Raw genomic sequence first — 95,920 nt, 5'->3', positions numbered from 1 at the left:
GTTCCGGATCCGCGTAATGTTTCCCTGTGATGGCATTATACAGTTCCAGCAGGTTCTTCTTGTCCTCGAACAGCATGATAAACAGGGTGGACTTAAACGTCCGGTTGACGGGTAACGCGTCGCTCGTGTTTGCATTTGTCATACGCACAGCCTCCTTTTGAAAATGGAATGCAAAGAGACTGCACTGTCCGCCTTCCTGCTAAAGCCACATCCGCTAATCTCTCTGCTGATAATGGAAATTAAAAGCATTGAGATTTTCCTGAATGTAATAGAAAAACAGATGCAGCTAATGCTGCGTTAGAATCAGACATGCCGGAAACATAATGCTTTTACATATGATAACACAAGCCGGGAGAAAAAGCCAGATAATTATGTCTTTGAGATGACAGTATCTCCTACGCCTTCCATTTCCGGATCTCCAAAAGTCCCGGGACAAGCTCCCTGGCGCTTGTCTCCAGAATGATCCTCCCTTTTTCCGCCGTGGCGCCGGACGGGTCTCCCCCGATTCCGATGGGCTTCCCGTCAGCGGTCTTCCAGTCTTCCGACACCCACCCGATGGTGACGCTGCCTGCAGTTTTGAGCGTCTGGTTGCCCACGAACGCGCTGGGGATGCCGGCCTCGGCCGTCTCCAGCCTTACGAGGGAGGGATCGACCGCCATCACCATGGACGTCTCCATCTCCCCGCCGTGGAAGTCATAGACATTCCCCTCCGACACCGTCGCGCGCACGTCCGGATGCCCAAACGCGCCGGCGGACAGGATGAAGGGAGACAGTCCCAGATCGCTGCGCAGCTCCCGGCTCAGCACCTGGATGACCGGCGCGTTCCCCCCGTGGCACACAAGGAACGCCAGCTTCTTAAAGCCGTGCCGGTACAGGCTCTCACTGATGTCATACAGCAGATGGTAGTAGGTGTCCGGCTTCAGGGTCACGGAGCCGCAGAAATTCTTGTGTTCCGTGCTGAGTCCCACCGGGATCACCGGGAAAGCCAGGATCGGGAAATCCCCCTCTCCCGCCTCCTCCAGCGCGCGGCCCAGGTACTCTACCATGGCCCCGGCAATGATATCATCCGTGCCAAGCGGCGCCTGGTTGCCGTGCTGCTCCAGCGCCCCCACCGGGATCAGGACGATCGTCTCCTCCCTGTCCACCTGCTCCATCTGCGCTCTTGTCAGTTCCATGTATTTACGAATCATACCGCGTCCTCCATCCTTTCACTACCTGCAGTTCCTTCATTCTGTCATACAGAAGATATCCTGTGATATAGTTCAAAAACAGCTTGATGAGATTGAACGGGATCGTGGCAAGAACAAGGAACAGCGGCAGGTTCTGTATCAGCGGGTTGACCGCCCCCACTGTGCGGACCACCTCATCCAGCGACAGCCCCATGGCCTTCGCATAGAGCGGCAGGGTGATGCAGGCGTTCAGGAAGCAGGAAAAGGCGATCCGGACCGGCAGGCTGACGCCGAGGGCGAGGATGGCGGCCTTCCTCGTCCCGCCGGACTTCTGAAAAATGAACCACAGCGGCAGGATATACAGGACCGTCCCCAGAAGGTTGGCAAATTCACCGACAAACATAGTGTTCGTCCCCACAGTGATCAGTTTGATCAGGATCTTGATCACCTCGACGCTGATGCCGGAGACCGGCCCCAGAAGAAACGTGGCGATCACGGACGGCACATCGCTGAAATCGATCTTGTAGAATGGCGGCATCAGCGGGATCGGAAACTCCAGCGACATGAGGATGCCGGCGACAGCCGCGAGCATGGCTGTGACGATAAAGTAATAGGTTTTGCTTTTTGTTCTCATTGGATAGAACGCTCCTTTCGAATGATCTGTACAAATGCAGTAAATCCTCCGAAAGAATAAAGACAAAAAATCTCAGCGCAGGGGCGCTGAGATGATCGGTCTATCTGTTATTTCTTCTCCCATCCAGACTGTCACTGTCGGTTTTGGAATTCCACCAAATCAGCCACTTGCGTGGGTCACGGACTATAACCGTCGGTAGGGAATTACACCCTGCCCCGAAGAATTTATTCATTTGTCACATTTTATTTTAGCACACACCGGACGGAAGCACAAGGTCTCATTGTCCTCCGCCGTCAAACAGCTTCGGCGATGCAGGATCATGCAGGGGATATCTAAAGGGTCCGGCACACATTTTACACCGATTTTACCAAAAGCGGGTGGCCTGCTGATATTGCCCGCTATATAATCAGAAATAGATAATTATATTTTTATCTTTGGATTGGCAGCAATCATTTTTAGAGGAGAACGGCAATGAATCAAGTCATTATTTACAGCAGTCGATACGGAAGTACACTTCAGTATGCAAAAAAACTGTCAGAACAAACCAATATCCCGGCAGTTGATTACAGGGAGGCGCCTGAGCTTTCCGGAATGCGCACCATCATCTATATGGGCGGCTTGTATGCCGGTGGCGTCCCCGGACTTACAAAAACCTTTCGTGGTTTCTCCCTCCGGGATGGACAAAAGGTGATTCTCATAACCATAGGGCTGTCCGATCCAGATGAACCGGAAAACCGACAGAATATTCGGGCGGCACTTAAAAAACAGCTTCCACCAGACCTGTTTCATCAGGCAAAAATATTTCATCTTCGTGGTGGGATAGATTACCAAAGACTTTCTTTAAGTCATCGCACTATGCTGGCACTATTATACCGCTCCTTGCGAAAAACGCCCCTTGAACAGCAAACAGCCGAAAACCGCGCGCTCATAGAAACATACGGGAAGCAGGTGAATTTTATAGATTTCGGTGCATTGGAAGCGGTTATCCGTGAAATACAACACGAAAAAACCCCGCATTACTACGAGGTTTCCAATGCGGAAGATGGGACTTGAACCCACACGACACGAATGTCACAAGATCCTTAGTCTTGCTCGTCTGCCAGTTCCGACACTTCCGCATGACTGCGTTATTTCGCTGTCCGAATGATATAATACTATATCCCGGCGCGAATGTCAACAGTTATTTTTGAATTATCTTAATTGGATGTATAATATATATATTCGGAAATTTATCAAAAATTCCCGTCCAGACAAATGGACGGGAATCTCAGATTTTTATCTTTACAGAGACAGGTTAGGCAATGCTCTTCTTCGCTGTCTCAGCCAGCGCTGCAAAACCTTCCTTGTCGTTTACTGCCATCTCGGCAAGCATCTTTCTGTTAATGTCGATGTTGGCAACCTTGAGGCCGTGCATCAGTCTGCTGTAGGAAAGACCGTTCAGTCTAGCAGCCGCGTTGATGCGGGCGATCCACAACTGACGCATCTGGCGCTTGCGCTGCTTTCTTCCCGCGTATGCGGATGTGAGGGCTCTCATGACAGACTGCTTTGCAACTCTGTACTGCTTGGAGCGCGCTCCTCTGTAACCCTTAGCCAGCTTTAATGTTCTGTTATGTTTCTTCTTAGCGTTTAATCCGCCCTTAATTCTTGCCATGTCTTAATTCCTCCTTCAATCTTTCCCAATCTTACAGATATGGTAATACTTTCTTCATATTCTTTACATTGGTTGCATCTGTGATTGTAGCCTGTCTGAGATTTCTCTTTCTCTTCGTAGACTTCTTGGTTAAGATATGGCTCTTGTAAGCTTTGTTTCTTTTCAGCTTTCCTGTACCCGTCTTCTTGAAGCGCTTTGCAGCAGCTCTATTTGTTTTAATTTTTGGCATGATGTTTTTCCTCCTTAAAGATAAATAGTATTTTTAACGTTTTTCAGTTAAAACCATGCTCATATTTCTTCCTTCGAGTTTGGCCGGTTTCTCAACAACCGCCACGTCAGCGAGCATCTGGGCGATATCGTCCAGGATGTGTTTGCTCTGCTGTACATGAGCCATCTCCCGTCCGCGGAAGCGGAGCGTAACCTTGACCTTGTTCCCCTTTGCCAGGAATTTCTTGGCATTGTTCACCTTGGTGTTCAGGTCGTTGGTATCAATATTTGGTGAAAGACGCACTTCCTTCACTTCAACCGTTTTCTGCTTTTTCCTGGCCTCTTTCTCTTTTCTGGCCAGCTCATACTTGTACTTGCCGTAGTCGATGATCTTGCATACGGGCGGCTGAGCTTTGGGCGCAACCTTGACCAGATCCAGCTGCGCTTCCTCAGCCAGCTTCATCGCCTCGCGCGCAGACATAATGCCAAGCTGCTCGCCGGCTTCGCTGATCACACGTACTTCCCTGTCTCTGATCTGTTCATTAATCATTAAATCGCTAATTGTAGTGCACCTCCATCAAAAAAAATAAGTGAATAGCTCAGACTACCCACTTAACCAGTTGCACAACACACCTCTCCCGGTGTATAATGACACGATATCAACCAATAGTCACCCGCTTGTGCTATGGTGAGAGTGGATACTCTGCTTTCTTTTACACTTTACGCAACAATTAATCTATCACAGTTCCCGGCCCGTGTCAACACTTTTTTCTTGCCTAATTGCTCCTTCTTCTATATAATAGAGATTAACGGTCTGCACCGGCACAGATCCGCGCAGAGCGTGCTGCATCACACATGGGAGTAATCTGATTTACTTACATATGGAGGAGGTTATTACAAATGAACAAAAGAAGCAGCTTCTCCGGCAAGCTCGGGTTCGTCCTGGCCGCTGCCGGTTCTGCGGTAGGTCTCGGGAACATCTGGCGCTTTCCCTACCTTGCCGCGCAGTACGGAGGAGGCACGTTCCTTCTCGTCTATCTGGTGATCGCCGTCACCTTCGGCTTTTCCCTGATGATCGCCGAGGTGGCCATCGGCCGCAAGACAGGGCTGTCCGCCATCGGCGCCTTCAAGTCCCTGGATTCCCGCTTCGGCTTCCTGGGCATCCTCTCGGCGGCGGTTCCCATCATCATCCTTCCCTACTATTCCGTTATCGGGGGATGGGTCATCAAGTATTTCGCAGTCTTCGCCACAGGCGGCGGGAGCGCTTCCGCCGCGGACGACTACTTTACGGGGTTCGTGGGAAGCACCTTTGAGCCCCTGGGCTGGTTCCTTCTCTTCCTGGGCGCCACGGCCGTGATCGTGCTGCTGGGCGTGGAGAAGGGCATTGAAAAGGTGAGCAAATTCGCCATGCCGATCCTTGTGCTCCTGGCGGTGATCATCTCTGTCTACTGCCTGACGCTGGACGGGGCCATGGACGGACTTGCCTACTATGTACAGCCGCACATGGAGGATTTCTCTGTGAAGACCGTTCTGTCCGCCATGGGACAGCTCTTCTACTCCATGTCCCTGGCCATGGGCATCATGGTCACCTACGGCTCCTACATGCGCAAGGACACGAACCTGGAGAGCTCTGTGCGCCAGATCGAGATCTTTGACACTGTGATCGCCTTCCTGGCCGGCCTGATGATCATCCCCGCGGTGTTCGTCTTCTCCGGCGGCGATCCGAAGATGCTCCAGAGCGGACCGAGCCTTATGTTCGTGATCCTGCCAAAGGTGTTTGACACCATGCCCATGGGCAGTCTGATCGGCGCGGCCTTCTTCCTGCTCGTGATCTTCGCGGCCCTCACGTCCTCCATCTCCCTGATGGAGACCATCGTGTCCATCTTCCGCGACAAGTTCCACTGGAGCCGGAAGGGCGCCTGCATCTTCGTCACAGTGCTGTCCCTTGTCATGGGCATCCCGTCCTCTCTCGGATTCGGCCCCTTAGGCTTCATCACCTGGGCGAACATGACGATCCTGGATATCATGGACTTTGTGAGCAACAGCGTGCTCATGCCCATCGTGGCCTTCTTCACCTGCATCTTTGTGGGCTTCTTCATAGGACCGAAGGCTGTGTCGGACGAGGTAAAGGCATCCCACGGGAAGTTCGTGGGCGAGAAGCTGTTCACGGTCATGATCAAGTGGGTGACGCCCGTCTTCCTGATCCTGATCCTTGGAAGCTCCGTGGCCAACTCCATGGGCTGGTTTAAATTATAAAAAAGAAAAGGCTGAACAGCCAGAGGAAAGGTCGTGCAGCATATGTCTGTAGAAGCAGTGAGAACCTATTTTAAGAAATGGCCCGGCATGGAGGCGCGGATCCTGGAGTTCCCGGTCTCCAGCGCCACCGTGGCTGAGGCGGCGCTGGCGGTGGGCACCCAGGAGCAGCGCATCGCAAAGACCCTGTCCTTCCTGCTGGAGCGGGGCCCCATCCTCGTCGTGGCCGCCGGGGACGCCAAGGTGGACAACAAGAAGTTCAAGGCAGCGTTCCACAAAAAAGCGTCCATGCTGAAGGCGGACGAGCTGACGGAGCTGATCGGGCATCCGGCCGGAGGCGTATGTCCCTTCGCTGTCCGGGAGGGCGTGGAGATCTACCTGGACGTCTCGCTCAAGAGATTTGCTACTGTCTTTCCCGCCTGCGGGAGCGCCAACAGCGCCATCGAGCTGTCCATCCCGGAGCTGGAGATGTACTGCTCCCGCTTTGACGGCTGGGTGGATGTGTGCAAGATACCGGAATAAACGATACAAAAAAGGGAATGTCATACATATGATGACATTCCTTTTTTATGTGTTCAGAGCTTCGTAGACGCAGCCGGATATCTCCCGGATCCGTTCCTGTGCCTCCTCCGTGTTAGACAAATCTTCCGACATCACGCTCAGGATATAGTCCGTCTCCGCCCCGAAGACGATAGCCGCATCGTGCTGCGCTTCATCCGTCTCTCCCGTCTTGTTCGCGGCTTCGGCCTCCTCCGGCAGGTCTGCCGGGATCTTCGTGTCGAGCTGCTGGGCAAGGAGGAGGTCCAGCATCTGCTGCGATGCCTCCTGCGACACGCATGTCCCGTCATAGATCCGCTCCAGCAGACGGGCGCAGTCTTTGGGAGACGTGTGGTTCTTCCTGTCCTCCGTGGCCTCCCGCTTCGTCTCTGAGGGGCTTAAAGTGTGGTAGATGCCCGTGTCGTCATACCCCTGCTCACAGATGTATGCGCTGACCTTCTCACAGCCCTCCCTGAAGCTCCTCTTCCGGCTGTGGAGGCGGACCAGCTCGTTGTACGCCTCATTGTCGGAGACAGTGATCATGCGGTCAAGCAGGCTGTCCACCTTCTCCCGGCTCTTCGCGGCACTGCCGCTGCGGGCGCTGTCGTCCTCCAGGATCTCCTCCATGTGGGCGTAGGTGCTCTCCATCACATACAGCTTGATCAGGCTGGCCGCATAGGCGCTCTCCCCGCCAATGTCCGCGGCGTGCCCGGTGTCCAGGTCCTCCACGTGGATGCTCCAGTCCCCGTCCGCGTCCGCCGTCATGGCCTCCAGCTCATCCGCCAGCTGCTCCATCTCCTCCTGGCCTTCCTCCAGCTCCCGGCGCACAAGGCTCTGGTAATCCTCTATGTATATCTCCTCCGCGTCTGCCATCCGGGACTCCCCGGCCGCCATGCCGTGCAGCGCCATCGCGCCCAGGCCGGCCAGGAGAGCGGCGGCCGCGGCAAGTCTCTTCTTTAGCTCCATACGCCGCTATGACACGATCCAGCTCTCGGTGTCCGAGGCGCCGGCGTAGCGCTCCAGATACGTGCGCCCGCGCTCCAGCGCCTTCTCCAGATCGCTGTTGTCAGAGAAAGAGTAGATGAGCGTCAGCACTTCCCGGGCTTCGCCTGTGATCATGGCCCGCTCCGAGTCGCTGGTGGAGCTTCCGATGGCGCCCCTCGCATCCGCCAACACCGGCAGATGCTCGATGTTCACTTCCGCCTTGCCGATGCCCTTGTATGTCTCCTTCTCCCGCCCGATGCGGAAGATCAGCTCATCCCCGATGCGGGCCGTGTCGTAGGAGCCCACGGAGAAACCGGACTCAATGGAGATCAGATTGTTCACATCCACGACCGTATTGACTTCATACAGGCCCTTTCCCTGCCCGATCCTGCGGATCAGCGCCTCCGAAGAGACGCGGTAGCGGCTCGGGTCCTTGCCGAAGGCCCTGTACGCGGCGCGGGACTCCCGGATGTTCGGGATCTCCGTGACGCCGCAGTCGAAGATCGCGTCCTTCACCTTCCTGAAGACCTCCTTTTTCAGGTAGGTCCACATCTCCTCGTTCTTCTCCCCGACCGTCACCTTGTACTGCAGGCATCCCACCCGGACGGCGGGCCACTTTTCCTTCATTTCCGCTTCGATCACAAGATGCTTTCCCATATCCTTACCTCTTATTGCCCATGCAGAACACGGCCACAACGCCGGGGCCTGTATGGCTGCCGATGACGGTGCCGATGTTGTTGATGAGGATGTTGTCGATGCCCATCTTCTCCCGCACAAGGCCGGCCACATACTCTGCGTCCTCGATGCAGTCCCCGTGAGTGATCATGATGATGTCATTGTCCCATCCCTTTGCCTGCTCCGCCGCCATGTCCACGATCGTGTTGAGGGATTTCTTCCTGCCCCGCTCCTTGCCGATGACCTGGAGCTTGCCGTTGTTGTCCATGTGGATGATGGGCTTGATCTTCACCATCGTCCCGACCACGGCCGTGGCCTTGGAGATGCGTCCGCCCCGGTGCAGATGGTTCAGGTCGTCCACCGTCACGTCATGGCAGATGTGGAGCTTGTTCTCCTCCACCCAGGCCGCCGTCTCGTCGATGGTCTTCCCGGCCGCCTTCTGCTGCAGCGCCTTGTGAAGAAGGAGCCCCTCTCCCAAGCAGGCGCACAGGGTGTCGATGACGATGACTTTGGCCTCCGGGTACTCTTCCCGCAGTTCCTCCGCCGCGATCATCATGCTGTTGCACGTGCCGGAAAGGCCGGATGAGAACGCCAGGTGGAGCACATCCTTCCCCTCCTTCAGGAACGGCTCCAGTGCTGCCTTGGCCTCCCCCGGGTTGATCTGGGATGTGACGGCCATCTTGCCCTCCCTGAGCTTCTGGAAAAACTCCCTGGAAGTCAGGCCCGCCATGTCGTCGTAGGTCTGTCCGTCTATCGTATATTTCAGCGGAATCACCGGTACATGTCTCTCCTCAAGCCACTCCTTCGGCAGATCCACCGTACTGTTAACAGTGATCACATACTCTCTCATTTCCAATACCTCCTGCTTTGCGTCTTTTTACATGCCCTTATCATACCATTTTTTGCAGAGTAAGGCAAAGCCTTTTGGAGACGTGCATATTTTGCCTGGTTCCGGGCAGATTAAAGGTAAGCAAATGTTGGATGGAGGAAAACGACCTATGCCGGATACAAGAACCGTGACTGCGTCCGTCCGGGAGAACGCAGCCTACATGAACCAGATCCTGCCCGTGAAGGAGAGTTTTGATCTCGTGCAGCGGGACCTTGTGATCGGAGGGCGCGGCGCCGCCCTCTTCTTTATCGACGGATTTATGAAGGACGAGGCCATGCTGAAGATCCTGGACTCCCTCCTGGGCGTCGCGCCAGAGGACATGCCCGGGAGCGCCTCCGGCTTTGCCGCAGGATGCCTTCCCTACGTGGAGGTGGACACCCTGAGCTCTTTTGACCAGGTCCTGAAAAACCTGCTCTCCGGGGCCGCCTGCCTGTTCATCGACGGGTACGCGGCCTGCCTTGTCGTCGACTGCCGCACCTACCCGGCCCGCAGCGTGGGGGAGCCGGAAAAGGACAAGTCCCTGCGGGGATCCCGGGACGGCTTCGTGGAGACCATCGTGTTCAACACAGCCCTCATCCGCAGGCGGATCCGGGACCCGCACCTGGTCATGCAGATGACGGAGATCGGCGTCAACTCCCGGACGGACGTGGCCCTGTGCTACATGTCGGACCGGGTGGAACAGTCGCTTCTTGACAATCTGACAAAAAAACTGCAGGCCATCCACACGGATGACCTGCGCATGAACCAGCAGAGCCTGGCTGAAGAGCTGTTCAAAAGGAAGTGGTTCAACCCCTTCCCGAAATTCAAATTTACAGAGAGGCCGGACACGGCGGCGGCCTGCCTGCTGGAGGGAAAGATCGTGATCCTGGTGGACAACTCCCCCTCGGCCATGATCCTCCCCACCTCCATCCTGGACATCATCGAGGAGGCAAACGACTACTATTTCCCCACCCTGACACAGGTCTACCTGAAGTTCTCCCGGGGGCTCATCACCTTCCTGACCGTCTTTCTGACGCCCGTCTACCTTCTGTTCATGCAGAATCCGGGCTGGCTGCCGGAGGCGTTCGGGTTCGTGGCGATCCGGGACACGGTGAACATCCCCCTTGTGTTCCAGATGCTCATGCTGGAGCTGGCCATTGACGGCCTGCGGCTGGCCGCCCTCAATACTCCCAGCATGCTCAGCACTCCCTTGAGCGTCATCGCCGGCATTGTCATGGGGGAATTCTCCGTACAGTCCGGCTGGTTCAACTCGGAGGTCATGCTGTACATGGCCTTTGTGGCGGTCGCCAACTACACCCAGCCCAATTTTGAGCTCGGCTACGCCCTGAAATTCATGCGGCTTCTTCTCCTTGTCCTGACCGCCCTGTTTGACTGGATCGGGTTTGCCGCCGGCTGCGTCATCGTCGTCTGCAGCATCTGCTTTAACAAAACCCTCTCCGGGCGCAGCTACCTGGATATCCGGCTGCACTAGCTCGTGCTGCCGAATCCCCCGTTGCGGACGCCCTTGGCCTCATCGTCCACCGTGATGCCGTACTCCACGAAGATGCCCTGCATGAAACCGGTCCCCGCGGGGATCTCCACCGTCTTCCCCTCGTTTGTGTCGTTGGTGATCTTGGAGAAGATGTGCCCCTCGTTGTCCGAGTAGTAGTAGTCGCTGTCGATGATGCCAACCGTGTTGTTGAGCTGCAGGCGGTACTTGAATCCGAGCCCGCTGCGCGGGTAGCACTTGAGGACCCACTCCTCCTCCATCCGCACCCGGATGCCGGTGGGGATCTTTACCGTCTCCCCGGGCCGGAGGGTAAAGGCTGCCGGGGCGAAGAAATCATAGCCTGCAGACCCGCTGGTGGCCCGCTCTGGCAGTCTGACAGCGTCGTAGATCTCACGGATCTTCGCCTCGTCCGCTTCGCCGAAAGTGTCGGTCCACCCCTCTTTAAACTGTTCAAAACTTACCTTTTCAAATTTCGCGATCCTCTTAGCCATGGAATACGACCTCTCCTTTCCCCCGTTGATGCGCTATATTTTGCGTCCGTATGTTTCTTCGCCACAACATTCTGTGCGAAGTGCTTGTATTATCTTATCATCTGCCTCCTGCTGCGTCAATGGTTTTTCCCGGGCCCGCTGCACAAAAAGAAGAGCCGTACAGGCTCCTCTAATTTCCGCATTCAATGCTGATCTCGTTGAACAGTTTCAGGATCTCGTCCACGGACACCTTCTCCTTCTCTTCCCCCTCCATGTCCAGGACAATGCCGCCCTGGTGCATCATGAGGAGACGGTCCCCGTACTGGGTGGCATACCGGAGGTTGTGAGTCACCATGATGGTGGTCAGCTTCTTCTCCCGCACGATCCGGTCCGTCAGTTCCATGATGAGCTCCGCCGTCTTCGGGTCCAGCGCCGCCGTATGCTCGTCCAGGATGAGGAATTCGATGGGCGTCATGGTGGACATGAGGAGCGCCATGGCCTGCCGCTGCCCGCCGGAGAGGGATCCCACCTTTATATCCAGCTTGTCCTCCAGACCCAGGCCAAGCTGGGACAAGAGCTCCCGGTAATGGCTGATCCTGGCCCGGTTCGTCCCGCGCCGGAAGCCGTATATATTTCCCTTGTTGTCCGCCAGGGCCATGTTCTCCAGGATCGTCATGGAGGGGCAGGTCCCCATGGCCGGGTTCTGGTACACCCGCCCGATCCGGCGGTTGCGCCGGAACTCCTTCTCCCGCGTGATGTCCGCGCCGCCCATGCGGATGGTCCCCGCCTCCACCGGGATGCTGCCGCAGATGATGTTCAGCATGGACGTCTTCCCGGACCCGTTGCTGCCCACCACGGACACAAACTGGCCGTCCTCCACCGTCAGGCTGAAGTCCCGGAACAGGCACATCTCGTTGACAGTGCCGGGATTGTAGTATTTATGGATGTTTTTAAGCTCCAGCATCTGTCTTCACCTTCTTTCTTCTCTCCATACTGATGATCAAAATGACAAGGAACAGCACCGCCGTGATGAGCTTCATGGCCTGGGGCTGGAAATTGCGGATCGCCACCGCCACGCAGGCCTTGTAGATCACGGAGCCGATGAGCACCGCCGTGGTGGCCTGCATGACGCTCACCCGGCGGAACAGGCTGGTGCCGATGATGACGCTGGCAAGCCCGATGACAATGGCTCCTGTTCCCATGGAGATCTCAAACACACGCTCCTCCTGGCAGAAGGCGCTGCCCGCCAGAGACACAAGACCGTTGGCGATGGCCAGCCCCACGATCTTCACATTGCCCTGGTCTTTGGCCAGGGACGTGACGAGCACCGGGTTGTCGCCCACCGCCCGCAGCAGGTACCCGGACTTTGTCTTCAGGTAGAGATCCAGGAGCACCTTTGCGATGACCGTCAGGATCAGGATGATGAGCAGCGTTGTACAGCCGGACGCCGCCTCCGGAACGACCGCCTCCAGCCAGTCGTTCTTAAAGATGCTCTCCTGGGAAAAGAGGGGCACGTTGGCCGTGCCGGCTATGTACAGGTTGATGGTCCAGAGCGCCGTCATCATAATGATCCCGGACAGCAGGTCCCGCACCTTCCCCTTCACGTGGATCAGGCCTGTGCACACACCCGCCAGCGCCCCGGCGGCAAAGGCCGCCACAAGCGAGAGGTACGGGTTGACGCCGTTTGTGATAAGGAGCGCGGTCACCGCGCCCCCCAGCGGGAAACTGCCGTCCACCGTCAGATCCGGAAAATCCAGTATTTTGTAAGTGATGTATACGCCCAGGGCCAGGATCCCGTAGATCAGCCCCTGCTCCAGTATGGTAATGATAAAATCCATGAAAACTGCCTCGCCTTCCTGCTTCTTTCTCTATTTACTCTGCCGATGCATCCTCGATCCTGTCAAAGCTCTCCACCGCGCTGTCGGCCAGCTCCTCCGGCACTGTGATGCCCAGGTTTTCCGCCACCTTCATGTTGACGTAGAAGCCCGGCTCCGTGATGGTCTCATAGGGCATCTCCGACGCTTCCGCCTCGCCCTTTAAGATCTTCGCCGCCATCTGTCCGGTCTGCTCGCCCAGGGCGATGTAGTCCAGACCCTCCGCCGCCAGACAGCCGATCCGCACCTGCTCGATCTCGCTGCCGAACACCGGCACCCCCTTCTCGTTCGCCTTGTCCAGGATCGTGGGCAGGGATGCCACCACCGTGTTGTCTGTCAGGTTCGTGATGCAGTCCACCTGGCTTAAGAGGTCGTCCGCCGCCAGGGAGATATCCGCGGTTGTGCTGATCCCGCTCTCCACGATCTCAAAGCCGTAGTCCCCCGCCAGTTCCTTGTATGTCTCCAGGGCGGAGAGGGAGTTTGCCTCGCTCGTCGTGTACAGGATGCCCACCTTCTGCGCGTCCGGCAGCATCTGCCGGATCATCTCAAGCTGCTCTTTGATAGGCAGCTCGTCGGAGGTCCCTGTGATGTTGCCCGTGGGATTGCCGTCCTCGTCCGCCAGCTCCGCAGCCACCGGATCCGTCACCGCCGTGTAGACTACCGAGATGTCCGTGTCCATGGCCGCGTTGAATGCGCTCTGGGCTGTGGGGGTTGCGATGGCGCAGATGAGATCCACCTTGTCGGAGACAAAGGCGTCCGAGATCTGTCCGGCCGTCCCCATGTCCGCCGCCGCGTTCTGGTATTCCACTGTCAGATTTTCCCCCTCCACGATGCCCTCACCGGCAAGGCCCTGAAGGAACCCTTCCCTGCAGTTGTCAAGGGAGCCGTGCTCCGCAAACTGGGAGATGCCGATGGTGTATCCGTTTTCCCCGCTCCCGGAGCTTCCGGAAGACCCGGCGCACCCTGCCGCCATCACCGTGGTACATACTGCTGCCATAAGTACTGCTGTCGCTTTTCTTTTCATCATCGTTCTTGTCTCCTTTACTGTTTGTTTTTTTGCTGCTGCCGTACAGGAGAGAAAATCTGCGGGCGGCACCGGACGGATCCTGCAAAACAAAAACCGTCCCAAACCAAAAGGTTTGAGACGGTAATAAAATCCATTTTATTATCGCGGTACCACTCAAATTGACGTGTCGTCCACTTTCTCATGTACTAACATACACTCCTGATTGATAACGGGTTCGGTTCCCGACAAACCATACTCGCCTTCCGGCTTTCAGGCCGCCCTCGAAAGTCCATTCAACAATCCGCTCCGTATGGCAATCCCACCATCTGCCACTCTCTTTGACTTCGCCGTGACTGTCTACTCCTCTTTCTCAACGGTTTAAGAAATATGTATTTCATGTGCAATACTTTACTCTGACAAAATCCGTTTGTCAAGTATTTTTTCTGATTTTTCTGATCAGTCGTCAATGACCGGTACTGTCTCATCGGACCATGCATCCAGATCGTTGATGTACTTCTTTGTCTCCGATGCGATGACATTGGACAGAAGAAGCACGGCGATCAGGTTCGGCACAGCCATGAGGGCGTTCAGGATATCCGCCAGCGCCCAGACAACATCCAGCGCCACGATAGGCGCGATGGCCGCTACTGCCACGTACAGGGTACGGTATACGTAGATGACCTTCTTGCCTGCGAAGTACTCAACCGCACGCTCGCCGTAGTAAGCCCAGCCGAGAACAGTGGAGTAGGCAAAGCAGATGATGCCGAGGGTCAGGATGACCGGTCCTAAGTAGGGGATCTGGCCAAATGCAAGTGTGGTCAGGATGCCGCCGTCAGAGATCTCATCCGCGTTGATGTTGGGGTTCTTCATGATCGTGGACACGAGCACGAGACCTGTCATCAGACACACAACAACTGTATCCCAGAATGTACCTGTGGAGGATACAAGTGCCTGGCGCACCGGGTTCCTTGTCTGCGCCGCCGCTGCCGCGATGGGGGCAGAACCCATACCGGACTCATTGGAGAAGAGTCCTCTGGCAATTCCGTACTGCATAGCCGCCCGGATACCGGTTCCCACAAGACCGCCTGCCGCCGCGCCGGGTGTGAAGGCAAGCCTGCAGATCGTCTGGATCGCGGGGATGATGTAGTCGTAGTTGATGCCCAGGATGATGATACAGCCGAGCACGTAGAAGATGGCCATAAAGGGAACCAGCTTCTCGCACACATTGGCGATGGACTTGATGCCGCCGAAGATAACGATGGCTGTCAGCACCGCGCAGACAACGCCTACTACCCAGCCGGGAACTCCCACGTTCTCTTCCACGATGCTGGCGATGGCGTTCACCTGGGTGGCACAGCCGATACCAAAGGATGCGAACCCTGCGAAGATGGCGAAGATAAGACCCAGGATCTTGCCGAAGGGCTGCCACTTCAGGCCTCTGGAGAGTGCGTACATGGCGCCGCCCTGCATGCGTCCGTCTTTCGTCTTCACACGGTATTTGACTGCGATCAGCGACTCGGAATATTTGGTAGCGATGCCGAATACACCGGAGAGCCAGCACCAGAGCACAGCGCCCGGGCCGCCGAGGGCGATCGCTGTTCCCACACCGACGATGTTGCCGGTTCCAATGGTAGCTGCCAGCGCTGTCGTCAGCGCGCCGAAGTTGGATACCTCTCCCTCCGCGTCAGGATCCTTCGTGACGGAGAGCTTCAGTCCTTTGCTCAGCGTCTTTCTCTGGATCACGCCCGTACGGATCGTCATGAAGATGTGTGTTCCGAAAAGCAGGATGATGAGCCACCAGCCCCAGATCACGTTGTCAATTGCATAGATAGCATTACTGATTGAATCGAACATAAAATGCCCCCTTTACTCTACATTTTTTCAGTTTGCTTTTGTAACTATAAACCATTGTATGCAGGAAAGCCGCTACCATTGCTTTTCCCCATATCGTTAGGCATATTTTAGCAGAATTTTCTGAAAATAGCAAGACTTGTTATTTAAATAACATATAATTTTCTTTTTATTATAGGAATTATTTATGACACCCGCTCCGGAAGCAGCGGGAAAAAGCCCCCGGCGCCGGCCGGAGGCTTTCTTTTTTTGTTCTATTTTTTCAGGATCAGCGCTGCAAACACAAGGTCTTCGTCCCCTGCATTCCTCACGCCGTGGCCGTCCCCGTCCTTGCAGAAGGTGACGTCTCCGGCCTCAATGGTGACTTCCGTGCCGTTGTCGTCGTAGATCCCGGTTCCGCTGAGCACATAGTATGTCTCCGTCTCCCCGTGATGCTCATGGTACCCGAGGCTGCAGCCCGGTTTGATGGTCACGCGGCTGAACATCTTGCAGTGCTCTCCCAGCTCCTCTCCTGTGAGCAGAGCCTCCTTCAGGATGTAGCCCTCGCCGCCGCTGGCCTTTTCTACCTTTACTGTCTCTCTGTCTGTCGCTTTCGTCATGCCGACATTCCTCCTTTGCAGTGATCTGCCCTTATTTTACCACAGGGCGCCGCCGGATGGCAACGCTGTCCCGGCTGCCGGAGGCTATTCGTTGACGATCTGGCAGTACTGCCTGGCCGTGACGGCAAAGACGGCCGCGTAGAGAAGGGCGAAGAAAAGGACCGTAGCGGCCGTGCAGCCCATGAACAGCTTCGTGTCCGTGAAGTTCATCATCACAAGCAGCTTGTTCACCACATTGAACGCCACCGCCACATGGAGCACCGCCATGAGAAGGGGCAGGAAGAACACCAGCAGCACCTGGCTCCTTACGGACCGGCGGATCTCCCGCATCCCCATCCCAACTTTCCGCAGGATCCGGTACCGCTCCCTGTCGTCGAAGCCCTCCGAGACCTGCTTGTAGTAGATGATCAGGACTGTAGCCATCAGGAACATGATGCCGAGGTAAAGGCCGATGAAGAAAAGGCTCCCGTATAGCTCAAAGAAGCTCTCCTCGCTGAGCAGCCGGTTCTCGCACAGGCTGCCCGGCACCTCCGCCTGGATGCGGTCCGCCAGCGCCCACACCGCGTCCTCGCAGTCCGCCTTTGTCCCGCTCATATCAAAGTATCTCACGTACCCGTAGGAGGCGTTCACAGCTCCCAGGTCCAGGATGGACGCCTCATCCGGCATCACAACGTAGAGCCGGTCCGTCACATCGTCTCCTGTCTCCCGCGCGCCCGCTTTGAACTGCCTGACTTCTTTTGCCACCTGAAACTCCTGCCCTTCGACCGAGATGGCATTCTCTCCGTAGGGCGCCCCGGCGCTGTAGACGATCACCTGGCCAGCCGCCAGCGGCGTGGGGTCATTTTCCAGGGCCCGGTAGTCCTCCAGCGGGATAAAATACATCTCCCACACGCCGTCTGCCGTGTAGTCCACGGACGCCTGGCTTGTGAAGGTCCGCGCATCCTGCCGGATGAACGCCCCGCCGCCATACCGGTAGGCGATGCCGTCCTCTTCCTCCACCCCGCGGGCGGACAGCTCTTCCTCCACAATGGCATCCACCTGCGCCCGGGCGTCTGTCCCGTACACCCGCACGCCGAAGTCATAGGGGAAGCGCTTGTCCATGATGCTGTCCATCCCGGCATACAGGCTCACCGTGGTGGAGATCATGACAAGGACCATGGTGCTCAGGATGCAGATATTGGCAAGCCCCACCGCGTTCTGCTTCATCCGGTAGATCATGCCCGACACAACCGTAAAATGGTTCGGCTTATAGTAAAAGCTCTTCCGCCTGCGAAGCGCCTTCAGGATGGCGATGCTCCCGGCCAGGAAGATGGCGTAGGTGCCGATGACCACCAGAAGGGCCGCCACAAAGAAGGTGTTGAGCGCCTCCAGTGGGTTGTCCGTGACCACCGCCAGATAGTATCCGGTTCCCAGGGCGGCGAGCCCTGCGAGAGCCAGGATCCGCTTTGTCTTCGGCTCCCGCTCCCCGGCCGCGGATCCCTGCAGAAGCTCCGCCGGGCTGGCCAGCCGCACCTGGAAGAGATTGTAGAGCCAGATGAGGAAGAAGATCCCGGCAAACAGAAGCACTGTGTACACCATGGAGATCCCCGACACGCGGAAGGTGATCCCGATGTCGTGCCGCAGGAGGCGCAGAAGGACAAGGTGCATCAGCCTGCCGAACACCAGGCCTCCCAGGATCCCAAGCGCCATGCTCGAAGCGCCGATGAGGAGCGTCTCCACGGTGAGCATCTTTGCGATGTGCCCTTTCCCCATGCCCAGGATATTGTACACTGCAAGCTCCTTCTTCCTGCGCTTGATGAGAAAGCTGTTCGTGTAGAACAGGAAGATGACGGAAAAGAGGATCAGAATCCCCAGCGCCAGCATGAGGATCGTCGTCACGTTCTGATTGCCGATGTCCCTGCTGCGGGCCAGGGAGTCCATGATATAGTACATCATGACCGTGAGGACGGACGTCAGCAGGAACGGGACGTATGTCTTTTTATTGTTCCGGATGTTGGTGACTGCAAGTCTGGCATAGATGCGGCTGCTCATCTCCTCTCACCTCCCGTCGCGAGAACGGTCAGCGTATCCGAGATCTTCTGGTAGAGCTGCTCGTTGGCAAGGCTCCCCCGGTACAACTGGTGGAAGACTTCCCCGTCCTTGATAAAAAGGACTCTCCCCGCCGTGCTGGCCGCCTTCACGCTGTGGGTCACCATGAGGATCGTCTGCCCGTCCCGGTTGAGCTGCGCAAACATCCGCAGCAGCTCGTCGGACGCACGGGAATCCAGCGCCCCGGTGGGCTCGTCCGCCAGGATCAGCTGGGGCCGGGTGATCACAGCCCGCGCCACGGCGGCCCGCTGCTTCTGCCCGCCGGAGACCTCGTAGGGATACTTCCCCAGGATCCCGGCGATGCCCAGCTTTGCCGCGACGGGCTCCAGCCGGCACTCCATCTCCGGGTATTTCTTCCCGGACAGGACAAGGGGAAGGAAGATGTTGTCCCGCAGGGAAAAGGTGTCGAGAAGGTTGAAGTCCTGAAAGACGAATCCCAGGTTCTGCCGCCTGAAGGCCGCCATCTCCTTTTCCTTTACCCGGGCCAGATCATTCCCCTTCAGGTAGACCCGCCCGGCTGTCGGCCGGTCGAGACCTGCCAGGATATTCAGGAGGGTCGTCTTGCCGGACCCCGATTCTCCCATGATGGCCACGTACTCCCCCGGTTCCACGGAGAAGCTGACGTTTCGCAGCGCCTCCACCTGGCTGCCGCCGAAGCGGGTGGTATATATTTTCTTTACGTTTTTCACTTCCAGTAATGCCATAAAAATAACCTGCCTTTCTGTTCCTGTTTTCCGGATTACAAGCCAAGTATACAGGCGCAGAGGCAGGTTTTCCATTTCTTCACATGACATTTCCGGCAGGGCGGCTTACATTTTTGTCACATTCCCTCCCGGAGGCGGCGCATCCGCTCTCTGATCCGCTCTTCATACCCCTGATCCCCCGGCTCATAAAAGCTGGCGTCCCGGATCTCATCCGGCAGATACTGCTGCTGTACGTAGTGGTTCGGATAGTCGTGGGCGTATTTGTAGCCGGTGCCGTGCCCCAGATTTTTCGCTCCCTTGTAGTGGGCGTCCTGGAGATGGGCGGGGACGGTTGTCTTATACCGCCCCACATTGTCCATGGCGGCAGAGATGGCGTTCACAGCCGAGTTGCTCTTGGGGGCGGTCGCCACATAGAGCACGGCCTGGGAGAGGATGATCTGGGCCTCCGGCATGCCGATCCGCTCCACGGCCTGGGCCGCGGACACCGCCACCGTGAGGGCCATAGGGTCTGCGTTCCCCACATCCTCGGAGGCGCAGATCATGATCCGCCTGGCGATGAACTTGACATCCTCCCCCGCGTAGAGCATCTTCGCCAGATAGTAGACCGCCGCGTCCGGATCCGACCCGCGCATGCTCTTGATGAAGGCGGAGATGGTATCGTAGTGGTTGTCCCCTGTCTTGTCGTAGCGGACCACCCGCTTCTGGATGCACTCGGAGGCCACGGGAAGGGTCAGATGGATCTTCCCGTCCGCAGACCGCTCTGTCGTCAGGACGCCAAGCTCCACCGCGTTCAGGGCGTTCCGGGCGTCGCCCCCGGCCACGTCCGCCAGGAACTCCAGGGCGTCCTCATCGATCACCGCATCGTAGCTTCCCATGCCTTTTTTCTCATCGTAGACAGCCCGGCGGATCAGTTCTTTGACATCCTCTTTGTCCAGCGGATGGAGCTCAAAAATGCTGGACCGGGAGATGAGGGCCCCGTTCACTTCAAAGTAGGGGTTCTCTGTGGTGGCGCCGATGAGGGTGATGGTCCCGTCCTCCACAAAGGGGAGAAGGTAATCCTGCTGCCCCTTGTTGAACCTGTGGATCTCGTCCACGAAGAGGATCGTCTTCTGCCCGTACATGCCCCGGCGCTCTTTGGCCTGACGCACCACGTCCTCCATGTCCTTCTTGCCGGCCACGGTGGCGTTGATCTGGGTGAACACCGCCTTTGTCGTGTGGGCGATGACACGGGCCAGGGTCGTCTTGCCTGTCCCCGGCGGGCCGTAAAAGATAAGGGAGCCCAGCTTGTCCGCCTTGATGGCGCGGTACAGGAGCTTGTCCTTCCCGATGATATGCTGCTGCCCCACCACTTCCTCCAGCGTCTCCGGCCGCAGCCGGGACGCCAGCGGGGACTCCTTCTCCCTGTTCTGTTCTCTTGCGTATTCAAATAAATCCATGTCTTTTCTGCCGCCTTCCTATAATCCTGCCAGATCCCGCACGGTCTCCCCCGCAATGAGAAGCCCCGCCACAGGCGGGACGAAGGAGATGCTCCCCGGCAGGCTCCTCCTCTGCCCTTTGTCCTCCCCGGTGTCCCTCCCGGCCGTGTCCACCGGCTTTTCCTTTGAGTAGAGCACTTTCACATGCCCGATCCCCCGCTTCTTCAGCTCCCGGCGCATCACCTTGCACAGGGGGCACACGCTTGTCCGGCTGATGTCGTCGATCTCGAACTGCTCCCCGTGGAGCTTGTTGCCGGTCCCCATGCAGCTTATGATGGGGATCCCCTCCACCGCAGCCCGGCTGATCACCGCCAGCTTGGCTGTGACCGTGTCAATGGCGTCCACGATATAGTCCGGCCTTTGCGCAAACAGCACATCCAGGTTGTCCTCCAGGACGAACATCTCAAAGGTGGTCACCTCTGTCTCCGGGCAGATATCCCGGATCCTCTCCCGCATGACCTCTGTCTTGTACCGGCCCACCGTGCTGTGAAAGGCGATGGACTGCCGGTTGATGTTTGTCTCGGACACCCGGTCGTTGTCCACCAGGATCAGCCGCCCGACGCCCGCCCGCGCCAGCGCCTCGATGCAGTGGGAGCCCACGCCCCCCACGCCCAGCACCAGCACCGACGCCTCTCTTATCTTCGCGAGCTTCTCCTCCCCGATGAGAAGCCCGGTTCTTGCAAATTCCTTCCCCATCTGTCCTTCCATCTCCTGTCTCTTCCTGCCCGCGCCCTCAGGGGAGCACCAGTTCCTCCGCCGTCACGAAGGAGAAACCCTGCCCCTTCAGGATATCGACGATCTCCAGCGCCGCCTCCACGGAGGATCCGTAGCAGTCATGTAATAAGATCATAGCACCATCCTGCGCCTGCGTCACTACTTTTTCCACGATCCCGCCCACATCCTGCGTCGTCCAGTCCAGCGGGTCGATGGTCCACAGGATGGGCAGCACCTCCATCTCCTCCCCCAGTTCCTCGTTCCAAACGCCGAAGGGAGGCCGCACATAGTCCGTGTGCTTCCCGGTGATGAGGTAGATCGCCTGGTCTGTATCCCGGATCTCCCGGCGCATCTCCTTAGCATCTTCCTGATCCAGCCGCACATGGTGATACGTATGGTTGCCGATGAGATGTCCCTCCCGGTCCATCCGCTCCACGATCTGCGGATACTGCGCCGCATACATGCCGATAAGGAAAAACGTAGCCTGCACGTCCCGCTCCCTGAGCCCGTCAAGAAGCCTGGGCGTCCACCGGGGGTGAGGCCCGTCGTCAAATGTCAGCGCGATCTTCCGGACATCCCCCGCATCCTCCCGCGCGCCCGCCGTACCCCCTGCCGGAAGCGACGCGGCGCCGGCCGACTGCTGCCGCCAGGCGCAGGAAAGAAGGGGGAAGAGGAGCATAGCCGCATACGCAAGAAAGACTGCCTTTTTCCCCGGAGCTCTCATCTTTTCTTTCCCCTGTTTCATCTGCTCTCTGATGTATATGAGCGCGGGAAGCAAAACATGCGCTACAGCCGCATGTCCCCCGTATCCAGGAGCACCCCGCCTGTGTGGATCGCCCGGAGCTGATCCCCGAGGATCTCCTTCATCTCCTCGAAGGCCCGCTGGCCGGTGCAGTGGCCGGTCCAGCAGAGAACCTTCGTCTCCTTCAGCTCCTGCGCTGTCTTCCTGATATCAGCAAGGTCCGCTCCGCTGTAAACGTCTTTTTTCATGTGGAAGCCGCTGATCAGCACATCCGGCCATCTGCCGTACAGCCCGCGGTACCGGTCCAGGATATTCAGCACTCCGTTGTGCGCGCAGCCGGACAGCAGCACATGGAAGCTGCCGGCCTCCAGGACCAGGCACTGCTCATGCCGGAAATCGTCCTGCTCGTATGTGTCCTGCTCATACGCGCCCCGCACCCGGCGCTTCAGCTCCCGGTTGCCCTCCGGCCAGAGCCGCCGCCCACGGATGTCCGTGAACAGGGCGATCCCGTCGCCGATCCGGGCATCCCCCTCCAGCAGGACGCACTGGGGGAGGTCCGCCAGTTCCGGGCGGATGCCGATGCAGCGGTCTTCCCGGTCCGGGTAAGTATGCCAGAAGCTGCCGCAGGCCGATTTCTGCATGTAGATCCGCGCCGCCGGATACCGGGCTGCAAACGCAGGCAGACCGCCGCCGTGGTCGTAATGGCCGTGGCTTAAGACTACCGTGTCCACCGTGCCCAGATCCACGTCCAGCTTCCCTGCATTTGTCAGAAACGCATCGCTGGCGCCTGTGTCCATAAGGATCCGGCGCTCCCCCATCTCTATGTAGAAGCTCAGCCCGTGCTCGGCCCGGCACTCCGGATGCCCCTGTGTATTCTCGATCAGGGTGATGATCTTTATCCGTCTGTCAGGAAATCCCATATTTTTCTTCTATCCTTTCCCGTATCGCCGCAAAGGGCAGCACCGGCGGCTGCTGTTCCAGGTGTCCGCCTATATTTTTAGTCATCCAGCGCATATGGTACCACCTGTGGAATTTGTAGCCGCAGCGCCTGAACTCCCCTGCCGTCTCATATCCCATCCGCTCGTGAAACCGGATGCTGTCCCAGGTCAGATAGGGATCGTCCCCGTCCGGCGCCGCGATCCAGGCGCACAGATCTGTGATATTCTGTTCCTTCAGGATACACTCCAGCGCCTCGTAAAGCCGTCTTCCCAGGCCGCCGCGCCTTCTGTCCTCCCGCAGGTAGACCGACATCTCCACCGCGTGGTCAAAGGCCTTCCTCTCGTGGAAGGCGGATGCATAGGCATAGCCCAGTATCTCACCGCCGGCTTCCGCCACGAGATAGGGATATCTCTTTCGGATACGGCAGATGCGCCCCCGGAATTCCTCCACGGTGGGCGCCTCATACTCGAAGGAAACCGCCGTCTTCTCCACGTAGGGCGCGTAGATCGCCAGCAATTCCCCTGCGTCTTCCTCCCGCGCAACGCGGAGGGTTACATCGTCTTTCAACATCCAATCTCTCCCATCTTCTCTAGCTTTCTGTCTTCGCATTCATGCCGGCTGCTGCCAGCGCGGCACAGATAGCGTCCACATCATAGTCCGGCGCAAAGCAGGCGGCTGTTTCGCAGACCTGCCGGACTTTGTCTTCCTGCTCCTCCAGGGCGTCTGCGATTTCAGCCACACTTTTATTCTTTTATAATTTTATACATATCTGCGAAACAAGTTTTCTCTCCTCGCCATATTCCAGCGATTCCTGTAGTTCATCTGCAAACAATTCCTTTAACGCCTCACACATTTCCTTCTCCTCCTTCACCTTGTCCCAGTTTGCCTGTACAACCAGATCCATAACTGCCTGGTACCACTTTGAATGCCGGTGTATTTCTTATTTTCTAGGTTTCATAAACAGCACAGCAGCCAGGATCAGCACACCGCCGGCCACCGCCAGCGCGACCGGGATGCCGGGCACGACCGGCCAGGCCACAAAGACCGCGGACGGGCCGTCCGCGCCGGCGATCAGATCCAGCGCCTCCTGCATGGCCAGCCGCCAGGTGATGCCGCACACAAGCATGGCGACTCCGATCAGCAGCACGGCACCGGCAAGGAGCGCCCTGCGCAGCGCCGTCTGCTTCTCCTTCTTTGCCAGTCTGGCGGCCTCCGCGAGTGTATCTTCCGCCTCCCTGACAGAGATCTCCTCTTCCTCCGTCCGCTCGCCGCGCAGGATGTCGAGCACCGTCACATGCAACGCCTCCGCCAGCGGCTCGAGCAGGCTGATATCCGGGCAGCCGATCCCCCTTTCCCAGCGGCTGACTGCCTTGTCTGTCACACGGAGCCGGCCCGCCAGTTCCGCCTGGGTCATGCCTCTTTCTTTGCGCATCTGCTGGATCAATTGTCCGGTCTTTTTTGCATCCATCGCAACTTCCTCCTTATGAGAAAGCATACTACAGCCGTATTGCAGCGTCAATCAACGGCGCGTTTACACGCGCCTGCCCGACTACATATAGATTTCCATCCGCGAGATCAGGTTCGTCACATTGAATTTCCCGGCAAAGAGCTGGCGGTAGGTCGCGCTCTTCGTCCTGCCTGCCTCCGACAGGCGCTCCATGTCTGCCGCGATCTTTTCCTGTTCCGCACAGAGGGCCTCGTAGAGATCCTCCAGCCGCCCCAGACGTCGGAGGGCTGCCTCCATATCCGCTGCCGTGTACCCTTCTTCTGTCTTTGCAGTCAGTCTTTCTACTTTCACCGTTTCCTCTCCTCCTCTACTCCGGCTCCACCGGCGTCCTGCCAAGATCCAGCAGCACTTTTGTCCCTTTTCCTTCTTCCGACTCGATGCGAAGCCCGTGTCCCAGATGATCCATCACGCTCCGGCACAGGTACAGGCCGATGCCGGTAGATTTCTTGTAGGCGCGGCCATTGTATCCGGTAAATCCCCGCTCGCACACCCGGGGCAGGTCCTCCTTTGCGATCCCGATGCCGGTATCTTCGATCACCAGCACGGCGCCGTTCTCTTTGCTTGGCCCCGCATAGATGGAGACGGATCCCTCCTTTGTGTACTTCAGGGCATTGGACAGGATCTGTTCCAGGACAAAGACAAGCCACTTTTCGTCTGTCAGCACCGTCGCCCCGGTCTCCCGGAAATCAAGGCGCAGCTTCTGGATGATAAAGAGCCGCGAGTATTTCCGCACTGCCTGGCGGATCATGTCGTCCAGCGGATGCCAGGCAAGGACCATATCCCGGGACATATCCCCGATCCGCAGATAATTCAGGACCATCTCCACATACTGCTCTGTGCGGAACAGTTCCCTGTCCATCCCCCGCAGAAAGCCGTCCTTCCCCTGCCGCCGGCCTTCTTCCTCCTGCAAAAGCAGGCGCATGGCAGCGATGGGCGTCTTGATCTGGTGCGCCCAGAGGCTGTAATAGTCCAGGCTGTCCTGCCGGGTCTGCTGCGCCACACTCCTCTCCTGATTTCTCTGTTCTAACAGGGTTCCGATCATCTCCTGATACCGCTTCTCCGCAAGGGTGCCCGCTGCCGGGAACACAGGATCCGCACCGGCGATATTTCTTCCGGTCTCCCTGAGCTCCCGCTCTTTTCGCAGGAAGCGGAAAAAGCCCGGGCAGAGGCTAAGCAGAAGGATCACGCCTGCAAGGAGCAGGGCGTACCCGGTGGCATCGGGGTCGACCCCGTAGAGAGAGCCCACGGTCCAGAAGACTGCCGCCATGCCCGCGTACACGGCAACCGGCTTCCAGTTTTCCTTCAGATAATATCCAACTGTTCTCATGCTTCCACCATATATCCAATGCCTTTCTTTGTCACAACCGCCTGCTCCATGCCGATCTGCGCCAGTTTTTTCCGCAGCCTCGCCACATTCACGGTGAGGGTATTCTCATCCACAAAGGCGTCGCTCTCCCACAGGCGGGCAATGAGCTCGTCCCTGGATACGATCTTGCCCGTGTTTTCCAGCAGGCACTGGAAAATGCGGAACTCGTTCTTTGTGAGCTCCGCCTTGCGCCCCTGGCATGTGACCGTGGCGTCTGAGAGATTGAGAACGCAGCCTTTGTGCTCCATCAGGTTGGCCGTCCCCCGGTAGGCATAGGCACGCCGCAGCATGGCCTGCACCTTGGCCGTCACCACATGGAGGTCAAAGGGCTTTTCAATAAATTCATCCCCGCCCATGTTCATGGCCATGACGATATTCATGTTGTCGCCCGCCGAGGAGATAAAGATGACCGGCACATCCGACACCTGGCGGATCTGGGTGCACCAGTAGAATCCGTTGTAAAAAGGAAGGCCGATGTCGAGAAGCACCAGGTCCGGCTGTACCTGTGCGAACTCAGACATGACATTCTTAAAATCCCCCGCCGCCGTCACCTCGTAATCCCATCCCTCCAGATGACGCTTCAGCGTCTCTGCGATCGTACGGTCGTCCTCCACGATCAAAATCCGGTACATACTGCCAACCTCCTTTATGCCTATACATTTTACATGATTTTCCCCGGATTGGGTAGGGGAGATTTTCCGGGCTTCCCTTCGGAGGCCGGGTTCAGACAACAAAAAACTCCTATGCATTTGATATGGCCTGTCAGACCCGTATCATTCCTGCATAGGAGTTTTACTATATCTCTATCAGATCGTCGCGATATCGATCAGCGTCAGCTTCTTGATATCCGTGTTCTCCAGACTGGTGATGAGCGCCTCCGCCGTGTCGATGGCTGTCAGCACATTGACGCCTGTCTCGATGGCGTTCCTGCGGATGACGAACCCGTCTCTGGAGCGGTCCGCGCCCTGGTGCGGCGTATCGATGACAAGATCGATCTTGTGGCCCAGGATCAGGTCCATCAGGTTCGGCGACTCCTGCTCGATCTTGTTGACCGGGATCGCCTTCACCCCGCCGGTCTTCAGGGCCTCAGCCGTGCCCTTTGTGGCAAAGATCTTGTAGCCGATCTTCTCGAACCGGCGTCCGATCTCCACTGCTTCCTCCTTGTCCTCGTCGCGGACGGTCATGATCATGTTCCGGTGCTTCGGCAGCTTGATGCCTGCGCCGAGGAACGCCTTGTAGAGCGCCTCGTCAAAGGTCTTTGCAATGCCCAGGCACTCGCCTGTGGACTTCATCTCAGGTCCCAGGCTGATGTCAGCGCCGCGGATCTTCTCAAAGGAGAAGACCGGCATCTTGATGGCGAAGTAGTCCGCCTCCTTCTGCAGCCCCGGCGTGTAGCCAAGCTCCCTGATCTTGTGGCCGATGATGACCTTCGTTGCCAGCGGCACGATGGGGATGCCCGTCACCTTGCTGATGTAGGGAACGGTACGGCTGGACCGGGGGTTCACCTCGATCACATACACATCCTCGCCGCACACGATGAACTGGATGTTGATCAGTCCGATCACGTGCAGGGACTGGGCCAGCTTCTTCGTGTAGTCCTCGATGGTCCGCTTCGTCTTCTCAGAGATGCTCTGGGCCGGATAGACGGAGATACTGTCTCCGGAGTGGATGCCCGCTCTCTCGATATGCTCCATGATGCCCGGGATCAGGATGTCCTCCCCGTCGCACACGGCGTCTACCTCGATCTCTTTGCCCATCAGGTACTTGTCTACCAGGATCGGGTGATCCTGGGCGATCCGGTTGATGATGCCGATGAATTCGTCAATGTCGTGGTCGTTGATGGCGATCTGCATGCCCTGTCCGCCCAGCACGTAGGACGGGCGCACGAGCACGGGGTAACCCAGGCGGTTCGCCACTTCCTTGGCCTCCTCAGCGGTAAATACCGTGCCGCCTGTGGGGCGCGGGATGCCGCACTTCTCCAGGATCGCGTCAAAGAGTTCCCGGTCCTCGGCTGCGTCCACGTTCTCCGCAGATGTGCCAAGGATGGGCACGCCCATCTTCATGAGGGCCTCCGTCAGCTTGATGGCCGTCTGTCCACCGAACTGCACGACTGCTCCGTCCGGCTTCTCCAGGTCTACGATACTCTCCACGTCCTCCGGCGTGAGAGGCTCGAAATACAGCTTGTCAGCAATATCAAAGTCCGTACTTACTGTCTCCGGGTTGTTGTTGACGATGATCGTCTCATACCCTTCCTTCGAGAAGGCCCAGGTGCAGTGCACGGAACAGAAGTCGAACTCGATCCCCTGGCCGATGCGGATGGGGCCGGAACCAAGAACGAGCACTTTCTTGCGCCCGCGCGTCTCCTCCACCTCGTTCTCGCTGCCGTACACAGAGTAGTAGTAGGGCGTGGCCGCAGCGAACTCAGCGGCGCATGTATCCACCATCTTGTAGGCGGCTGTGATGCCGTACTCGTGGCGCATCTCATGGATCTGGCGCTCCGTGTTGCCGGTCAGCCGGGCGATCACATTGTCCGGGAATTCCATCCTCTTGGCTTCCTTCAGGATCTCCGCTGAGAGAGGAGTCGTCTTCAGCGTCTGCTCCATCTCCACCAGGCGGGCGATCTTGTCGATGAACCACCGGTCTATTCTCGTAATGTTGTAGATCTCATCGTAGGAAATGCCTTTGCGCAGCGCCTCCGCGATCATCCAGATGCGGCGGTCGTCCACGATCTCCAGTCTCTCGAGGAGCTCCTCCCTTGTGAGGGCGCTGAAATCGTAGGACATGAGGCTGTCCACATGCTGCTCCAGGGAGCGGATGGCCTTCATGAGGGCGCCCTCGAAGTTGTCGCAGATGCTCATAACCTCGCCTGTCGCCTTCATCTGCGTCGTCAGCGTCCGCTTGGCGCTGATGAACTTGTCAAAGGGAAGGCGGGGCATCTTCACCACGCAGTAGTCCAGCATGGGCTCAAAGCTTGCGTACGTCTTCTGTGTGACCGCGTTCTTGATCTCGTCCAGCGTGTAGCCCAGGGCGATCTTGGCCGCCACCTTGGCGATGGGGTAGCCGGTGGCCTTGGAGGCCAGCGCGGAAGAGCGGCTCACACGGGGGTTTACCTCGATGACGCAGTACTCAAATGTATCCGGGTGCAGGGCGTACTGCACGTTGCACCCACCGGTGATGTTCAGCTCGCTGATGATGTTCAGGGCTGATGTGCGGAGCATCTGATACTCCTTATCCCCCAGCGTCTGGGAGGGAGCCACGACGATACTGTCGCCTGTGTGCACGCCCACCGGATCAATATTTTCCATATTACAAACCGTGATGCAGTTGCCGTTGCCGTCGCGCATCACCTCGTACTCGATCTCTTTCCATCCTGCGATGCAGCGCTCCACAAGCACCTGTCCCACACGGGAGAGACGCAGGCCGTTCTCCAGGATCTCCACAAGCTGCTCCCGGTCGTGGGCGATGCCGCCGCCGCTGCCGCCCAGGGTGTAAGCCGGACGCAGCACGACCGGATACCCGATCTTCTCCGCAAACTTAATGCCGTCCTCCACGTTCTCCACGACAAGGGAGGGCGCGCAGGGCTCGCCGATCTTCTCCATCGTGGTCTTGAACTCCAGGCGGTCCTCCGCCTTCTTGATGGTCTCGGACGTGGTGCCGATGAGGCGCACGTTGTTCCGCCTAAGGAAGCCGTTCTCCTCCAGCTCCATGGCAAGGTTCAGGGCAGCCTGTCCGCCCAGCGTCGGCAGGACGCTGTCCGGCTTCTCCTTCAGGATGAGCTGCTCCACCACCTCCACGGTCAGAGGCTCGATGTAGACGCGGTCCGCGATATCCTTGTCCGTCATGATGGTCGCCGGGTTGGAGTTGAGGAGCACGACCTCCAGGCCCTCCTCCTTCAGGGAACGGCACGCCTGGGTTCCCGCATAGTCAAACTCCGCGGCCTGTCCGATCACGATCGGGCCGGATCCGATCACCAGTACTTTTTTGATATCTTTATTTTTAGGCATTAGTTTGCTCCTTTCATCATATCCATAAACCTGTCAAACAGATAGCCGGAATCCTGGGGGCCCGGGCATGCTTCCGGATGGAACTGCACGGTAAAAATGTTTTTCCCGATGTAGGAAAGCCCCTCGTTCGTGCCGTCGTTGACATTGACGAAAGCCTCCTGCGCCACAGCCGGATCCATGGTGGACGCATCCACTGCGTAGCCGTGGTTCTGAGAGGAGATGTACACCCTGTTGTTCGTCAGGTCCTTCACCGGGTGGTTGCCGCCCCTGTGTCCGTATTTCAGCTTGTAGGTCTTCGCCCCGTTGGCGAGGGCCATAAGCTGATGGCCGAGGCAGATGGCAAAGATCGGGATCTCCGTCTCATAGAGCTTCCGGATCTCGGCGATGATCTCCGTGCAGGTCTCCGGGTCGCCAGGGCCGTTGGAGAGCATGATGCCGTCCGGCTTCGATGCGATGATCTCCTCCGCGGAAGTGCCGGCCGGATAGACCGTCACCTGGCAGCCTCTCCTGTGGAGGGATTTCGCGATGTTGTTCTTGGCGCCAAAGTCCATCAGCGCCACCCTGGGTCCTGTTCCCTCCAGCATATAGGGAGCCTCGCATGTCACTTTGGAGACCACATCCCCGACTTTGTATGCGTGGAGCTTCGGAAGGATCTCGTCCAGGTCATAGTCCTCATTGGTCGTGATCATCCCGTTCATGGTGCCCTTCTCCCGGAGGATCTTCGTGAGCGCGCGGGTGTCAACGCCTGCGATCCCCGGAATATCCTGCTCTTTGAGGAAGTCCTGGATCGACCCCTCGCAGCGGAAGTTGCTGGGCATTCTCGATAATTCTCTTACGATGTAACCGTCCGGCCATGCCTTCTTTGACTCCATGTCCGGAGTAATTCCGTAATTTCCAATCAATGGATAGGTCATAACTACGGCCTGTCCTGCGTAAGAAGGGTCAGTCAGCACCTCCAGGTAGCCTGTCATGGAGGTATTAAATACAATCTCGCTTATCATGTCTCTCGTGGATCCGATGCTGGTTCCCGTAAAGACAGTTCCGTCTTCCAAAATAAGAAACGCTTTCATTCATTCACCTTTTCCCTTCATATAATTGTAACATGCGAAGAGGACCTGCGCCGGGCACAGGGCTGTCCCTGCCATAAAAAAGGCAGTGTGTGCAAGCACAACTGCCCAAAATAATTCTCCCCAGCGACAAATCATGTCTCCACAAATTGTAAAAATTATACTACACATTGGGACAATTTTCAACCGATAAAAAAGAATTTTTCACGCGTCTCCGGCAGCCGCATATACTGGCAATAAGAACGTTTCTTTTCGCCTGCGAGGTTTTCTATGAACGATCCTTCCAAAGGAAATCTGAAGATCCATATCACTTCTGAGAGCAGCGGATTCCCGGTTGCGGACGCCCGCGTCCGCATCTCCTACACAGGTGTTCCGGACTCTGTTCTCGAAGAAGTTACAACCGACAGTTCCGGGCAGACCGACACGCTGGCGCTTGACGCCCCGCCGGAGGAATACAGCCTGGAGGAGACGGCCGAGGAACAGCCTTACGCCGAGTACACCATCCTGGCCGAGGCCCCCGGCATGGAACCCGTCAGCATCGCCGGCGCCGAGATCCTCTCCGGCGTCACCGCCATCCAGAACATACGCATGCGCCCGGCCGGGCCTGACACGGAGGGTGAGGAACGGTTCGTTATCCCCGCCCACACCCTCTACGGCAACTACCCGCCCAAGATCCCCGAAGATGAGATCAAACCGGTCAGCGAGACCGGGGAGATCGTCTTAAGCCGGGTCGTGGTGCCCGAATACATCGTCGTCCACGACGGGAGTCCCCGGGACAGCACCGCCCGAAACTACTATGTGAAATACAAGGATTACATCAAGAACGTGGCCTCCAGCGAGATCTACGCCACCTGGCCCGAGAACACCATCCGGGCCAATGTGCTGGCCATCATGTCCTTCACCCTGAACCGGGTCTACACGGAATGGTACCGGAACCAGGGCTACGACTTTACCATCACATCCTCCACCGCCTTTGACCACAAGTGGATCCCGGAGCGGAACATCTACGATACGATCTCCTCTGTCGTGGATGAACTCTTCGCGGACTATCTCTCCCGCCCCAATGTGCGCCAGCCCATCCTGACCCAGTACTGCGACGGCCGCCAGGTCCAGTGCGCCGGCTGGATGACGCAGTGGGGATCCAAGTCCCTGGGCGACCAGGGCTACAGCGCCATCCGGATCCTGCGCTATTACTACGGGGATGACCTCTACATCAACACGGCGGAAGCCATCTCCGGCATTCCCTCCTCCTGGCCCGGCTATGACCTGGAGGAGGGATCCACCGGCGACAAGGTGCGGCAGCTCCAGGAGCAGCTTACTGCCATCGCAGGCGCCTACCCGGCCCTCCCGAAGCTCACGGCAGACGGGATCTACGGGCCGGCCACGGCAGATGCGGTGCGCCGCTTCCAGGGCGTCTTCGGCCTGCCCCGGACCGGCGTGACAGACTACCCGACCTGGTATAAGATCTCCGAAATCTATGTGGGCGTCTCCCGCATCGCGGAACTGACTTAGGAGGGGCCGTTTCCCGGACAAAAAGAAAAGCGGGCATCCCGCGGCGCAAAGCCGCGGTCTGTCCGCTTTTCTCTATCAGAGCAATCCTATACCGGATAGCTTCCGTTTTCCGTGTCAGCCACAGTCGGATCGATCTTCGTCTGCTGCGCCTCGCGGTATTTGAAGAAGTCTGTCGCTACCTGCGGGAAGAGGGCGTATGTCAGCACGTCCTCGTCCTGCTGGATCCACTGCTCGCACTCTTTGCGGAGTGTATCCAGCTCGTCCGGGATCAGGTCCGCCGGACGGCAGGTGATGACCTCAGGATCATCGCCCAGCACCTTCTTAACCACATCCGGATTGAAGGGCTTTACAGTCGCGCCGTACTTGCCGCTTAAGACATCCTTCGTTTCCTTGGTGGCCATCTTGTAGCGCTCGCCCATCAGCACGTTGAACACGGCCTGCGTGCCCACGATCTGGGAGGACGGTGTCACAAGCGGCGGCTCGCCCAGATCCTTGCGGACTCTCGGCACTTCCTCAAGCACTTCGTAGTACTTGTCCTCCGCGCCCTGCTCCTTGAGCTGGCTCGTCAGGTTGGAAAGCATGCCGCCGGGTACCTGGTAGAGGAGCGTCTTGATGTTCACGCCCAGGTTCTTCGGGTTGAGGAGTCCGCTCTCCAGCGCCTCGTCCCGGATCGGACGGAAGTAGTCCGCGATCTCTGCCAGCAGCTTCTGGTCCAGTCCGGTGTCATAGGGCGTGCCCTTGAAGGTCTCCACCATAACCTCTGTAGCCGGCTGGGATGTGCCAAGTGCGAAGGGTGACATGGCGGTGTCGATGACATCCACGCCCGCCTCCACGGCCTTCAGGTACGTCATGGACGCCACGCCGGATGTGTAGTGGGTGTGAAGCTGGATCGGCAGATCCACCGCCTCTTTCATAGCCGTGATCAGCTCTGTCGCCTGGTACGGCAGGAGCAGGCCGGCCATATCCTTGATGCAGATGGAGTTGGCTCCCATGTCCTCGATCCTCTTTGCGATGTCCACCCAGTACTCCAGGGTGTAGGCGTCGCCGATCGTGTAGGACAGGGCCACCTGTGCGTCCGCCTTCTCTTTGTTTGCTGCCTTGACCGCTGTCTGCAGGTTGCGCAGATCGTTCAGGCAGTCGAAGATGCGGATGATGTCAATGCCGTTTGCAACGGATTTCTGTACAAAGTACTCCACCACGTCGTCCGCGTACGGACGGTAGCCGAGGATGTTCTGTCCTCTGAAGAGCATCTGCAGCTTTGTGTTCTTGAAGCCGTCGCGGAACTTGCGGAGCCTGTCCCACGGATCCTCCTTCAGGAAACGAAGGGATGCATCGAAGGTGGCGCCGCCCCAGCACTCTACAGAGTGGTAGCCGACTTTGTCCATCTTGTCGATGATCGGCAGCATCTGCTCTGTTGTCATACGGGTGGCGATCAGAGACTGGTGCGCGTCACGCAGGATGGTCTCTGTTATTTTTACTGGTTTTTTCTCAATTTCTGCCATGATTTCTTCCTCCATTTTATTCTATATCACTGCGCCGCTTACATGACGCCGAAAATCGCCATAAAGGTTCCGGCCACGACCGCTGTTCCGATGACGCCGGCCACGTTCGGTCCCATGGCATGCATCAGAAGGAAGTTGGTGGGATCGTACTCCGCGCCGACCTTCTGTGATACCCTGGCCGCCATAGGCACGGCGGACACGCCGGCCGAACCGATCAGCGGGTTGACCTTTCCTCCGGTAAGAGCGCACATAACTTTGCCAAGCAGTACGCCTGCCGCTGTACCGAATACAAATGCGATCAGTCCGAGGGCCACGATCTTCAGCGTATCTGTGTTCAGGAACGCCTCCGCGCTTGTGGTGGCGCCCACGGATGTGCCAAGCAGGATAACAACGATGTACATCAGTGCGTTGGACGCCGTCTCTGTCAACTGCCGCACCACGCCGCACTCACGGAACAGGTTGCCCAGCATGAGCATACCAACCAGGGGCGCTGTGGTGGGAAGGATCATACATACCACGATGGTCACGATGATGGGGAAGAGGATCCTCTCCAGCTTGGATACGGGCCGGAGCTGCTCCATCTTGATCCTTCTCTCCTTCTCCGTTGTCAAAAGCTTCATAACCGGCGGCTGGATGATCGGCACAAGGGCCATGTAGGAGTAGGCCGCCACGGCGATGGGGCCGAGGATGGCCGTCTGCTGCAGCTTGCCGGCGAGGAAGATGGACGTCGGTCCGTCTGCGCCGCCGATGATGGCGATGGCTGCCGCCGCCTTGTCAGAGAAGCCCATGGCCATCGCGCCCAGGTAAGCCGCAAAGATACCGAACTGGGCCGCCGCACCAAGAAGAAAGCTCTTCGGGTTGGCGATCAGGGGTCCGAAGTCCGTCATGGCTCCCACGCCGAGGAAGATCAGTGACGGAAGGATGGACCACTCGTCCAGCACATAGAAGTAGTAAAGGAGACCTCCTGTGCCGTTGGCCGCGTCCTCGGCGTGCAGCATGATATCCGGATAGATATTGACAAGCAGCATACCGAAAGCGATGGGCACGAGCAGCAGAGGTTCAAATCCATGTTTGATTGCAAGATACAGGAAAAAGCACGCGACAGCGATCATAACGAGGTTCCCCCACGTCAGGTTGAGGAACGCGGTCTGCTGCACGAGGTTTCCCAATGTTGTTACTATATAATCCATTTTCTAACCTCCAGTCGTGTTTCAAAAGTTTCCGAACCAGACGGTTCCTGCCGTCTAGTTCAGTGTGGCCAGCACTGCGCCCGCCTCTACGGCGTCGCCTACTGCCACGTCCACGCTGGCTACTGTTCCGTCCTCAGGAGCCACGATCGGGATCTCCATCTTCATGGCCTCGATAATGATGACTGCGTCGCCGCGCTTCACGCTCTCGCCCACGTTCTTCTCGATCTTAAATACCTTGCCGGCCGCGCCTGCCTTCACCTCGATGGAGCCTGCGCCTGCCGCCTTGGGAGCCGGTGCGGGAGCTGCCGCCGGAGCCTTGGGCGCCGGAGCCGCCGCCTTCGGTGCGGGTGCCGCTGCGGGCGCTGCGCCTGCTGCCTTCTCTTCAACCGTTACGTCATATACATTTCCATTTACTGTGATCGTGTAATTTTTCATTTTCATATCCTCCTGATCCGGTTATGCTCTATTCCATTTATTTGATCTGCGGCGTCTGATGCTTCGCACGACGAAGCCGTCCGCCGGAATTTCCTCTGCTGCCGCGATAGCTGCTGCCATGACTGCCACAAGCTCCTCATCGCCGGCCAGTTCCTCTTCCTCCTGCGCAGGAGCCGGGGCCGGAGCTGCTGCCGGAGCCGGGGCCGCTGCCGGGGCTGCCTGTGGTTTTTCCTTCCTGGAGAACGACTCCAGAAACTTCGGGATATACTTCAGCAGGGAGATGATCACGCTGATGATGATCAGTACCACAAACACGGTTCCCATGCCAAGAAGTGTGTTCAGTCCTGCCTTTCCAAGGATCTCGCCCATAGTGTACTTGCCGCTCACTGTCAGGCTGTCCAGGTGCAGGTTGCCCCGCACGTCCGCCTTGTAGATGATCTCCAGATCCGCGTCCCTGTCCTCGAACTGCGCTGTCGTGGTGGCGGAGAGCTGGGTCTGGGTCGCCTCGTACGTGAACTCGTCGTGTCCCAGATATGCGCCGCACTCCTCTACGCCGGCCTTCCATGCATCCATGGAGCCGAGGAAGCTGTCCGCCGTAAAGGGATAGCCGGACTGGGCCATCTGGATCTCCAGCTGCTCGTCAGACAGGCTGTTCCACTGCTCGACCGTCGCATCGTCCACAGTGGAGCAATAGGAAACAAGGAACTCTGTGGCCTCTCCGATGACTGCCTCGTCGTACTCGACGCCGGAGTCCTGACCACTGCATCCTGCCAGGGCGAACACAACTGCGAGCATGCACATGATTAAGCTAATTTTTCTCTTCAATTTGTCTCACCTCACTAAACCGTTCCATGTTTCTTTGCCGGACGATCCTCTCTCTTTGTGAAGAGCATCTCAAATGCCCCGATGATATACTTGCGTGTCTCGGCCGGGCTGATGACTGCATCCACATAGCCGCGTCCCGCTGCGCAGGCCGGGCTGGACTGCAGATCCCTGTACTGGGCTGCCTTCTCCTTCTGCGCCGCCCTGTCCGCGTCCGCGTACATGATCCGGGCCGCCAGGTCCGCGTCCATCATGCCGATCTCGGCATCCGGCCACGCATAGACCATATCCGCGCCGAGGGACTTGCTGTTCATCGCCACATAGGCGCTTCCGTACGCCTTGCCGATGATCACGTTCACCTTCGGGACAGTGGCGTCCGCAAAGGCGTAGATCAGTTTTGCCGTCTCCCTTGCGAGGTTTCTCTCCGCGCACTTGGAGGCGTCAAATCCCGTCACATTGGTAAGGGTGAGGACCGGGATGTTGAACGCGTCGCAGAACTTCACGAACTGAGCTGCCTTGCGGGCTCCGGCCGTAGACAGGGAGCCGTCGAACTCCTCTTTGACCTCCGCGTTCTCATCATACACTTTGGAGCGGTTGGCAACTGCGCCCACCGTCATGCCGTTGAGGCGGATGAAAGCCGTGACCATATCCTTCGCGTAGTCCTTCTTCGTCTCGAACACAACGCCGTTGTCGGAGATCTGCGCCAGCGCGATGGCTGTATCCTCCGCCGCATTCTCGATGCCGTCGCAGAGGCGGTTCAGGTCGTCCGTGCACTCATCGTAGGAGGCGTCCTCCTCGTTGTTGCAGGGAAGCATGCAGATCAGCGTCCGGATATCCGCCAGGATCTCCTCCTCTGTTCCCACTTCGTCCACAAGACCTGCGGACTCACTCTGGAATGCCGCGGAAGCGGTGTCGCACTTCTGGGCCGTATTGCCCGGGATGGCGTTGGGGGAGTTCACGAACAGTTTCGCGTTCTTTCCCTCCATGAATGTGAAGTCTGTCAGCGCTGCCATCGTAGCCAGCCCGCCGCCGCAGTTTCCGAAGACCGCTGTGATCTGGGGAACAACGCCGGAAGCCATCGCCTGCTTCAGATAGAGCTGTCCGAATGCGTCAAGCGCGTCTGTCGCCTCCTGGAGCCGGAAACCTGCACAGTCCACAAGACCGATCACAGGAGCGCCCATCTTCATCGCCATGTCGTAGACAGCGGCGATCTTCTTTGCATGCATCTCGCCCATGGAACCGCCCAGCACGGACGCGTCCTGGCTGTAGACGTAGACGAGATTGCCGTCGATCACTCCGTATCCGGTAACGACGCCGTCTCCCGGAGTTTTTGTTTCCTGCATGTTGAAATCAGTGGATCTGGCTGTCACGCCGGCGCCGATCTCAACAAAGCTGCCTGCATCAAGCAGAGAAGTGATTCTGCGGCTTGCTGCACTTTCTGTTGCCATGTTGCTCATAACCTAGCCCTCCATTTTCTTAAAATATTCAATAAGGTTTTACTCTCACCCTCTCGCAGAAGAGGTTTGCATATGTTAGACAATTGCAAAAAGTCAAACCAAATTTTCAGCCGATTATATTATACGGTTTTTTATCGTCTAATTCAACTGTTTTTCCCATTTTTGTTAAATAATTGGCAAGGCCTTTGTCCAAGCCCGGCATCCGGCCCGCCGCCGGCATGAAAAAGGGGCAGCCTCTCCGCTTTTTTCTGCGGAGAAGCCGCCCCAACAAGGCCTTCCCTAAAAGAAAACTCTCTGTATGTCGTTGAACATGACCACCACCATCAGGGCCATCAGAAGCACAATCCCGGCAAAGTGGACGTAGCCCTCCTTCTCCGGCGGGATCCGTTTCCTGCGCACCGCCTCCACGGCCAGGAACACGAGCCGTCCCCCGTCCAGCGCCGGCAGGGGCAAAAGGTTCATGACGCCCAGGTTGGCGGAGATCAGGATGGCGATGTTCAGCATATTGACAGCCACGGTAGCCGTCCCGTAGGTCTTAGCCTCCTGGTAGGTGTCGTCCACCACGTCCACGATCCCCACCGGCCCCGAGAGCTGGTCAACGCCCACCCGCCCGGTCACCAGCATCTTCAGGCTCAGAAGCGTTGTGTCGATCCAGTATTTCACCTCGTACGCGCCGTACTCAAGGGCTGTCAGCGGCGTGGCCGCCGTGTAGCCGCTGCTGGTGATGCCCAGCCTGTAATACTGCAGCTCCTCGTCAAAGAGAGGGGTCACATCGGCTGTGTACTGCCTGCCGTCCCGCTCATACGTCAGCTCCACTGTCTCGCCCTGATGGAACTGATTGTACACCTGCACTTCCTTGAACAGATGGATGTTCTTTCCGTTCATCTCCACGATCCGGTCGCCGGGACGCATGCCCGCCTCATAGGCCGGATAGCCTTCGTCCACCCCGCCTGCCACCGGCTGGTCATACCCCGCCATGGCCACGAGGACGACCGCGCAGGCAAAAGCCAGGATGAAGTTAAAGACGGGGCCTGCCGCTATGACGGATATGCGGGCCCACACGGATTTGTTGTTGAAATTCGACGGGGAATCCGTCGCCTCGTCGTCCTCCCCCATGGCGCAGTATCCGCCGATGGGCAGGATCCGGACCGCGTACAGCGTCCCCCGGTGCTCTTTCGTAAAGATGGCCGGCCCCATGCCGACGGAAAACTCCTGCACATCGATGTGGTTCAGCTTCGCCAGGGTGAAATGCCCCAGCTCGTGGAAAAAGATGATAAAGCTGAAGATCAGGATTGCTATGATGATACCCAAGTGCTACCTCCTGCCAAGTCTGCTGTCAATATATGCATATACGCCCGCCTCCGTGTCAAGGATCTCCTCCAGCGTCGGGGACGGGATGTTGACGTGCTCCTCCATGCACGCCCGGATCAGCTCCGTGATCTCCAGGTAGCCGATCCTGCGCTCCAGGAACAGGGCCACCGCCTTCTCGTTCGCCGCGTTGAAGACCGTCGGGAGGCTGCCGCCGGCGTGCCCCGCCTCGTAGGCCAGCGCGAGCGCCCCGAACGTCTCTGTGTCCGGTTTCTCAAATTCCAGTTTCCCGATGCTCCAGAAATCCAGCCGCTCCCCGGGCAGATACCGCCGCTGCGGATAGTAGAGGGCGTACTGGATGGGAAGCTTCATGTCCGGCGTGCCGAGCTGGGCGATCACAGCCCCGTCCTCGTACTCTACCATGGAGTGGACCACGCTCTGGGGCTGCACCACCACCTGGATCTGGTCCACGTCCACGCCGAAGAGCCATTTTGCCTCGATGACTTCCAGCCCCTTGTTGACCATCGTCGAGGAGTCGATGGTGATCTTGCGCCCCATCTCCCAGTTCGGATGCTTCAGGGCATCCTCCACCTGCACGCCCGCCAGGTCCGCCTTCTTCCTTCCCCGGAAGGGACCGCCCGACGCGGTGAGAAGGATCTTCTTAAGCGCCTTCTCCTGCCCGCCCTGCAGGGACTGGAAGATGGCGCTGTGCTCGCTGTCTACCGGCAGGATGGACACGCCCCTCTCCCTGGCCAGGGGCATGATGATGTGGCCCGCCGTCACAAGCGTCTCCTTGTTGGCGAGCGCAATGTCCTTGCCTGCCCGGATGGCCTCGATGGTGGGACGGATCCCGATCATGCCGACAATGGCTGTTACAAGTATATCCGCCTTCTCCTCCGTTGATACCCGGATCAGGCCGTCCATGCCGGATGCGATCTCCACGTCCAGGTCCCGGACCCGCCCTCTTAAATCCGCCGCCAGCTTCTCGTCCCAGACGGCCGCCAGCTTCGGGCCGAACTCCCGGATCTGCCGCTCCAGCAGATCGATGTTGCGCCCTGCCGCCAGGGCTGTGACTTCTATATCCCCGTTCTCCCGGACCACCTCCAGCGTCTGCGTGCCGATGGATCCCGTGGAGCCGAGTATGGCGATTCGTTTCATCTCTTCTCTTCCTTTCTGTCCCGCCGGCTTCTATCCGATCAGCACGGCCAGGTAATAGATGACCGGCGCGGTGAAGATCACGCTGTCAAACCGGTCCAGGATGCCGCCGTGCCCCGGGATCAGCCTGCCGTAATCCTTCACGTCGTGGTTTCGCTTGATGGCGGACGCCGCCAGGTCCCCGATCTGGGAGATGATGCCGCCCGCGCCGCAGATGACCGCGTAGAACGCCGGGTCCACGTCCGCTCCGCCCCACTGGTTCATGGCCAGGGAGAAGAGGGCTCCCAGAAGCGCCGCCCCAAGAACGCCGCCCACGCCGCCTTCCACGGATTTCTTCGGGCTTAAGCGGGGCGCCATCTTATGCTTCCCGATCAGCATGCCCACGCAGTACGCGCATGTATCGCATCCCCAGGAACTCAAAAAGATCAGCCAGACAGCCACATGGCCGTCGGGCAGCATCCTTGTCTGGTACACGTAGGAGAGCATGACAGCCACGTAGAACAGGCCGAAAAATGCGACCATCACCTGCTCCGTGCGAAACGCCGGGAAGGCAAATACATACACTGCCATGACCGCCACCAGAAAGAGGATGGTCAGGGCTGTCATCCACTCCATCTGCCCTGTAAACAGAAGGCCGTAGTAGCAGACGGCCCCGATGTACCCCACCGCCCCCAGGGCCTTCGTGTGCACATCCACCACCTTGTATAGCTCGCTCATGCCGATCAGGCTGATGGCCGCCAGCACGCCGAACAGCACATAGCCGCCGTATCCGACCGTGGCGATCAGGATGATCACCAGCACGATCCCGCTCAGAAGTCTCGTCTTAAACATTGTCCCCGTCCTCCTTCTTCTCCACGCCGCCGTAGCGCCGGTCTCTTCCATTGTACTGTTCAATGGCCTTCACAAGCTCCTCCTTTGTGAAATCCGGCCAGAGCACATCCGTGAAGTAGAATTCCGAGTAGGCAAGCTGCCAGAGGAGGAAGTTGGACAGCCGCTCCTCGCCGCTTGTGCGGATCAGGAGGTCCGGATCCGGGATGCCCCGGGTGTCCAGATAGGAGTCAAAGACATCCGGCGTGATATCCTCCGGCTGAAGCGCCCCGTCCTTCACGTCCTGCGCCGCCTTGCGGACGGCCCGGATGATCTCGTCCCGGCTCCCGTAGTTGAGGGCGATCTGGAAATTCAGCCCCCCGTTGTTCACCGTGGCCTTCTCCAGCTCATCGATGCGGCTGCGGATGTCGTCGTCCAGCTTCGTCTTGTCGCCGATCACCCGGACCTTCATATCGTTCTTCGCCGCCGTCTTCAGACAGGTCTTCATGTAGTTGCGGAGCAGCTTCATGAGCGCGTCCACTTCCTCTTTCGGGCGGTTCCAGTTCTCCGTAGAAAAGGCGTACACGGTCAGGTATTTGATCCCCATCCTCCAGGCCTCCTCGCAGATCCTCTCCACGTTTTTGCTCCCCTGTGCATGGCCGTAATTGCGTGGCATCCCCTTGGACCTGGCCCACCGTCCGTTCCCGTCCAGGATGATGGCCACATGCCTTGGTACATTCATCGCAGTATCTCCCTTCGCAGAGAAAGACGGGTACATCTTCGCTTCTGTCCCGTCCCCCTCATGTATCTTCTGATTCTGTTCTAGACTGTCATGACCTCTTTGGACTTGTTCTCCACAGCCTTGTCCACTTCCTTGATGGCCTTGTCCGTCAGCTTCTGCAGCTCGTCTTCCAGATCCTTGATCTCATCCTCGGACACATCGCTTCCCTTCAGTTTCTTGAAGGCGTCGTTGCCGTCCCGGCGGATGTTGCGGATGGCCACCTTGGCCTGCTCGCCCTTCTTGCGCACGTCCTTTACAAGCTCTTTTCTGCGCTCCTCCGTCAGCTCCGGGAAGATCAGGCGCACGCAGGAGCCGTCGTTGGTCGGGTTGATGCCCAGTTCAGACATGTTGATGGCCTTCTCGATCACCTTGAGCATGCTCTTCTCCCAGGGCTGGATCTGGATCATGCGGGGCTCCGGCACGGATACGTTGGCCACCTGCTGGATCGGCGTGGGAGATCCGTAGTAGTCCACCATGATCTTGTTGAGCACGTTCGGGTTGGCGCGGCCCGCGCGGATCGTCATCAGCTCGCCCTCCAGGTTCGCCTGGGTCTTTTTCATCTTGTCCTCGTATACTTTCAGTCTTTCATTCATGGATGTTTCCTCCCTTATACTTTTATGCTACACGGTCACCTTCGTGCCGGTAAAGTTCCCTGACATGGTCTCCACGATGCTGTTCTTCTCGTTCAGGCCGAACACCAGCATGGGCATCCTGTTCTCCAGGCACATGATGGACGCGGTCAGATCCACCGCCATCAGTTTCCTGTCAATGATCTCCTGAATGGAGATCTCATCGTACTTCTTCGCGTCCGGGTTCGTCTTCGGATCGCTGTCATAGATCCCGTCTATGGCCTTGGCCAGAAGCATGGCGTCCGCCTCGATCTCGATGGCGCGCAGGACCGCTCCCGTGTCAGTGGAGAAATAGGGATGTCCCGTTCCGCCCGCGAAGAAGACCACCTTGCCCTGCTCCAGCGCCTCCACAGCCCTGTCCTTGGAAAACAGGGTGGTAAACGCACCGCACACAAAGGGGGTGAACACCTCGGTCTTCATGCCCACATGGCGGAAGATGTCGGACACGTAAATGCAGTTCATGACCGTGGCAAGCATCCCGATCTGATCCGCCTTCGTCCGGTCGATGGTCTCGCTTGTCCGCCCTCTCCAGAAGTTCCCGCCTCCTGTCACGATCGCCACCTGGCAGCCGCTGTCCACGATCTGCTTCACCTGCCTGGCAACGCCGATGCAGGTCTCCTCGTCAAATCCGGTCTTCTTGTCTCCTGCCAGAGCCTCGCCGCTCAGCTTCAACAGCACTCTTTTCATACAAGTTATACTCCTTTCGTGCATACCTAAAGTAAAGTATAGCATAGGTCTCATAAAAAGGGAACTTCCTTTTTTACGCCTGTTTTTCCTGCTCCCGGTGGGGTTTCATGATGAAGAAATACATGGCGAGCAGAAGGGCGCCGGCCAGCACCCAGGCCGCCGGGCTCGCCATACAGGTACCGATGTAGCTTCCTTTGGCGGCGGAGACAAGGGCCACCACGCCCCGCCCGATCAGCTCCGCCACGCCGGCCATCATGGGAAGGAGGGCGTACCCCATGCCCTGGATGCCGTTGCGGTAGATGTTGACCACCGCCAGCGGGATGAACATGGCTCCCGCGCACTTCAGGTAGATGTCCGCCAGATGCATGATCTCGCCCACCTGCTCGGAGACAAAGAGCACTACCATGTACCTGCCGGCGAGGAAGATCAGACCGCCTGCCAGCACCGCGTAGATGCTGCCGATCACCGTGGCGGAGCGGAAGCCTTTCCGCAGGCGGTCCCACCTGCCGGCCCCGGTATTCTGGGCGCAGTATGTGGCCATGGTCGTGCCCAGCGCCACATAGGCCTGGCTCACCACCTGCTCGATCTTGCTGGCCGCCGCAAAGCTGGCCACGCTGAGGGCTCCCAGCGTGTTGAGGGCAGCCTGGACCATAATAGTCCCGATGGCCGTGATGGAGTACTGCAGCGCCATGGGAAGGCCGATCTTCATCTGCCAGGCGGACAGGCCGGCGTGCAGCCTCAGATCCTCCCTGCGCAGATGAAGGTCCGGCACTGCCTTAAAAATGTAGACCAGGCAGGCAACGCCGGACACCCCCTGGGAGATGACCGTGGCCCAGGCCGCCCCGGCCGCCCCCATGTGAAAGACGAGGATAAACACAAGATCCAGCACGACATTCAGGAAAGCCGCCAGGATCAGGAAGTAGAGGGGCACCTTGCTGTTTCCGAGGGCCCGCAGGATGCTGGCCAGAAGGTTGTAGAGCACCTGGGCCACGATGCCGGCGCAGATCACCATGATATAGCCGTATGCCTCCCGGTAGATCTCCGGCGGCGTATTCATCCAGTGCAGGATCTGCTTCATCATGGACATGCTCAGGGCCGTCATAAGGACAGAGACCACAGCTGACAGGATACAGGCCGACCCCACGGACTGCCGCATGGCCTTCATGTTGCCGGCGCCGAAGTGCTGGGCCGTGATCACAGTAAATCCGGCCGTCAGCCCCTGCAGGAATCCCAGGATGAGAAACATCAGCGTACCGCAGGACCCAACCGCCGCCAGCGCGTTTGGGCCCACGAACTTGCCGACGATCACCGCGTCCGCCATATTGTAGAGCTGCTGAAATATATTGCCTATGAAGATGGGCATCGTAAATCCGAGGATCACCCGGTACGGGCTTCCGACTGTCATATCTGTTTCCACTGTTTCCTCTCCTCCTTATATACTGCACTTTTGCTGCCTGCGCAAACTTGCTCCATTATATAAAAGGGTAGGGTTGAATGCAAGACGTTTTTCAAACTTTTTACACACAATCACCGGAAGTGCCAAAAGGCACATTCCGGGATGGTAGGCGGTCGCCAAGGTCTCGGGCAAGCCCGGACTTTGGCTCGTCGCCAATACAAAAAGGACCGGCCGCAAAACGGCCGGTCCCTGCATGGGCTCTGCGCCTTTATATGTACTCTTTTCTCTCAAAATACTTCATCAGGATATCCGCGCAGTTCTCCACGCCCAGATCGGACGTGTTGAGGATCATGTGATAGTTGTTCACATCCCCCCACGCCTTGCCCGTGTGCTCGTAGTAGTAGTCCGCCCTCTCCTGGTCCGTCCTGTCGATCTTGGCCGACGCCTCCTCGCGGCTCAAGTTCTCCTTCTCCATGATCCGCTTGATCCGGTCCTCCTTGTCCGCGCACACGTAGATATTGAACGCGTTCCTCCTGTCCTTCAGGATCTCGGATGCGCACCGGCCCAGGATGATGCACGGGTTCTCGGCCAGCTTCTTTATCACTTCCACTTCGGAGTCATAGGTATGGCTGCTCATCTCTTCTTCCACATTCACCTTGTCATACACCGGGATGCCCAGTCTCTCGGAGAGCTCCTGCGCGATCCTGCTCGCCCCCGTGCCGTACCGGCGGCTCATGGTTATCACTAGTTTCATACCAATTCCTCCTTTGCAGTCTGCTTTTCTATAGGTTCAGCTCCATTATTATATCACATCTTCCCCGGGATGTACAATGCGCTGCACCCATTCCTGCCGGATTTCCCATATATTTCCGCACACATTGAACACAGACCAGCGGTCGATCTCAAAGACCCGGTTCCAGCTCTCCCGGATCCGGCGCTCTTCCTCCGGGTACATGCCCTTATACCTGCCCTGGAAAAATTCAAATCCGTTGTCCACCCCGATCTCCTTCAGGTGTCTGCGGTAGGCCTCCCGGTCTTCCATGTCCTTCGGCAGGTAGATGCGGTTCAGCACATAGTCCCACTTCTCATCATCGAAGTAGATGACCTGCTCCTTCGGCACGTCCAGCACGTAGACCACCGTGCCAGGGATCGGCTTCAGGCAGTTCTCCCGGCTGATGGAGCACCAGATTGGCGCATGGACGTCGTCCGGCTTCGCCACCATGGCGGATGCCTTCTTTGTGAACCAGTCGTAGCTCTCCATAAAGAGCGGGGCGATATCTCCGAAGTGCAACTGCACATAGATCCGCTGGTTGATGATGCGCCCGTCCCGCTTTAACTGGTACAGTGTCTTGTCGTTCTGCCTTGTATACAGACGGACCGTCTCCTGCCCTCTTTTCTCTTCTCCCATCCTGTCACCCTCTCTTTCACGTCCCGGCTCAGCCTGCAAACCAGCCGGCCATGGGACCGCCCCACAGATACCCTGCTGCCATTCCAAGGCAGAGGCAGGGCCCGAAGGCCATCCCGTCCCGCAGCTTCCTGCGCCCCACAAGGAGGAGGAAGGCCGCTGCCGCGCCCCCGGTCAGCACTGCCACAGCCCCTGCGCAGGCCATGGACTTCCAGCCGAGGAAAAAGCCCCCGGCCGCAGCCAGCTTCACATCGCCGCCGCCGAACGCCCCCGGGACGCGCAAGTCCAGAAGCAGCATCGGCAGGCTGACGCAGATACATCCCGCCGCCCGCTCCGCCCAGGTCAGGGCAGCGCCGCCCCACCACAGGGGCATCTCTCCTGTCAGCCCCGCCAGAGCGCCGCCGAGAAGCAGCAGCAGACAGGCCCGGTCCGGAATCTCCCGGGCCGCCAGATCGCCGCGGACCGCCTCCTCCACAGCCGCCAGAAACAGCGCGGACGGCACGGCCCTCCCCAACATTCGGATCATCTCATCTGTCATATCCCGCACACGGCATGCGGTCCCCGGATCATTCTCCCGGCAGATCACCCCTTCAGCGGGCATTCCCTGAACAGGGCGTCCACCGCCTCCTCATAGGCGTCTGTCTTCTCCGCCTTCCGGATCTTCTTGAGCGGCTTTCCGGCGTCCGCAAAAAGCTCCCCCAGATAGACCCACAGTTCTTTCATCTTAAAGAGCGCAGGCTTCACGCCCGGCATCTCCTGCAGGTACCACGCGTAGATCCGGTCGTGGTAGGCCCGCAGTTCCTCCCGGCCCGGCATGGCGCCGCCCTCCAGCACGCGCACCAGAGCCGGATTGGCCAGAAGCCCCCGGCCGATCATGACCCGGCCAAGCTGCGGAAACGTCTCTGCCAGGCGGTCCATATCCTCCTTTGTCCGGATGTCGCCGTTGTAGCAGACCGGGCACCTGCTGTTCTCCAGCCCGAAACGGAACATTTCCACATGGACAGGGCCGCTGTAGTAATCACGCTGCGTCCGCGGGTGGATCACCAGCTCCTTCAGAGGATACTTATTATAGATGGCAAGCAGCCCTTCAAACTCCTCCGGCTCCTCCATACCAAGCCTCGTCTTGACGGAGATCGCAAGATCCGCCGGGAACGCCTCTCCCCGGGCGGCAAACACCTTTGCAAAGAAGCGGTCCAGGCCCTCCGGATCCGCAAGGAACCCGGCGCCCCGCCCCTTCGTCACCACGGTCCGGGAGGGGCAGCCCAGATTCAGGTTGATCTCCCGCCATCCCATCTTTCGGATCCCAGCCGCCGCGGCAACAAAGTCATCCGCCCGGTTCGTCAGGATCTGGGGCACGGTGTACATCCCCTCATTGTGGGCCGGGAGGATATCATTTCTCTCCCTGGCGCTGAACTTCCCCTTCTGTCCCGGCGCGATAAAGGCGGTAAAATATTTGCCGATGCCCGGGAACAGACTGTGGTGGACATTCCGGTGTATGTATCCCGTGATCCCCTCCATGGGGGCAAAATAGTATTCCATAAACTTCCTCTCACATCTCGTCTTCTGCCCTCTACTTTAGCATGGCCGCCCCGAAAAGTCCACGGTGCAAAAAGTTATCTTTTTGGCAACACCATCTTCCCGAGCGCATCCTGCAGCACCTTGGAACAACTAATGCCGTTCTTTTCGACAAAGGTATTCATCCACGCCGGAATCGTCAGCGTTTTCTTTACCGCTCCCTTTCCATACTTTGCAGCGTAGCTGTCCATATCCACCGCCACCAGACTGACAAACTGCCCTCCCGTCAGGTGAATCGTGTCAGGAACGCCGGCCGGTGGGATATCTTTCCCCTCTTCAAGCTCTGTGAGCACCCAGCCGCCTGCCGCATCCTGTGCCATCAAAATAGCCTCCGCCATCGTATCTCCGCCTGTCACACAGCCTGGAAGATCCGGGAATTCTACCGCGTATCCCTCTGTCCCGTCTTCATACGGCGTAAAAACTGCCGGATATGCAAGTTTCATAGTCTGCCACCTCTCTCAATCTTATAATAGTCCAGCCTGCCTGCATATTGATTTCACTACAGTAGCGTTTAGATCTCTCCCTCCATGCTGCGGCACTGTGACCTTTCCAGGCTTCCATGGGTGTTTATACTGATGATGTGATCCCACCTTCTTTATTTCGTACCATCCATCTGCCTTCAACATCTTGTCGATTTCTCTAAACCGCATATATCCTCCTTCAAAATAACACGTATGGCACGTATTGTCAACAGCTCAGATACTGTATTGACATCCTTATCCTCCTGTGATACAGTAATTACGCTAAAATTCGATGTGGATTTTCTGGCTCAGCCACTTTTCGCCACACACCCGCCCCTGCGGTTGTGTGGCGTTTTTACTGCAGCCAGTCTTCTCCTTCCAGGAAAGTGCGCTTCGATGCACCTCCTATCAGACTGAAATACAAAAGTAAGCAGAAAGGAACGACGACTATGAACGACACATTCATGAAAGAAAGACCTGTGCTGCCTCTCATCATATCCATGGCGCTTCCCATGGTCATCTCCATGCTGGTCAACTCCCTGTACAATATCGTGGACAGCTTTTTCGTGGCGCAGATCAGCGAGGACGCCATGACGGCCCTGTCCCTCGTCTACCCGATGCAGAACCTGATCAACGCCATCGCCATCGGCTTCGGCGTGGGCATCAACGCCCAGATCGCCTTCCACCTGGGCGCGGGGAACCGGGACCGGGCCAGCGCAGCCGCCACCCACGGCACGGCCCTGGCCGCCCTCCACGGCGTCCTTCTCACCGTCGTCAGCATCGCCACCATCCGCTGGTTCCTTGGCATGTTCACAGCCGACGGGGCGGTCATAGACTTAGGCGTGCGCTACTCCCGCATCGCCTTTGCCTTCTCTGCCGTCATCTCCATAGAACTGGCCTACGAGAAGCTCTTCCAGGCGGCCGGCCGGATGAAGCTGACCATGCTGAGCATGCTCTCCGGCTGCGTCGCCAATATCATCCTGGATCCGGTGCTGATCTTCGGCATCGGCCCCTTCCCGGCTCTCGGGATCGAGGGCGCCGCCATCGCCACCGGGCTCGGACAGGTGCTGACGCTCATCGTCTATCTGATCGTCTACGCCAGGTTCCCCATCCCGGTCCGGATCAGCCGCCGCTTTCTCACACCGGATAGGCAGCTTGACTTAAAGCTCTACTCCGTCGGCATCCCGGCGGCGCTGAACCTGGCCCTTCCCTCCGTCATGATCTCCGCCCTCAACACGATCCTGGCCGCCTGGTCCCAGAGCTACATCGTCATCCTGGGCGTGTACTACAAGCTGCAGACCTTCCTCTACCTCCCGGCCAGCGGCATCGTACAGGGCATGCGCCCCGTGATCGGGTACAATTACGGCGCCGGCGAGAAGAGGCGGGTGGCGCAGATCTACCGCGTGACCCTGGCTCTGTGCAGCGCCATCATGGTCCTCGGCACCGCCATCTGCCTCCTCGTGCCGGATCTGCTGATCGGGCTGTTCACGGAAAATCCGGACACCGTCCTTGCCGGGGGCATGGCCCTTCGCATCATATGTGCGGGTTTTGTCGTATCATCTGTCTCCGTCACTTCCTCCGGCGCGCTGGAAGGGATCGGAAAGGGCTTCCCCTCTCTCATCATCTCCCTGTGCCGGTACATTGTGGTCATCCTGCCCGCGGCCTTCCTTCTGAGCCGGCTGCTCGGGCCGACAGGCGTGTGGCACGCCTTCTGGATCACGGAGTTTATCACCGCCTTCGTGTCCTTCGCCGTGTACCGGCGGCAGGCCGGCAGACTGTAGCGCCGCCCCCGGCCTGTACGCCCTGCACAGCTCCTCCAGCCTTCGGAAGTCATTGCACCGGCGGGACACGGGACTGTCCGCATCCCCCGTCCGCAGCCGGTACAGGGCAGTCGCCTTCTTCACGATCCTGTCCTGGATCGTCTTGATATACCGGTACTCCGCCCGCAAAAGGTCCCGGTATTTCTCATCCTCCTCCCCGGAGATGTCCACATACGTGTACTGATCTGCCGGGACGGGAAACATGTTGTTCAGATTGATGACTGCGTACTCCTTCACCTTGACAAAGTCCAGTCTCTCTTTCATATTCCTGTGCTTTTCCTTGTAGGAGGAAAGGGGCGCAAAGTAGTCCGCTCCGCCTGAGCGCAGCACGACTCCCACATATTTCCTTGCCTTTCTTCCGCCTTCCCTCCGGTCATAAAACAGATGGGGCGCATATGGAGACAGGTACTCCACATACTGCTCTGTTACCTGATAGAACTTCAGACCGCTCATTCCGCCTCCCTGCCAGAATGCATTCTTAGCGCTTTTTGAAACTTTGTTGAAATGGAAATATAAAGATCTTCCCGGGAAAATAAAAGAAACAGAGGGAACCTTCCGGATCGTCCCCGCTGTCAGATCCGCATTCAGATGACTCAGAAAAACGAATGCTTATAAGTTTCTCATTTGAGGGCTGAGATACACCCGCTTATAGATGACATATATCAATTACATATATCATAAAACAGATTTATAAGAAATGCAAGTATTTTTTACATAAATTACAAAAAGGAGACAGCGCCATACTGTCTCCTCTCTTTTATCCTGCTTTGGTTAGCGAAGCGCGATCACAGCCTCATAAGGCCGAAGCGCCCCGTCCCGCCAGGTCTTCCCGGTGGCGGGATCCAGATCTGCGGTGCAGTTGTGTACGAGCACCTGCGCGTCCCGCCATTCCTCCGGCAGCGCACAGGATGCGTTCTCTTTCGAGAAGTTGGCCAGAACGAGAAGCCGGGTCCTGCCGCTTGTCCTTGTGTAGGCAAAGATCTTCTCATCCTCCGGGAAGAGAAGCTCAAATCTCCCGTCCACAAACACCGGGTACTCCTTTCTAAGAGCGACCAGCCTCTGGTAGAACCGGAACACGGAGTCCGGATCCGCCATCTGCGCGGCGGCGTTGATCTCCCGGTAGTTCGGGTTCACTCCGATCCAGGGCTCTTTCTCTGTAAAACCGGCGTTTTCGCCATCATCCCACTGCATGGGCGTGCGGGCGTTGTCCCGGCTCCTTGCATAGATGGAGGCCATCACGTCCTCCCTGTCATAGCCGGCCGCCATCCGCTCCCTGTAGAGGCCCAGCGTCTCAATGTCCCGGTACTGACTGATATCCGCAAAGCGGACATTGGTCATGCCAAGCTCCTCGCCCTGGTAGATGTAGGGCGTCCCCTGCATGCCGTGGAGGACGGCCGCCAGCATCTTGGCGGAGCGGACGCGGTAGGCGCCGTCGTCGCCCCAGCGGGAAACGATCCTGGGAAGGTCGTGGTTGTCCCAGAACAGGCTGTTCCAGCCGCACCCGCACAGCTCCTCCTGCCATTTCGCCAGGACCTGTTTCAGCCTGACAAGGGACAGCGGCGCCAGATCCCACTTTTCTTTCCCTTCCTGCTGGTCCAGTCCGATATGCTCAAACTGGAAGACCATGGAGAACTCGCTGCCGTCCGGGGCGCTGTAGAGTTTCGCCCGCTCCGGGTCGGCCCCCCAGGCCTCCCCCACAGTGATGAGATCCCCCTTCCGGAAGGTCTCCCGGCTCATCTCCCGGATAAACTCGTGGAGCCTGGGCCCGTTGGCCGTGATCCCCAGATCCGGCTCCTTGGCGATCTGGTCGATGACGTCCAGGCGGAAGCCGCCCACGCCTTTCTCCATCCACCAGAGGATCATGTCGTAGATCTCCCGGCGCACTTTCTCATTCTCCCAGTTGAGATCCGGCTGCTTCACAGAGAACTGGTGAAAATAGTACTGTCCAAGCTCCGGCACCCACTCCCAGGCGGAGCCTCCGAAGGCCGCCTTCATGTCATTGGGAGGCGCGCCCTCCTCCCCGTCCCGCCACACGTAGTAGTCATGATACGGGTTGTCCCTGCTCTTCTTTGCCTCCAGGAACCAGCGGTGCTCATCCGAGGTATGGTTGAGGACCAGATCCATGATGATGCGGATGCCTCTTGCCTTTGCCTCGCAGATCAGCCTCTCCATATCGGAAAGGGTCCCGAACATGGGATCGATGTCCTGGTAATCCGAGATGTCATATCCGTTGTCATCCTGCGGGGACCGGTAGACCGGGGAGAGCCAGATGGCGTCGATCCCCAGCTCCTTTACGTAGTCCAGCCTTTGGATGATGCCCGGGATGTCGCCGATCCCGTCCCCGTTGCTGTCCTGGAAGCTGCGCGGGTAGATCTGGTAGACTACCGCCCGCTGCCACCATTTTCTTTCTGTCGTCCTTTCACTCATAAATGTTCATCTCCTTTCCACTCTGTACGCAGATACAGGCAGGACGTATAAAAGCCTGCCTATATTTTCTGCTTTTCTACTGTTTAATCTTCTTCCGGCGGATCAGGGTGCCGTTCTTCCCAAGGACCCCGTCCGCATATTTTCTGGAGAAGAGGATCTCCCCCTCTTCCCGCACGTTCATGTCTTCCTTGGAGCAGTTCAGAAGCACCTCGATCTCATTCTGGTGCCCGTCCAGCTTGATGTACTCCACGCAGCGGTCGTTTTCATACTCACAAGGGAAATGGAAGTAGAGGCTCCTGCATGCCTCCTCGTCCTTCCGCATCCGGATGAGGGAGCGGACAAGGCCTATCTTCTCCTGGTTGTCCTTCTCCTCCAGCTCATCCCAGGGCATGCACCGCCGGCAGTCCGGGTCGTGGCCGCCCTCCATGGCGATCTCTGTCCCGTAATAGATGCAGGGGCTTCCCGGCATAGTAAAGAGAACCGCAAGCTGCTGGTAAAAGATATCCAGGTCATGGAACCGGTTCATAAGCCGCTCCGTGTCGTGGGAGTCCAGAAGGTTGAACATGACGTTGTTGTTCTGCTGCATGTACATGGTGTAGCAGCGGTTGATCATGTACTCGAACTCCTCTTTCTTCATGCTCTTGTCCAGGAAAAAATCGTGGATGCCGCTCATAAGCGGATAGTTCATCACAGAGTCATACTCATCCCCCATGAGCCACTGGCTGGCGTCATGCCAGATCTCGCCCAGCAGATAGATATCCTCCTTACATCCTCTGAGATGCTCGCGCATTTTCTTCAGGAAGCGGTGCGACACCTCATTGCCCACATCAAAGCGGATGCCATCGATGTCGAAATCCCGGATCCAACCCTCGCACACGCTACAGAAATACGCAATGACTTCTTCGTTGTTTGTGTTGAGTTTCGGCATCCAGTCCGCAAAAGCAAACGAGTAGAACCGGCCGTCCCTGGTGTCTTCATGCTTGTCCGTAAGCGGCCACTCATGGACCATGAACCAGTCTGCATAGCGGGAATCCCTTCCGTTTTTCAGCACGTCCTGCCAGGGCCCAAACTTTCTGCCGCAATGGTTGAACACGGCGTCCACCATAACCCGGATCCCGAGGGCATGGGCTTCCCGCACCAGCGCGGCAAAGGTCTCTCTGTCCCCGAAATGAGGATCGATCCTTGTATAGTCAGTCGTGTCGTATTTGTGATTGGATTCCGCCTCCATAATCGGATTTAAATAAATACCGGTGATACCCAGATCTGCCAGGTAGGGGAGTTTGCTCCGGATCCCCTCCAGGTTGCCGCCGAACCGCTCCCTGTTCGTGACCGGTCCGGTCCGCCAGGGCGTCAGATCCTCCTCATCGCCTGTTTCCGCCGGGATACGGCAGAAACGGTCCGGAAAGATCTGATACCACACCGTATCATTGACCCAGTCGGGCGTGCGGTTCACATCCGCCGGGTTCATCCAGGGCACGGTAAAACACTGGAGCATCCTGCCCTCCATATTCAACTGATCTCCGGTGAGGAACCCGTCCTCACAATAGTACCACACCTCCGTGTCTGTATGAAGCTCAAAATAGTATTTGCATCTCTTGTAGGGCGGGAGCAGAGTGGTCGTCCACCAGATCTGATGGCGGAGACGCTTTTTGTAGACGATCTCCTCCCGTTTGCCGACCCACTTCTCACCGCCTCCCAGGATGCCAGCCTCAAACGGATCCCCGTAGTGGATAAACACCCGTTTCACATCATAGCCGGTCTTCAGATTCACGATCAGCTCATCCTCGTTGAGCGGATAGCTCATCTGCTCAGATGTTTTGTGATAAACGCCTGTAAATTCCATGTCCCGTCTCTCCTGTCCCTGTCTTTCGTCTATCTCCGGTATGCAAGCAGCTTCCTGTACTTTCCAAGCTCCTGCTGCGCTTTCTCAAAAGAAGGCAGATGCCACTCCCAGTTGGGCGGCCCGACCGTGCCGGGGCTGTTCATATGGCCCTCGGCTCCCAGCCCCAGGATATCCTGCATGGGAACAATGGCATACTGCGCCCTGCTTTTTAAGGTGTAGGCCAGCAGCCGGTCCTTTACAGACCCGTTCCCGCATCCTGCTTTCCTCAAAAACCGGCGCACCTTGCGCCTGGAAGCGCAGCTCAGCTTCCCGTACCATTCCATGACCGTATCATTGTCATGGGTGCCGGTGTAAAAGATCATATTCTCCCGGTCCCCGTTGATATCCCTGGCGTACTTGCCGGATACATCGATGGAAAACACAAGGATCTTCATCCCCTTGAGGTGGTAGTGGTCCTTCAGGGTGAGCACCTCCGGGCGGAGTTCGCCCAGGTCCTCCGCCACCAGCTCCACATCCGGCAGTTCCTTCGTCAGAAGATCCAGCACCTCGTATCCCGGCGCCTCGATCCAGTCTCCCTCCACGGCTGTGGGACAGGTAGCCGGGATCTTCCAGTATGTGTCAAAGGCCCGGAAGTGGTCGATGCGCACAATGTCAAAAAGCTTCCCGCTGTAGCCGATCCTCTCCAGCCAGAACCGGTAGCCCTCCTTCTTCATGTGATCCCAGTCGTAGATGGGATTGCCCCACCGCTGTCCCGTCTCACTGAAGTAATCAGGCGGCACGCCTGCAATAAAGACGGGACGCCCGTCCGTGTCCAAAAGGAAGTTATCCTTCCCTCCCCACACATCTGCAGAGTCAAGCCCCACATAGAAGGGCACATCCCCCATCACGCGGATGCCTCTGTCGTTGGCCGCCTGCTTCACCTGCATCCACTGACGGAAAAAGACATACTGGAGGAAAGTCTGGAAGGCCGCCTCCCCTCTCTCCTCCTGCGTAAGCTTTCTTGGCTCCTCCACCCAGTTCTTGTCTGCCCTGCGCCAGTCGTTCCAGCAGGCGCCGCCGTTGCTGGTCTTCAGGGCGCGGAAGACACTGTAGTCCCGCACCCACTCCTGGTCTGCAAAGGACCGGAACTCCTCCGTCTCATCCAGCCCTTTCTCCCGGAAGGTCTGCCAGGCCCTCTTGAGGTAGGGAAGCTTGAAAGCGCGGACCGCGTCGTAGTCCACCCGCCGGGCGTTCTCCCGAAAAGCCTCCGGCTGCTGTTCCAGCAGCCCCTCTTTGCAGAGTTCATCCAGGCTGATATAGAGCTCATCCCCCGCGTAGGAGGAGTAGGGCTGGTAGGGGGAATTCCCGTATCCCACCGGATTGAGGGGCAGGATCTGCCAGATCCCGACACCGCTCTTTTGCATCATATCGATCCATCTGAAAGCCGCCTCCCCCAGCTCCCCGATCCCGGTGCGGGAGGGGAGGGAGGACACAGGCATCAGTATTCCTGTCTGTCGCATGGTCCTACCTCTCTTATAAATGCCAGATATCCCGGTTGTACTCGGCGATGGTGCGGTCGGAGGAGAAAAAGCCCGCTTTGGCGATATTCACCAGCATCTTCTTCGCCCACGCCTTCTCGTCCTCGTAGTCTGCGAGCATCCGCTCCTTTGTCCGGATGTAATCCTTCACATCCAGGAGCGTCATAAACCAGTCTTTGCCCACGATCTCCTTGTAAAGACGTCCCAGGTTCACCGGATCGCCGATCAGGATGAGCTGCTTGCTGATGATGAAGTCCACCAGCTCCTCGATCTCTTTGTCGCTCTCATAGATGGCCCTGGAGTTGTAGGCCGCCTTGTCGTAGAGCTCGATGACCTTCTCTGATTTCTCGCCAAAGATATAGATATTGTCGTCGCCCACCAGCTCGTGGATCTCCACGTTTGCACCGTCCTCGGTCCCCAGCGTCACAGCCCCGTTCAGCATGAATTTCATGTTGCCGGTTCCGGACGCCTCCTTGGATGCCAGGGAGATCTGCTCGGAGATGTCGCAGGCCGGGATCAGCTTCTCCGCCTTTGTCACGTTGTAGTTCTCCACCATGACGATCCGCAGGTACGGGCTGACATCCGGATCCTTGTTCACCAGCTCCTGCAGGCAGAGGATCAGATGGATGATGTCCTTGGCTATGGTGTAGGCCGGCGCCGCCTTGGCGCCGAAGATCATGGTGATGGGGCGCTTCGGCAGATGTCCCTTCTTGATCTCCTTGTATTTGTAGATGGCGTAGAGGGCGTTCATCTGCTGTCTCTTGTACTCGTGAAGGCGCTTGATCTGGATGTCAAATACGGAGTTCTCATCGATGTCCGCATCCTGGGTCATCTTCAGGTAGTTCTTCAGCTCCGCCTTGGCGTCCCTCTTGATCTCCCGCAGTCTCTTAAGAACCGTCTCATCGTCCTGATAGTCCAGCAGCTTCTCAAGCCGGGAAGCATCCTCCACATACTCCTCCCCGATAAGCTCCTTCAGATAATCCGCCAGCTCGTGGTTGCAGTGGAGGAGCCAGCGGCGGAAGGTGATGCCGTTTGTCTTGTTGTTGAACTTCTCCGGATAGATATCATAGAAAGGCTTCAGCTCCGACTCCCTGAGGATCTCCGTGTGGAGGGCCGCCACGCCGTTCACCGCGTAGCCGTAGTGGATGTCGATATGGGCCATGTGCACCCGGTCCATCTTGTCGATGATGTACACTCTCTCGTCGTGGAAGTCTCTTCTCACCCTGGCATCCAGTTCCCGGATGATGGGCATGAGCTGGGGCACCACCTTCTCCAGGTAGGAGACGGGCCACTTCTCCAGCGCCTCCGCCAGGATCGTGTGGTTCGTGTAGGCGCATGTCTTTCTCACCACATCGATGGCCGTATCCATGTTGAAGCCCTTCTGAGTTGTCAGGATCCGGATCAGCTCCGGGATCACCATGGTGGGGTGGGTGTCGTTGATCTGGATGCACACGTGCTCGTGGAGGTGATAGAGGTTCACGCCTCTTTCCTCCGCCTCCTTCAGGATGAGCTGGGCCGCGTTGCTGACCATGAAATACTGCTGGTAGATGCGAAGAAGCTGCCCCGCCTCATCGGAGTCGTCCGGGTAGAGGAACAGCGTCAGGTTCTTCTGAATGTCCTCTTTGTCAAACCGGATGCCGTCGTGGATGATGCTCTCATCCACTGTATCCAGATCAAAGAGGTGCAGCTTGTTGCAGCCGCTCTTGTACCCCGGCACATCGATGTCATACATCGTGGAGGTAACCGTGAAGTCCTTAAAAGGCACCTCAAAGTGACAGTCCGTCCTGGTCAGCCAGCTTTCGTCCGTGATCCACGGATTCTTCTCCTCCTGCTGCTTATGGTCTGCAAACTTCTGGAGGAAAAGGCCGTCGTGGTAGTTAAGGCCCACGCCGTCCCCGCAAAGCCCCAGGGTGGCGATGGAGTCAAGGAAGCAGGCAGCCAGTCGTCCCAGGCCGCCGTTTCCAAGAGACGGCTCCGGCTCCGCCTCCTCGATCTGCGTCAGATCGTGGCCGTATTTTGCCAGCACCTCCCTCGTCTCCTCAAAAAGCCCCAGGTTGATGAGGTTGTTGGATAGAAGCTTGCCGATGAGGAATTCCGCGGAAATGTAATATAATTTCCTGTCTCCTGTGTTGGCCTTCATGCCCTGCATTTTTTCCTTTGTCACAAAGAGAAGGGCTGTGTAGATCTCCTCCTTTGTGGCGTCTTTGATATCTTTCTGAAATTTCTCCTGCAATACACGCTGTAATGCCTGTTCCATAATGAATACTCTCCTTTTCACATCTGATATTTCATAAACACTACGGTATTATCATACCCTATTTTTCCAGTTTTTCATAGACCCGAAGCAGTTCTCCCACACTCCAGGCCTGGGCGAAGCACCCTCTGGAGACCGTGGGGAACGCCCCGTCATAGATCTCAGGAAGCTGTCCTGCGCATCCCTCCCTGAGGGCGCTCTCCAGTCCTTCCATCTGCTCTTTCACCTTTTCTTTCGCAGCCCGGGAATAGCCGTGGACTTTCAGATAAGCCAGGTAGTAGGCTCCCAGGGGGCGTCCGTCATGGTAGTCAGCGTGTCGTTGGCAAACATGAACACATCCGCGCTGGCCTCCGGGTCCTGTGACACCTGCCCGGCAGCGCTGGCCTCGTCGGACACACCGTAGACAAATGTAATGTCCCACTCAGGATGCTCATCGGCAAACCTCTCGCACATCGTCTGCAGCCACTCCCCGCTGTCTTTCGACTGATCATTGGACGGGGACCACACCATCAGGCGGATCTTCTCCGCCCCGTCCCCGCCCTCCTGCGCGGCGGCGCATCCGGTAAGTCCTGCCAGCAACCCTGCTGTAAGCAGCAGCGCCAACCCTCTTTTCATCATTACCTCATCTCTATTTCTCTTTAATGTTTCGTATTATTTCGTTCTGGATATAGAATACTCCTGTTTTCTTCATCCGTCAACGGAAATATAAACACATTTTCATGTTTTGTCTATTTTACATAGATTTTAAATTCTGTTTTTGTATATATTTACTTTCTCGTTTTTCAAAACTATACGAAACATCCACCCTTTTTTCCTCGAAACCGTTGCTTTTCATACAGATATCTACTATAATTTTCTTACATTACTTTTCCAGGGAAAGGGGATGCATCCTATGGCTACTATACAGGATATTGCTGATAAACTTGGCATTTCCAAGGGAACGGTATCCAAGGCCCTGAATGGTGCCTCCGATATTAGCGAAACTTTACAAAAAAATGTGATCGAGACTGCTGTGGAACTGGGATACACAAAGATCCGACGTCCCGGCGGACAGAGAAAACTGTGCATCCTGATCGAGAACATAGACTACCAGGAGCCCCACCAGTTCGGCTACGAGATCATCCTCGGCTTCCGGCAGATGGCCGAGCCCGCCGGCTACACTGTGGACATTGTCCCGGTCACCGAGAAACTGCAGAAGGCATCCTCCTACGACGCTTTCATGCTCCGCCATGACTACCTGGGTTCTTTTATCCTCGGCTTCTCTTTAAGCGACTGCTGGATGAAAGACTTCCAAACAAGCCACACGCCCACGGTCCTCTATGACAACTACATCATGGCCAATCCTCACATCGGATATGTGGGCGTTGACAACAATGAAGGAATGGAACTTGCGGTGGAACATCTGAAAAGCCTTGGGCATCGGAAGGTCGGCTACTTAAGCCATGCCCTCGGCTCCCACATCATGCAGGTCCGGCACAAAGCCTTCTTTTCCGCCCTGCGCCAGAACGGGCTGCCCGCAGACTCCTCTCTGGCCGGGAGTTCCTACTACATCTCCCAGTGCATGGAGAAGCACCTGCCCCGGCTCTTAAAGGAGGGCGTCACGGGCATCATCTGCAGCCATGACCTGATCGCCAGCGCGGCTCTGGTGCAATGCCAGCAGATGGGCCTTCGTGTCCCCGGCGACGTGAGCATTATCGGCTTTGACGACCTGCCCATCTGCGCCTACACTTCCCCGCCCCTCACCACTGTACGTCAGGAGCGGATACAGCTTGGCAAGAGCGGCTACTACGCCCTGGAGAGCCTCATGAACGGGGTGGCTATCGGCACGCTCCTCCTGCACGCCAGCCTGGTGGTGCGCCAGTCGACAGACACTGCCAGAAAGAAGGCGGACCCTGATGCATAGGATCCGCCTTCTTTTCGTATATCAGTTCTGGGATGCCCCCAGCAGGGAAGCGCGGATGTCGTGCTCCAGCTTCTCCAGCTCAGCCTCCGCCTCCTGCCGTTTCCTGCGTCCCTCCTGCTGGATGCGGACCGCCTCGCTCATGGTGCTGATCAGGTTCTCGTTTGCCTTCTTCAGCGTTGCGATATCCACGATGCTCCGCTCTGATTCTTTCGCCACATCCAGCGTATTCTGTTTCAGCTTCTCCGAGTTCTGCAAAAGAAGCTGGTTCGTCGTATCGGTGATATTCCGCTGCAGCTTCAGGGCCTCCTGCTGCCGGTACAGCCCCAGCGCCAGGACCATCTGGCTCTTCCACAGGGGGATCGTCTCCTGGATGGCTGTCTGGATCTTGTCAGCCAGAAGCTTGTCATTGTTCTGTACGAGCCGCAGCTGGGGCGCCGTCTGAATGGCGATGGTCCGGCTTGTCTTCAGGTCATGTACCTTCTTCTCAAACTGGTTCACCGTATCCTCAAAATCCCGGACGATCTGGGCGTTCATAGGGTCGCCGCTCTTTTCCGCCTCCGCCCGGAGGGAGGGGATCGTCTGCTCCCTAAGCTCCTGCAGTTTCTCCTCGCCGGCTGCGATGTAGAGCTGGAGCTGCCGGAAATAGGACAGGTTCTTCTCATACATGGCGTCCAGCATGCCGATGTCTTTGAGCATCTCCATCCGGGCCTCCTCCAGCTTGCCCTCGATCCTGTCCACCTGAACCTCCAGTTTTTCATACTGCATGAGGAATTTCTTCACTTTGGACTCCGCCTTCTTAAAAAGGCCCATGATCCCGCCCTCTTTCTCCAGGGAGTCAAAGTCAAGGCCCTCCACATTGGAGATGAGACCGGTCATCAGATCCCCCACGTATCCCGTATCCTTTGCGCGGACGTTGCCCAGGATATTCTCAGAGAAATCTGCAATATTCTGCTTCGCTCCGGCGCCGTACTGCATCAGCATCTGGGAGTCTGTCAGGTCGATCTGCTCCTTCAGCTCCTCCACCTTGCGCCTCTCCTCCGGGGTCAGCGCGGTGATCTGCTCCTTCAGGGCGGCCGGTATCTCTGCTGCCGGCACATCCGCCTGTCCTTTCTGTTTTCTCAATGTATCCAGGGTTATCTCTGCCATAGCCATTCATTCCTTTCTGTTCTTTTTACTGCAGCCCGTCTATGATCCGGCGCATCACATCGTAGGAGGGCACCTGCGCCACCTGGGTGATGCTGTCCGCAATGCCTGTCACGCCGAGTTCCTTGTCCGATATCTCGTAGTTCCCTGTGCGGAAACCGTGTTTCTCCCACGCCAGTTCCTGCACTTCTTCATCCTGCAGTCCCTGGATCAGGGTCTTCCCTCCATCGTCCAGGGCGATCAGGACATGGGCGGACCACACGGTAGGGGCCGGGTAGAGCACGACGATGTCGTCCCGGATCTCTTCATACTCGTCCGGGTGCAGCATGGCGTACTCGATGATCTGGCTCTCGTACCCTGCCGCGATGGGCGTGGCTCCCACCCCCATCCGCAGGAACTGGCTGAACAGATCCGAAGAGGAGGTCTCCATGTAGCCGAGCTTCCCGAAGATCTCCCGGAGCTGGGGCAGGATCTCATCCGCCTTCTCCGGCGTCAGCGTCTGTCCCCCGTTCAGCACATCCGTCAGAAGGGCCGCGAACATATTGCCCGAGTTGGAGCGGGCCGGGTCTGTGGTGTCCACCGAGACCGTACCGTACAGCTCCGGCACGCCGATGTCCGCCCAGGCCGTATCATTCCGGATCAGCTCCACCAGCTTCGCCATGTCGATGTAGTTCACGTCCCCGTCCTTCGTGATCAGCCCCTGGCTGTCAAACGCATCCAGCACCATCTTGTGGGTGTAGAGGACAATGGGCGTGTTGAGGAGGATCTCGCTCTGAGCCGGACTGCCATGCAGCTCTTCATAATATTCCAGGGCGATGCTGCTGGACGGAAAAAGATAATTCCTTCCCTCCAGGTCCGCTGTCATCATATCGAGGGATCCCGCCTTGGAGTAGTCCACCTCCAGTCCGTATTTGTCACCGAGGATGGACAGCACCTCCTCGTCTTCCAGAAACCCGATCTTCTCGCCTCCCACATAGCCGGATACCGCTGTCTTGGGCTCTGCCTTCTCTGTCTCCCTGTCTTTGCCGTCCCCCGGACCATCTGTCAGGAGGTAGATGCCCCCCACAGCCGCCATCACGCAGATCAGCAAAACAAGTCCTATGATCTTCTTCCTCATGTATTACACTCCTGTTTCCTTTTCATTTCTTAAGCCGTCCCTCTCCTCACCACAGTCTTCCTCCTTTCGGGCCTCGTACCCCTCCGCGCGGAGTGTCTGCCTGAGCAGGTTCAGGTCAGCTTCCATATCCATCAGTTCGTTCTGCATCAGTTTCTGGAACTGCATCCGGAAGGCATCCTTGAGCGTCACGACCGCCTCCGCTGTGTTCTGAAAGATCTTCTCCGACTCATCTGTGAGAAGCCTGGTGTCCTGGAGCTCCACATAGTTCTCCAGCACATTGGCAGCCGTCTCCTGGTAGTAGTCAATGTACCGTCTGGCAGACGGGATCTTCTTCGGGTTGTCGGTCAGGAATTTCAGGATGTTTTCCGCGATCGTGATCAGTTCAAATGCCGACTGGCGCAGCCCCGGCGCCTGGATCCGGTCCGCTGCCTCCCGCATCCGACGGTAGTCGTGCCCCGCCTCCTGCAGCCTTTCGTGGAGTACCTCCCCATTCCCCAGCTTCTCGATGTCGATCCGCCCGATCCTCCTGACCGGGCGCAGCACCAGGAGAAACCCGGCGTAGGACACAAGAGAGAGCCCCATGCACAGCAGCATGTTCCAGCCAAGCCCCACAAGAAGCGAGGCGAAAAGCACAAGCGCCAGGACGGCGGAGACAGCGATGCTTACGATTTCTTTCCATTTATCTTTCATATTCCTAGTTATATCCTTTCACGCTGCGGAAGGCCTCTGTCAGATCCTGCGTCCCGTCAAAGACGCGGCCTCCCGTTGCCTCTGCCAGTTCCTCCAGCTGCGTGGGGTCCGCTGTGCCGAAGGTGATGGAGAACACCGGCACATCGATCCCCAGGGTATCCCATGCCTCCTGGAACGTCTGGTAATTGTAGTCCGACACGCCGTCCGTCATCAGGATGATGGCAGGCGTATACTTCTCCAGGTCGTAGGACGCCGCCTCATGCAGGGCATGCGCCACCGCATTGTAGATGTCCGTACCGCCCGCGATCCGGAAGTCCGCCACCTTCTGGTAGAGCTGCGCCAGCGCCTCGTCGGAGTCGTCCGCCGCCCGCTCTGTATCCAGGATCGTGTTGTCAAAGAAGAGCACCTCGTTGACTTCCCCTGCATTGGCCTGCAGGAAATTTTTGCCGGCATTCTCCTGGAGCAGGATCTGGGACATGGCGTCTTTGAGCTGGGTTTCCCCGGTCCCCTCCATGCTGCCGGAGAAATCCAGGCAGTAGATATTGAGGGAGGGCTTCTTAAAGCTTGTCTGGTAGAGATTGAGCGCCTCCATCAGCACATCTGCGTCCGGCATCTGGATGGGCGAGAGGATCCGCTCCGTGTCAATGCCCCACGCTTCGTTAAAAACATCCCTGTTCTCATCGGAGACGCCGTTCGCGCTGATGCGCCGGCCGGTTGCCTCGATCTCATTCTGTGCCGCCTCAGACAGCAAATACTGCTGTACAGCCTGGAACGCCTCCTCCTTCTGGCTGTCCCCGTGATCCACATACCCGAGAGGCGAGTCTGCGATGGACAGGCCGTCGTAGGGATAGACTACATAGAGCGGCTCCTTTCCCTCGCTCTCCCGCTGCCGGTTGGCGTCGATGACCAGACACTCATAGTTGACCATGGCGTCGTAGTCCTCCTTGAGGAACAGGTCTTTCAGCCAGTCAGAGCTGCCGGAGCTCCGCTCCACGCCGCCAAGAAGTCCCGTGATGTCAGCCCGGAGCTGCTCCCCCTTAAGGTCTTCCGCCGTCATGCCTTCCTGTTTCCCCAGTAGCGCGTACAGAAAACCGATGTAGGCGCTGGCCCCGGAGTTGGACTGGGTGGCGCTCGTCATACAGAAGCTCATCTTCCCGGCCTGTATGGCGGCCAGTATGTCTTTCACAGATATGTCTTTCTCCTTAAACCCCAGCTCCTCCGCCAGGCTTTCCCGGATGCCGAAGACCACCGGCGTCATGGAGATGGACTGGCTGTGCTTCACCAGATGGTTCACGTCCCCCATGGACAGCCAGATGCTGCTGGCCGGCCAGACGGCATCGTACCCTTCCGCGCCGCTCTCCAGCGCCCGCATGATATCTACGGATCCTTTGTAATCCATCTCGATCTCCACGCCGGTCTCCCGGCTGCATTCATCTATAATCGCTTCCAGCTCCTCATTCTCTGAGCCGGACAGGATGCGGATCGTCCCGTCTGCTTTCAGGATCCCGGAGGACGTATCCGGTTCCTCCTCTTCTGTCTGTGATTTCCCCGGCGTCCCCGCGCAGCCCGTCAGGAGCAGGGCGAGAGACAGGAGGCAGAGCAGCACTGTTCTAAATCTTCTTTTCCTCATAAGCTGATCCCTCTTTCTTTAAGCTGTGCGGCACAGGCCGCTGTGTGATCTTTCTGCTTCTATTTTCCTTTATTTTATGCATTTGCTCTATCAACTCCGGGTAAAATCTACGTAAATTCAAAGTTAAGTGCGCCATTTTGCGTTTCAGCACTCATGTCCGCACATCTGTTTACAAAGATTTTACGTGCATTTTTCGGGAACTCTACTGTAGCTTAATATTCGTCCTGTATAGTGACGTTGGAAATTTCGTATCTGAAAAAGGAGGAAAAACTCTATGAGAAGAAAATGGCACAAAGGCGCCGCCATCACTCTGGCAGCCGCCATGCTCTGCGCACAGGGCGCTCCCGTATCCGTCCTGGCCGAGGAGAATGTCCAGGCAGACGAAACTGTCAGCCCGGACACGGAGACCGCAGAAGCTGCAGAGGCCACCGAGAGTACGGAAACCGCAGCAAGTGAAGAGGCCTCAGAGAATACAGAGACGGACATGGAAGCTGCAGAGACGGAAACCGGGGCAACGGAAGCCGGCCATCCCGCACAGGATGCAGAGGAGACCGAAGGCTCTCCTGACACAGCCGTAAATATGCTCCAGGTTCCGGCTGCAGACAGCGGCAGCGCGGTAGAATACCTGACGCTCCAGCCCGGGGAGACGAGTGCTTCCATAAACCTGAACTGGTATGCGCCGGCTGGCACGACAAAAGCACAGGTAAAATTCGGCGATATGACCGTCGAAGCAACAGTGCGTGAACTCACATCACCCACAAAACTGGATACCGGCAAGTACACAGATACCGGCAAAATGGTCTGCGAGGCTACGATTACAGGACTGACTGCAGGCACCGAATATACGTATCAGATTTCCTATGACGGCGGACAGAGCTGGTCCGAAGCGCACACCTACACCACGCCGGCAGCCGGCAGCTTCCGGTTCGGCTTCACCAGCGACCCGCAGATCAAGGAGAACGGCAGCACTGACGGTGCGGGCTGGCAGCCGGCAGATAACACGAACCAGACCGGCTGGACAGCTATGATGGAGAAACTGGCCTCTGAGGGCGTCAGCCTTGTGGTGTCCGCCGGAGACCAGGTGGAGGACCAGAGCTGGGGCAAATCCAGCGAGTATGCGGCGTTCTTCGCACCGGAAGAGATGGCGTCCATTGCGTACGCTCCGGCAGTGGGCAACCACGACCGCCACTACATGTTCGAGGATCACTTCAATCTGCCCAACGAGATGTCTGTGGAAGGGGTGGATGAGAACGGCGCGCTCACCCAGGTAAAGACCACTTTCCGCGGACAGAACAACGGCACAAGCCAGAGCCACGGCAACTATATCCAGGCGACGGCGGATGAGATCGCGAACAACTCCGAGTCCAACGGCGTAACTCCGAATGAAGAGGGACGGTATGACTTTACGGAGCGCCGGGAGATGGAGACAAAGGGCAACTACTATTATCTCTATGACAATGTCCTCTTTGTCACCCTGAACACCGGCGCGTACCCGGGCGGCAACGATGAGGAGAACGCCGGAAACGCCAGCGTGCCGAGTGCCACGGCGGAGAATGAGGCGGAAGGAATCGTAGAGAACTTCCGCACAACGATGAGCGCGGCGACCGGCGAATACGCAGGCCAGTATCAGTGGCTGATCGTGACCCACCACAAGTCCACACAAACGGTAGCAAAGCACGCGGCAGACTCGGATATCGAGAACTATGTGGACGCAGGCTTCGAGAAGGTGATGGACGAGTTTGACGTAGACTTCGTCCTGGGCGGACACGATCACGTCTACTCCAGAAGCTACGTACTCAAGGGCGGAGAACGGAATGCGGAACGTCTGGACAATTATCACGATCCGGACGGCACCATCTATCTGACCGGCAACTGCTGCTCTGACATGCAGTACTACACACCCTTCGCTTCCGTCGACAAAGCGAACAATGCGGACTATCCTGTCCTCGCGGACGGAACGACAGGTTCCCAGGAATATCTGAAGGGCAAGCTTCCCATCGGCAACCAGGAATGGAACCAGGAGTACAGCCCCAGCTATGCGGTATTCGATGTGACAGGGAATGAGATTTCCGTCCATATATACAACCTTGCCGGCGACAGCGCATCTCCGGACAGCGAGCTCATCGACTCCTTCAGCGTGACGAAGAACGCAGATGGCGGAGCAAAGACAGCCGGCGCTGAGAACGGGAAGGCTTCCGCATCCCTGAACCTGACACAGGAAGGCCGCTACGATGCGGGCATGACAAACGCAGACGGCGGCGTCATGGAGATCGTGGACTACAATACAGCAACCGGATGGGCCTACGCCATCAACGGACAGACCGGCAACCTGACCGCCATCCCCACGAAGACGCTGGCAGCGGGCAAGACCGTGGATCTGCTGGATGGCAATGATATCGATGTGAAATCCATGATCGAAGCGGAGTGCGAGGGCTTTACATACGGCGACATGACCTCCGTGGCAGTCTCAGCGGACGGCACGAAACTTGCAGCGGCTATCCAGGCAGCCGGATATGCAGACAGCGGCCGCGTGGCGCTCTTCACCTGCAACGCAGACGGAACCCTTACATTTGATCAGGCATACGAGACAGGCGTGCAGCCGGATATGGTGACATTCACGCCGGACGACAGCCGGATCCTGACAGCAAACGAGGGCGAACCGAGGGAAGGATACACGCAGGGCGCGGCAGACCCGGCAGGAACTGTAACGGTGCTCTCTCTTGCAGACGGCAAGGTAATGAACATCGGCTTTGAGGCATATGACAGCGCGGATGCAAGACAGGCTCTCACAGACGCGGGGATCGTGCTGAAAAAGGGGACTGCTCCGTCAGCAGACCTGGAGCCGGAGTATATCGCGGCGGGAAATGACACAGCTTACGTGACGCTGCAGGAGGCGAATGCCATCGCAGCGATCGATCTGAACAGCCTTTCCGTGACAGGCATCTACTCCGCGGGTTACGAGGACTACAGCACCGTAGCGGTTGACATTGACAAGAAAGACGAGGCTTACAGCCCGAAAACTTACGAATCCCTGCGGGGCATCCGCATGCCGGACAGCATCGCCCTCTACTCCGTGGGCGGTACAGACTATGTTGTAACGGCAAACGAGGGGGACTCCAGAGAGTGGGGCGACTACCTCAACGAAGTGGAGAGAAACTTCAAAGACGACGAGACTTCCCCGACAGGAAAGATCACAGCAGACAACAGCGGGCTGACAGGGAAAGTGGTATTCTTCGACAGCAGCGATTACGACGGGCTGGATACGAACCTGGATTACCTCTTCGGCGGACGCTCCTTCACCGTATACAAAGCGGACGGAAACGGCCTGACTGAGGTGTTCGACAGCGGAAGCGACTTTGAGGCGAAGACAGCTGTCTATGTGCCGGAGAACTTCAACTGTTCCAACGACGATAAGACGATCGACGACCGTTCCGGAAAGAAGGGACCCGAGTCCGAGAGCGTGACCATCGGAACTGTCGGAGAGAAAACCTACGCGTTCGTGGGACTCGAGAGGGTCGGCGGCGTGATGGTCTACGATATCACAGACCCGGCAAACAGCATGTTTGCAAACTATATCAATTCCAGAGACTACAGCGGGGATATCGCAGGCGACAACTCACCGGAGGGGCTGTGCTTCATCCCGGCGGGCGAGAGCTGGGACGGAAACGCTTATCTCCTGGCTGCCTGCGAGGTATCCGGCACAGTGGCAGTCTACAACACAGCAGCAAACGCAGCCTATGATCCCGGCACAGACACTCCGGGCGATGAGCAGAACCCGGATGATGAGCAGAAGCCTGGAACAGGCGGCGGTGACCAGAAACCCGGGACAGGCGATGGACAGAGCACGTCCGAAAAGAAAGCGCCGGAGACAGGCGACAGCAGCTATTACGCGCTGTATCTGCTGCTGGCGCTGGCAGCGGCAGGTTCCGCCACTGCTGTCATCGTGATCCGCCGCAGAAGGGCACAGTAAAAAAGCAGACGCCCTCCCGCAGGGGAAGGCTGGAAAAATAAAATCGTGGGCTGGCACGGATGGATATCCGGGTCAGCCCACGATTTTTCACTATTTTCTCTTCGTAAACAGCACATCGTGGTTGATCTCTGTGTAGAACTCCCGCTTCACCCGCGCGTAGCCCGGCACGCCGCGGCCCATCAGCCACATCATCTTGGTGATCACTGCCTCCAGGGTCATGTCGTAGGCCTCCAGGAGCTGGAAGTCCTGCTTCACCTGCTTGCCCACCTCGTAGACCGTCATGTTGCTGCCCTCTTTCGCCACCTGGGTGGCCATGACCACGTACTTCCCCTTATCCTTCCACTTTTCCATCTCCTCGTAGAAGGCGGGCAGCAGCGTCTGGGGAATGCCGCCCACGCCGAAGCTCTCGATGACGATGCAGTCGTAGTGCTCAAAGACCCACGGAAGGATGTCCCCCCGCATGCCGGGGATGAGCTTGAGGACGCAGACGCTGTCCTTCATGTCGTAGAAGAACTCCGGCACGCCCGCGCAGGGCTCCTCCCTGATATAGCGCACCAGAAGCCCGTCCTGGATGACTGCCAGGTAGGGAAAGTTGATGCTGGAGAAGGCGTCGTAGCTTTTGGCCCGCTCCTTCTTGGCCCGGGTCCCCGCGATGACCTTGCCGTCAAAGACGATGCTCACATTCCGGGAGCCGTCGTCCGCCGCATAGATGAAGCTGTCCAGCAGGTTCGTCTTGGCGTCCGTCACATCCATGCAGATAGGCTTCTGGGCGCCGGTGATGACGATGGGCTTCTCCGAATTGCGGATCATGTAGGACAGGGCCGCCGCCGTGTAGGCCAGGGTGTCTGTCCCGTGGCAGATCACGAATCCGTCGTATGTCTCGTAGTTCTCCTCCACCGTGCGCGCCAGCAGCTTCCAGTGCTCCGGCGTCACGTTCGTGCTGTCCAGGCTGCACACCTGGATGGCGTCCACCTCGCAGACATCCTGCACCGCCGGGATATACCGGAGGATATCCTCTGTGCCAAGCCCCGGCCGCAGTCCCTGCTCCGTCTGGGTGGAGGCGATGGTGCCTCCGGTTCCGATCATCAGTATCTGTTTCATCTGCGGCCTCCTGTGACTCACTCAGTCTGCATGTTACTCATTCGGTTTGAAATAGAACCGCCCGGACACCTGCTCCGTCCGCAGCACATTGGTGAACGCGTGGGGATCCGCCTCCCGGATGGCCCGCACCACGTCCTTTTGCTCCGCGCTTGAGACGACGGAGTAGACCACTTTCCGCTCCCGGTGCTCGTAGGAGCCCTCCCCCTCCAGGACCGTGGCCCCGTGGTTGCTCGTCCGGGAGATGGCCTCGTACACGTTCTTCGCGTGGTTCGTAACGACAAGAAGGGTCTGCTGCTGGTACTTCTTATAGAGGATGTGCAGCACCTGGGTGGAGACGTACTGGAAGATGATGGAGTACAGCGCCTTGTCCCAGCCGAACAGGATGCCCGCCGACACAAGGATCACCGCATTGATCCCCAGCACGATGTTGAAGGAGTCCACCCCCTTCTTCTCAGACAGGTAGATGGCGATAAAGTCCGTCCCTCCCGTGGTGGCGTTGGCCGCCAGGCACATGCTGATGACCAGGCCGTTGATCATACCTCCGAAAACAGAGATTAGGAGCGTATCATAGGTGATCACGTACGCCGGCATAAGGTCGGTCAGCACGCTGGTCAGCAGGATGGACAGACCGGAAAACAGGGTGAATTTCTTTCCGATATACCGGAACCCTATGTACACAGGCACCGCGTTGATCGCCACGTTCAGCACGGTATACGGGATCTCCACGTGAAAGAACATGCGGGCCGCCCGCTGGAACAGGAGGGTAAGCCCCGTTGCGCCGCCCGGGAACAGATCCCCCGTGCGGACAAATGTCTTGATGTTCAGCGCCATAATGACGGACGCGGCGACTATGACAAGGATTCTCCTTATATCCTTCTCTGGCTCGAATTTCATACTGCTCTGAAACCTCTCTTCTACTCCCTGCTTCCCAGGGTGTATTCGCGTATCCCGCTGTCGTAGAACGCCTCCACGGCCCGGATCATATAGTCGATGTCCCGCACGCCCGCCGTCTCGTAGGACGAGTGCATGGCAAGCTGCGCCAGGCCGATGTCCACCGCGTTCATGGACACCTGGGACATGGCGATGTTGCCCAGGGTGCTGCCGCCCCGCATGTCGGAGCGGTTGGCAAAGAACTGGACCGGCACGCCCGCCTTCCGGCAGATCCCCTTCCACACGGCAATGCTGAAGGCGTCGCTGGTGTACTGCTGTCCGGCGTGGGATTTTATGACAATCCCCCCGTTCATGTACACGCAGTTGTTCTCATCCGTCTTCTCCGGATGGTTCGGATGCACGGCGTGGGCATTGTCGCAGCTTGCCATGAAGCTGGAAGCCAGCGCGCAGCGCAGCTCCTCCTGCGTCTTCCCGAGCCCTTCGTTGATCCGCTCCAGCACGTCCCTAAGGAACGTGGACCGGGCGCCCTGCTTTGTGTTGGACCCCACTTCCTCGTTGTCAAAGCAGGCGAACACATTGACCGCCCCCGCATCGGCCCCTCTCAGAAAGCCGGTGAAAGACGTGTACGCACTCTGCAGGTCATCCAGGCGCGGCGCTGAGATAAACTCTCCTTCCTTTCCCCATATGGAAGGCTGCATCCGGTTGTAGAGATAGAGATCCATACCAAAGATCTCCGCTTCGTCCACACCCAGTTCCTCCGCCACGATCCCCGCAAGGGAGCCCTGCGCATGGTCCGCGCTCCCCGCAAACAGAGGAAGCATATCCACCTGCTTGTTGAAGGCGCTCTTCTCGTTCACATCCCGGTCCATGTGGATGGCCACGCTGGGGATCAGCACCAGGTCCCGCCCGATCTTCACCAGCTCTTCCCGGTATCCGCCGTCCTTGCGCACGATCACCCTGCCGGCCACGGAGAGGGGACGGTCCATCCAGGTGGAGCACAGGATACTGCCGTACCCCTCCGTGTTCAGCCTTGTGTACTGCCCTTTTACCGTGAGCTCCGCCCGCTCCTTCACGCGGAAGGTGGGGGCGTCGCTGTGGGACGCCGTCACCTTGAAGCTGTAATCCTCCAGCGTCTCTCCCACCTGAAACGCTATGATGCTGGAGCCGTTCCGCACCGTGTAGTATTTCCCGCCCGGACGGATCTGCCAGCGCTCGCGCTCCGCAAGCCCGTGATAGCCATGCTCCTCCAGCATGCGGGCAAAATGATCCACCGCGTGGAAGGCGGTGGGGCTGTCCGCCAGAAAGCGGACCAGCCCTTTTACATCCTCCTCATAAAATCCCATTTCTATTTCTCCTCATATGCAGCGTAACTCTTCAAAATATCCTTCACGATCCCCACGACGAGATCCATGCCCTCCACGGTGATGTGCTCGTAGGGTCCGTGGAAAGCGGAGCCGCCTGTCCCCAGGTTCGGGCAGGGAAGCCCCCTGAAGCTGAGCCTTGCGCCGTCCGTGCCGCCCCGCACCGGGGATACGTCCGGCTCAAGCCCCGCGTCCGCGATGGCTTTCTTCGCCGTGTCCACCAGGTGCATGCAGGGCTCGATCTTCTCCCGCATGTTGTGGTAGGACTCGGTGATCGTGAGCTCCACCGTCCCCTCGCCGTACTTTTCATTCATGGCTTTCTGGATCCGGCGCAGTGTCTCGTGGCGCTGCTCAAACTTCTCGCCGCTGTGATCGCGGACGAAATAGCGCATCTGCGTCTTCTCCGTATTCCCGTTGAAGGCCATCAGGTGGAAGAAGCCCTCGTACCCTTCCGTTGTCTCCGGCCGCTCGTCCGGCAGCATGGACTGGATCTCCATGCCGATGAGCTGGGAGTTCACCAGGATGCCCTTGGCGCTGCCCGTGTGCACGTTCACGCCGTGGATCGTGAAATACGCGGTAGAGGCGTTGAAGTTCTCGAACTGGATCTCGCCCTCGATGTCGCCGTCCAGGGTGTAGGCGTAGTCCGCCCCGAAGCGCTCCACATCGAAGTTTTTCGCGCCCCTTGCGATCTCCTCATCCGGCGTAAAGCCGATGCAGATCTTCCCGTGGGGCATGCCCTCTCTCAGGATCTCCTCCACCACGGTGATGATCTCCGCGATGCCGGCCTTGTCGTCCGCGCCGAGGAGCGTGGTGCCGTCCGTCGTGATGAGGGTGCGCCCCTTCATGTTCTTCAGGTGCGGGAACTCCTTTACGGAGAGCACTCTTCCGCTCTCTCCCAGCTTCACGTCCTCCCCGTCATAGTTCTCAATGATCTGGGGACGGATGTCTTTTCCGGAGAAATCCATCGCCGTATCCATGTGGGCAATAAGGCCGATGGCCGGCTTGTCCTCACAGCCGGGGGTGGCCGGGATCTCCGCGTAGAGATAGCACATGTCGTTGAGTTCCACTTTCTCAACGCCCATGTCCTTCAGCTCCTGCGCAAGAAGCCTGCCCAGGTCAAACTGCCTCTTTGTGGACGGCACGGTCTCGCTCGTCTCATCGCTTGTCGTCCAGACGCTTACGTACTTTAAAAATCTCTCATATGCTTTCATGGCTTTTGCCTCCTTATTTTTTAAATGCCAGGGTCCGCGCTCCCGCGCGTCCCTGACATCATCATACACCTATTCGTCTTCGTCTTCCACAAGTTTGTTCAGTTTCTTGTCTGTCGCGAACATGAAGACCGCGCACAGAAGAAGCAGGATAAAGATCGCCACGAGAACCGGGAAGATGTTCATGTTCTCGATGATCACCTGCACGTAGGGGCTTAACTTGGAAGCGCAGAATGTGGCTACCGTGATCACGCCCATGAGCAGGGACAGGTACTTCTTCGGCGCGTACTTGCTGACGAAGGCGTTCCGAAGCGGGGAGAAGCACATCTCGCCGATGGTCAGGAGGAACACGAATCCAACCATCCACAGAACGCTTACCTTGTTGTCTCCGGAAGAGCCCACGCCGCGGGTGAACTCAGCCAGCACGATCACGCCGAAGGCGCATCCCAGGAACAGGAAGCTGAGGCCGATCTTCTGGAACATGTTCAGATCGCCCTGGGGTCTCTCGGAGAGCTTTCTCCAGACAGCCGCCATCACGCCGCCCAGCGCCACGCAGAGGAGGCCGTTGAGGGAGGTGTTGATCCAGCCCGGTGCGATCTCAATGCCTAAGAGATGCATGTCCACATACTCGGTCATGTAGATCGTGAGGGCCAGCTCGTTCTGGTAGTAGAACAGCCAGAAGATAATGGAGAAGGCAGACACAAGGATGATGGCCCACACTCTTCTTTTCTCCGCGCGGGTCAGCGGCTCGGTGGATTTCTCTTTCTTCTTGTCCTTCTTGCTGTCCTCGCCGATGATGTTGCCCTGGGTGTCTGTCAAGTACTTGAAAGGCTTTTTGCCCTGGCCCTGCAGGGACTTCCAGTTGGCCACGAACCACACGGCAGCGATCAGGCAGAACACAGCGCTTAACAGGAAGCACTGACGGAATCCCAGCACATCGCCGTTTTTAAATGTATTCAGATACAGGTAGCCGGTTGCCACGGACCCCACGAAGGAGCCGATGTTTACGAAAGAGTACTGGATCGAGAACGCAGAGTCCAGCATGCTCTTGTCGTCGTACATACGTCCCTGGATGGCGGACAGGTTGCCCTTGAAAAAGCCGGTTCCGATGGAGATGACGATGACCATCAGGTTCACCATGGCCGCGCTCGTGGCCTTCCAGCCGATCAGGTAGCCCACCGCCATGATCACGCTTCCTAAAGGAATGGCGTATCTGGCTCCCAGCCAGCGGTCGCTGATGTAGCCGCCGATGATCGGGGCCAGGTAGGTGTAGGCGGTCAGGTTGGCCGCGATCACGGCTGCCTGCGCGTTGTCGATTCCCAGTCCGCCCTCTCCCATCGCTGTGATGAGGAAGAGGAGCAGGATCGGTTTCGCCCCGTAGTAGGCCAGTCGCTCAAACGTGAACGTCAGGTTGCAGACATAGAAGCCCCAGGGGTGTTTCTTCTTAGCTGTTGTACTTTCTCCCATTTTTTCATTTCCTCCAAAACTAGTCTTGCTCCAGCTCCGCGGCGGCAAGCCTCATGAATCCCGCCATGGATCTGGTAAAATATTTGTTTCTGCGGTAGTACAGGTATACGTTCCACTCTCTCCCGTGTGTCGTTGTGCGAGCGCAGAAGCACAAAAGGTTCCTCCTCGAACAGCTTAAGCGGCACGCCCTCCGTCTCCACCTTCTTCACCGTGGCGCTGAGCGCGGGCTGTGAGATGTAGAGCTTTGCAGCCGCTTTGGAAAAGCTTCCTTCCCTGTAGACTTCATACACATAATTCATATGTCTGAACATGCCAAAGATCACCACAACAACCTTTTTTCTATACCTGTTCTATACCTGAAATTTTACATCTGCATCTCTTTGTGTTCAAACGAGAAAAACCTATGCAGGGATAAGGAAAACTTATCCTCTCAGGCCTCCCTTTTATAGCTGCGGTCCAGGGTGAATCCGCGTCCCCGCACTTCATTGATCTTGGAGATCGTGATGAAGGCCTTGGGATCTACGCTGTGCACCATCTCCTTCACGGAGAAGAGCTTGCGGTCCGGCACCACGCAGAGCACGCCCTGCTTCCGCTCCTTCTCCAGCCCGGTCTCGATGTTCACCATGGTCACGCCGGCGTCCAGGTTCTCCAGCATCCGGCGCCGGATCTCCTCATAGGCGTCGGAGATGATGAAAAGCTGCATCTGGGACTTGCCCATGACCATCACCCGGTTCAGCACGAGCATCTCCGCCATCAGTGTAAAGATGCCGTACAGCACCTGCTCCATATCCGAGAACGCAAGCTGGCAGCCCAGCACGACAAAGTCCACCCCGTAGAGCAGCGCAGCCACCGGAATGTGCAGGTACTTGTTGAGCACAAGGGCCAGAATGTCTGTCCCGCCCGTGGAGGCTCCCACCCGGACGATGATCCCCACGCCGATCCCCAGAAGGATGGCCGCGTAGACTGACGCCAGCATACGGTTGTCCGTCAGGGTGCTCACCGCCGGGATCCGCTGCACAACAGAGAGGATCAGGGGATAGGCAAATGTGCTGACAAGCGTTGTCAGCGCGAACTTCTTTCCCAGGGCCGCCGCGCCCATCACGAACAGGGCCACGTTCACCACAAGCACGATGGCCGACAGGTCAAAGGGCAGGTAGTGGGCGATCGTCAGGCCCACGCCGGTGGCCCCTCCCATGATGATGCCCTGGGGCACAATGAACGCCGTGACGGCGAAGGCAAGGATCACGTTGCCGGCCAGGACCGCCCCCACCGTGGCAGCCGCCCGCAGCACTTTTTTCTCTTTCTTTTCCATGGTTCAGATCCCCTCTTTCCAACAGTCAGTATCTGCCCTCATCTTACCGCAGGATCCGTGCCTCCACAAACGAGAAAAAGTCGTAACTGCATAAGAAAAAATTATGGCGCGCCCGGTTGGGCGCGCCATAACTTTTTCTGCTGTCACTCTTTCATTTTATCCTTCAGTATCCTGATGAATTTATAGACGTTTTTCTTCTCCGACGCCTGGGAATAATACAGCCGGATCCCGCATTCCCTCTCATAGCCTGCCAGCGGCCGGATCTCCCCGTCGCCGCACCAGAAGTACCGGCTGTCCACAAAGGCAAAAGCGTCGTTGAACTCCACCTTGAGCTTCATGGTCTCCACATTCTTCACCTCAATGAACCGGCAGCCGTCCTCCCCGTCCTCCAGCCGGCTCCGGGCCTCCTCCTGCTCGCTGCAGCAGTAGGAGGAGGCCATGTAGCAGCGATGGCCCCGCAGGTCATCCAGACGGAGCGGCCCGTAGGGGATCGTGGTATTCTTCCCCACATAGACGCCAAGAGGCGAGCCGGTCAGATATTCCGATGTTATACCGGCCTCCTCCTCCAGAGACTGGTTCCCGTAGCCGATAAAGACATCCAGCTCATGGTTTTTCAGCATTTTCCCGCCGATCTTATTGTCCAGGTTATAGCATTCCATCTTCTCCCCGACCCGCAGGAAGTTCGGATCGTAGACCTGCTCATAGGTCATCCACATCTTCTTGTTGATGGCGCTGTCGATCCCGATGTACGTCACTTCCCGGTCCCGGAACTGCTCGATCTCCCGCTCCATCCGCGCCTCGATCTCCAGCATCTGCTTCGCCCGGCGGTACACGATCTGTCCCAGCTCCGTGGGCACCACCTCGCCCTTGCCCCGGTTGACGAGCTTGCCGCCCGCCATCTTCTCCAGGGAGGAGATGTTCTGGCTGATGGCCGTCTGGGACACGTAGTTGATGTTCCCGGCCTTTGTAAAGCTCCTGTTCTCTATCACATCCACGAAGTATTTATACTTCCATATGCTGCTCACAGCGGATCCTCCTTAGCCGATCAGTTTCCCCACCTGACCGGCGACCTTCGTATTGCACCAGATCTTCTTCTGTACTCTCTCCCCCGTCCGCACAGACTCAAAGACAAGATATGCGACCGTATCCTTCTCCACCTGCTGCACGGTCGTCTTCAGGTCCGTGTGCCTCTCCATTCCATTTACCGCCCCGACGAACGCGCCGCTAAAGCCGGCAATGGCGCCTCCCAGCATCGCTCCCCTGAGCTTCCCTTTCGGCCGGGTCGTGCCGGTTGTCTTTGTGATCGTCTCATAGTGGGGGCCTCCCCATATAAAGCTGACCAGCCTCCAGCAGGCGGCGTTCTCCACAAACGAGTCCCCGAAGTAGTAGAGCCCGTTCCCGCCTCTCCTGAAATACAGTCCCCCGATGTGGAACTGGGTCTCCTGCTGCTTCAGCGCACGGATCCTCTCCTTCTCTGCTATGCGCGCCTGCTTTTCCTGATACTGCGCCAGGTACTGCTCAGGTGTGCGTTTTTCATGCTCTGTATAAAACGCCCGCTCCTCAGGCGTCAGGCAGGCTGTGCTCCCGGACCTCTCTATCTTAAGCTCGATCTCTCCAAGCCTTTTGCCGTTCTCCATCCCCTCTTTTACAGACTGCTTTAACTCATCCCAAAATCCCATATCCGTCTCCTCCCGTCATGCGGCAGAACCGCCATACTATAAGAAGTATAGACGATTTTCCTGATTTGTACAACCTTAGCCGGCATAAGAGCCTTTTCTTTTTTCTCCGGATATTCTATAATTAGGAAAACATCCGTTTACAAAACGGGCAGATCAGGAGGGAAACATTATGAGAGACATCTGGGAAAACATCAAAGATTTCTTCGGGAGAGACTGGACGCCGGCGGAAAAGATCCTGGTGATCCTCTGCTGCCTGCTGCTGGGGATCATAAAAGGATTCCTGATTTCCCCGATCAAGAGAGGACTCTTCTGCGGAAACAACAGCGGCAACACGTACAACCGGTTTGACGATGGATACTGGCTTGACGAGGAGGAATAGAAGGGACCAGCGCACAAGCGCTTAGCTCGTGCTTCACGCACAAGCGCTTAGCTCGATTTCGCTTCGCTTCATCTCGCTATCCGTGCGTCGCACGGTAGATACAAAAAAAAGACCGTCCGCAAGTGAACTTGCGACGGTCTTCTTTTTGTATCTGTCGCGCTTGTGCTAAACGCTTACATCCCGGCCTGGGCTGCAACTTCTGCTGCGAAGTCGTCAACCTTCTTCTCGATGCCCTCGCCTGTCTCAAAACGAACGAACTTCTTCACTGTCACGTTCGCATTGTTCTCCTTGGCAACCTTGGCAACGTACTTGGCAACTGTCAGATCGCTGTCCTGTACGTACACCTGGTCTAACAGGCAGATCTCCTTCATCTCCTTGTTGAGACGTCCGATGATCATCTTCTCGATGATGTTCTCCGGCTTATCCGGGTTCTCTGTCTTCGCCTGAGCCAGCAGGATCTCTTTCTCGTGATCCATGAACTCCTGGGAAACCTCATCGCGGGATACATACTTCGGAGACATGGCTGCAACCTGCATAGCCACGTTCTTCAGGCATGTGCGGATCTCGTCGTTCACTACGTCCGTATCCGCCTCAACCAGCACGCCGATGCGGCCGCCGCCGTGGATGTAGGCAACGATGCATCCGTCGGACACGATCTTCTCGAATCTTCTGATGTTCAGCTTCTCGCCGATCACAGCGATCTTCTCTGTCAGGGCCTCATGCACAGTCTTGGAGGAATCCTCCACCCATGCCTCTGCCATGAATGCGTCCATATCTTTGGCCTCTGTCGCCATGGCCTGCTCTGTGACAGCCTTTACAAAGCTCTGGAACTCAGCGTTCTTTGCCACGAAGTCTGTCTCGGAGTTAACCTCGACGATAGCTGCTGTCTTGTCGTCCTTCACCTCAGCCATAACAAGGCCTTCTGCTGCGATCCTGCCTGCCTTCTTAACAGCTTTTGCCTCGCCGTTCTTTCTCAGGTACTCGATCGCTGCATCCATATTTCCGTCTGTCTCGCTGAGGGCCTTCTTGCAGTCCATCATACCTGCGCCTGTCAGCTCTCTTAACTCTTTTACCATACCAGCTGTAACTGCCATTTTTATTTCCTCCATATCCGGGAGGCCCGCAGGCCGTCCCGAGTCATTGTTCTATATCAGTAATGAAACTTCTGTCCCGCAGGCGGATTAAGCCTCAACGTCCTCCTGCACTTCCTCCTCGTACACCTCTTCGCCCTCAGCGTACTCGTCTGTGTACTCTGCTGCGCCCTGGTTTGCCTCGATCACGGCGTCTGCCATCGTGGAGACGATCAGTTTTACAGCGCGGATCGCATCGTCGTTGCCCGGGATCACATAGTCGAGCTCTTCCGGATCGCAGTTTGTATCAGCGATGCCGATGAGCGGGATTCCCAGTGTGTGAGCCTCCTGCACGCAGATTCTCTCCTTCTTCGGATCTACAATAAAGATGGCGTCCGGAAGTCTCTTCATCTCCTTGATACCGCCAAGGTTCTTCTCGAGCTTCTCCCACTCCTTCTTCAGCTTGATCACTTCCTTCTTCGGAAGCACATCAAATGTTCCATCCTCAGCCATGGCCTCGATCTCTTTCAGGCGTGCCACACGGCTCTTGATGGTCTTGAAGTTGGTCAGCATACCGCCGAGCCATCTCTCATTTACATAGAACATGCCGCAGCGCTCTGCCTCTGTCTTGATGGCGTCCTGTGCCTGCTTCTTTGTTCCCACGAACAGGATCGTGCCGCCGTCAGCCGCGATATCGGATACTGCCTGGTAAGCCTCATCTACTTTGCCCACGGATTTCTGCAGGTCGATGATGTAGATGCCGTTTCTCTCCGTGTAGATGTAGGGAGCCATCTTGGGGTTCCATCTTCTTGTCTGATGTCCGAAGTGAACACCTGCTTCTAAAAGCTGCTTCATTGAAATAACACTCATGTTTCTTTCCTCCATTTGGTTTTCTTCTTCCGCACATTTCATTTCCCGCATGACCGTCTTTTTTCCAAAAGCTTAGGCACCGGTGCGGGCAGACATATGCGTGTTTTTTTGCAACGTTCGTATTTTATCACAAAAGCCGCGCTGTTGCAAGCATTTTCCTCCATTTTATCCCGGTTTTCCCGGATTGTAAGCGGTCGCCAGGGTCCCGGGCAAGCCCGGACTTTGGCTCGTCGCCAGCACAAAAAAGGATCCGCGCCGGATGCGCGGATCCCCTGTTCTGTTTTCGTCTGTATCGCCGTCCCTACAGGACCCTTCGCACACAGCGGAGCGCGCGGTACTGGCAGTTGCCCCACTCCACGATCCCGACCTCCGGGGAGGACGCGTGGATGATGCCGCCGCTTCCGTTGTAGATGCCCACATGTCCGTAGTAGACGAGCAGATCGCCCGCCTGGGCCTGGGAGAGCGGAACTTCCACGCCCGCATAGGCCTGGGCTGAATCGGTTCTTCCAATGCTGACGCCGAAGGCCGCGTAGATCTGCTGGGTAAAGCCGGAGCAGTCGATCCCGTTCGTCAGGCTGTTGCCGCCGTATACGTAGGGATTCCCGAGGAACTGCCGCGCGTACGCGACAACCGCCCATCCGTCCTGTCCCTGCGGGGGCACGATGGAGCTGCTTCCGCCGCCGCTGCTTCCGGAGCCGCTGTTCCCGCCGCCTGCGCTGCCGCCATTCCCGTTATCGGAAGGCTGGCTTGGCTGCTGTTGCTGCTGGGCCTGCTGTTGCTGCGCCTGCTCTATTTCCGCTGCCGCTGCCGCCGCTGCCGCCTCCTGGGCCTGCCTGCGGGCTTCCTCCTCAGCCTGCTGGGCCGCCACCGCCTCCTGGATATCTGCATCCAGCTGCGCGATCTGGGACTGCTTGCCCTCGATCACGGAACTTAAGGAGGACTTGTCTTCCTGAAGCTGGCTCTGCATCTGCGTCATAGACTCGGCTTCCTCCTGCAGGGTCTGTGACAGATCTTCTATCTTCTTTGTCGTAGCCGCGTACTCTTCCTGCTTCTCCCGGTCATAGTCGTGAACATTTTTTATGTACTCCGCCTTGTTCACCAGATCCGAGAAGCTGTCTGCCGAGAGGAGCAGCTTAAGTTCATTGCCTGCGCCCGCCTCGTACATGTACTGGATGCGCTTCTTCATATCCTGGTACTGGGCATCCTGCTGCACGATGGCTTCCTCCAGGTCAATATTCGCCTTGTCGATCTCTTCCTGCTTTGCCGCGAGATCCGTCTCCAGCGTACTGATCTTGTCGAGGATCGTTGTCAGCTCTGACTGGAGCGACGCCACTTCATTCTCCGCCGCAGCCTTATCCTGCTGCAGATCATCCACGGACGGCGTGGCAAACACAGGGCTGACCGCCATTCCGCTGATCAGCATGGCTGTGATGCATGCCTGTACAACTTTTTTCTTCATTTCCTACCACCTGTCTGTAAATTATTTATACCCTCATCCCTGCGCGCCGCCTGATACGGCGCAGAATTCTACTTATTCAAAATACATCTTACTACATTTTTTCATTCAATTCAACAATTTCCAAAAATTACCGCAAAAAAAGAGGCTATCCTCTTTCAGATAACCTCTTTTGATCTTCATGTTGCTTACCAGCACCGTCTGTACCAGGGTGAACCGTACACAGCCGCAACCTTCACCACATCTCCCGGTTTGGGCGCGTGGATCATCTGGCCGCCGCCGATGTAGATGCCCACATGGCTTCCGTAGCAGACGATATCGCCCGGCTGGGGATTGCTCACTGCGACGCCGCATCCGCCCTGCTCATAGGATGTACGGGGAAGGGAAATGCCGGCCACGCTGTGGCAGTACTGCACAAGTCCGGAACAGTCCAGTCCTGCGCCCGGCGTGGAACCGCCGTACACATAGGGTACGCCAAGCTGGCCATAGGCCGCGTTCACAATGGTTTGCGCCACAGATGTGTTGCCTGCGGATGTCCCGCTGTTTGTGGAACCGCCGGATGTGCTGCCGCCGGTAGAGCCGCCGGATGTCCCGCCATTGGACGTTCCGCCATTAGATGTGCCGCCGTTGGACGTGCCGCCGGATGGCGTGGACGCGGTTCCTCCCGTCTGGGTCTGGCCGCCGTTGCCGCCTGTCTGGGCCGCCTGGCCGTCCTCACCGCCGCCTGCCTGCTGCTCCTGGGCCTGTGCCGCCCGTGCTGCAGCCTCTGCGGCCGCCTGGATCTGCTGGTCAAAGTCTGCGATCTCTGCCCGCTTTTCTATAAGAGTCGCGTTCAGTTCCGCCTCCTGTTCCTCGTATGCGGCCTGCATCTCCTCCTGCCTGTCCTGCTCCTCCTCGAGAGTGGTCTTCAGGTCCTGGATCTCCTGCTCGGTATCCTTCAGCGCTTTGAGCTGCTGTCTGTCATACGTATGCACATTGGAGATGTACTCCGCTTTATTGATAAAATCAGAGAAGTCCGTGGAGGAGATCAGAGCCTCAACCGCATCTGTCTGTCCGTTCTCGTACATGTAACGGATCCGAAGCTTCATGGACTCATACTGCTCGTCCGCCTTCTCCTGCGCCTTCTCCAGATCCTCCTGCGCACCGAGGATCTTCTCCCCGGTCTCGATCAGATCCGCCTCCAGCTCTCCCGCCTTTGTGATCAGCTCCGTCAACTGCTCCTGCAGGGAGTCTGCCTCCCGCTGGGCCGCCGCCTTACCGCTCTCAAGACTGTCTGTCTCAGGCGCGGCAAATACCGGGGTCGCCAGCATGGAACTGGTCAGCGCTGCCACAAGAACTGCTCTTCCAACTCTCTTCATTCTGTATCTTTCATCCTTTCCGGTCAGTTACTTTTATCAGATTGACAAATATATAAATCTCAACAGCTACCATTATAGTGACGCTGTCATGATTTTGCAACATTTTTTAACAAATTCGTAATCTTTTCACAAGTCCGTCCCGTTTTATGCCGCTCCATTTGTCTCATCCGTGCCGCCCGGCGCCGCCGGCTTCTCGTCGATGCGCTGGATCAGCAGGAACATGGTGGCCGCAAAGGCCGCGCACACGACCGTGACCGCACCGATCCGCAGCTTATCTGCCAGCAGCCAGCCGTACAGCCCGAACTGCGTGGCTGTCACCGAGATCAGGTTCATCACGATGTGGGCCGAGGCAGGCGCCCTGACAGACCCGTACTTTTCATACACATAGGCAAGCATCATGCCTGTGGCGAAGGCGTACAGCATCTGCACCATATTGCCGTGCAGGACGGCAAAGACAAGGCTGGAGTAGAACGCCGCCCCCAGAAAGCTCATCTCACCTCTCATCCGCCGGAACATGAGCCCCCGGAACACAAGCTCCTCGCAGATGGGAACGAGAACGCCCAGGCAGAGGATCTGCATTGCAAAAGGCGCGCTGTACAATGACTCGGACGTCTGTTCAAACGCCGCGCTGTAGGACGCCATATCCGAGATCAGGATCAGATTGTTGAGCCCCACGCACATGGCGGCCGCGATCCCGATCACCGCTGCGTACTTCACAAGCGGGGCCTTCCGGTTCTGGGCCACGCCCGCCATCTTGTCGTACATCCGGTCCCCGTGGAACATATACAGCATAATGGGGATGACGATCAGGGCGGAAAGGCCCTCAAGCTGCGTTGTGTACTGCAGCATCTTCTCGGAGATGGACAGGGAGAACTCCAGCATGTCCTGCTGGCTGCGCATGGCAGCCGCCATTTCTCCCGCGTGCTTCGATATGTAGTAGAACGTGTAGCCCATCACCGCAAGCATGCTCACCGCGATACTGACCACATATTTGATGACCAGCGGCTTCCAGGCATACCAGATCCCCCGCCTTTTTGCAGGCGGGACCGCCGGCCCGGTCGGCATTCCTTCCGGCATGCGCAGAGGGCCGTTTTCATTGCCGCCTCCATGCTGCTGGTCTTCCCATGGATTGTTCATATATAAAAAGCCTCTCTTTCGGAAATTCTTTTCTTATTCTACTTCCGAAACGCAAAACTTGCAATTAAAAAAATATAAACTCTCCCGCCAGCGCGTTTTCCCTGACATGATCCGCGCGGCACCGCCGCCGTTTTGCTTTACTTTCCCGGCATTTCCCACTATAATAAGAGAAACATCCCACGAAAGGAGCTTATATATCATGGAAGATCAGAAACAGAGAGTCTACGATGCCCTGAACAGGCTGGGCATTAAATACGAAGTCGTGGAGCACGAGCCCGTCCACACAATGGAGGACATGGACCGTCTCGGGCTGCCGCAGAAGGGAACCCTGTGCAAGAACCTGTTCCTGCGGGACGCAAAAGGAAAGCGGCACTTCCTCGTCACCTGCGACGAGAGGAAGACGGTGGATCTCAAAGCCCTCAGCCGCACGCTGGGCGCAGGCAATTTAAGCTTTGCCTCTGAGGAGCGCCTGGAGAAATACCTGGGACTCAAGCAGGGCAGCGTATCCCCCTTCGGCCTCATGAACGATGCGGACCACGCGGTAGAGTTCTTCATCGACAAGGACCTGACGCGCTGCAAGAGCCTCGGCATCCATCCCCTTGAGAACACGGCCACGGTATTCCTCTCCTACAAGGATCTGGACAAGTTCCTCTGGGATCTGGATGTGGACGTGATCAAGATCCGGCTGTAGCGCTATGAACAGGACCGGGCCGAGAGGGAAAACCGGGACGCTCCTTCTTGTCGGGATCCTCTTCCTCCTTCTTCTGTTTTTAGGTACGCAGTCCCCGTTCGGGGCAGAGGAGCAGACGTTTGAGGCAAGGATCACAAAAATTTATGACAGCGGGGGAGCCGTTGTCACAGATACAGATCGCGGGGGACGCTACGCAATTGGCAGCCGGGCTTTGCCTAATGCAGATGCGGCCGACATCGGAAGGCTTGTCGAAGTCACGTACTCCGGAGGGATCATGGAGACAGACCCTGCACAGTTCGAAAATCTGATCCGCGTCCGGTTTATAGATGAATAAAAAATCCAATGTAAAAAAGCTGCGGGAACACAACAAACTGTTTGTATTCCCGCAGCTTTTATCTATTTGTCTGTCATCTCAAACTTCTGCAGACACTCCCGTATCTCTTCCATTTTCCCTGACAGGCTTCCCTGGATCATCTCCGGCTTCCCGCCGCCCCGGCCCCGGAACCTGGCATTCAGCTCTTTCCCGAGAGGACGGACGTCACGGGACCTGCTCCCGATCACATACCGGTAGCCGCCATCGTCGCTTCCGGCGAACACGGCGCTCACAGGCGCGCCCTGATCCAGGAGGAGGTTCATGAACTCCCGGGGCGCGCTTCCCGTCAGATCCTCTGCAAAGGCAACCGTCACCGGGTCTGCGACAGGCGTCTCCTTCGCCCGGTATGCAAGGATCTGCTGCAGAAGCCGTCCGTTTTCATACTTCTGACGCTCCAGCTCCTCTTTCTGCCGGCGGACCGCCTCCGCGATCCGGTCCTCCTTCTCGCACAGCAGCGCGCCGATCTCCTTCGCATTCGTCAGCTTTGTCTCATAATCCCGCAGGGCGCGGAACCCGCAGAGCATGGTGATCCTCTCCCCGCCCTTGTAGTTCATCCGGTTCACGAGCTTGATCAGGCCGATCTCGCCGGTCCGCTTCACATGGGGCGCGCAGCAGGCGCACACATCATAGCCCGGCACGGTCACGATACGCACCTGGCCCTCGATCTCGATCTTGCTCCGGTACTCCAGCTTCTCCAGCTCTGCTTTGGATGGGCAGGACACCCGGATCTCCAGGTCCGCAGCCACGGCCCGGTTGGCCTCCCACTCGATCCGGCGCAGTTCCTCCGGGGAAATGGGGCCGTCAAAATCCATGGTGCAGTAATCCGCCCCAAGGTGGAAGCCCACGTTGTTATATCCAAAGCGGCTGTGCACCAGGCCGGAGATGATATGCTCCCCGGTATGCTGCTGCATCTTTTCAAACCGTTCCTCCCAGTCGATGCGCCCGTGCACGCAGGATCCCGGTTCAAGCGGGGCGTCCGTCTTATGGCGCACCACGCCGTTTTTCTCATGTACGTCCAGCACCCGCACACCGTCCAGATAGCCGGTATCCGCGTACTGACCGCCGCCCTCCGGGAAAAAAGCCGTCTGATCCAGGACGATCTGGTAAGCGGCCCCATCCGCTGTGCAGGAGAGCACCTGCGCGTCAAATTCCCGCAGGTGGCTGTCCTCATAAAACAGTTTGCCTGTCTCTTTCCCGCTTCCGGTAAATTCCATATCCTTACATCCTCTCCGGCGCCTCAAAGCCCAGCACATCAATGCAGCTCTCCAGGATCTGCTTTGTCAGGACAAGGAGCGCCACGTAACTCTTCTGCACATCCGTATCTTCCTCTGCCAGGATCTTCGTCTCATGGTAGAAGCGGTTGAAGGCGTTTGCCAGCTCATAGATGTAGGCGCAGATCTTGTGGGGCGCCAGCTCCTCGTAGGCGTTTTCCATCACGCTGTTGTACTTGGCCGCTTCCAGCATCAGCGCCTTCTCCTCCCCGCTGTGGGCTCCGCGGATCCGCAGGCCTTCCAGGGCATTGCCCGCCTCCGTATATTTATTCAGGATAGACTTGATGCGCACGATCGTATAGAGGATGTACGGCCCCGTGTTTCCCTCAAAGGAGGTAAACCGGTCCACATCGAACACATAGTCCTTGGACGCCTGGTTGGAGAGATCCCCGTATTTGATGGCGGACATGCCCACGGTCTTCGCCGTCTCCTTTGCCTCGTCCTCACTGACGGTGCGGTTGTCCGTGATCTTCTTGTACATTTCCTCATTGATCTCCGCGATCAGGTTCTCCAGCCGCATGACGCCGCCCTCTCTTGTCTTAAAGGGCTTGCCGTCCTTTCCGTTCATGGTGCCGAAGCCCAGGAAGGAAAGCTTCGTCTTCTCCGGTACGATCCCGGTCTTCTTGGCAGCCCGGAACACCTGGGTAAAGTGGAGTTCCTGCCGCTTGTCCACCACGTAGATCACATGATCCGGATGGTAATCCTCCTCCCGCTGCACCAGGGTCGCCAGATCCGTCGTCCCGTAGAGGGAAGCCCCGTCAGACTTCTGGATCATGCAGGGCGGCATCTCCTTCGTGTCGCTGTCCTCTTTTACATCAATGACAAGGGCGCCGTCGTCCACCCGGGCAAAGCCTTCTCTTTTCATCCTCTCGATCATGCCGGGGATGTAGGCCTGCGCGTCCGATTCCCCTTTCCAGAGATCAAACTCCACGTTCAGGTTGCTGTAGTTCTTCTTCAGATCCGCCACAGACACGCGCATGATATGGTTCCAGACAGCCGTGTAGCCCCTGTGCCCGTTCTGCAGAAGATAGGTGGCATGCAGCGCTTCCTCCCGGTAGTCCTCATGCTCCTTGGCGTAGGCACTGGCCGTCGGATAGATCTCCTCCAGCTCGCCGATAGTAAAGGGCGCCTCCTCTGGATACTCTCCTTCATAGGAGTCGTCAAAATAGGGAAGATCCGGCTGACGCTTCTTAAGCTCTGTGATAATGAGCCCCATCTGATACCCCCAGTCTCCCATATGGATGTCGCCCAGCACCCTGTGCCCCATCCGGCGGCAGATCCGCTTGACGCTCTCGCCGATGATGGCGGAGCGCAGATGCCCGACGTGAAGAGGCTTCGCCACGTTCGGTCCGCCGTAATCGATCAGGATGGTCCGGGGATCCTCCGTCTCCTCCAGTCCGAGGCGCGTGTCCTCTCCCATGTTATTTAAATACTCTGCTATATATGCATCGTCCAGTTTTATATTGATAAAGCCTGGTTTCACCGCCTCTGCCGAGAGGATGCATCCTCCCTGCCCGATCCGTGACACCACGTCCTGGGCGATCTGAAGCGGCGCCTTCTTATATGTTCTGGCTCCCGCCATCGCCCCGTTGCACTGGTACTCGCACAGATCCGGCCTGTTGGACAGGGTCACCCTGGCGTAGGAGCTGTCGTAGCCGGCCGCCTCGAATGCTGCCTTCATTTCCTCTGTGAGCAGATCGATCAGCTGTTTCATATATCTTTTCCTCCATTCCGTTTCACACTGACATCATTTATTTAGTCTAACACACGCCGGCCTTTCCCTCAAGCCGTTTTTCTTCCGGGTGCCGCGGCCTGATAAAAAGAAAGAATAGAATTTTCCGGAATTTTGATGTAAAATCATCATAGCACGCAGGTCGCATTTATGCAACCCAAATGCACGCAATGACTGCAATACTACATCAAAAGAAACGAGGTCTATCCTATGAAACTTGGCTCCCATGTGGGAATGAGCGGAAAGGACATGCTTCTTGGCTCCGCCAGGGAGGCTGTCTCCTACGGCGCGGATACGTTCATGTTCTATACCGGCGCGCCCCAGAATACAAAAAGAAAAGAGATCTGTGACCTGAATATCGAACCGGCATGGGACTACATGCGCCGGCACGGGATCGGCGAGATCATCGTACACGCCCCCTATATCATCAACCTGGCCAACACGGTAAAACCGGAGACTTACGAGCTGGCGGAGCGCTTCCTGGCGCTGGAGCTGGAGCGCGCGGCCGCCTGCAAAAGCCGTCTTCTCATCCTCCACCCGGGCGCCCACGTGGGGGCCGGGGTGGAGGCGGGGATCCGGCAGATCACGGCCGGACTGAACCGCATCCTCACAGCGGAAACGCCGGTATGCATCGCCCTGGAGACTATGGCGGGAAAAGGTTCCGAGATCGGCCGCAGCTTCGAGGAACTGGCACGGATCTACGACGGCGTCACGCACAATGACAAGCTGCGGGTCTGCTTTGACACCTGCCACACAAGCGACAGTGGCTACGACATCATCCACGACTTCGACGGCGTCATGGATGCGTTTGACCGGCTCATCGGCAGGGATCAGATCGCGGTCTTCCACATCAACGACAGCAAAAACGCCGCCGGCGCCGCCAAGGACCGGCACGCCAACATCGGCTTCGGGCAGATCGGTTTCGACGCCCTGAACTACATCGTACACCACCCGGATTTCGAGGATGTCCCGAAGATACTGGAGACGCCGTACGTCCCGCTGCCGGATCAACCAAAGAAATCCCTTCCCCCCTACAAATATGAGATTGAGATGCTCCGGCGGGGCGTCTTCGATCCAAACCTCCTAAAAAATGTTGTTTTTAAGCAACATCCATGATATACTTTAGTACAGTCTAAACTGAAAGGAAGCATAGCTTTGAAAACAGTACTGAAATGGCCTGGCGGCAAAGAAAAAGAACTTCCTGTTATCAGAAAATATACACCCTCCTATACAGGGAGATTTATAGAACCTTTTGTGGGTGGTGGTGCCGTTTTTTTCGACACATCTGCAAGGCACTGTTGTATCAATGATAAATCAAAGGAACTGATTAATCTCTACAATTGTATCAAAACCAGAAACGCGGATTTGAAACATTATCTCCATCAGGAAATCTGCGATTTTTCTCTTCTCGGAGACTTTGTAGACCATCACTCATCTGTCATTTTGGATCTTTATCACGGGAAAATATCTGTAGATACTTTTATACATACGTACGCAGATTTCTTCTCTGGCTTTGGAGATAAGTATAATGCCATTTTTCTCCAGGAGTTAAAAAAGAACTTAAGCAGCAAGATAAAACGGTCAAGCAAACTGGAACTGGAAAACGGAGGCATTCCAGATTCTGATCGTCTGGACAACATAGAGGCCTCATTGAAATCGTCATACTATATGTTTATAAGATATCTTTTGAACCATCCGTCTAGTTTAAGCCATGGACACAACGCCGCCGTATTCTTTTTCATCAGAGAATACTGCTACTCTTCCATGTTTCGCTACAATGCAAAAGGAGAGTTCAACGTCCCCTATGGTGGCATCTCTTATAACCGTAAAGATTTCACAAGGAAAGTCAACTATCTGCTTTCTGATGAAGTAGCAGAAAAGCTGGCAAATGCAGATATATACTGTGAAGATTTTGAAATTTTCCTAAGCCATCTGCAAGTAACAAAAGAAGATTTTCTCTTTCTTGATCCGCCCTATGACAGCGAGTTCTCTACATATTCACAGAACAAATTTGATCGGTATGATCAGGAACGGTTATGGCGTTTTCTAACGCATACAAAAGCCATGTTTTTACTAATCATCAAAAATACAGACTTTATTTACAATTTGTATAAAGACAAGTTCTATATTGATAGTTTTGACAAAAAATATCTTGTAAGCTTTATGAACAGAAATGACCAGAAAGCCGAACATCTAATCATAACCAATTACAAATGTATATAGAAAAGGAGCGTCTTCCGCATCACTTTGCGGAACGCTCCTTTTCTTCATGAATGCGGATTTCTGCTGCATCAAAAAACACCGGATCAATCTCACAACCTATAAAATTTCTTTCCAGATGAATTGCCGCTACCCCCGTAGATCCGACTCCCATAAACGGATCAAAAACCGTATCACCTTCATTGCTTGCTATATTAATCAAATGCTTCAAAAGTTTTAACGGTTTTTGAGAGGGATGCTTTGGGTTTTTCAAACGTTCTTTCCCCATACATATTGAACATTCAAAATAATTATGCATTTCATTCTGCCTGGTGAAATTCCATTTATGACCTTTATTCCAGAGGCACACGATCATTTCACAGCTATTGAGAAAACCGTTCTTATATATTTTTGGCATGGGATTCGTTTTATGCCATATAAAAAATTGAAAGGTATCATATTCCGGATCAAACGCCTCATGCCATCTCCCTATCAGATTATAACTCGTGAAAATGAAAACATTTCCGTCCGGCTTCAGTATTCTTTTAAATTCTCCCACAAAATCAAAAGGATCCAGTTCTTGCAAATCCCACTCACCAAGATCATTATTCACAGCACTTCTTCCCGGTAGCAGGATGTTACCCGTTGAGTATTTTGCAATGTTGTAGGGCGGATCTGTCAAGATCAGATCAACAGAATGGTCCGGAAGTTCTCTCATGTATGAACGGCAATCTGTTTGTTTTAAAATCATGTCTGTCATCCTAAAATTACCTTTATTCAACTGCTCTTTCTATCATTTCTTTTATATGCATATTTAAATCCAACTCTTGTAATGCTTCTTTATATATTTCAGCAAATGCTTCATATGTAATACCAGCAGGTAAAATTGTCTCCCAAAATTTCTTCCCTATTAAAAACATCTCGGGGTATGCCATATGTTTTTTTACAGCCCCTGTCCACGTATTTCCTTCACCGTTTTTATTATACAGAGTTGCAAAATAAGCTTTTGAATTGGGTATATTCAGTCCTGCATATATAGTCAGCAGCTTTTCCACATTAGAGGGAGCATTGGAACTATCCAGATCTCCGCCCGCTTTAAGTTCCATCACAATCCAGTCTTTACCGTCGAAAAACGCCAGATCGACAGGCTTGGTATGGTAATGAGATGTTCTGTATTTCTGGGCAAGCGGGATAAGATCTTTTATACTTTCCTGTGTCACTCCGCTTTTGACTCTTGCGCCGCCTTTCCCAGATGCAACATGGTTCGCCCTAAAAGAAGATATTTTTCCACGCAAGTCTCCATTATCAGTGTCTATATCTGTAACCAGTACCTGACCATTTATTGACGCAGGTTTCAAATCATGTTCTATGTTACGCGGATTAACAATATTGGGAACATTCTCCTCGCCAAACCGAAGTCTGGCAATCCGTTTGGCACAAGCCTCAATTGCATATCCGCTTTTTGATTCAAAGCTGCTCACAAAGACCATATTAGCTGTAATTGTCTCATCCAATTGACTAAGCAAAAAATTATATCTTTTCTTTATGTAATTTTTTCCAAAGTCACCTTCGATATTCTTGATCAGCTTCCCAAATTCATCAAATACTATTTCCTTAATCTTCCGTTCTGTTTCCGTCATCATAGCATTCTCCCAATCCTTCAAACAGTTCTGCCAGCGATACATCTAGTCCTTTCGCAATCTTTTCGATATTTTGCAGAGAAATATTCCTTTTCCCAGATTCAACCGTAGCAAAATATGTCCGATCCATATCAATTTTAAGTGCAAATTTCTCTTGGCTTAATCCTGTCTTTTTTCTTAATTCTTTGATCCTTTCTCCCAATTCTTTAGCTAACATTTGAGACCTCGTTTCTCTAGGTATTATGCATTCATTTTACGTTCCGATTTGTTTTTAAGGCAACGGTTTATGAGCAACATTTATAATTGACTCCATCCGCTCCTGCGATGCCAGAACATAGGCTTTATTAATATCGCATCCTATAAACCGCCTGCCGTTCTTTACGGCAGCAACTCCCGTAGAGCCGACTCCCATAAATGGATCAAATACTATCGATCCGGGATTAGATGCTATTTTCACAAAATGTTCTATAAGCTGTAATGGTTTTTGTGTAGGGTGATACGGATTTTTCAGACGTTCCGGGTATGAACATATAGGACATTCGCCAATCTGATTATATCCCGAAAAAATAATGATATTACCTGTTGGTTTAATTAATCGCTTGAAAACGTCAAGATACTCCGCTGGCTTTATTATAACTTTATCCCACTCAGCAATATCATTATTCAACATACTCTTCCCTACTCGCAAAATATTACCGCTTGAATATTGTGAAATGTTATATGGCGGATCAGCCAAAATGAGATCAATAGAATGAGGAGGGAAGCGTAACATTACTTCTCTGCAATCCTCATTAAAGAGTTTATAAATACGGGGATGTAATGAGATCAATTATTTCCTTTCTCCAGCAAAGTGATTATATTATATTCTTTTTACAAGTCATTACAACGGAATATAAACAACATTTTTCAGTTTATTCTATTTTCTTGACATTTTCCCTCAAATGTATTATTGTATTACATAGATAGTACATTCGTGCAGGCACACGCCTGCCTAAGAGAGGTGAATTTCATGCCATGGGACTTAGATAACGACCGCCCCATCTACCTGCAGCTCATGGAGAGGATCCAGCAGGACATCATATCCGGAGTGTACAGCCCCGGAGACAAGCTCCCCTCCGTGCGGGACCTGGCCGTAGAGGCCGCCGTCAACCCGAACACCATTCAGAAGGCGCTCTCCGAACTGGAGCGCAGCGGACTTGTGTACGCCCAGCGCACAAGCGGCCGCTTTATCACGGAGGATGAACAGATGCTCAGGGAGATGAAGAAGGAACAGGCTTCCCGCCACATCCATGATTTTTTTGAAAAAATGAGAAGTCTCGGCTTCCGGGACGAGGAGACCCTCGCCCTCATCGAAGAAGCTGTAAAGGAGGAACAATAACTATGAAGCCTATACTCGAATGCAAAGGTCTCTCCAAAAAATACAACGCCGCGTACTACGCCCTCGCCAACCTCAACCTGTCCCTGGAACCGGGCCAGATCGTGGGGCTTCTCGGGCCAAACGGAAGCGGCAAGACAACGCTCATCAAGCTCATCAACGATCTTCTCATTCCAACAGAGGGAGAGGTGCTCGTAGACGGGATGCGCCCGGGCGTAGAGACAAAAAAGATCGTCTCCTATCTGCCGGAGCGCACCTACCTGGACCCGGCCATGAAGATCCGGGATGTCATCTCCTACTTTTCTGACTTTTATGATGATTTCAGCGCCGACAAGGCCGGCCGGATGATGCAGGATCTGGAGATCAACGTGAACGAGAGGATGCGCGCCCTCTCCAAGGGCACAAAGGAGAAAGTACAACTGGCCCTTGTCATGAGCAGGGACGCCCGCCTCTACATCCTCGACGAGCCCATCGGCGGCGTGGACCCGGCGGCCAGGGACTACATCCTGCGCACCATCCTCACCAACTACAGGGAGGACGCCACGATCCTTCTGTCCACCCACCTCATCACGGATATCGAGAACATCCTGGACCGGGTCCTCTTCCTGCGGCAGGGGCAGGTCGTGCTCAACGCCACGGTAGACGAGATCCGGACAGACAAGGGCAAATCCGTTGACGCTTTATTCAGGGAGGTATTCAGATGTTAGGGAAACTGATCAAATACGACTTAAAATCCACGACAAAATTTCTGCTCATCATCCATCTCTTTCTCGTGGCAGCCTCCGTGTTCGGGCGCGTCTTCATCACAGGAAGGCTGGATTTTGAGATGGAAGGGGTCAATGAACTCCTTCTGACGCTGACGTTTGTTCTTTTCATCATCGTATTCGTCGGCGTCTCCTACGGGACTTATATTGTCATCGCCGTCCGGTTTTACAAGAACCTCTTCTCCGACGAGGGATACCTGACCAACACCCTGCCGGTGACAAGGGGGATGCATCTGCTGGCCAAGACGCTCTCCGGCGGTATCTGGGCTGTCATCGACATGTTTCTGATCTTCGTAAGCACCTGGATCCTCCTGTCGATCCCCCTCCTGACGGACACCATCGGCGCCCACTGGGACGAGTTCATCCGCCTGCTCGGCTTTGGCGGACAGGGAGACTTTAATCTCTTCCTGGCCCACCTCACCCTGGTCAGCATCGTCGGGGGATTCTGCTCCGTGATCTCCATCGAGGCCTCCGTCATCTTCGGGCAGCTCTTTAACAGCCACAAAGTCCTGGGCGCGGTCGTCTCCTACTTTGCCATCACGGTGGTGCTGTCCGTCGTGAGCACGGTCGTCATGAGCATGACTGGCGTCCTGGGTGAAAATCTGGCTGTCAGCAACGCTTCGCCCGACAGCATGACCTTCAGCTTTGCCGGCTATATGACGGATCTTTTGAACGCCACCCTCGGCCTGTCCGTGGCAACAGCCGTCATCCTGTACATCGCCTCTTTCTTCATCCTGAAGAAAAGGATCAATCTTTCCTGACACACGCAGACAGGCGGTTCCTAAAAGACCGCCTGCACAAGAAACATATAGAGCACCGTGCCGGCTCCTATGCTCAGGAGGTTATTCCTCTTCCACACATGGAGCACCACAGTGACAAGCACCGCCGCTGCTTCCGGTATCCCGTGAGGGGCCGCAAGCACCGGCGTTGTTTTTAGGCAGTAGACCACCAGCATGCCGATGACCGCCGGCGTCAGCACCCTGCCCAGATACCGCACCACTGCGGGGATCTCCTTCCCTCTCGGAAAGACGAGAAAGGGCACCGCCCTGGTGGCAAATGTCGTGAGGGCCACCGCCAGGATGATCAGAAGCGACATCCCGGCGCTTACCGGCAGGTTCATACGCTCTCCTCCTCTCTCTCAAGCCTGGTCCGTCCCGCGAAAAGCACAAGGATGATGACCAGCATGGACGGGAGGACAAAGTTGTCCACCCCGAAGATCTGCAGGCAGACAAAAGCCGCCGCCACGCCGATCACCTCCGGCGCCCGGTTCTTTCTGTCCATCCACTGCTCCACAAAGATCACCACAAAAAGCGCCGTCATGGCAAAATCAATCCCCTGGGAATCAAAGGGGAGCACCGTCCCCGCCAGGGCCCCTATTGCGGATCCGATGACCCAGTAGGACTGGTTCATAATAGAAATGGCAAAAAGAAACTTCTCCCCGTCTACATCCTCCGGCACCCTGGTGGTGCACAAAAGGGAGTAGGTCTCGTCTGTCAGGCCAAAGATCATGTACCATCTCTTTTTTCCCATGGAATGAAACCTGTCAAGCAGGGATATCCCATAGAAAACATGCCTTATATTCACCATCAGCGTCATAAAGATGACCTGCGCAAATGAAATACCGGGCACAAAAAAATTCACCGCCAGATACTGACCTGATCCTGCGTACACAAGCAGGCTCATCAGCATGGCCCAAAGAAAATTGTATCCCTTCTCCGCGTACATCACGCCGAAGGCGATCCCTATAAAAAGGTACCCTGTCAGCACAGGGATCGTGTAGGGAAACGCCCGGCGGAACGCATGTCCGTATCCTCTCATCTGTTCTCTTTGTATCCTTCTTCCGTCTTATCTCTTCGTCTGCGCTGCCTCCCCGTCCCGTCACGCGCCGGGCGTCCGGCTCTCCAGCTCCCGGAGCGTCTCAGACAAAAGCGCGTCCGACGCGGCCGCCTTCTCATAGGCTGCCTGCACATCCCGGATCAGCCGCTGCACATCGCTGTGCCCGGCCAGCACAGCCGCCATCGAAGCCGCCTCCGCATCCGGGAACTCCCCGGATACCGCAAAGGCGCCCGGCTCCCCGTCCGGATCCGCCTCCAGATAGAGGGTCTCCAGCCCCGGCACAAGGGTGTAGATGCCCTGCAGCTTCATGTCATAGCGGACAAACGCCAGGTATGTGTCCGCATATCTCCCCCGTTTCACAAAGGTCTGCAGATCCCTGTACTCCTCTGCGAACGGATTGTCTTCTGTTCTGTTCCCATA

General features: G+C 56.7%; 96 protein-coding genes, 1 tRNA gene, 1 pseudogene and 1 riboswitch (1 of these 99 cut by a window edge). Of the genes and pseudogenes, 16 read left to right on the top strand and 82 right to left on the bottom strand.

Annotated features, from left to right (window positions below; genetic code table 11):
• Positions 1-395: 395 nt before the first annotated feature.
• Together H6A20_RS04505 and H6A20_RS04500 are read right to left on the bottom strand one after the other, a co-directional pair.
• Positions 396-1,190 carry a creatininase family protein gene (locus tag H6A20_RS04505; RefSeq protein ID WP_204905971.1) on the bottom strand — a complete coding sequence of 265 codons (795 nt, stop codon included), beginning with the start codon at positions 1,188-1,190 and terminating at the stop codon, positions 396-398.
• Positions 1,180-1,803, bottom strand: a complete 624-nt coding sequence (locus tag H6A20_RS04500; RefSeq protein WP_204905970.1) for an ECF transporter S component — start codon at positions 1,801-1,803, stop codon at positions 1,180-1,182. The genes H6A20_RS04505 and H6A20_RS04500 overlap by 11 nt, the downstream gene beginning before the upstream one ends.
• 107 nt (positions 1,804-1,910) lie before the next feature.
• A riboswitch (FMN riboswitch) is annotated at positions 1,911-2,030 on the bottom strand.
• 244 nt (positions 2,031-2,274) lie between these two features.
• Between H6A20_RS04500 and H6A20_RS04495 the strand changes: the two genes are divergently transcribed.
• Positions 2,275-2,856 (top strand): flavodoxin domain-containing protein, encoded by a 582-nt coding sequence (locus H6A20_RS04495; RefSeq protein ID WP_204905969.1) that lies wholly within the window; start codon positions 2,275-2,277, stop codon positions 2,854-2,856.
• Here H6A20_RS04495 and H6A20_RS04490 read toward each other — a convergent pair.
• The 4 genes from H6A20_RS04490 to infC all read right to left on the bottom strand — a co-directional run bounded on the left by H6A20_RS04490 (position 2,838) and on the right by infC (position 4,211).
• Positions 2,838-2,921: transfer RNA gene (locus H6A20_RS04490), tRNA-Leu, on the bottom strand. The genes H6A20_RS04495 and H6A20_RS04490 overlap by 19 nt on opposite strands.
• Positions 2,922-3,097: 176 nt before the next feature.
• Positions 3,098-3,454, bottom strand: coding sequence for a 50S ribosomal protein L20 (gene rplT / locus H6A20_RS04485; RefSeq protein WP_204905968.1), 357 nt, complete (start codon positions 3,452-3,454; stop codon positions 3,098-3,100).
• Positions 3,455-3,485: 31 nt separating this feature from the next.
• A complete protein-coding gene (gene rpmI / locus H6A20_RS04480; protein ID WP_004840820.1) occupies positions 3,486-3,683 on the bottom strand; it encodes a 50S ribosomal protein L35 in 198 nt (65 codons plus the stop codon).
• A gap of 33 nt (positions 3,684-3,716) precedes the next feature.
• Positions 3,717-4,211, bottom strand: coding sequence for a translation initiation factor IF-3 (infC, locus tag H6A20_RS04475; RefSeq protein WP_204905967.1), 495 nt, complete (start codon positions 4,209-4,211; stop codon positions 3,717-3,719).
• A 350-nt stretch (positions 4,212-4,561) separates the two neighbouring features.
• Here infC and H6A20_RS04470 point away from each other — a divergent pair, with 350 nt between their 5' ends.
• Positions 4,562-5,917, top strand: a complete 1,356-nt coding sequence (locus tag H6A20_RS04470) for a sodium-dependent transporter (RefSeq protein WP_204905966.1) — start codon at positions 4,562-4,564, stop codon at positions 5,915-5,917.
• A 42-nt stretch (positions 5,918-5,959) separates the two neighbouring features.
• Complete coding sequence (locus tag H6A20_RS04465) at positions 5,960-6,436, top strand: YbaK/EbsC family protein (RefSeq protein WP_204905965.1); 477 nt, start codon at positions 5,960-5,962, stop codon at positions 6,434-6,436.
• A gap of 45 nt (positions 6,437-6,481) precedes the next feature.
• Here the strand turns inward: H6A20_RS04465 and H6A20_RS04460 are convergent, their stop codons facing one another.
• The 3 genes from H6A20_RS04460 to H6A20_RS04450 are packed head-to-tail and all read right to left on the bottom strand — an operon-like array spanning position 6,482 to position 8,960.
• Positions 6,482-7,417: a serine hydrolase gene (locus tag H6A20_RS04460; RefSeq protein ID WP_204905964.1), complete on the bottom strand. Its 936-nt coding sequence runs from the start codon at positions 7,415-7,417 to the stop codon at positions 6,482-6,484.
• Between the two features lie 6 nt (positions 7,418-7,423).
• Positions 7,424-8,092: a B3/B4 domain-containing protein gene (locus tag H6A20_RS04455; RefSeq protein ID WP_204905963.1), complete on the bottom strand. Its 669-nt coding sequence runs from the start codon at positions 8,090-8,092 to the stop codon at positions 7,424-7,426.
• 4 nt (positions 8,093-8,096) lie between these two features.
• Positions 8,097-8,960, bottom strand: coding sequence for a DegV family protein (locus H6A20_RS04450; RefSeq protein ID WP_204905962.1), 864 nt, complete (start codon positions 8,958-8,960; stop codon positions 8,097-8,099).
• A 148-nt stretch (positions 8,961-9,108) separates the two neighbouring features.
• Between H6A20_RS04450 and H6A20_RS04445 the strand changes: the two genes are divergently transcribed.
• Positions 9,109-10,470: a spore germination protein gene (locus H6A20_RS04445; RefSeq protein WP_204905961.1), complete on the top strand. Its 1,362-nt coding sequence runs from the start codon at positions 9,109-9,111 to the stop codon at positions 10,468-10,470.
• Here the strand turns inward: H6A20_RS04445 and H6A20_RS04440 are convergent.
• The 21 genes from H6A20_RS04440 to H6A20_RS04340 all read right to left on the bottom strand — a co-directional run bounded on the left by H6A20_RS04440 (position 10,467) and on the right by H6A20_RS04340 (position 30,897).
• Positions 10,467-10,979 carry a dCTP deaminase/dUTPase family protein gene (locus H6A20_RS04440; RefSeq protein ID WP_204905960.1) on the bottom strand — a complete coding sequence of 171 codons (513 nt, stop codon included), beginning with the start codon at positions 10,977-10,979 and terminating at the stop codon, positions 10,467-10,469. The genes H6A20_RS04445 and H6A20_RS04440 overlap by 4 nt on opposite strands.
• A 169-nt stretch (positions 10,980-11,148) precedes the next feature.
• A complete protein-coding gene (locus H6A20_RS04435; RefSeq protein WP_204905959.1) occupies positions 11,149-11,922 on the bottom strand; it encodes an ABC transporter ATP-binding protein in 774 nt (257 codons plus the stop codon).
• Positions 11,909-12,796: an ABC transporter permease gene (locus H6A20_RS04430; protein WP_204905958.1), complete on the bottom strand. Its 888-nt coding sequence runs from the start codon at positions 12,794-12,796 to the stop codon at positions 11,909-11,911. Before H6A20_RS04430 ends, H6A20_RS04435 begins: the two co-directional genes overlap by 14 nt.
• Before the next feature lie 34 nt (positions 12,797-12,830).
• Positions 12,831-13,859: an ABC transporter substrate-binding protein gene (locus H6A20_RS04425; RefSeq protein WP_420846589.1), complete on the bottom strand. Its 1,029-nt coding sequence runs from the start codon at positions 13,857-13,859 to the stop codon at positions 12,831-12,833.
• A 435-nt stretch (positions 13,860-14,294) separates the two neighbouring features.
• Complete coding sequence (locus H6A20_RS04420) at positions 14,295-15,692, bottom strand: alanine/glycine:cation symporter family protein (protein WP_204905957.1); 1,398 nt, start codon at positions 15,690-15,692, stop codon at positions 14,295-14,297.
• 251 nt (positions 15,693-15,943) lie between these two features.
• Positions 15,944-16,288, bottom strand: a complete 345-nt coding sequence (locus H6A20_RS04415) for a cupin domain-containing protein (protein WP_204905956.1) — start codon at positions 16,286-16,288, stop codon at positions 15,944-15,946.
• 84 nt (positions 16,289-16,372) lie between these two features.
• Positions 16,373-18,319 carry an ABC transporter permease gene (locus H6A20_RS04410; RefSeq protein ID WP_204905955.1) on the bottom strand — a complete coding sequence of 649 codons (1,947 nt, stop codon included), beginning with the start codon at positions 18,317-18,319 and terminating at the stop codon, positions 16,373-16,375.
• A complete protein-coding gene (locus H6A20_RS04405) occupies positions 18,316-19,080 on the bottom strand; it encodes an ABC transporter ATP-binding protein (protein ID WP_204905954.1) in 765 nt (254 codons plus the stop codon). The genes H6A20_RS04410 and H6A20_RS04405 overlap by 4 nt, the downstream gene beginning before the upstream one ends.
• Positions 19,081-19,196: 116 nt before the next feature.
• Positions 19,197-20,516 (bottom strand): replication-associated recombination protein A, encoded by a 1,320-nt coding sequence (locus H6A20_RS04400; RefSeq protein ID WP_204905953.1) that lies wholly within the window; start codon positions 20,514-20,516, stop codon positions 19,197-19,199.
• 18 nt (positions 20,517-20,534) lie between these two features.
• Entirely contained in the window at positions 20,535-21,263 is a 729-nt protein-coding gene (locus tag H6A20_RS04395; RefSeq protein WP_338106580.1) for a tRNA threonylcarbamoyladenosine dehydratase, read from the bottom strand.
• A gap of 25 nt (positions 21,264-21,288) precedes the next feature.
• Positions 21,289-21,993: a polysaccharide deacetylase family protein gene (locus H6A20_RS04390; protein ID WP_243426124.1), complete on the bottom strand. Its 705-nt coding sequence runs from the start codon at positions 21,991-21,993 to the stop codon at positions 21,289-21,291.
• Positions 21,994-22,055: 62 nt separating this feature from the next.
• Positions 22,056-22,931: an MBL fold metallo-hydrolase gene (locus H6A20_RS04385; protein ID WP_207750369.1), complete on the bottom strand. Its 876-nt coding sequence runs from the start codon at positions 22,929-22,931 to the stop codon at positions 22,056-22,058.
• Positions 22,918-23,520, bottom strand: coding sequence for a GNAT family N-acetyltransferase (locus H6A20_RS04380; protein ID WP_204905951.1), 603 nt, complete (start codon positions 23,518-23,520; stop codon positions 22,918-22,920). The genes H6A20_RS04385 and H6A20_RS04380 overlap by 14 nt, the downstream gene beginning before the upstream one ends.
• 19 nt (positions 23,521-23,539) lie before the next feature.
• Positions 23,540-23,689, bottom strand: a complete 150-nt coding sequence (locus H6A20_RS04375; RefSeq protein ID WP_204905950.1) for a hypothetical protein — start codon at positions 23,687-23,689, stop codon at positions 23,540-23,542.
• 12 nt (positions 23,690-23,701) lie between these two features.
• The gene (locus H6A20_RS04370; RefSeq protein WP_204905949.1) at positions 23,702-23,854 is read right to left on the bottom strand and encodes a hypothetical protein; all 153 of its coding nucleotides are present in this window, start codon (positions 23,852-23,854) and stop codon (positions 23,702-23,704) included.
• Between the two features lie 36 nt (positions 23,855-23,890).
• Positions 23,891-24,418 carry a helix-turn-helix domain-containing protein gene (locus H6A20_RS04365; protein WP_204905948.1) on the bottom strand — a complete coding sequence of 176 codons (528 nt, stop codon included), beginning with the start codon at positions 24,416-24,418 and terminating at the stop codon, positions 23,891-23,893.
• An 81-nt stretch (positions 24,419-24,499) separates the two neighbouring features.
• Positions 24,500-24,748: a hypothetical protein gene (locus H6A20_RS04360; RefSeq protein ID WP_204905947.1), complete on the bottom strand. Its 249-nt coding sequence runs from the start codon at positions 24,746-24,748 to the stop codon at positions 24,500-24,502.
• A gap of 16 nt (positions 24,749-24,764) precedes the next feature.
• On the bottom strand, positions 24,765-25,784 hold the full coding sequence (locus H6A20_RS04355) for a sensor histidine kinase (RefSeq protein ID WP_204905946.1): 1,020 nt from the start codon (positions 25,782-25,784) through the stop codon (positions 24,765-24,767).
• Entirely contained in the window at positions 25,781-26,455 is a 675-nt protein-coding gene (locus H6A20_RS04350; protein ID WP_204905945.1) for a response regulator transcription factor, read from the bottom strand. Before H6A20_RS04350 ends, H6A20_RS04355 begins: the two co-directional genes overlap by 4 nt.
• Positions 26,456-26,629: 174 nt before the next feature.
• Positions 26,630-29,827 carry a carbamoyl-phosphate synthase large subunit gene (carB, locus tag H6A20_RS04345; RefSeq protein WP_204905944.1) on the bottom strand — a complete coding sequence of 1,066 codons (3,198 nt, stop codon included), beginning with the start codon at positions 29,825-29,827 and terminating at the stop codon, positions 26,630-26,632.
• Complete coding sequence (locus H6A20_RS04340; protein ID WP_204905943.1) at positions 29,827-30,897, bottom strand: carbamoyl phosphate synthase small subunit; 1,071 nt, start codon at positions 30,895-30,897, stop codon at positions 29,827-29,829. The genes carB and H6A20_RS04340 overlap by 1 nt, the downstream gene beginning before the upstream one ends.
• Before the next feature lie 267 nt (positions 30,898-31,164).
• Here H6A20_RS04340 and H6A20_RS04335 point away from each other — a divergent pair, with 267 nt between their 5' ends.
• A complete protein-coding gene (locus tag H6A20_RS04335) occupies positions 31,165-32,406 on the top strand; it encodes a peptidoglycan-binding protein (protein ID WP_204905942.1) in 1,242 nt (413 codons plus the stop codon).
• Between the two features lie 86 nt (positions 32,407-32,492).
• Here the strand turns inward: H6A20_RS04335 and H6A20_RS04330 are convergent, their stop codons facing one another.
• The 18 genes from H6A20_RS04330 to H6A20_RS04245 form a co-directional block, all read right to left on the bottom strand.
• Positions 32,493-33,908: an oxaloacetate decarboxylase subunit alpha gene (locus H6A20_RS04330; RefSeq protein ID WP_204905941.1), complete on the bottom strand. Its 1,416-nt coding sequence runs from the start codon at positions 33,906-33,908 to the stop codon at positions 32,493-32,495.
• 38 nt (positions 33,909-33,946) lie between these two features.
• Entirely contained in the window at positions 33,947-35,098 is a 1,152-nt protein-coding gene (locus H6A20_RS04325; protein WP_204905940.1) for a sodium ion-translocating decarboxylase subunit beta, read from the bottom strand.
• Positions 35,099-35,152: 54 nt separating this feature from the next.
• Positions 35,153-35,533, bottom strand: a complete 381-nt coding sequence (locus H6A20_RS04320; protein ID WP_204905939.1) for a biotin/lipoyl-containing protein — start codon at positions 35,531-35,533, stop codon at positions 35,153-35,155.
• A gap of 21 nt (positions 35,534-35,554) precedes the next feature.
• Entirely contained in the window at positions 35,555-36,358 is an 804-nt protein-coding gene (locus H6A20_RS04315) for an OadG family transporter subunit (protein WP_243426122.1), read from the bottom strand.
• Between the two features lie 14 nt (positions 36,359-36,372).
• On the bottom strand, positions 36,373-37,812 hold the full coding sequence (locus H6A20_RS04310; protein WP_204905938.1) for an acyl-CoA carboxylase subunit beta: 1,440 nt from the start codon (positions 37,810-37,812) through the stop codon (positions 36,373-36,375).
• A 279-nt stretch (positions 37,813-38,091) separates the two neighbouring features.
• Complete coding sequence (gene rseP, locus H6A20_RS04305; protein WP_204905937.1) at positions 38,092-39,123, bottom strand: RIP metalloprotease RseP; 1,032 nt, start codon at positions 39,121-39,123, stop codon at positions 38,092-38,094.
• Positions 39,124-39,126: 3 nt separating this feature from the next.
• Entirely contained in the window at positions 39,127-40,278 is a 1,152-nt protein-coding gene (locus H6A20_RS04300; protein WP_204905936.1) for a 1-deoxy-D-xylulose-5-phosphate reductoisomerase, read from the bottom strand.
• Between the two features lie 30 nt (positions 40,279-40,308).
• On the bottom strand, positions 40,309-41,106 hold the full coding sequence (locus H6A20_RS04295; RefSeq protein WP_204905935.1) for a phosphatidate cytidylyltransferase: 798 nt from the start codon (positions 41,104-41,106) through the stop codon (positions 40,309-40,311).
• On the bottom strand, positions 41,099-41,824 hold the full coding sequence (locus tag H6A20_RS04290) for an isoprenyl transferase (protein WP_204905934.1): 726 nt from the start codon (positions 41,822-41,824) through the stop codon (positions 41,099-41,101). The genes H6A20_RS04295 and H6A20_RS04290 overlap by 8 nt, the downstream gene beginning before the upstream one ends.
• Positions 41,825-41,904: 80 nt before the next feature.
• Positions 41,905-42,456, bottom strand: a complete 552-nt coding sequence (frr, locus tag H6A20_RS04285; protein WP_204905933.1) for a ribosome recycling factor — start codon at positions 42,454-42,456, stop codon at positions 41,905-41,907.
• Between the two features lie 27 nt (positions 42,457-42,483).
• A complete protein-coding gene (gene pyrH, locus H6A20_RS04280) occupies positions 42,484-43,179 on the bottom strand; it encodes a UMP kinase (protein ID WP_204905932.1) in 696 nt (231 codons plus the stop codon).
• 73 nt (positions 43,180-43,252) lie between these two features.
• Complete coding sequence (locus H6A20_RS04275; RefSeq protein WP_204905931.1) at positions 43,253-44,596, bottom strand: MATE family efflux transporter; 1,344 nt, start codon at positions 44,594-44,596, stop codon at positions 43,253-43,255.
• A gap of 247 nt (positions 44,597-44,843) precedes the next feature.
• Positions 44,844-45,329, bottom strand: coding sequence for a cytidylate kinase-like family protein (locus tag H6A20_RS04270; protein WP_204905930.1), 486 nt, complete (start codon positions 45,327-45,329; stop codon positions 44,844-44,846).
• A gap of 48 nt (positions 45,330-45,377) precedes the next feature.
• A complete protein-coding gene (locus H6A20_RS04265; protein ID WP_204905929.1) occupies positions 45,378-45,983 on the bottom strand; it encodes a DUF3841 domain-containing protein in 606 nt (201 codons plus the stop codon).
• A gap of 28 nt (positions 45,984-46,011) precedes the next feature.
• The gene (locus H6A20_RS04260; protein ID WP_243426121.1) at positions 46,012-46,506 is read right to left on the bottom strand and encodes a prepilin peptidase; all 495 of its coding nucleotides are present in this window, start codon (positions 46,504-46,506) and stop codon (positions 46,012-46,014) included.
• A 56-nt stretch (positions 46,507-46,562) separates the two neighbouring features.
• Complete coding sequence (locus H6A20_RS04255; protein WP_204905927.1) at positions 46,563-47,519, bottom strand: tRNA dihydrouridine synthase; 957 nt, start codon at positions 47,517-47,519, stop codon at positions 46,563-46,565.
• A gap of 74 nt (positions 47,520-47,593) precedes the next feature.
• Positions 47,594-47,998: a type II toxin-antitoxin system HicB family antitoxin gene (locus tag H6A20_RS04250; protein ID WP_204905926.1), complete on the bottom strand. Its 405-nt coding sequence runs from the start codon at positions 47,996-47,998 to the stop codon at positions 47,594-47,596.
• Between the two features lie 21 nt (positions 47,999-48,019).
• Positions 48,020-48,205 carry a type II toxin-antitoxin system HicA family toxin gene (locus H6A20_RS04245; protein ID WP_204905925.1) on the bottom strand — a complete coding sequence of 62 codons (186 nt, stop codon included), beginning with the start codon at positions 48,203-48,205 and terminating at the stop codon, positions 48,020-48,022.
• A gap of 260 nt (positions 48,206-48,465) precedes the next feature.
• Between H6A20_RS04245 and H6A20_RS04240 the strand changes: the two genes are divergently transcribed.
• Positions 48,466-49,797 carry an MATE family efflux transporter gene (locus H6A20_RS04240; protein ID WP_204905924.1) on the top strand — a complete coding sequence of 444 codons (1,332 nt, stop codon included), beginning with the start codon at positions 48,466-48,468 and terminating at the stop codon, positions 49,795-49,797.
• Positions 49,798-49,836: 39 nt separating this feature from the next.
• On the opposite strand, the pseudogene H6A20_RS13515 reads toward H6A20_RS04240, so the two are convergent.
• From H6A20_RS13515 to H6A20_RS13460, 7 genes and pseudogenes are all read right to left on the bottom strand, one after another.
• Positions 49,837-50,289: pseudogene (locus tag H6A20_RS13515) on the bottom strand (type III toxin-antitoxin system ToxN/AbiQ family toxin); the annotation flags it as partial.
• A gap of 318 nt (positions 50,290-50,607) precedes the next feature.
• Positions 50,608-52,263: a glycoside hydrolase family 13 protein gene (locus H6A20_RS04235; protein ID WP_204905923.1), complete on the bottom strand. Its 1,656-nt coding sequence runs from the start codon at positions 52,261-52,263 to the stop codon at positions 50,608-50,610.
• 76 nt (positions 52,264-52,339) lie between these two features.
• Positions 52,340-54,106, bottom strand: coding sequence for a glycoside hydrolase family 13 protein (locus H6A20_RS04230; RefSeq protein WP_204905922.1), 1,767 nt, complete (start codon positions 54,104-54,106; stop codon positions 52,340-52,342).
• A 29-nt stretch (positions 54,107-54,135) separates the two neighbouring features.
• Positions 54,136-55,605 (bottom strand): 4-alpha-glucanotransferase, encoded by a 1,470-nt coding sequence (gene malQ / locus H6A20_RS04225; protein ID WP_204905921.1) that lies wholly within the window; start codon positions 55,603-55,605, stop codon positions 54,136-54,138.
• Positions 55,606-55,618: 13 nt separating this feature from the next.
• Positions 55,619-57,883 (bottom strand): glycogen/starch/alpha-glucan phosphorylase, encoded by a 2,265-nt coding sequence (locus H6A20_RS04220; RefSeq protein ID WP_338106583.1) that lies wholly within the window; start codon positions 57,881-57,883, stop codon positions 55,619-55,621.
• Between the two features lie 55 nt (positions 57,884-57,938).
• Positions 57,939-58,142 carry an amylo-alpha-1,6-glucosidase gene (locus tag H6A20_RS13465; RefSeq protein ID WP_338106582.1) on the bottom strand — a complete coding sequence of 68 codons (204 nt, stop codon included), beginning with the start codon at positions 58,140-58,142 and terminating at the stop codon, positions 57,939-57,941.
• Positions 58,139-58,492, bottom strand: a complete 354-nt coding sequence (locus tag H6A20_RS13460; protein ID WP_338106578.1) for a hypothetical protein — start codon at positions 58,490-58,492, stop codon at positions 58,139-58,141. Before H6A20_RS13460 ends, H6A20_RS13465 begins: the two co-directional genes overlap by 4 nt.
• Before the next feature lie 277 nt (positions 58,493-58,769).
• Between H6A20_RS13460 and H6A20_RS04210 the strand changes: the two genes are divergently transcribed.
• Complete coding sequence (locus tag H6A20_RS04210) at positions 58,770-59,780, top strand: LacI family DNA-binding transcriptional regulator (protein ID WP_204905918.1); 1,011 nt, start codon at positions 58,770-58,772, stop codon at positions 59,778-59,780.
• Between the two features lie 21 nt (positions 59,781-59,801).
• Here the strand turns inward: H6A20_RS04210 and H6A20_RS04205 are convergent, their stop codons facing one another.
• From H6A20_RS04205 to H6A20_RS04190, 4 genes are read right to left on the bottom strand one after another with little or no spacing between them, the layout of a single operon-like run.
• A complete protein-coding gene (locus H6A20_RS04205) occupies positions 59,802-60,926 on the bottom strand; it encodes a toxic anion resistance protein (protein WP_204905917.1) in 1,125 nt (374 codons plus the stop codon).
• 25 nt (positions 60,927-60,951) lie between these two features.
• A complete protein-coding gene (locus H6A20_RS04200; protein WP_204905916.1) occupies positions 60,952-62,040 on the bottom strand; it encodes a substrate-binding domain-containing protein in 1,089 nt (362 codons plus the stop codon).
• 3 nt (positions 62,041-62,043) lie between these two features.
• A complete protein-coding gene (locus tag H6A20_RS04195) occupies positions 62,044-62,730 on the bottom strand; it encodes a 5-bromo-4-chloroindolyl phosphate hydrolysis family protein (protein ID WP_204905915.1) in 687 nt (228 codons plus the stop codon).
• A gap of 4 nt (positions 62,731-62,734) precedes the next feature.
• Entirely contained in the window at positions 62,735-64,360 is a 1,626-nt protein-coding gene (locus tag H6A20_RS04190; RefSeq protein WP_204905914.1) for a VWA domain-containing protein, read from the bottom strand.
• Positions 64,361-64,634: 274 nt separating this feature from the next.
• On the opposite strand from H6A20_RS04190, the gene H6A20_RS04185 reads away from it, so the two are divergent.
• On the top strand, positions 64,635-68,330 hold the full coding sequence (locus H6A20_RS04185) for a choice-of-anchor I family protein (protein ID WP_243426120.1): 3,696 nt from the start codon (positions 64,635-64,637) through the stop codon (positions 68,328-68,330).
• 90 nt (positions 68,331-68,420) lie between these two features.
• Here H6A20_RS04185 and H6A20_RS04180 read toward each other — a convergent pair whose 3' ends face one another.
• The 9 genes from H6A20_RS04180 to H6A20_RS04140 all read right to left on the bottom strand — a co-directional run bounded on the left by H6A20_RS04180 (position 68,421) and on the right by H6A20_RS04140 (position 77,349).
• Complete coding sequence (locus tag H6A20_RS04180) at positions 68,421-69,431, bottom strand: asparaginase (protein WP_204905913.1); 1,011 nt, start codon at positions 69,429-69,431, stop codon at positions 68,421-68,423.
• 33 nt (positions 69,432-69,464) lie between these two features.
• A complete protein-coding gene (locus H6A20_RS04175) occupies positions 69,465-70,325 on the bottom strand; it encodes a YitT family protein (protein WP_204905912.1) in 861 nt (286 codons plus the stop codon).
• A gap of 20 nt (positions 70,326-70,345) precedes the next feature.
• Positions 70,346-71,665: a M18 family aminopeptidase gene (locus tag H6A20_RS04170; RefSeq protein ID WP_204905911.1), complete on the bottom strand. Its 1,320-nt coding sequence runs from the start codon at positions 71,663-71,665 to the stop codon at positions 70,346-70,348.
• Between the two features lie 2 nt (positions 71,666-71,667).
• Positions 71,668-72,894: a peptidase T gene (pepT, locus tag H6A20_RS04165; RefSeq protein ID WP_204905910.1), complete on the bottom strand. Its 1,227-nt coding sequence runs from the start codon at positions 72,892-72,894 to the stop codon at positions 71,668-71,670.
• Positions 72,895-72,963: 69 nt separating this feature from the next.
• Positions 72,964-74,358, bottom strand: a complete 1,395-nt coding sequence (locus H6A20_RS04160) for a peptide MFS transporter (RefSeq protein WP_204905909.1) — start codon at positions 74,356-74,358, stop codon at positions 72,964-72,966.
• Complete coding sequence (locus tag H6A20_RS13995; RefSeq protein WP_420846588.1) at positions 74,298-74,669, bottom strand: helix-turn-helix domain-containing protein; 372 nt, start codon at positions 74,667-74,669, stop codon at positions 74,298-74,300. The genes H6A20_RS04160 and H6A20_RS13995 overlap by 61 nt, the downstream gene beginning before the upstream one ends.
• Positions 74,670-74,788: 119 nt before the next feature.
• The gene (locus H6A20_RS04150) at positions 74,789-75,670 is read right to left on the bottom strand and encodes a YitT family protein (protein ID WP_204905908.1); all 882 of its coding nucleotides are present in this window, start codon (positions 75,668-75,670) and stop codon (positions 74,789-74,791) included.
• A 143-nt stretch (positions 75,671-75,813) separates the two neighbouring features.
• A complete protein-coding gene (locus H6A20_RS13870) occupies positions 75,814-76,695 on the bottom strand; it encodes a LysR family transcriptional regulator (RefSeq protein ID WP_204905907.1) in 882 nt (293 codons plus the stop codon).
• A gap of 12 nt (positions 76,696-76,707) precedes the next feature.
• Positions 76,708-77,349: a hypothetical protein gene (locus H6A20_RS04140; protein ID WP_204905906.1), complete on the bottom strand. Its 642-nt coding sequence runs from the start codon at positions 77,347-77,349 to the stop codon at positions 76,708-76,710.
• A 169-nt stretch (positions 77,350-77,518) separates the two neighbouring features.
• Between H6A20_RS04140 and H6A20_RS04135 the strand changes: the two genes are divergently transcribed.
• The gene (locus H6A20_RS04135) at positions 77,519-77,728 is read left to right on the top strand and encodes a hypothetical protein (RefSeq protein WP_204905905.1); all 210 of its coding nucleotides are present in this window, start codon (positions 77,519-77,521) and stop codon (positions 77,726-77,728) included.
• 173 nt (positions 77,729-77,901) lie between these two features.
• On the opposite strand, the gene tsf is transcribed toward H6A20_RS04135, so the two are convergent.
• The 5 genes from tsf to H6A20_RS04110 form a co-directional block, all read right to left on the bottom strand.
• Positions 77,902-78,822: a translation elongation factor Ts gene (gene tsf / locus H6A20_RS04130; RefSeq protein ID WP_204905904.1), complete on the bottom strand. Its 921-nt coding sequence runs from the start codon at positions 78,820-78,822 to the stop codon at positions 77,902-77,904.
• An 87-nt stretch (positions 78,823-78,909) separates the two neighbouring features.
• Positions 78,910-79,668, bottom strand: coding sequence for a 30S ribosomal protein S2 (gene rpsB, locus H6A20_RS04125; RefSeq protein ID WP_204905903.1), 759 nt, complete (start codon positions 79,666-79,668; stop codon positions 78,910-78,912).
• Between the two features lie 301 nt (positions 79,669-79,969).
• Positions 79,970-81,127 (bottom strand): C40 family peptidase, encoded by a 1,158-nt coding sequence (locus H6A20_RS04120; protein WP_204905902.1) that lies wholly within the window; start codon positions 81,125-81,127, stop codon positions 79,970-79,972.
• 185 nt (positions 81,128-81,312) lie between these two features.
• Positions 81,313-82,482: a C40 family peptidase gene (locus tag H6A20_RS04115; RefSeq protein ID WP_204905901.1), complete on the bottom strand. Its 1,170-nt coding sequence runs from the start codon at positions 82,480-82,482 to the stop codon at positions 81,313-81,315.
• Between the two features lie 144 nt (positions 82,483-82,626).
• Positions 82,627-83,619 (bottom strand): CPBP family intramembrane glutamic endopeptidase, encoded by a 993-nt coding sequence (locus H6A20_RS04110; RefSeq protein WP_204905900.1) that lies wholly within the window; start codon positions 83,617-83,619, stop codon positions 82,627-82,629.
• Positions 83,620-83,818: 199 nt separating this feature from the next.
• Between H6A20_RS04110 and H6A20_RS04105 the strand changes: the two genes are divergently transcribed.
• Entirely contained in the window at positions 83,819-84,310 is a 492-nt protein-coding gene (locus tag H6A20_RS04105; protein ID WP_204905899.1) for a prolyl-tRNA synthetase associated domain-containing protein, read from the top strand.
• A gap of 4 nt (positions 84,311-84,314) precedes the next feature.
• Positions 84,315-84,644, top strand: a complete 330-nt coding sequence (locus H6A20_RS04100; RefSeq protein WP_204905898.1) for a hypothetical protein — start codon at positions 84,315-84,317, stop codon at positions 84,642-84,644.
• Positions 84,645-84,706: 62 nt separating this feature from the next.
• On the opposite strand, the gene H6A20_RS04095 is transcribed toward H6A20_RS04100, so the two are convergent.
• Together H6A20_RS04095 and argS are read right to left on the bottom strand one after the other, a co-directional pair.
• Positions 84,707-85,897 carry an alanyl-tRNA editing protein gene (locus tag H6A20_RS04095; RefSeq protein WP_204905897.1) on the bottom strand — a complete coding sequence of 397 codons (1,191 nt, stop codon included), beginning with the start codon at positions 85,895-85,897 and terminating at the stop codon, positions 84,707-84,709.
• 4 nt (positions 85,898-85,901) lie between these two features.
• Positions 85,902-87,668: an arginine--tRNA ligase gene (gene argS / locus H6A20_RS04090; protein ID WP_204905896.1), complete on the bottom strand. Its 1,767-nt coding sequence runs from the start codon at positions 87,666-87,668 to the stop codon at positions 85,902-85,904.
• Positions 87,669-87,896: 228 nt separating this feature from the next.
• On the opposite strand from argS, the gene H6A20_RS04085 reads away from it, so the two are divergent.
• Complete coding sequence (locus H6A20_RS04085) at positions 87,897-88,802, top strand: deoxyribonuclease IV (protein ID WP_204905895.1); 906 nt, start codon at positions 87,897-87,899, stop codon at positions 88,800-88,802.
• A gap of 39 nt (positions 88,803-88,841) precedes the next feature.
• Positions 88,842-89,909 (top strand): DNA adenine methylase, encoded by a 1,068-nt coding sequence (locus H6A20_RS04080; RefSeq protein ID WP_204905894.1) that lies wholly within the window; start codon positions 88,842-88,844, stop codon positions 89,907-89,909.
• 19 nt (positions 89,910-89,928) lie between these two features.
• Here the strand turns inward: H6A20_RS04080 and H6A20_RS04075 are convergent, their stop codons facing one another.
• The 4 genes from H6A20_RS04075 to H6A20_RS04060 are packed head-to-tail and all read right to left on the bottom strand — an operon-like array spanning position 89,929 to position 92,354.
• Complete coding sequence (locus H6A20_RS04075) at positions 89,929-90,645, bottom strand: DNA-methyltransferase (protein WP_204905893.1); 717 nt, start codon at positions 90,643-90,645, stop codon at positions 89,929-89,931.
• A gap of 13 nt (positions 90,646-90,658) precedes the next feature.
• The gene (locus tag H6A20_RS04070; protein WP_243426119.1) at positions 90,659-91,525 is read right to left on the bottom strand and encodes a TdeIII family type II restriction endonuclease; all 867 of its coding nucleotides are present in this window, start codon (positions 91,523-91,525) and stop codon (positions 90,659-90,661) included.
• Positions 91,500-91,742, bottom strand: a complete 243-nt coding sequence (locus tag H6A20_RS04065; RefSeq protein ID WP_204905891.1) for a helix-turn-helix domain-containing protein — start codon at positions 91,740-91,742, stop codon at positions 91,500-91,502. The genes H6A20_RS04070 and H6A20_RS04065 overlap by 26 nt, the downstream gene beginning before the upstream one ends.
• 54 nt (positions 91,743-91,796) lie before the next feature.
• Positions 91,797-92,354: a DNA-methyltransferase gene (locus H6A20_RS04060; RefSeq protein ID WP_243426118.1), complete on the bottom strand. Its 558-nt coding sequence runs from the start codon at positions 92,352-92,354 to the stop codon at positions 91,797-91,799.
• Positions 92,355-92,534: 180 nt separating this feature from the next.
• Between H6A20_RS04060 and H6A20_RS04055 the strand changes: the two genes are divergently transcribed.
• The 3 genes from H6A20_RS04055 to H6A20_RS04045 are packed head-to-tail and all read left to right on the top strand — an operon-like array spanning position 92,535 to position 94,425.
• Positions 92,535-92,903 carry a GntR family transcriptional regulator gene (locus tag H6A20_RS04055; protein WP_204905890.1) on the top strand — a complete coding sequence of 123 codons (369 nt, stop codon included), beginning with the start codon at positions 92,535-92,537 and terminating at the stop codon, positions 92,901-92,903.
• Positions 92,904-92,905: 2 nt separating this feature from the next.
• On the top strand, positions 92,906-93,607 hold the full coding sequence (locus tag H6A20_RS04050; RefSeq protein WP_204905889.1) for an ABC transporter ATP-binding protein: 702 nt from the start codon (positions 92,906-92,908) through the stop codon (positions 93,605-93,607).
• The gene (locus tag H6A20_RS04045; protein WP_204905888.1) at positions 93,601-94,425 is read left to right on the top strand and encodes a hypothetical protein; all 825 of its coding nucleotides are present in this window, start codon (positions 93,601-93,603) and stop codon (positions 94,423-94,425) included. Before H6A20_RS04050 ends, H6A20_RS04045 begins: the two co-directional genes overlap by 7 nt.
• 20 nt (positions 94,426-94,445) lie before the next feature.
• On the opposite strand, the gene H6A20_RS04040 is transcribed toward H6A20_RS04045, so the two are convergent.
• The 3 genes in view from H6A20_RS04040 to H6A20_RS04030 are tightly spaced (at most 60 nt apart) and all read right to left on the bottom strand, a layout consistent with a single transcriptional unit that may run on beyond the window.
• Complete coding sequence (locus H6A20_RS04040) at positions 94,446-94,784, bottom strand: branched-chain amino acid transporter permease (protein ID WP_338106576.1); 339 nt, start codon at positions 94,782-94,784, stop codon at positions 94,446-94,448.
• Positions 94,781-95,482, bottom strand: coding sequence for an AzlC family ABC transporter permease (locus H6A20_RS04035; protein WP_204905887.1), 702 nt, complete (start codon positions 95,480-95,482; stop codon positions 94,781-94,783). The genes H6A20_RS04040 and H6A20_RS04035 overlap by 4 nt, the downstream gene beginning before the upstream one ends.
• 60 nt (positions 95,483-95,542) lie before the next feature.
• On the bottom strand, positions 95,543-95,920 hold the 3' portion of the coding sequence (locus tag H6A20_RS04030) for a hypothetical protein (protein WP_204905886.1). It continues 249 nt past the right edge of the window; 378 of the gene's 627 nt are visible here — the last part of the coding sequence; its start codon lies beyond the right edge, outside the window — the gene reads right to left on this strand; its stop codon occupies positions 95,543-95,545.

The sequence above is a fragment of the Mordavella massiliensis genome (assembly GCF_016901695.1).
Lineage (GTDB): Bacteria > Bacillota > Clostridia > Lachnospirales > Lachnospiraceae > Claveliimonas > Claveliimonas massiliensis_A.
The sequence above is the reverse complement of the archived record's forward strand: the minus strand, read 5'-3'. Positions and strand labels throughout refer to the sequence as shown.

Excerpts from the sequence above, each read along its gene's own strand:
- H6A20_RS04105 (WP_204905899.1), top strand. The coding sequence starts at position 83,819 with ATGGAAGATCAGAAACAGAGAGTCTACGATGCCCTGAACAGGCTGGGC.
- carB (WP_204905944.1), bottom strand. The coding sequence starts at position 29,827 with ATGCCTAAAAATAAAGATATCAAAAAAGTACTGGTGATCGGATCCGGC.
- H6A20_RS04335 (WP_204905942.1), top strand. The coding sequence starts at position 31,165 with ATGAACGATCCTTCCAAAGGAAATCTGAAGATCCATATCACTTCTGAG.
- H6A20_RS04195 (WP_204905915.1), bottom strand. The coding sequence starts at position 62,730 with ATGAAAGATAAATGGAAAGAAATCGTAAGCATCGCTGTCTCCGCCGTC.
- H6A20_RS04175 (WP_204905912.1), bottom strand. The coding sequence starts at position 70,325 with ATGAAATTCGAGCCAGAGAAGGATATAAGGAGAATCCTTGTCATAGTC.
- H6A20_RS04260 (WP_243426121.1), bottom strand. The coding sequence starts at position 46,506 with ATGATCCGAATGTTGGGGAGGGCCGTGCCGTCCGCGCTGTTTCTGGCG.
- H6A20_RS04405 (WP_204905954.1), bottom strand. The coding sequence starts at position 19,080 with ATGGCATTACTGGAAGTGAAAAACGTAAAGAAAATATATACCACCCGC.
- H6A20_RS04455 (WP_204905963.1), bottom strand. The coding sequence starts at position 8,092 with ATGGGAAAGCATCTTGTGATCGAAGCGGAAATGAAGGAAAAGTGGCCC.
- H6A20_RS04235 (WP_204905923.1), bottom strand. The coding sequence starts at position 52,263 with ATGAGTGAAAGGACGACAGAAAGAAAATGGTGGCAGCGGGCGGTAGTC.
- H6A20_RS04290 (WP_204905934.1), bottom strand. The coding sequence starts at position 41,824 with ATGAATGTACCAAGGCATGTGGCCATCATCCTGGACGGGAACGGACGG.
- H6A20_RS04410 (WP_204905955.1), bottom strand. The coding sequence starts at position 18,319 with ATGAGCAGCCGCATCTATGCCAGACTTGCAGTCACCAACATCCGGAAC.
- H6A20_RS04440 (WP_204905960.1), bottom strand. The coding sequence starts at position 10,979 with ATGGCTAAGAGGATCGCGAAATTTGAAAAGGTAAGTTTTGAACAGTTT.
- H6A20_RS04050 (WP_204905889.1), top strand. The coding sequence starts at position 92,906 with ATGAAGCCTATACTCGAATGCAAAGGTCTCTCCAAAAAATACAACGCC.
- H6A20_RS04385 (WP_207750369.1), bottom strand. The coding sequence starts at position 22,931 with ATGGGATTTCCTGACAGACGGATAAAGATCATCACCCTGATCGAGAAT.
- H6A20_RS04330 (WP_204905941.1), bottom strand. The coding sequence starts at position 33,908 with ATGGCAGAAATTGAGAAAAAACCAGTAAAAATAACAGAGACCATCCTG.
- rplT (WP_204905968.1), bottom strand. The coding sequence starts at position 3,454 with ATGGCAAGAATTAAGGGCGGATTAAACGCTAAGAAGAAACATAACAGA.
- H6A20_RS04070 (WP_243426119.1), bottom strand. The coding sequence starts at position 91,525 with ATGACGGAAACAGAACGGAAGATTAAGGAAATAGTATTTGATGAATTT.
- H6A20_RS04190 (WP_204905914.1), bottom strand. The coding sequence starts at position 64,360 with ATGAGGAAAAGAAGATTTAGAACAGTGCTGCTCTGCCTCCTGTCTCTC.
- tsf (WP_204905904.1), bottom strand. The coding sequence starts at position 78,822 with ATGGCAGTTACAGCTGGTATGGTAAAAGAGTTAAGAGAGCTGACAGGC.
- H6A20_RS04505 (WP_204905971.1), bottom strand. The coding sequence starts at position 1,190 with ATGATTCGTAAATACATGGAACTGACAAGAGCGCAGATGGAGCAGGTG.
- H6A20_RS04210 (WP_204905918.1), top strand. The coding sequence starts at position 58,770 with ATGGCTACTATACAGGATATTGCTGATAAACTTGGCATTTCCAAGGGA.
- H6A20_RS04380 (WP_204905951.1), bottom strand. The coding sequence starts at position 23,520 with ATGTTGAAAGACGATGTAACCCTCCGCGTTGCGCGGGAGGAAGACGCA.
- H6A20_RS04055 (WP_204905890.1), top strand. The coding sequence starts at position 92,535 with ATGCCATGGGACTTAGATAACGACCGCCCCATCTACCTGCAGCTCATG.
- H6A20_RS04390 (WP_243426124.1), bottom strand. The coding sequence starts at position 21,993 with ATGAGAGCTCCGGGGAAAAAGGCAGTCTTTCTTGCGTATGCGGCTATG.
- H6A20_RS04320 (WP_204905939.1), bottom strand. The coding sequence starts at position 35,533 with ATGAAAAATTACACGATCACAGTAAATGGAAATGTATATGACGTAACG.
- H6A20_RS04300 (WP_204905936.1), bottom strand. The coding sequence starts at position 40,278 with ATGAAACGAATCGCCATACTCGGCTCCACGGGATCCATCGGCACGCAG.
- H6A20_RS04370 (WP_204905949.1), bottom strand. The coding sequence starts at position 23,854 with ATGGATCTGGTTGTACAGGCAAACTGGGACAAGGTGAAGGAGGAGAAG.
- H6A20_RS04430 (WP_204905958.1), bottom strand. The coding sequence starts at position 12,796 with ATGGATTTTATCATTACCATACTGGAGCAGGGGCTGATCTACGGGATC.
- rpmI (WP_004840820.1), bottom strand. The coding sequence starts at position 3,683 with ATGCCAAAAATTAAAACAAATAGAGCTGCTGCAAAGCGCTTCAAGAAG.
- argS (WP_204905896.1), bottom strand. The coding sequence starts at position 87,668 with ATGAAACAGCTGATCGATCTGCTCACAGAGGAAATGAAGGCAGCATTC.
- H6A20_RS04465 (WP_204905965.1), top strand. The coding sequence starts at position 5,960 with ATGTCTGTAGAAGCAGTGAGAACCTATTTTAAGAAATGGCCCGGCATG.
- H6A20_RS04035 (WP_204905887.1), bottom strand. The coding sequence starts at position 95,482 with ATGAGAGGATACGGACATGCGTTCCGCCGGGCGTTTCCCTACACGATC.
- H6A20_RS04150 (WP_204905908.1), bottom strand. The coding sequence starts at position 75,670 with ATGGAAAAGAAAGAGAAAAAAGTGCTGCGGGCGGCTGCCACGGTGGGG.
- H6A20_RS04100 (WP_204905898.1), top strand. The coding sequence starts at position 84,315 with ATGAACAGGACCGGGCCGAGAGGGAAAACCGGGACGCTCCTTCTTGTC.
- H6A20_RS04340 (WP_204905943.1), bottom strand. The coding sequence starts at position 30,897 with ATGAAAGCGTTTCTTATTTTGGAAGACGGAACTGTCTTTACGGGAACC.
- H6A20_RS04470 (WP_204905966.1), top strand. The coding sequence starts at position 4,562 with ATGAACAAAAGAAGCAGCTTCTCCGGCAAGCTCGGGTTCGTCCTGGCC.
- H6A20_RS04255 (WP_204905927.1), bottom strand. The coding sequence starts at position 47,519 with ATGGAATACTATTTTGCCCCCATGGAGGGGATCACGGGATACATACAC.
- H6A20_RS04365 (WP_204905948.1), bottom strand. The coding sequence starts at position 24,418 with ATGGATGCAAAAAAGACCGGACAATTGATCCAGCAGATGCGCAAAGAA.
- H6A20_RS04435 (WP_204905959.1), bottom strand. The coding sequence starts at position 11,922 with ATGCTGGAGCTTAAAAACATCCATAAATACTACAATCCCGGCACTGTC.
- H6A20_RS04065 (WP_204905891.1), bottom strand. The coding sequence starts at position 91,742 with ATGTTAGCTAAAGAATTGGGAGAAAGGATCAAAGAATTAAGAAAAAAG.
- H6A20_RS04230 (WP_204905922.1), bottom strand. The coding sequence starts at position 54,106 with ATGGAATTTACAGGCGTTTATCACAAAACATCTGAGCAGATGAGCTAT.
- H6A20_RS04270 (WP_204905930.1), bottom strand. The coding sequence starts at position 45,329 with ATGAAACTAGTGATAACCATGAGCCGCCGGTACGGCACGGGGGCGAGC.
- H6A20_RS04245 (WP_204905925.1), bottom strand. The coding sequence starts at position 48,205 with ATGCGGTTTAGAGAAATCGACAAGATGTTGAAGGCAGATGGATGGTAC.
- rpsB (WP_204905903.1), bottom strand. The coding sequence starts at position 79,668 with ATGAGTGTTATTTCAATGAAGCAGCTTTTAGAAGCAGGTGTTCACTTC.
- H6A20_RS04040 (WP_338106576.1), bottom strand. The coding sequence starts at position 94,784 with ATGAACCTGCCGGTAAGCGCCGGGATGTCGCTTCTGATCATCCTGGCG.
- H6A20_RS04115 (WP_204905901.1), bottom strand. The coding sequence starts at position 82,482 with ATGAAGAGAGTTGGAAGAGCAGTTCTTGTGGCAGCGCTGACCAGTTCC.
- H6A20_RS04500 (WP_204905970.1), bottom strand. The coding sequence starts at position 1,803 with ATGAGAACAAAAAGCAAAACCTATTACTTTATCGTCACAGCCATGCTC.
- H6A20_RS04180 (WP_204905913.1), bottom strand. The coding sequence starts at position 69,431 with ATGAAACAGATACTGATGATCGGAACCGGAGGCACCATCGCCTCCACC.
- H6A20_RS04250 (WP_204905926.1), bottom strand. The coding sequence starts at position 47,998 with ATGAAACTTGCATATCCGGCAGTTTTTACGCCGTATGAAGACGGGACA.
- H6A20_RS04495 (WP_204905969.1), top strand. The coding sequence starts at position 2,275 with ATGAATCAAGTCATTATTTACAGCAGTCGATACGGAAGTACACTTCAG.
- H6A20_RS04120 (WP_204905902.1), bottom strand. The coding sequence starts at position 81,127 with ATGAAGAAAAAAGTTGTACAGGCATGCATCACAGCCATGCTGATCAGC.
- H6A20_RS04045 (WP_204905888.1), top strand. The coding sequence starts at position 93,601 with ATGTTAGGGAAACTGATCAAATACGACTTAAAATCCACGACAAAATTT.
- H6A20_RS04095 (WP_204905897.1), bottom strand. The coding sequence starts at position 85,897 with ATGGAATTTACCGGAAGCGGGAAAGAGACAGGCAAACTGTTTTATGAG.
- H6A20_RS04415 (WP_204905956.1), bottom strand. The coding sequence starts at position 16,288 with ATGACGAAAGCGACAGACAGAGAGACAGTAAAGGTAGAAAAGGCCAGC.
- H6A20_RS13460 (WP_338106578.1), bottom strand. The coding sequence starts at position 58,492 with ATGAAAAGAGGGTTGGCGCTGCTGCTTACAGCAGGGTTGCTGGCAGGA.
- pyrH (WP_204905932.1), bottom strand. The coding sequence starts at position 43,179 with ATGAAAAGAGTGCTGTTGAAGCTGAGCGGCGAGGCTCTGGCAGGAGAC.
- H6A20_RS04110 (WP_204905900.1), bottom strand. The coding sequence starts at position 83,619 with ATGAACAATCCATGGGAAGACCAGCAGCATGGAGGCGGCAATGAAAAC.
- H6A20_RS04420 (WP_204905957.1), bottom strand. The coding sequence starts at position 15,692 with ATGTTCGATTCAATCAGTAATGCTATCTATGCAATTGACAACGTGATC.
- H6A20_RS13995 (WP_420846588.1), bottom strand. The coding sequence starts at position 74,669 with ATGTTCAGACATATGAATTATGTGTATGAAGTCTACAGGGAAGGAAGC.
- pepT (WP_204905910.1), bottom strand. The coding sequence starts at position 72,894 with ATGAAAGCATATGAGAGATTTTTAAAGTACGTAAGCGTCTGGACGACA.
- H6A20_RS04140 (WP_204905906.1), bottom strand. The coding sequence starts at position 77,349 with ATGGGATTTTGGGATGAGTTAAAGCAGTCTGTAAAAGAGGGGATGGAG.
- H6A20_RS04205 (WP_204905917.1), bottom strand. The coding sequence starts at position 60,926 with ATGGCAGAGATAACCCTGGATACATTGAGAAAACAGAAAGGACAGGCG.
- H6A20_RS04240 (WP_204905924.1), top strand. The coding sequence starts at position 48,466 with ATGAACGACACATTCATGAAAGAAAGACCTGTGCTGCCTCTCATCATA.
- H6A20_RS04160 (WP_204905909.1), bottom strand. The coding sequence starts at position 74,358 with ATGGGAGAAAGTACAACAGCTAAGAAGAAACACCCCTGGGGCTTCTAT.
- H6A20_RS04425 (WP_420846589.1), bottom strand. The coding sequence starts at position 13,859 with ATGATGAAAAGAAAAGCGACAGCAGTACTTATGGCAGCAGTATGTACC.
- H6A20_RS04445 (WP_204905961.1), top strand. The coding sequence starts at position 9,109 with ATGCCGGATACAAGAACCGTGACTGCGTCCGTCCGGGAGAACGCAGCC.
- frr (WP_204905933.1), bottom strand. The coding sequence starts at position 42,456 with ATGAATGAAAGACTGAAAGTATACGAGGACAAGATGAAAAAGACCCAG.
- H6A20_RS04085 (WP_204905895.1), top strand. The coding sequence starts at position 87,897 with ATGAAACTTGGCTCCCATGTGGGAATGAGCGGAAAGGACATGCTTCTT.
- H6A20_RS04135 (WP_204905905.1), top strand. The coding sequence starts at position 77,519 with ATGAGAGACATCTGGGAAAACATCAAAGATTTCTTCGGGAGAGACTGG.
- H6A20_RS04460 (WP_204905964.1), bottom strand. The coding sequence starts at position 7,417 with ATGGAGCTAAAGAAGAGACTTGCCGCGGCCGCCGCTCTCCTGGCCGGC.
- malQ (WP_204905921.1), bottom strand. The coding sequence starts at position 55,605 with ATGCGACAGACAGGAATACTGATGCCTGTGTCCTCCCTCCCCTCCCGC.
- H6A20_RS04200 (WP_204905916.1), bottom strand. The coding sequence starts at position 62,040 with ATGAGGAAGAAGATCATAGGACTTGTTTTGCTGATCTGCGTGATGGCG.
- H6A20_RS04400 (WP_204905953.1), bottom strand. The coding sequence starts at position 20,516 with ATGGATTTATTTGAATACGCAAGAGAACAGAACAGGGAGAAGGAGTCC.
- H6A20_RS04310 (WP_204905938.1), bottom strand. The coding sequence starts at position 37,812 with ATGAGCAACATGGCAACAGAAAGTGCAGCAAGCCGCAGAATCACTTCT.
- infC (WP_204905967.1), bottom strand. The coding sequence starts at position 4,211 with ATGATTAATGAACAGATCAGAGACAGGGAAGTACGTGTGATCAGCGAA.
- H6A20_RS04395 (WP_338106580.1), bottom strand. The coding sequence starts at position 21,263 with ATGGAAGGACAGATGGGGAAGGAATTTGCAAGAACCGGGCTTCTCATC.
- H6A20_RS04185 (WP_243426120.1), top strand. The coding sequence starts at position 64,635 with ATGAGAAGAAAATGGCACAAAGGCGCCGCCATCACTCTGGCAGCCGCC.
- H6A20_RS04450 (WP_204905962.1), bottom strand. The coding sequence starts at position 8,960 with ATGAGAGAGTATGTGATCACTGTTAACAGTACGGTGGATCTGCCGAAG.
- H6A20_RS04355 (WP_204905946.1), bottom strand. The coding sequence starts at position 25,784 with ATGAGAACAGTTGGATATTATCTGAAGGAAAACTGGAAGCCGGTTGCC.
- H6A20_RS04295 (WP_204905935.1), bottom strand. The coding sequence starts at position 41,106 with ATGTTTAAGACGAGACTTCTGAGCGGGATCGTGCTGGTGATCATCCTG.
- H6A20_RS04170 (WP_204905911.1), bottom strand. The coding sequence starts at position 71,665 with ATGGGATTTTATGAGGAGGATGTAAAAGGGCTGGTCCGCTTTCTGGCG.
- H6A20_RS04350 (WP_204905945.1), bottom strand. The coding sequence starts at position 26,455 with ATGTACCGGATTTTGATCGTGGAGGACGACCGTACGATCGCAGAGACG.
- H6A20_RS04325 (WP_204905940.1), bottom strand. The coding sequence starts at position 35,098 with ATGGATTATATAGTAACAACATTGGGAAACCTCGTGCAGCAGACCGCG.
- H6A20_RS04265 (WP_204905929.1), bottom strand. The coding sequence starts at position 45,983 with ATGGGAGAAGAGAAAAGAGGGCAGGAGACGGTCCGTCTGTATACAAGG.
- H6A20_RS04075 (WP_204905893.1), bottom strand. The coding sequence starts at position 90,645 with ATGACAGACATGATTTTAAAACAAACAGATTGCCGTTCATACATGAGA.